The organism is Vibrio chagasii, assembly GCF_002954585.1.
GTDB classification, from domain to species: Bacteria; Pseudomonadota; Gammaproteobacteria; order Enterobacterales; family Vibrionaceae; genus Vibrio; species Vibrio chagasii_A.
In genome coordinates, this window is record NZ_MSCI01000001.1 from 633,540 (window position 1) to 748,882 (window position 115,343).

General features: G+C 43.7%; 98 protein-coding genes, 11 tRNA genes and 7 pseudogenes (2 of these 116 cut by a window edge). 48 read left to right on the forward strand and 68 right to left on the reverse strand.

Annotated elements, in window-relative coordinates:
* The 7 genes from nirD to BTO10_RS03115 form a co-directional block, all read right to left on the reverse strand.
* Nucleotides 1-97, reverse strand: partial view of a nitrite reductase small subunit NirD gene (gene nirD / locus BTO10_RS03085; protein ID WP_105023540.1) — the start only. It extends 227 nt beyond the left edge of the window; the window shows 97 of its 324 coding nt (coding positions 1-97); it begins with the start codon at nucleotides 95-97; its stop codon lies beyond the left edge, outside the window.
* A gap of 15 nt (nucleotides 98-112) precedes the next feature.
* Nucleotides 113-2,671 (reverse strand): nitrite reductase large subunit NirB, encoded by a 2,559-nt coding sequence (gene nirB, locus BTO10_RS03090; protein WP_105023541.1) that lies wholly within the window; start codon nucleotides 2,669-2,671, stop codon nucleotides 113-115.
* A gap of 671 nt (nucleotides 2,672-3,342) precedes the next feature.
* Nucleotides 3,343-3,416, reverse strand: a tRNA-Cys gene (locus BTO10_RS03095).
* Between the two features lie 64 nt (nucleotides 3,417-3,480).
* Nucleotides 3,481-3,567, reverse strand: a tRNA-Leu gene (locus BTO10_RS03100).
* 80 nt (nucleotides 3,568-3,647) lie between these two features.
* Nucleotides 3,648-3,723, reverse strand: a tRNA-Gly gene (locus BTO10_RS03105).
* A 36-nt stretch (nucleotides 3,724-3,759) separates the two neighbouring features.
* Nucleotides 3,760-3,833: transfer RNA gene (locus BTO10_RS03110), tRNA-Cys, on the reverse strand.
* 67 nt (nucleotides 3,834-3,900) lie between these two features.
* Nucleotides 3,901-3,987 (reverse strand) — tRNA-Leu (locus BTO10_RS03115).
* A gap of 347 nt (nucleotides 3,988-4,334) precedes the next feature.
* Here BTO10_RS03115 and BTO10_RS03120 point away from each other — a divergent pair.
* Nucleotides 4,335-5,123, forward strand: coding sequence for a lipase family protein (locus BTO10_RS03120; RefSeq protein ID WP_105023542.1), 789 nt, complete (start codon nucleotides 4,335-4,337; stop codon nucleotides 5,121-5,123).
* An 88-nt stretch (nucleotides 5,124-5,211) separates the two neighbouring features.
* On the opposite strand, the gene BTO10_RS03125 is transcribed toward BTO10_RS03120, so the two are convergent.
* The 7 genes from BTO10_RS03125 to BTO10_RS03155 all read right to left on the reverse strand — a co-directional run bounded on the left by BTO10_RS03125 (nucleotide 5,212) and on the right by BTO10_RS03155 (nucleotide 11,189).
* A complete protein-coding gene (locus BTO10_RS03125) occupies nucleotides 5,212-7,101 on the reverse strand; it encodes a methyl-accepting chemotaxis protein (protein WP_445656367.1) in 1,890 nt (629 codons plus the stop codon).
* Between the two features lie 286 nt (nucleotides 7,102-7,387).
* Nucleotides 7,388-7,461, reverse strand: a tRNA-Cys gene (locus BTO10_RS03130).
* 64 nt (nucleotides 7,462-7,525) lie between these two features.
* Nucleotides 7,526-7,612, reverse strand: a tRNA-Leu gene (locus tag BTO10_RS03135).
* 80 nt (nucleotides 7,613-7,692) lie between these two features.
* Nucleotides 7,693-7,768, reverse strand: a tRNA-Gly gene (locus tag BTO10_RS03140).
* A 37-nt stretch (nucleotides 7,769-7,805) separates the two neighbouring features.
* Nucleotides 7,806-7,879: transfer RNA gene (locus BTO10_RS03145), tRNA-Cys, on the reverse strand.
* A 197-nt stretch (nucleotides 7,880-8,076) separates the two neighbouring features.
* Nucleotides 8,077-9,522 carry an ATPase RavA stimulator ViaA gene (gene viaA, locus BTO10_RS03150; RefSeq protein ID WP_004740142.1) on the reverse strand — a complete coding sequence of 482 codons (1,446 nt, stop codon included), beginning with the start codon at nucleotides 9,520-9,522 and terminating at the stop codon, nucleotides 8,077-8,079.
* An 11-nt stretch (nucleotides 9,523-9,533) separates the two neighbouring features.
* A complete protein-coding gene (locus tag BTO10_RS03155; RefSeq protein ID WP_004740141.1) occupies nucleotides 9,534-11,189 on the reverse strand; it encodes an ATPase RavA domain-containing protein in 1,656 nt (551 codons plus the stop codon).
* A 287-nt stretch (nucleotides 11,190-11,476) separates the two neighbouring features.
* On the opposite strand from BTO10_RS03155, the gene BTO10_RS03160 reads away from it, so the two are divergent.
* On the forward strand, nucleotides 11,477-11,992 hold the full coding sequence (locus BTO10_RS03160) for an NUDIX hydrolase (RefSeq protein ID WP_105023544.1): 516 nt from the start codon (nucleotides 11,477-11,479) through the stop codon (nucleotides 11,990-11,992).
* A 39-nt stretch (nucleotides 11,993-12,031) separates the two neighbouring features.
* The gene (gene ltaE, locus BTO10_RS03165; protein ID WP_105023545.1) at nucleotides 12,032-13,042 is read left to right on the forward strand and encodes a low-specificity L-threonine aldolase; all 1,011 of its coding nucleotides are present in this window, start codon (nucleotides 12,032-12,034) and stop codon (nucleotides 13,040-13,042) included.
* A gap of 79 nt (nucleotides 13,043-13,121) precedes the next feature.
* Here the strand turns inward: ltaE and BTO10_RS03170 are convergent, their stop codons facing one another.
* Entirely contained in the window at nucleotides 13,122-15,116 is a 1,995-nt protein-coding gene (locus BTO10_RS03170; RefSeq protein ID WP_032554239.1) for a hypothetical protein, read from the reverse strand.
* 396 nt (nucleotides 15,117-15,512) lie between these two features.
* Between BTO10_RS03170 and ylqF the strand changes: the two genes are divergently transcribed.
* The gene (gene ylqF, locus BTO10_RS03175) at nucleotides 15,513-16,448 is read left to right on the forward strand and encodes a ribosome biogenesis GTPase YlqF (protein WP_004740137.1); all 936 of its coding nucleotides are present in this window, start codon (nucleotides 15,513-15,515) and stop codon (nucleotides 16,446-16,448) included.
* Between the two features lie 254 nt (nucleotides 16,449-16,702).
* Complete coding sequence (locus tag BTO10_RS03180) at nucleotides 16,703-17,728, forward strand: GGDEF domain-containing protein (protein ID WP_105024234.1); 1,026 nt, start codon at nucleotides 16,703-16,705, stop codon at nucleotides 17,726-17,728.
* A 127-nt stretch (nucleotides 17,729-17,855) separates the two neighbouring features.
* Here BTO10_RS03180 and BTO10_RS03185 read toward each other — a convergent pair whose 3' ends face one another.
* Nucleotides 17,856-18,401, reverse strand: coding sequence for a GNAT family N-acetyltransferase (locus BTO10_RS03185; protein ID WP_105023546.1), 546 nt, complete (start codon nucleotides 18,399-18,401; stop codon nucleotides 17,856-17,858).
* Between the two features lie 167 nt (nucleotides 18,402-18,568).
* Here BTO10_RS03185 and BTO10_RS03190 point away from each other — a divergent pair, with 167 nt between their 5' ends.
* The 5 genes and pseudogenes from BTO10_RS03190 (at nucleotide 18,569) to BTO10_RS03210 (ending at nucleotide 23,938) form a co-directional block, all read left to right on the forward strand.
* Complete coding sequence (locus tag BTO10_RS03190; protein WP_105023547.1) at nucleotides 18,569-19,711, forward strand: acyl-CoA desaturase; 1,143 nt, start codon at nucleotides 18,569-18,571, stop codon at nucleotides 19,709-19,711.
* 281 nt (nucleotides 19,712-19,992) lie between these two features.
* Nucleotides 19,993-21,363 carry an endonuclease/exonuclease/phosphatase family protein gene (locus BTO10_RS03195; protein ID WP_105023548.1) on the forward strand — a complete coding sequence of 457 codons (1,371 nt, stop codon included), beginning with the start codon at nucleotides 19,993-19,995 and terminating at the stop codon, nucleotides 21,361-21,363.
* A 190-nt stretch (nucleotides 21,364-21,553) separates the two neighbouring features.
* Nucleotides 21,554-21,844, forward strand: a complete 291-nt coding sequence (locus tag BTO10_RS03200; RefSeq protein WP_105023549.1) for a putative quinol monooxygenase — start codon at nucleotides 21,554-21,556, stop codon at nucleotides 21,842-21,844.
* Nucleotides 21,845-22,122: 278 nt separating this feature from the next.
* Nucleotides 22,123-23,020: pseudogene (locus BTO10_RS03205) on the forward strand (hypothetical protein).
* Nucleotides 23,021-23,107: 87 nt separating this feature from the next.
* Complete coding sequence (locus tag BTO10_RS03210) at nucleotides 23,108-23,938, forward strand: DUF481 domain-containing protein (RefSeq protein WP_258096979.1); 831 nt, start codon at nucleotides 23,108-23,110, stop codon at nucleotides 23,936-23,938.
* A gap of 110 nt (nucleotides 23,939-24,048) precedes the next feature.
* Here BTO10_RS03210 and BTO10_RS03215 read toward each other — a convergent pair whose 3' ends face one another.
* The 3 genes and pseudogenes from BTO10_RS03215 to BTO10_RS03225 all read right to left on the reverse strand — a co-directional run.
* Nucleotides 24,049-27,126, reverse strand: a complete 3,078-nt coding sequence (locus BTO10_RS03215) for an efflux RND transporter permease subunit (RefSeq protein ID WP_105023550.1) — start codon at nucleotides 27,124-27,126, stop codon at nucleotides 24,049-24,051.
* Nucleotides 27,113-28,384, reverse strand: a complete 1,272-nt coding sequence (locus BTO10_RS03220; protein ID WP_105023551.1) for an efflux RND transporter periplasmic adaptor subunit — start codon at nucleotides 28,382-28,384, stop codon at nucleotides 27,113-27,115. The genes BTO10_RS03215 and BTO10_RS03220 overlap by 14 nt, the downstream gene beginning before the upstream one ends.
* Nucleotides 28,385-28,576: 192 nt before the next feature.
* Nucleotides 28,577-28,908, reverse strand: a pseudogene (locus tag BTO10_RS03225) (outer membrane protein transport protein); the annotation flags it as partial.
* 134 nt (nucleotides 28,909-29,042) lie between these two features.
* Here BTO10_RS03225 and BTO10_RS23905 point away from each other — a divergent pair.
* Nucleotides 29,043-29,645 (forward strand): annotated as a pseudogene (locus tag BTO10_RS23905) (winged helix-turn-helix domain-containing protein); the annotation flags it as partial.
* 481 nt (nucleotides 29,646-30,126) lie between these two features.
* Nucleotides 30,127-31,494 carry an anaerobic C4-dicarboxylate transporter DcuC gene (dcuC, locus tag BTO10_RS03235; RefSeq protein ID WP_105023552.1) on the forward strand — a complete coding sequence of 456 codons (1,368 nt, stop codon included), beginning with the start codon at nucleotides 30,127-30,129 and terminating at the stop codon, nucleotides 31,492-31,494.
* Between the two features lie 158 nt (nucleotides 31,495-31,652).
* On the opposite strand, the gene BTO10_RS03240 is transcribed toward dcuC, so the two are convergent.
* Complete coding sequence (locus BTO10_RS03240; RefSeq protein ID WP_063525159.1) at nucleotides 31,653-32,285, reverse strand: response regulator; 633 nt, start codon at nucleotides 32,283-32,285, stop codon at nucleotides 31,653-31,655.
* Complete coding sequence (gene narQ / locus BTO10_RS03245) at nucleotides 32,272-33,996, reverse strand: nitrate/nitrite two-component system sensor histidine kinase NarQ (RefSeq protein WP_374955514.1); 1,725 nt, start codon at nucleotides 33,994-33,996, stop codon at nucleotides 32,272-32,274. The genes BTO10_RS03240 and narQ overlap by 14 nt, the downstream gene beginning before the upstream one ends.
* Before the next feature lie 255 nt (nucleotides 33,997-34,251).
* Here narQ and napF point away from each other — a divergent pair, with 255 nt between their 5' ends.
* The 6 genes from napF to BTO10_RS03275 all read left to right on the forward strand — a co-directional run bounded on the left by napF (nucleotide 34,252) and on the right by BTO10_RS03275 (nucleotide 38,866).
* Nucleotides 34,252-34,731: a ferredoxin-type protein NapF gene (gene napF, locus BTO10_RS03250; protein ID WP_105023553.1), complete on the forward strand. Its 480-nt coding sequence runs from the start codon at nucleotides 34,252-34,254 to the stop codon at nucleotides 34,729-34,731.
* 22 nt (nucleotides 34,732-34,753) lie between these two features.
* Nucleotides 34,754-35,059, forward strand: coding sequence for a chaperone NapD (locus BTO10_RS03255; protein WP_008219286.1), 306 nt, complete (start codon nucleotides 34,754-34,756; stop codon nucleotides 35,057-35,059).
* Complete coding sequence (gene napA / locus BTO10_RS03260) at nucleotides 35,056-37,545, forward strand: periplasmic nitrate reductase subunit alpha (protein ID WP_105023554.1); 2,490 nt, start codon at nucleotides 35,056-35,058, stop codon at nucleotides 37,543-37,545. Before BTO10_RS03255 ends, napA begins: the two co-directional genes overlap by 4 nt.
* A gap of 108 nt (nucleotides 37,546-37,653) precedes the next feature.
* Entirely contained in the window at nucleotides 37,654-38,109 is a 456-nt protein-coding gene (locus tag BTO10_RS03265; protein ID WP_105023555.1) for a nitrate reductase cytochrome c-type subunit, read from the forward strand.
* Nucleotides 38,110-38,138: 29 nt separating this feature from the next.
* Nucleotides 38,139-38,717, forward strand: coding sequence for a NapC/NirT family cytochrome c (locus tag BTO10_RS03270; RefSeq protein ID WP_004740118.1), 579 nt, complete (start codon nucleotides 38,139-38,141; stop codon nucleotides 38,715-38,717).
* An 11-nt stretch (nucleotides 38,718-38,728) separates the two neighbouring features.
* Entirely contained in the window at nucleotides 38,729-38,866 is a 138-nt protein-coding gene (locus BTO10_RS03275; RefSeq protein WP_105023556.1) for a TIGR02808 family protein, read from the forward strand.
* A gap of 128 nt (nucleotides 38,867-38,994) precedes the next feature.
* Here the strand turns inward: BTO10_RS03275 and phaC are convergent, their stop codons facing one another.
* The 5 genes from phaC to BTO10_RS03300 form a co-directional block, all read right to left on the reverse strand.
* A complete protein-coding gene (phaC, locus tag BTO10_RS03280) occupies nucleotides 38,995-40,821 on the reverse strand; it encodes a class I poly(R)-hydroxyalkanoic acid synthase (protein WP_105023557.1) in 1,827 nt (608 codons plus the stop codon).
* A 75-nt stretch (nucleotides 40,822-40,896) separates the two neighbouring features.
* On the reverse strand, nucleotides 40,897-41,244 hold the full coding sequence (locus BTO10_RS03285) for a phasin family protein (RefSeq protein WP_105023558.1): 348 nt from the start codon (nucleotides 41,242-41,244) through the stop codon (nucleotides 40,897-40,899).
* Between the two features lie 132 nt (nucleotides 41,245-41,376).
* Nucleotides 41,377-42,588 (reverse strand): acetyl-CoA C-acetyltransferase, encoded by a 1,212-nt coding sequence (locus BTO10_RS03290; RefSeq protein WP_105023559.1) that lies wholly within the window; start codon nucleotides 42,586-42,588, stop codon nucleotides 41,377-41,379.
* Between the two features lie 25 nt (nucleotides 42,589-42,613).
* Nucleotides 42,614-43,354 (reverse strand): SDR family oxidoreductase, encoded by a 741-nt coding sequence (locus tag BTO10_RS03295; protein ID WP_004740113.1) that lies wholly within the window; start codon nucleotides 43,352-43,354, stop codon nucleotides 42,614-42,616.
* A gap of 562 nt (nucleotides 43,355-43,916) precedes the next feature.
* On the reverse strand, nucleotides 43,917-44,588 hold the full coding sequence (locus tag BTO10_RS03300) for a hypothetical protein (RefSeq protein ID WP_105023560.1): 672 nt from the start codon (nucleotides 44,586-44,588) through the stop codon (nucleotides 43,917-43,919).
* 105 nt (nucleotides 44,589-44,693) lie between these two features.
* Here BTO10_RS03300 and BTO10_RS03305 point away from each other — a divergent pair, with 105 nt between their 5' ends.
* Together BTO10_RS03305 and BTO10_RS03310 are read left to right on the forward strand one after the other, a co-directional pair.
* Nucleotides 44,694-45,281 carry a hypothetical protein gene (locus BTO10_RS03305; RefSeq protein ID WP_105023561.1) on the forward strand — a complete coding sequence of 196 codons (588 nt, stop codon included), beginning with the start codon at nucleotides 44,694-44,696 and terminating at the stop codon, nucleotides 45,279-45,281.
* A 235-nt stretch (nucleotides 45,282-45,516) separates the two neighbouring features.
* Entirely contained in the window at nucleotides 45,517-45,759 is a 243-nt protein-coding gene (locus tag BTO10_RS03310) for a hypothetical protein (RefSeq protein ID WP_004740110.1), read from the forward strand.
* A gap of 170 nt (nucleotides 45,760-45,929) precedes the next feature.
* Here BTO10_RS03310 and BTO10_RS03315 read toward each other — a convergent pair whose 3' ends face one another.
* The gene (locus BTO10_RS03315) at nucleotides 45,930-46,388 is read right to left on the reverse strand and encodes an Lrp/AsnC family transcriptional regulator (protein WP_004740109.1); all 459 of its coding nucleotides are present in this window, start codon (nucleotides 46,386-46,388) and stop codon (nucleotides 45,930-45,932) included.
* 231 nt (nucleotides 46,389-46,619) lie between these two features.
* Between BTO10_RS03315 and BTO10_RS03320 the strand changes: the two genes are divergently transcribed.
* Together BTO10_RS03320 and BTO10_RS03325 are read left to right on the forward strand one after the other, a co-directional pair.
* Nucleotides 46,620-47,549: a DMT family transporter gene (locus BTO10_RS03320; protein WP_105023562.1), complete on the forward strand. Its 930-nt coding sequence runs from the start codon at nucleotides 46,620-46,622 to the stop codon at nucleotides 47,547-47,549.
* Between the two features lie 148 nt (nucleotides 47,550-47,697).
* Nucleotides 47,698-48,162, forward strand: coding sequence for a hypothetical protein (locus BTO10_RS03325; protein ID WP_008219313.1), 465 nt, complete (start codon nucleotides 47,698-47,700; stop codon nucleotides 48,160-48,162).
* A gap of 62 nt (nucleotides 48,163-48,224) precedes the next feature.
* Here the strand turns inward: BTO10_RS03325 and BTO10_RS03330 are convergent.
* Both BTO10_RS03330 and BTO10_RS03335 read right to left on the reverse strand, forming a co-directional pair.
* Nucleotides 48,225-48,410: pseudogene (locus tag BTO10_RS03330) on the reverse strand (sensor histidine kinase); the annotation flags it as partial.
* A 113-nt stretch (nucleotides 48,411-48,523) separates the two neighbouring features.
* On the reverse strand, nucleotides 48,524-48,865 hold the full coding sequence (locus tag BTO10_RS03335; protein WP_105023563.1) for a 50S ribosome-binding protein YggL: 342 nt from the start codon (nucleotides 48,863-48,865) through the stop codon (nucleotides 48,524-48,526).
* Nucleotides 48,866-49,119: 254 nt separating this feature from the next.
* Here BTO10_RS03335 and BTO10_RS03340 point away from each other — a divergent pair, with 254 nt between their 5' ends.
* Entirely contained in the window at nucleotides 49,120-51,147 is a 2,028-nt protein-coding gene (locus BTO10_RS03340; protein WP_105023564.1) for a PhoX family protein, read from the forward strand.
* A gap of 241 nt (nucleotides 51,148-51,388) precedes the next feature.
* Here the strand turns inward: BTO10_RS03340 and BTO10_RS03345 are convergent, their stop codons facing one another.
* The 3 genes from BTO10_RS03345 to BTO10_RS03355 all read right to left on the reverse strand — a co-directional run bounded on the left by BTO10_RS03345 (nucleotide 51,389) and on the right by BTO10_RS03355 (nucleotide 54,669).
* Complete coding sequence (locus BTO10_RS03345) at nucleotides 51,389-52,009, reverse strand: LysE family translocator (RefSeq protein ID WP_008219322.1); 621 nt, start codon at nucleotides 52,007-52,009, stop codon at nucleotides 51,389-51,391.
* 208 nt (nucleotides 52,010-52,217) lie between these two features.
* Nucleotides 52,218-53,504 carry a DEAD/DEAH box helicase gene (locus BTO10_RS03350; protein WP_004740103.1) on the reverse strand — a complete coding sequence of 429 codons (1,287 nt, stop codon included), beginning with the start codon at nucleotides 53,502-53,504 and terminating at the stop codon, nucleotides 52,218-52,220.
* 181 nt (nucleotides 53,505-53,685) lie between these two features.
* Nucleotides 53,686-54,669 carry a CobW family GTP-binding protein gene (locus BTO10_RS03355; protein WP_004740102.1) on the reverse strand — a complete coding sequence of 328 codons (984 nt, stop codon included), beginning with the start codon at nucleotides 54,667-54,669 and terminating at the stop codon, nucleotides 53,686-53,688.
* A 585-nt stretch (nucleotides 54,670-55,254) separates the two neighbouring features.
* Here BTO10_RS03355 and clcA point away from each other — a divergent pair.
* Both clcA and BTO10_RS03365 read left to right on the forward strand, forming a co-directional pair.
* Nucleotides 55,255-56,661 (forward strand): H(+)/Cl(-) exchange transporter ClcA, encoded by a 1,407-nt coding sequence (gene clcA, locus BTO10_RS03360; RefSeq protein ID WP_105023565.1) that lies wholly within the window; start codon nucleotides 55,255-55,257, stop codon nucleotides 56,659-56,661.
* Nucleotides 56,662-56,877: 216 nt separating this feature from the next.
* Nucleotides 56,878-57,858, forward strand: coding sequence for a TDT family transporter (locus tag BTO10_RS03365; protein WP_181143950.1), 981 nt, complete (start codon nucleotides 56,878-56,880; stop codon nucleotides 57,856-57,858).
* 138 nt (nucleotides 57,859-57,996) lie between these two features.
* Here BTO10_RS03365 and hmpA read toward each other — a convergent pair whose 3' ends face one another.
* Nucleotides 57,997-59,193, reverse strand: a complete 1,197-nt coding sequence (hmpA, locus tag BTO10_RS03370) for an NO-inducible flavohemoprotein (RefSeq protein WP_004740099.1) — start codon at nucleotides 59,191-59,193, stop codon at nucleotides 57,997-57,999.
* 370 nt (nucleotides 59,194-59,563) lie between these two features.
* Between hmpA and norR the strand changes: the two genes are divergently transcribed.
* Nucleotides 59,564-61,156 carry a nitric oxide reductase transcriptional regulator NorR gene (gene norR / locus BTO10_RS03375; protein WP_004740098.1) on the forward strand — a complete coding sequence of 531 codons (1,593 nt, stop codon included), beginning with the start codon at nucleotides 59,564-59,566 and terminating at the stop codon, nucleotides 61,154-61,156.
* Between the two features lie 89 nt (nucleotides 61,157-61,245).
* Nucleotides 61,246-61,605, forward strand: coding sequence for a glutaredoxin family protein (locus tag BTO10_RS03380; RefSeq protein ID WP_004740097.1), 360 nt, complete (start codon nucleotides 61,246-61,248; stop codon nucleotides 61,603-61,605).
* Nucleotides 61,606-61,702: 97 nt separating this feature from the next.
* Here BTO10_RS03380 and BTO10_RS03385 read toward each other — a convergent pair whose 3' ends face one another.
* The gene (locus BTO10_RS03385; protein WP_004740096.1) at nucleotides 61,703-62,338 is read right to left on the reverse strand and encodes an OmpA family protein; all 636 of its coding nucleotides are present in this window, start codon (nucleotides 62,336-62,338) and stop codon (nucleotides 61,703-61,705) included.
* A gap of 258 nt (nucleotides 62,339-62,596) precedes the next feature.
* Between BTO10_RS03385 and BTO10_RS03395 the strand changes: the two genes are divergently transcribed.
* From BTO10_RS03395 to BTO10_RS03420, 6 genes are all read left to right on the forward strand, one after another.
* Nucleotides 62,597-63,223 (forward strand): thiol:disulfide interchange protein DsbA/DsbL, encoded by a 627-nt coding sequence (locus tag BTO10_RS03395; RefSeq protein ID WP_105023566.1) that lies wholly within the window; start codon nucleotides 62,597-62,599, stop codon nucleotides 63,221-63,223.
* Between the two features lie 56 nt (nucleotides 63,224-63,279).
* Nucleotides 63,280-63,753, forward strand: a complete 474-nt coding sequence (locus BTO10_RS03400) for an FKBP-type peptidyl-prolyl cis-trans isomerase (RefSeq protein WP_004740094.1) — start codon at nucleotides 63,280-63,282, stop codon at nucleotides 63,751-63,753.
* A 181-nt stretch (nucleotides 63,754-63,934) separates the two neighbouring features.
* The gene (locus BTO10_RS03405; protein ID WP_004740093.1) at nucleotides 63,935-64,528 is read left to right on the forward strand and encodes a TetR/AcrR family transcriptional regulator; all 594 of its coding nucleotides are present in this window, start codon (nucleotides 63,935-63,937) and stop codon (nucleotides 64,526-64,528) included.
* Nucleotides 64,529-64,677: 149 nt separating this feature from the next.
* Nucleotides 64,678-65,709 (forward strand): NADP-dependent oxidoreductase, encoded by a 1,032-nt coding sequence (locus BTO10_RS03410; RefSeq protein WP_105023567.1) that lies wholly within the window; start codon nucleotides 64,678-64,680, stop codon nucleotides 65,707-65,709.
* 24 nt (nucleotides 65,710-65,733) lie between these two features.
* Nucleotides 65,734-66,354 carry a glutathione S-transferase family protein gene (locus BTO10_RS03415; protein ID WP_105023568.1) on the forward strand — a complete coding sequence of 207 codons (621 nt, stop codon included), beginning with the start codon at nucleotides 65,734-65,736 and terminating at the stop codon, nucleotides 66,352-66,354.
* Between the two features lie 152 nt (nucleotides 66,355-66,506).
* A complete protein-coding gene (locus BTO10_RS03420; protein ID WP_105023569.1) occupies nucleotides 66,507-68,189 on the forward strand; it encodes an RluA family pseudouridine synthase in 1,683 nt (560 codons plus the stop codon).
* 135 nt (nucleotides 68,190-68,324) lie between these two features.
* On the opposite strand, the gene BTO10_RS03425 is transcribed toward BTO10_RS03420, so the two are convergent.
* The 3 genes and pseudogenes from BTO10_RS03425 to BTO10_RS03435 all read right to left on the reverse strand — a co-directional run bounded on the left by BTO10_RS03425 (nucleotide 68,325) and on the right by BTO10_RS03435 (nucleotide 70,743).
* On the reverse strand, nucleotides 68,325-68,618 hold the full coding sequence (locus tag BTO10_RS03425) for a YkgJ family cysteine cluster protein (RefSeq protein WP_080566553.1): 294 nt from the start codon (nucleotides 68,616-68,618) through the stop codon (nucleotides 68,325-68,327).
* Between the two features lie 164 nt (nucleotides 68,619-68,782).
* A complete protein-coding gene (locus BTO10_RS03430; RefSeq protein ID WP_105023570.1) occupies nucleotides 68,783-69,967 on the reverse strand; it encodes a D-alanyl-D-alanine carboxypeptidase family protein in 1,185 nt (394 codons plus the stop codon).
* Between the two features lie 186 nt (nucleotides 69,968-70,153).
* Nucleotides 70,154-70,743 (reverse strand): annotated as a pseudogene (locus tag BTO10_RS03435) (DUF4136 domain-containing protein).
* 268 nt (nucleotides 70,744-71,011) lie between these two features.
* Between BTO10_RS03435 and BTO10_RS03440 the strand changes: the two are divergent.
* Entirely contained in the window at nucleotides 71,012-71,266 is a 255-nt protein-coding gene (locus BTO10_RS03440; RefSeq protein ID WP_008219360.1) for a YgjV family protein, read from the forward strand.
* Between the two features lie 262 nt (nucleotides 71,267-71,528).
* On the opposite strand, the gene BTO10_RS03445 is transcribed toward BTO10_RS03440, so the two are convergent.
* Entirely contained in the window at nucleotides 71,529-74,675 is a 3,147-nt protein-coding gene (locus BTO10_RS03445) for a chitinase C-terminal domain-containing protein (protein WP_105023571.1), read from the reverse strand.
* A 476-nt stretch (nucleotides 74,676-75,151) separates the two neighbouring features.
* On the opposite strand from BTO10_RS03445, the gene BTO10_RS03455 reads away from it, so the two are divergent.
* Complete coding sequence (locus tag BTO10_RS03455; RefSeq protein ID WP_105023572.1) at nucleotides 75,152-76,738, forward strand: BCCT family transporter; 1,587 nt, start codon at nucleotides 75,152-75,154, stop codon at nucleotides 76,736-76,738.
* A 96-nt stretch (nucleotides 76,739-76,834) separates the two neighbouring features.
* On the opposite strand, the gene BTO10_RS03460 is transcribed toward BTO10_RS03455, so the two are convergent.
* Both BTO10_RS03460 and BTO10_RS03465 read right to left on the reverse strand, forming a co-directional pair.
* Nucleotides 76,835-77,197 (reverse strand): RidA family protein, encoded by a 363-nt coding sequence (locus tag BTO10_RS03460; RefSeq protein ID WP_004737330.1) that lies wholly within the window; start codon nucleotides 77,195-77,197, stop codon nucleotides 76,835-76,837.
* Nucleotides 77,198-77,307: 110 nt separating this feature from the next.
* Nucleotides 77,308-78,072 (reverse strand): PhzF family phenazine biosynthesis protein, encoded by a 765-nt coding sequence (locus BTO10_RS03465; protein ID WP_181143963.1) that lies wholly within the window; start codon nucleotides 78,070-78,072, stop codon nucleotides 77,308-77,310.
* A gap of 192 nt (nucleotides 78,073-78,264) precedes the next feature.
* On the opposite strand from BTO10_RS03465, the gene BTO10_RS03470 reads away from it, so the two are divergent.
* Nucleotides 78,265-78,711, forward strand: a complete 447-nt coding sequence (locus tag BTO10_RS03470) for a DUF417 family protein (protein WP_105023574.1) — start codon at nucleotides 78,265-78,267, stop codon at nucleotides 78,709-78,711.
* Between the two features lie 107 nt (nucleotides 78,712-78,818).
* Here the strand turns inward: BTO10_RS03470 and BTO10_RS03475 are convergent, their stop codons facing one another.
* From BTO10_RS03475 to BTO10_RS03520, 11 genes and pseudogenes are all read right to left on the reverse strand, one after another.
* On the reverse strand, nucleotides 78,819-79,295 hold the full coding sequence (locus BTO10_RS03475) for a GNAT family N-acetyltransferase (RefSeq protein WP_004737327.1): 477 nt from the start codon (nucleotides 79,293-79,295) through the stop codon (nucleotides 78,819-78,821).
* Between the two features lie 103 nt (nucleotides 79,296-79,398).
* Complete coding sequence (locus BTO10_RS03480; protein ID WP_105023575.1) at nucleotides 79,399-79,917, reverse strand: GNAT family N-acetyltransferase; 519 nt, start codon at nucleotides 79,915-79,917, stop codon at nucleotides 79,399-79,401.
* A 90-nt stretch (nucleotides 79,918-80,007) separates the two neighbouring features.
* Nucleotides 80,008-80,175: a hypothetical protein gene (locus tag BTO10_RS23420; RefSeq protein ID WP_181143951.1), complete on the reverse strand. Its 168-nt coding sequence runs from the start codon at nucleotides 80,173-80,175 to the stop codon at nucleotides 80,008-80,010.
* A 143-nt stretch (nucleotides 80,176-80,318) separates the two neighbouring features.
* Nucleotides 80,319-80,834, reverse strand: a complete 516-nt coding sequence (locus tag BTO10_RS03485) for a GNAT family N-acetyltransferase (protein WP_105023576.1) — start codon at nucleotides 80,832-80,834, stop codon at nucleotides 80,319-80,321.
* Nucleotides 80,835-80,864: 30 nt separating this feature from the next.
* The gene (locus BTO10_RS03490; protein WP_105024238.1) at nucleotides 80,865-81,221 is read right to left on the reverse strand and encodes a hypothetical protein; all 357 of its coding nucleotides are present in this window, start codon (nucleotides 81,219-81,221) and stop codon (nucleotides 80,865-80,867) included.
* A 57-nt stretch (nucleotides 81,222-81,278) separates the two neighbouring features.
* Nucleotides 81,279-81,932, reverse strand: coding sequence for a DJ-1/PfpI family protein (locus tag BTO10_RS03495; protein ID WP_105023577.1), 654 nt, complete (start codon nucleotides 81,930-81,932; stop codon nucleotides 81,279-81,281).
* A gap of 124 nt (nucleotides 81,933-82,056) precedes the next feature.
* Entirely contained in the window at nucleotides 82,057-82,512 is a 456-nt protein-coding gene (locus BTO10_RS03500) for a GNAT family N-acetyltransferase (protein WP_004737321.1), read from the reverse strand.
* A gap of 19 nt (nucleotides 82,513-82,531) precedes the next feature.
* On the reverse strand, nucleotides 82,532-82,882 hold the full coding sequence (locus BTO10_RS03505) for a hypothetical protein (RefSeq protein WP_105023578.1): 351 nt from the start codon (nucleotides 82,880-82,882) through the stop codon (nucleotides 82,532-82,534).
* A 140-nt stretch (nucleotides 82,883-83,022) separates the two neighbouring features.
* A pseudogene (locus BTO10_RS03510) lies at nucleotides 83,023-83,157 on the reverse strand (AraC family transcriptional regulator); the annotation flags it as partial.
* A 50-nt stretch (nucleotides 83,158-83,207) separates the two neighbouring features.
* On the reverse strand, nucleotides 83,208-84,455 hold the full coding sequence (locus tag BTO10_RS03515; protein WP_105023579.1) for a RidA family protein: 1,248 nt from the start codon (nucleotides 84,453-84,455) through the stop codon (nucleotides 83,208-83,210).
* Between the two features lie 482 nt (nucleotides 84,456-84,937).
* The gene (locus BTO10_RS03520) at nucleotides 84,938-85,822 is read right to left on the reverse strand and encodes an AraC family transcriptional regulator (RefSeq protein ID WP_105023580.1); all 885 of its coding nucleotides are present in this window, start codon (nucleotides 85,820-85,822) and stop codon (nucleotides 84,938-84,940) included.
* A gap of 193 nt (nucleotides 85,823-86,015) precedes the next feature.
* Here BTO10_RS03520 and BTO10_RS03525 point away from each other — a divergent pair, with 193 nt between their 5' ends.
* The 6 genes from BTO10_RS03525 (at nucleotide 86,016) to BTO10_RS03550 (ending at nucleotide 91,987) form a co-directional block, all read left to right on the forward strand.
* Entirely contained in the window at nucleotides 86,016-87,164 is a 1,149-nt protein-coding gene (locus BTO10_RS03525) for an iron-containing alcohol dehydrogenase (protein ID WP_004737317.1), read from the forward strand.
* A gap of 234 nt (nucleotides 87,165-87,398) precedes the next feature.
* Nucleotides 87,399-88,145: an amino acid ABC transporter ATP-binding protein gene (locus BTO10_RS03530; RefSeq protein ID WP_032553986.1), complete on the forward strand. Its 747-nt coding sequence runs from the start codon at nucleotides 87,399-87,401 to the stop codon at nucleotides 88,143-88,145.
* On the forward strand, nucleotides 88,145-88,942 hold the full coding sequence (locus BTO10_RS03535; protein WP_032553985.1) for an amino acid ABC transporter permease: 798 nt from the start codon (nucleotides 88,145-88,147) through the stop codon (nucleotides 88,940-88,942). Before BTO10_RS03530 ends, BTO10_RS03535 begins: the two co-directional genes overlap by 1 nt.
* A gap of 12 nt (nucleotides 88,943-88,954) precedes the next feature.
* The gene (locus BTO10_RS03540; RefSeq protein ID WP_105023581.1) at nucleotides 88,955-89,764 is read left to right on the forward strand and encodes a transporter substrate-binding domain-containing protein; all 810 of its coding nucleotides are present in this window, start codon (nucleotides 88,955-88,957) and stop codon (nucleotides 89,762-89,764) included.
* 139 nt (nucleotides 89,765-89,903) lie between these two features.
* Nucleotides 89,904-90,827 (forward strand): amino acid ABC transporter permease, encoded by a 924-nt coding sequence (locus tag BTO10_RS03545; protein WP_105023582.1) that lies wholly within the window; start codon nucleotides 89,904-89,906, stop codon nucleotides 90,825-90,827.
* A 215-nt stretch (nucleotides 90,828-91,042) separates the two neighbouring features.
* Nucleotides 91,043-91,987 (forward strand): ADP-ribosylglycohydrolase family protein, encoded by a 945-nt coding sequence (locus BTO10_RS03550; protein WP_105023583.1) that lies wholly within the window; start codon nucleotides 91,043-91,045, stop codon nucleotides 91,985-91,987.
* A 199-nt stretch (nucleotides 91,988-92,186) separates the two neighbouring features.
* Here the strand turns inward: BTO10_RS03550 and BTO10_RS03555 are convergent, their stop codons facing one another.
* The gene (locus tag BTO10_RS03555; protein WP_105023584.1) at nucleotides 92,187-94,193 is read right to left on the reverse strand and encodes a TonB-dependent siderophore receptor; all 2,007 of its coding nucleotides are present in this window, start codon (nucleotides 94,191-94,193) and stop codon (nucleotides 92,187-92,189) included.
* A 20-nt stretch (nucleotides 94,194-94,213) separates the two neighbouring features.
* Here BTO10_RS03555 and BTO10_RS03560 point away from each other — a divergent pair, with 20 nt between their 5' ends.
* Complete coding sequence (locus tag BTO10_RS03560; protein ID WP_105023585.1) at nucleotides 94,214-95,422, forward strand: helix-turn-helix domain-containing protein; 1,209 nt, start codon at nucleotides 94,214-94,216, stop codon at nucleotides 95,420-95,422.
* Here BTO10_RS03560 and BTO10_RS03565 read toward each other — a convergent pair.
* Nucleotides 95,419-96,327, reverse strand: a complete 909-nt coding sequence (locus BTO10_RS03565) for a LysR family transcriptional regulator (protein WP_105023586.1) — start codon at nucleotides 96,325-96,327, stop codon at nucleotides 95,419-95,421. The two genes, BTO10_RS03560 and BTO10_RS03565, sit on opposite strands and share 4 nt — an antisense overlap.
* 101 nt (nucleotides 96,328-96,428) lie before the next feature.
* On the opposite strand from BTO10_RS03565, the gene BTO10_RS03570 reads away from it, so the two are divergent.
* Together BTO10_RS03570 and BTO10_RS03575 are read left to right on the forward strand one after the other, a co-directional pair.
* On the forward strand, nucleotides 96,429-97,040 hold the full coding sequence (locus BTO10_RS03570) for a LysE family translocator (RefSeq protein ID WP_105023587.1): 612 nt from the start codon (nucleotides 96,429-96,431) through the stop codon (nucleotides 97,038-97,040).
* 102 nt (nucleotides 97,041-97,142) lie between these two features.
* Complete coding sequence (locus tag BTO10_RS03575) at nucleotides 97,143-98,072, forward strand: VirK/YbjX family protein (RefSeq protein ID WP_105023588.1); 930 nt, start codon at nucleotides 97,143-97,145, stop codon at nucleotides 98,070-98,072.
* Between the two features lie 17 nt (nucleotides 98,073-98,089).
* On the opposite strand, the gene BTO10_RS03580 is transcribed toward BTO10_RS03575, so the two are convergent.
* From BTO10_RS03580 to BTO10_RS03610, 7 genes are all read right to left on the reverse strand, one after another.
* Nucleotides 98,090-99,286 (reverse strand): DUF1501 domain-containing protein, encoded by a 1,197-nt coding sequence (locus BTO10_RS03580; RefSeq protein ID WP_105023589.1) that lies wholly within the window; start codon nucleotides 99,284-99,286, stop codon nucleotides 98,090-98,092.
* Nucleotides 99,287-99,294: 8 nt separating this feature from the next.
* Entirely contained in the window at nucleotides 99,295-100,656 is a 1,362-nt protein-coding gene (locus BTO10_RS03585; protein WP_105023590.1) for a DUF1800 domain-containing protein, read from the reverse strand.
* A 140-nt stretch (nucleotides 100,657-100,796) separates the two neighbouring features.
* The gene (locus tag BTO10_RS03590) at nucleotides 100,797-101,228 is read right to left on the reverse strand and encodes a GNAT family N-acetyltransferase (RefSeq protein WP_032553983.1); all 432 of its coding nucleotides are present in this window, start codon (nucleotides 101,226-101,228) and stop codon (nucleotides 100,797-100,799) included.
* A gap of 42 nt (nucleotides 101,229-101,270) precedes the next feature.
* Complete coding sequence (locus tag BTO10_RS03595; protein WP_004737303.1) at nucleotides 101,271-101,765, reverse strand: GNAT family N-acetyltransferase; 495 nt, start codon at nucleotides 101,763-101,765, stop codon at nucleotides 101,271-101,273.
* Between the two features lie 45 nt (nucleotides 101,766-101,810).
* Nucleotides 101,811-102,233 carry an N-acetyltransferase gene (locus BTO10_RS03600; RefSeq protein ID WP_105023591.1) on the reverse strand — a complete coding sequence of 141 codons (423 nt, stop codon included), beginning with the start codon at nucleotides 102,231-102,233 and terminating at the stop codon, nucleotides 101,811-101,813.
* A gap of 95 nt (nucleotides 102,234-102,328) precedes the next feature.
* Nucleotides 102,329-102,667, reverse strand: a complete 339-nt coding sequence (locus tag BTO10_RS03605; protein ID WP_008216181.1) for a zinc ribbon domain-containing protein YjdM — start codon at nucleotides 102,665-102,667, stop codon at nucleotides 102,329-102,331.
* 180 nt (nucleotides 102,668-102,847) lie between these two features.
* A complete protein-coding gene (locus tag BTO10_RS03610) occupies nucleotides 102,848-104,011 on the reverse strand; it encodes a threonine/serine exporter family protein (protein ID WP_004737300.1) in 1,164 nt (387 codons plus the stop codon).
* Nucleotides 104,012-104,533: 522 nt separating this feature from the next.
* Here BTO10_RS03610 and BTO10_RS03615 point away from each other — a divergent pair.
* From BTO10_RS03615 to BTO10_RS03625, 3 genes are all read left to right on the forward strand, one after another.
* Nucleotides 104,534-104,608: transfer RNA gene (locus BTO10_RS03615), tRNA-Gly, on the forward strand.
* 39 nt (nucleotides 104,609-104,647) lie between these two features.
* Nucleotides 104,648-104,722 (forward strand) — tRNA-Gly (locus tag BTO10_RS03620).
* Nucleotides 104,723-104,940: 218 nt separating this feature from the next.
* Nucleotides 104,941-105,198, forward strand: a complete 258-nt coding sequence (locus tag BTO10_RS03625) for a hypothetical protein (protein ID WP_105023592.1) — start codon at nucleotides 104,941-104,943, stop codon at nucleotides 105,196-105,198.
* Nucleotides 105,199-105,307: 109 nt separating this feature from the next.
* Here the strand turns inward: BTO10_RS03625 and copI are convergent, their stop codons facing one another.
* The 8 genes and pseudogenes from copI to BTO10_RS03665 all read right to left on the reverse strand — a co-directional run.
* Nucleotides 105,308-105,880, reverse strand: a complete 573-nt coding sequence (copI, locus tag BTO10_RS03630) for a copper-resistant cuproprotein CopI (protein WP_105023593.1) — start codon at nucleotides 105,878-105,880, stop codon at nucleotides 105,308-105,310.
* 106 nt (nucleotides 105,881-105,986) lie between these two features.
* Complete coding sequence (locus BTO10_RS03635; protein WP_105023594.1) at nucleotides 105,987-109,130, reverse strand: efflux RND transporter permease subunit; 3,144 nt, start codon at nucleotides 109,128-109,130, stop codon at nucleotides 105,987-105,989.
* Nucleotides 109,127-110,854 (reverse strand): efflux RND transporter periplasmic adaptor subunit, encoded by a 1,728-nt coding sequence (locus BTO10_RS03640; RefSeq protein WP_105023595.1) that lies wholly within the window; start codon nucleotides 110,852-110,854, stop codon nucleotides 109,127-109,129. Before BTO10_RS03640 ends, BTO10_RS03635 begins: the two co-directional genes overlap by 4 nt.
* Before the next feature lie 10 nt (nucleotides 110,855-110,864).
* Nucleotides 110,865-112,214: a TolC family protein gene (locus BTO10_RS03645; RefSeq protein WP_374955521.1), complete on the reverse strand. Its 1,350-nt coding sequence runs from the start codon at nucleotides 112,212-112,214 to the stop codon at nucleotides 110,865-110,867.
* Nucleotides 112,215-112,391: 177 nt separating this feature from the next.
* Entirely contained in the window at nucleotides 112,392-112,856 is a 465-nt protein-coding gene (locus BTO10_RS03650; RefSeq protein ID WP_105023596.1) for a hypothetical protein, read from the reverse strand.
* A 173-nt stretch (nucleotides 112,857-113,029) separates the two neighbouring features.
* Nucleotides 113,030-113,630: pseudogene (locus BTO10_RS03655) on the reverse strand (CatB-related O-acetyltransferase); the annotation flags it as partial.
* A 187-nt stretch (nucleotides 113,631-113,817) separates the two neighbouring features.
* Nucleotides 113,818-114,930 carry an NADH:flavin oxidoreductase gene (locus BTO10_RS03660; protein ID WP_105023597.1) on the reverse strand — a complete coding sequence of 371 codons (1,113 nt, stop codon included), beginning with the start codon at nucleotides 114,928-114,930 and terminating at the stop codon, nucleotides 113,818-113,820.
* Between the two features lie 253 nt (nucleotides 114,931-115,183).
* Nucleotides 115,184-115,343: the end of an SDR family NAD(P)-dependent oxidoreductase gene (locus BTO10_RS03665; RefSeq protein ID WP_105023598.1), read on the reverse strand. Its footprint extends 476 nt past the window's final position; 160 of the gene's 636 nt are visible here — the last part of the coding sequence; its start codon lies beyond the right edge, outside the window; its stop codon occupies nucleotides 115,184-115,186.

The window sequence follows — 115,343 nt, forward strand, 5'->3', positions numbered from 1 at the left end:
TTGGGCGGAAGATAGCTACTTGCTCACCAGCCACCAACGCACAAACACCTGTACCTGGGATAATGTCTTCGATCTTACAAACTTTGGTAAATGCCATGATGCCGTCTCCCAATTAAACCAGTTCAACGTGAGGGATATCGCCCTTCGCTTCAGGGTGTTTCTCTGTGAATGTCGCTGGACGGTGTTGCTCACGGCCATCATCAACAAACACAACGTTATCATCACGGTCATCAGCGTTGATGAAGTGAGAGAAGCGCTTAAGTTGAGCTTCATCGTTGATAGTGTCTGTCCACTCACAAGCGAAGTTGTCTACAAGGCCAGCAATATCAGCTTCAAGTTGGTCGTTGATACCAAGCTTATTGTCGATGATAACTTCACGTAGGTAATCCACACCACCTTCTAGGTTATCCATCCATACCGAAGTACGTTGTAGCGGAGCAGCCGTACGAATGTAGAACATCATGAAACGGTCGATGTACTTGATTAGCGTTTCTTGGTCTAAGTCGCTTGCTAGTAGGTCTGCGTGGCGAGGCTTCATACCACCGTTACCACATACGTACATGTTCCAACCTGCATCCGTCGCGATAATACCTAAGTCTTTACCTTGAGCTTCAGCACACTCACGAGTACAGCCAGACACACCAAACTTCATCTTATGAGGAGTACGGATGCCTTTGTAACGGTTCTCGATCATCACGCCAAGACCAACTGAATCTTGGACGCCGTAACGACACCAAGTAGAACCAACACATGTCTTAGCCATACGAAGTGCTTTTGCGTAGGCTTGACCCGTTTCGTAGCCTGCTGCGATTAACTTCTTCCAAATTGCTGGTAAGTCATCTTTTTGAGCACCGAACAGACCGATACGTTGTGCACCAGTGATCTTAGTGTAAAGGTTGTATTCAGCCGCAACATCAGCCAGAACGCTTAGCGCTTGAGGCGTTACTTCACCACCCGCCATACGAGGGATAACAGAGTAAGTACCGTCTTTCTGCATGTTACCTAGGAAGTTATCGTTGGTATCGTGCAGTTTCACTAGCTCAGGCTTAAGAATGTGTTCACCCCAGCATGAAGCAAGGATAGAACCCGCTAGAGGTTTACATACTTCACAGCCGTAGCCTTTACCGTATTTCTCTAATAGCTCATCGAATGTTTTAATTTCTTCGATGCGGATTAGGTGGAAAAGCTCTTGGCGAGAGTAAGCAAAGTGCTCACACACATCGTTCTTCACTTCTACACCGGCTTTAGCAAGTTCAGCATTAAGTACTGAAGTTACAAGTGGAATACAACCACCACAGCCAGTACCCGCGCCCGTTACTGCTTTGATATCACCGATTGTGTGGTGACCTTCAGCAACCGCTTGAGCGATCTTGCCTTTCGTTACATCAAAACAAGAACAGATAACTGCAGATTCAGGAAGAGAGTCTGCGCCAAGTGTTGGCTTTTCAGCACCAGCGTGTGCAGGAAGGATCAACGCATCTGGATGTTCTGGAAGGTCGATTTCGTTCAGCATAAGCTGTAGAAGATCGCCGTAGTCAGACGTGTCACCAACCATTACTGCACCTAGCAGCTTCTTGTTGTCTTCAGAGACGATTAGACGCTTGTAAACTTCTTGCTCTTCGTTTTGGTAAACGTAGCTCTTACAACCAGGAGTACGACCGTTTGCATCACCGATAGAACCTACTTTCACACCTAGAAGCTTAAGCTTCGCAGACATGTCAGCACCTTCGAACGTGCTTTCGTTACCAACAATGTGGTCAACTGCAACTGTCGCCATCTTGTAACCAGGAGCAACTAGGCCGTAGAACGTTTGGTTCCATGACGCACACTCACCGATCGCGTAGATGTCTTTATCTGTTGTTTGACAGTGATCGTTAATCTCGATACCGCCACGAGGCGCGATACCCAGCCCCATTTGACGAGCAAGTTTGTCTTGAGGGCGGATACCTGCAGAGAATACGATGAAATCTGTTTCTAGTTCAGTACCGTCTGCAAAGCGCATCACGTTACGAGCTTCAGTGCCTTCAGGAGCAATCTCAAGCGTGTTCTTGCTTGTATGTACGTTTACGCCCATACGTCCTATTTTTTGACGAAGTTGGTTACCACCCGCTTGGTCAAGCTGCTCAGCCATTAGCTTTGGAGCAAACTCAACAACGTGCGTAGTTACGCCAAGAGCTTTTAGTGCGCCTGCCGCTTCAAGACCAAGCAAACCACCACCAACAACCACACCAGATTTAGAGTTCTTAGCAGTGGCTTCGATAGCTTTCAAATCTTCAATTGTGCGGTAAACGAAACAATCTTTACCTTCGTTACCTTTGATTGGCGGAACGAATGGGTATGAACCAGTAGCAAGGATTAGCTTGTCGTATTGAATTTCACGACCAGTGCTTGAGTAAACTGTTTTCTTTTCACGGTTAACGTTAATAGCACGCTCACCGACCAGTATGTTGATGCCGTGTTTCTCGTAGAAGCCTTCTTTAACTAAAGAAAGTTCGTCCGCAGTATGGTGTGAAAAATAAGAAGAAAGGTGTACACGATCATAGGCTACGCGAGGCTCTTCACAGAAGACTGTGATGTCCATGTTAGCAACGTCTGTCTTCTCGACTAAATCTTCGATATAGCGATGGCCTACCATCCCGTTACCGATTACGACTAGCTTCATCTTGCTCATAAGAATTCCTGAAGGTTATATATTTCTTAACTAAGCGAATAATGAATTATGAAAGAAAATTAAAATATGATGTAAATCAATTACGAAATCGAACTACCCAAAAGAGGTAGAACAAAAGAGGTAGAAGTGGCTAAATTTAAGCCATAGCAAACGAATAACCGTAGGTTAGATAAGGTTCAAAGCGATTTAATAAGCAATTAAACACATAATTAAGATTGTTGTAATATTTCACAACAGACTAGCAACAACGTAAGTAAATGACAATCATTTTCATTTGTAGTCATAATTACAATAATAAGCGACTAAAGCATGATGCGTTCATGAGCAAGTGTGTATAAATATGAAAACCTTAGTGATGAAATACTTCCCGTTCACTATTTAAATCCCCTATCAAAACTTACACACGTAACCATCGCTCAGAACCGTTTACTGGCTTAACCAATAAATAGTGTGCAGCAGCGTTTTCTTGTATACGACGATGTCGACAGCTCCCCCACGCCTGCACGTAGTGCAAAAACCGGTTATACGAGATACAAAGAGATGAACTATGAGCTTTGAGATTGAGGTGCCCAATTGATAAACAGAAGACAACGGAATTTAGAAAAGTCGATAGATAAGAATACCAGATAGCAAAAAGGCCAGCATTTCTGCTGGCCTTTCAACTTGAATGATGGAGGCGCCTCCCGGAGTCGAACCGAGGTCCACGGATTTGCAATCCGCTGCATAGCCACTCTGCCAAGGCGCCTTCAATAGTGTTTTAAGAGAACAACTCTTTTGATTCCTACCCCTAAAGATAACAACCAAATAGATGGTGCCCCGGGCCGGACTTGAACCGGCACAACGCGAACGTCGAGGGATTTTAAATCCCTTGTGTCTACCAATTCCACCACCAGGGCACGCAATTCTTTATTGCGATGCCGATTACTGAAAAGTAAAACACCATCTTAACGTCGAAATGAGTCAACATTACAAAATTTGGAGCGACACACGAGGTTCGAACTCGTGACCTCAACCTTGGCAAGGTTGCGCTCTACCAGCTGAGCTAGTGTCGCATTTTCATTATTCAACTCTAGATATTAGAGAGATAATGGAGGCGCCTCCCGGAGTCGAACCGAGGTCCACGGATTTGCAATCCGCTGCATAGCCACTCTGCCAAGGCGCCTTTAATAGTGATTTAAGAGAACAACTCTTTGTTCAGCACTCTACTTAAAAAGTAGAAACTATATAGATGGTGCCCCGGGCCGGACTTGAACCGGCACAGCGCGAACGCCGAGGGATTTTAAATCCCTTGTGTCTACCAATTCCACCACCAGGGCAACGCAGTAATGCATGCCTATTACTGAAATAGAACACCATCTCTCAGCGACCTAAGCCGCGAGAACGAGGTGTACTTTAACGGATGGAAAAATTTCGTCAACAATAAATTTTATCTTTTAATTCAAGTGATTAATTATCACACTTTAGAGAATAAATTTAGCCCACCTTGTATGGTTCTTATACTTGCCCTTCGTGTTTAATAGAGTGTTCGGCTCTGAGTTAACGGTTTGAAACACAGTTATCTATCTGCCCTTTTCGTAGTATCAAAGCATTCAATTCGTATTTTCATGTGTTTTTCATATTCAACGACTAGAGTTTTAAGTAACTCTTACTATAGTTTAAAGCTGTGAAATCACTAAAACGATACCAGTATGAGCGCTATGCCGTTCTTTGTAATCTCGCTTACTCTCGTGGGTTCAAACAAACTCGGTATGGGTTTGCTCCAAACGGTCAGAGAGTCATCAAGAATCAGTTTGGTAAAACCATGATCCGCGTGCTGTGGAGTAAAGACAAAGATGAGGTAGTGGTCGTCATAAAAGGGTCGCACAGTGTTTCAGACTGGCTGCTTAACTTTGCTCTATGGACAAGAAGCTGCAAAAGAATTGGACTTAACTATGGAGTTCATGCGGGATTTTATCATCTGATGTTTCAAGAGAGCCAGCCGAGTCGAAATGAAGATAAGTTAGGTTTGAACGTGATCGAGCGGTTGGAAACGATTCTCGCGCCCTTATTAGAACAAGGCAAAAGAGTCGCGATTACTGGGCACTCTTCTGGCGGTGCGATTGGTTGTGTCTTTGCGGATTATTTTGACAAGAAATACCCGGGTTGCATAAAACGTATCGTGACCTTTGGGCAACCTGCTATTGGTGATTGGAACTTCAAGAAAAATTATCGCTTGAGTAAAAAGACCTACCGCATATGTTGTGACATCGACATTGTAACCTTCATGCCGCCGGTACCTTTACTGTATTGGCACGTGGGAAAGATCCTTTGGCTTTATAACGGGCGTATCTATGAAAGTACACCGACTTTTATTCGCTTAGGGCGATCTCTCTTTAGTTGGTTGATTAGGCCTTTCTCTTATCACTTGATGAGTAAATACATACGTAATAAAGACTTCTTTGATCAGCACTGAGACTCGCTCACCACCATAAAGAAAGAGCACAAACTTATCACGGTCTGTGCTCTTACATTTTCTCGTCTATCCTATCGCGCTTTAGTTGTTAAAGCTTGAATCGAGATAACTCTTGCTTCAAATCATTCGCTAAATGGCTAAGCTGATCTGCCTGGGATACTGCATCCGTCGCATCAAGCGCCATAACGTCACTCACTTCACGAACAGATTCAGTATTCGCGTTAATTTCCGCTGTGACCAGTGACTGCTCTTCAGCAGCAGAAGCAATCTGAGTCGCCATATCACTGATAACTTGAATCGCTTCACGGATTTGAGCGAGGCTCTCTCCTGCCATATCAACATCATGCACGCTTGTCTCCGCCATATCGTGACTTTGCGTCATCACTTTAACCGCGCTATTCGTCGCCTGCTGCAAACGCTTGATCTTGTCTTCAATCTCTTCTGTTGATGCATGAGTACGCTGAGACAGTACTCGAACCTCATCCGCTACAACGGCGAAGCCACGACCTTGTTCACCAGCCCTCGCGGCTTCAATCGCAGCATTAAGTGCAAGTAGGTTAGTTTGTTCAGCTATCTCGCGTATCGTTGCTAAGATAGACGCAATTTGTTGTCCATGCTCTTCTAGCTCGCTAATAATAGATACAGCGCTCGTCAGTTCAGTAGCAAGCTCATTGATTGATGATTGGCTTTTTGCCATCTGTTGGAAGCCTTGCTCGCTTAATTCAACTGAATGACTCGCGCTTTTCGCTGTATTGTCCGCGTTAGAAGCGATCTCAGCCGTCGCTGTCGCCATTTCAGTTACCGCTGTTGCAACCATCGTAATTTCATCTTGCTGTCGACTTACGCTATCACTACGTTTTAGAGCACTCTCATTAGCATGCTCAGCACCATCATTCATTGCTGTAGAGACTTGGGTAACGTTAGCCATCATTCCATGCAGTCGATCGACAAACACATTAAATTTATCGGCCAATTGACCAACCTCGTCTTTACTGGAGACTTGAAGGCGTTGAGTTAAATCACCCTCACCCTCTGCGATATCAGCGAGTGCTTCGCTTACTCGTCCTAGCTCCACCAACTGGCGAGCAACAAACCAAGACGTTGCCGCAGCCATCACAATCAGAACAATCAAACCCGTGGTGATCTGACTGACCAGCATTTCAAACAGAGGTTGTTCCAAAACATCTTTATCCATCTCAATCACAAGCAACCAATCCGTACCACTAATTGGCTCCGCCATGATCACTCGTTCATGACCATCTACTTGGGTAAAGATCGTCGTTAGATTCTGGGCTGCACTGTTTAAACCAGCAACACTCAGCTCTGGAGCGATGTCATTCACCTGCTTAAGAATAAAGTCTTCGTTTTGGTGAGCGACAACCGTGCCTTGTTTGTCGATAAGGATCGCTCGACCATTTCCTGGAACCTGGATAGCTAATACGTCTTTAATCAGCTTGTCCAAGGCGAGGTTCGAAGCAACGACACCAATAATGGACCCGTTCTCGGTAACCGGATCGGTCAGTGTAACCACGAGCGCCTGCATCGTAACGCTTACATACGGCTTGGTTGTGACGGCTTTGTTTTGCGCTAACGTCTCTTTATACCAACCACGAACTCTTGGGTCGTACCCTGCTTTATTGAGAGAAGGATCATGACGGAACATCTCCCCGTCTTTATTGCCGTAATAACTCAATCCAAAGCCACCAGATACAAGGGTTTGACGTAAGTGCGGGACAATATCTAATGAAGGGTTAAGTTGAACTTGTTGTTGAAGACCATGTACGGCTTGTTTCTTATCGTAAAACCAATCACTGATCCCTTTTGCATGGGCGTTCAGCGTGTTACGACTTTCACTCTCTATAGCCTGCCAGCTGTTACTTTGAAACGTCTTATAACCCATAAAAAGAAGAATTGCGGATGTAAAAGCAATCGCCAAAACTACAGAGAAAACCATTTTCCTCTTTAGACTAAATTGCATATTAAGAACCTCTTATAGAACAATTAAAGAAATATAAAGAGAAATCCTATCACCCATACTCATGTTTTTATTAGGGTCATCCCAAAAAACAATGAAACAAATTGAGCATTATGTTTAATTGTGACTTTGATTTATTTACTGGTTTATCAACGATAAAGATTATTTAGCCACAAACAAAAGCGAGTTGTAGAAAACAAAGGAAAAGTAAAAGCAGAGTGCTCAAACAGAGCAGATAAGACGCCAGATACGAAAAAACCAGTCACTAGGACTGGTTTTTTATGAATGATGGAGGCGCCTCCCGGAGTCGAACCGAGGTCCACGGATTTGCAATCCGCTGCATAGCCACTCTGCCAAGGCGCCTTCTATAGTGTTTTAAGAGAACAACTCTTTTGATTCCTACCCCAAAAGGTAACAACCAAATAGATGGTGCCCCGGGCCGGACTTGAACCGGCACAACGCGAACGTCGAGGGATTTTAAATCCCTTGTGTCTACCAATTCCACCACCAGGGCACGCAATTCTTTATTGCGATGCCGATTACTGAAAAGTAAAACACCATCTTAATGTCGAAATGAATCAACATTACAAAATTTGGAGCGATACATCGGGTTCGAACCGATGACCTCAACCTTGGCAAGGTTGCGCTCTACCAACTGAGCTAGTATCGCATTTTCATCCGTCAGCTTTCTAAAGTGAAAGAGAGAATGGAGGCGCCTCCCGGAGTCGAACCGAGGTCCACGGATTTGCAATCCGCTGCATAGCCACTCTGCCAAGGCGCCTTTTTATTTCAACACGTTAGGGACCAAGTAAGCCACTCCGCTGTGTTCGAGTGCCTACTTTACGGATTAAGGAGAGATAGTCAAACAAAAAAGTGAATTTAAATTCTGTTTGCTGACATTTAAATCAAATTGCTGCTTGTTCGATCTTTTCAGCTAAAAAACACACAGCAAAATGGTTTAAATTAATGATTCGCGACCTACCACTTCTTCATGAAGCGACCAACCAAGCTCGGGTGATATGCCCAACAATGATCAAACATGCTCATCAATTGAGGGTTGCCGTACTTAGAAAGGCTCACTGCATGGAAACGGTTTTTATGTTCCTTCAGCTTTTCTACCTGAGCGATCATCTCGTCAGACTGCTTAGGAGCAATAAAGTCAGACAGCACGATTAAATCAGCATTCTTGTATTTGTCACCTGTCATTAAGTCGATCGATTTCATCAATACAGGTTCCAAATCTGTGCCTCCGTGGAATGAGTAACTCAAGAAGTCACTCGCTTCACGTAAGCCATCTTGCCTTGTTAGCTCGTAAGTAATCTGTTCTGAAGAGAAAAGGATCACGTAACAGTCCCTCTCTTCCGCCAAAGCGATTTGCATTAGCGCATAGGCCATTGCTTTAGCGGATTGCTCAGGAAAGCCGCTCATAGAGCCAGAGGCGTCGACACAAACAATAAACGGCCCCTTCTCGATATCAACGTGTTTACTATCTGGCTTTTGTGCCTTAACTTTACGCAACGTACGAGACTTACCTTTGGAGCGATAGCTCAGTAAGCGTTTATCCGCCAAGTGCTTGTAGAAGATAACTTCGAGCTCTGGGTACGCCAAGAACATAGTCTCGTTTGGCAGCATCTTGTTGAGATCATCGCTTTCATGAATCCCGACGATATCATCAACGGCTTCATCGCTTTTCTCTTCTACCATCTGCAGTTCTTCTACAGGAGCCTTATGTAACGAGGGATCGTCTTCCATGCCCGCCATACGGCCTAGCTTCTCTGCTATCTCTTGCAGACCTTTGTGTTTATTTAAAAACTCTGCGTGACGCTTCATTACAGTTAAATCTGTTTTACTTAACTTAGCAGAAGCCATATCCCACAAACGTCCTACGCTTCCCTCATCACCAGATTCCGTCACTTTATCCATGTTTTTCATGGTTTCCATGCGTTGGTAGAGATCCGCTAAAACTTTCTCTTTGCTGGTTTCCAACTCTGTTACTTGAGCTTGCTTGATGGCATCTGACAACGACTGATACCACTGATCACAGAAGTAGTGCGGGAACATCGCATTGTAAACACCCTTGTTGTTTTCCATCAGGCGTCTAGCTTGTAGGTAAAACGCTGAGTGCCACTCCAATTTTTTGATGACACTATCAATCTCATCAAAAAACTGGGGCTCATCCCAGTGAATTACTTCTTGGTAAAGTGCGATTTCTTCTTGGAATCGGTCGGTCTCACACACCTTAGTGACACGTTTTTTTACTTTGCCGCGCCATTTCACTAGGTGGTTTTTAACCGACGTTTTAACCCCTTTATTCTCGGCAGCCATCATCACTTGAGAACGGGCGATGAGATCATTCATCGCCGTATCAATGATGCCTGAGTCAGCAACCATTAAAGCAAGGTTTAAACCGTCTGCTCCTAACATACTTGTCCCCTCTACTCGAAGTACTGACTCATAAATTTAAGACGCTGAGCAATCTTGCTGCTCTTCACTTTCGCAGTCTCAAGTTCTTGTGTTACCGCTTGCAAACTTGACTCCATCGCTTTTGGTAGCTCTGGGTCAATATAGTTATGAGGAAGCGCATCGTGGAAATCGGTGCGCACACGTTTCAGCTTGAATTCAGCTTCGTTTAATTGCTCAAGTGCTCGTTCAGCACCACTCAACCATTTACTGTAAAGCTCTTGGTCCAAACCATCAGTTGTCACCACACTCACTAATACCGAGCGATTCGCGATGTCTTTAATCACTAGTTGGTTCGATGCATCAAGATCCAACTTCAAGCGACACAGATTCTTATTTTCGTTTACGTAACCGTAAATATCTCCGTGCCCTTCTTTAAGCACACGGTCGAAGTCATCTTTCGCTACGTAAACCCAGCGGCTATCACCTTTCTCTGATTCTGACACTGACATGTTGCTTTGCAGCAGAACTAACTTCACTAAGTTGTAAGCACTGCCGACGCTGTACGTCTTCGCATTTTTAATATCGTTGTGGTAAACGTCTTTACGTAGAAGGCCGCTGGTTGTTTCCATAGAGAGCGAAACAGAAAGTGTTGCTTCAACTTCGTCTTGGATATCTTCAAGCTCTTCACGTGACATTTCAATTTGAGCTTTAGACTCTTGTTGATCGAAAGCTCGATTCAACGCAAAGTCTTTAACTACACTACGAACCACATCTCGTGATTCAGGGCTGTGCCACAAGCAATCTTGCAGTAAAAGAATATCGAGCGGGTTGACGCTGTCACGACCACTGAAGAACGCACTCGCCTTCAGCAGTTTCACAGCTTTCTTCCAACGTCTATCTGAAACATACAAATCAGACTCAGAAGTTGAACCCTGCTGCTTAACCGTCTCTTCTAGCATGGTTTTCAACTCATACAGCTTGTTGAACGCGTTGTCCGTCAGTTCAAGCTTATCGAGTTCTTTTTGCCACTGGTGATATTCAATATCAGTAATCGCCAAACCCTTCGGGATCTCAGCTTCTTGAGAAGTACCCGCAGTGAGCATCGATTTGAAGTTTTGTTTGTTCTGGATTCGGTTTACAAACACGCGCACAAGCATGCGGTCATAAAGAGCTTCTAGGCCGCTGTCTTCATCTGGAAGTTCATTAGATGCTGACACCAATAAGCGCATTGGTACGCGTTCAATATCGCTACCATTCTTGAACGTTTTTTCGTTCACAACGGTAAGGAGTGTATTAAGGATCGCAGGGCCAGCTTTCCAGATTTCATCAAGGAAAACCACTTGAGCCGTTGGTAAATAACCTTCAGTCAGCCTTACGTAGCGACCATTGTCTTTTAATTCTTGGATACTTAAAGGACCAAACACCTCTTCAGGCGTAGAAAAGCGTGTCATCAAATATTCAAAATAACTGCTGTTATCGAAAGCTTGGATTAGCCGTTTAGCGATAAGACTTTTTGCAATGCCTGGAGGGCCCAGTAGGAAAACACTTTCACCAGCCAAAGCAGCCAGTAAACAGAGCTTAATGGTATCTTCTCTTTCATAGACACCATCAGACAGAGCATGCGCTAATTTGTTAATTCTTTCAGAGAGTAGCGCCTTGTCAGCATGTGAAGAAATAGAAGGGGTCATGCATTACTCCGAAAATCTTTGGACAATAAAGAGTGTAGATTTGTTTTTATACATTTGTTAGCACTTTGTTACAAGTGTATTTTATTATTGAGTTGCATTTATATCAGATGGTTACGTCAGTAATTTCGATGTAATCATAGATTGCAAATTTGAGAGTAGAGTCACGAATGGAGTGAAATTTAATTCAAAACTATGCCTAAATTTTCTTTTATTTTCGACACCATAGGCGTTATGGTGGAGCACGTCTTTCGAATACGAAAAATTGGCAAGGAATGTGGCCAGACTGCATGAATAAAGTTATCCATCAATGGAAAAGTATATCTCTCATAGAAGAGAACGTGACGCTCCCAACAAACGTCGTGGTAAAACATACAACAATTAACCACCCAGGTGCCGCCGTTATTCTTCCTATTACGTCTTCTGGAAAAGTCATTCTGATCAACCAGTTTCGCCCTTCACTCAAAAAGTGGCTTTTAGAACTGCCCGCAGGCACGATGGAAGTCAATGAAACACCACTTGAGTGTGCTCAGCGTGAACTAGAAGAAGAAACCGGTTATAGCGCAGAGTCATTCCAAAGTCTGGGGCAAGTTACCCCACTCGCTGGCTTCTGTGATGAGATTCAGCATTTGTTTGTGGCAAAACAGCTCAACCTCACGACCCGCTATGAATGTGATGAAGATGAAGTAATAGAAGTGATCGAACTTAGCTTAGAAGAACTACACGATAAAATAAGAAACGATCAAATCACCGACACCAAAACTATCGCTTGTTTAAGTAAAGCCCAACTATGTGGTCATCTATAGCTATTTATATGACTACCTAAAGTACTCTAGGAGAAAAACATGGACTTTCGTTCTGATACCGTAACCAAACCTTCACAAGCTATGCGCGAAGCAATGGCGAACGCAGCTGTAGGTGATGATGTATACGGTGACGACCCAACCGTAAATGAACTTGAGCAGTGGGCTGCCAACGAAACAGGTTTTGAAGCAGCAATGTTCACCTCATCAGGTACTCAAGCAAACCTGCTTGGCCTAATGGCACACTGTGAACGTGGTGACGAGTATCTTTGTGGCCAACAAGCACATAACTACAAATATGAAGCTGGGGGTGCGGCGGTACTTGGTTCCATTCAACCACAACCGATCGAAAACAATCCTGACGGCACACTAGACTTTAAAAAGCTGGCCGCTGCGATTAAACCCGATGACAGCCACTTCGCTCGTACTAAACTATTAAGTCTAGAGAACACCATTAATGGCAAAGTACTTCCGATGTCTTACTTAGCCGAAGCTCGCGAATTCGTAAACCAGCACAGCTTACAAATGCACCTAGACGGCGCGCGAGTATACAACGCAGCTGTTGCATTAGATGTCCACATCAAAGAGATCGCACAATACTTCGACTCAATGACTATCTGCTTGTCGAAAGGTTTAGGCGCTCCGATTGGTTCATTACTACTCGGTAGCAAAGAGTACATAGCGAAAGCACGCCGCCTACGTAAAATGGTCGGTGGTGGTATGCGCCAAGCGGGTATTCTTGCTGCAGCAGGAAAAATGGCGCTGACAGAAAACGTAGCTCAGCTCAAACTTGACCACGAGAACGCGAAAAACTTGGCTATTGGCTTGAGCAAGTTGGAAGGCTTCTCGGTTAACCCTGACTTTGTTCAAACGAACATCGTATTTGCGAAGTTAGACGAGTCGGTGGATATCAACCGTATCGCAGGTGAACTTAGCGAACAAGGTATTACAATGACACCTGGTAACCCTGTACGTTTTGTTACTCACCGCGACATTAGTGCGGAAGATATTTCTAGATTCTTAAATGAATTACAAAAAGCGCTGACAGTCTAATACCATAATCAACCCTTAACGAATCGTAAAATGCCACGCAATATCGTGTGGCATTTTTTTACCATCAGTCAGTTAATACTTATTCCGGTTTAGGTACTACACGCATGTTGTCCATATAGTAATCAGGAATAATACGAGGGTAAAATCTATCCTCTAAACACTCATAAAGGAACTCGTCATCATTTCTGTTTTGCGGCGGTAAACCACATACTTTAATTGCGCGACCATTATTGACATATTCTTGCTTTTGGTTATCAAAAATCTCTTCAACAAAATAGAATTTATTGCCTTTGACTACGCCACCATAACCGCGGTCAAACATACTTTGACTTAGAGCGAAGCTCGCGACTTCGTTGTTATTCAAGTTGCTATACACTTTCAACTGGTAATGGCTAACATCAGCATCAAATAATTGATCTTTTGAAAGGACTAATTCTTGTTTTGCAAACATAATATTTCGATACACGATAGCACCACTATCATGCACTAAAGTCACACGATAACCCATGATGTCCTGACCATATACCCTTAAGTCCACACCACTTATCGCTTGTAAGCCATTAAAAATCCACTCCCAAGGGTTGATTGCAGAGGGAAGAATTTGATAAAGCGTCGTCATCGCAGTATTCCCGCCGCTTAGATCTTCAACAATCGCAGAACCTTCACTTTGATCAAGTAACGAACCTACTGTAATAGGGAAGGATTGACTACGGAAATTAGGAACATACACACACAGCTCTTCAAGCGTAATGCCATTAGTAAAACCACTACCTTCAATCTCGTCACTATTACATAAATGACGCTCTGACTCCCCCTCGACCACTTTAGGTATGTGTTTTACAACCGCATTCACAGCACTCGCTAAATTGAATGTTTTCCCAATATTGGCCAGCTTAAAGTTCGTTGTAACAGCCTTATTCATTGCCTGAGAGGCAGAGTTTACAAAAGTCGCCCCTGTAGGCCCTGTAGTAATTTTGACTAATGAGTTAAACAAACGACGAATGTTAGGAACCATCGCCTTTTTCCAAATTTCAGAGTTCAAATTAACATCCGACACGCTCTTCTTCATCACTTCCCAAGAGATTGGATCGATACCCGCTGGTTTTAAATCATTATTTACTTGGTCTTTTGAAACAAACAAATTAGATTCATTCTGCATAATAAAAGAGCGGAGGTTGGAAAGAAATTCAATAACAGAAACACCCTGTTCACCCGGTGAAAAATACTCAGTTGGATATAGAACCTCTGAGTTACCCGTAGGAACCGTCTCAAGCCCAAACAACATCACCTCCGAAAGACTTACCTCTTTGTAGGCTACGTACGAGTTGTTCCAAGTTTTAACTATCGGGGTAGTGGTACACTCCGCACACCTAACTATGTCTCGAATTACATCCTTTAAAAGCTTGTCTAACTCCCTTTCAGCAGTAGTCATCGATAACTTTTCTGAAAGATATTTTTGTATAAACAGTAGCTCTTGATAATGGATTTTCTCTGCTTTTGTTGGCTTTGGTGACGAGAAATCTATTTGCTCAATTTCAGCATCATGAAAGCGCTTTGCTTCATTATCATACTGAACGAACAATTGTTGTTTTGCACCGACAAAATCTAGCCCTGTTTTACTGCTATTTTCATCCAGCTCTTGGCGAATGATTGTTTGTAGTTCAGGGTTAATACGAGCGTCCATAATGGACTGCGTGTCTGCGATAATAGGGCTAACATAACCCTGATCTCCATGATGAACATCGGCAAGAACGATATTAGTATTACTAATCATCTCGAGCTTGACATTAAGATATTGTTTCTTAATTGGTTCTTGCTCTTGATACCAATCCGAAGAAACCGAATCGTATTTTTCTTTCAGATAATCCTCACAAGGCTTCTCTTCCGAACGGTAAGTTAAGCAATTCTTCGAAAGAACCAACTGAAATAGGTATAGGGAGTCATGGTATTTAGGATCCACTTGGTCATAAAACACCGTTTGAACAACCGACGAGTGATTAACGTCTTGTGCAAAAGAGGTATTTGACAAAAGCGCGCTCATTAATACGAACGGCAAAGCCTTAGATATTTTCATGTATTTTTATTCTCGCTGAGATTTTGTGTTTCGCCGCTAATAATAAAAATGCCAATAAAAATATCATTCGAATTTAATGATAAAACAATCAAAAAACTATGAATAGAAGGCCATCTGCCATATTAATAGTAAAAATATATTTTTGTGTTCTTATGTTAAAATAAATGATTAAAAGTAAAATAACCCAAAAGCAAAAAAGCTATGGTCAACAAGCCATTGGTTAAAAAACTCTCAACTTCCCATCAAAGTTCTTCTCTATGCTCCCTAAACTTCAGCTAAAATCATGTTAGAGGACCATTAAAGACGGATCTTTATCGTCCCTTTATAGATATGGCTTTACACGCCCTATTGAACCCTTACAATGTGCAGCAACTATATTTATCAAGGTTTATCTCTATGTCTATTCAATGGTTTCCGGGTCACATGCATAAAGCCCGCAAAGAAATCGAAGAAGTTATCCCACAGGTTGATGTGATCATCGAAGTACTGGATGCGCGTATTCCGTTCAGTAGTGAAAACCCTATGATCTCCTCACTGCGCGGCGATAAGCCTTGTGTAAAAGTGCTGAACAAACGTGACCTTGCGGACCCAGAGTTAACTGAACGTTGGATCGAACATTTCGAGAAAGAGCAAGGTGTAAAAGCTATTGCAATTACCACCAGCGTTAAAGAAGAAGTAAATCACATCATGGAGCTGGTTCGTAAGCTCGCACCACACCGTGAAGAGATTGGTAAGAACATTCGTACTATGATCATGGGTATCCCTAATGTGGGTAAATCAACCATCATCAACTGCCTAGCAGGACGCACAATCGCGGTGACAGGTAACCAACCTGCGGTAACTCGTCGTCAACAGCGTATTAACCTACAAAATGGCGTGATCCTATCTGATACCCCAGGAATCCTTTGGCCTAAAGTAGAAAACCCGCACAGTGGTTTCCGCCTAGCGGCTACAGGCGCAGTAAAAGATACAGCGATGGAATACGATGAAGTAGCATTCTACACCGTTGAGTATCTTGCGAAGCAGTACCCTCACCTACTGCAAGAACGTTACCAAATTGAAGAGCTGCCAGAGTCTGATATCGAGTTGATGGAAGCCATTGGTCGTAAGCGCGGTGCACTTCGTGCTGGTGGTCATATTGACCTTCATAAGTGTTCTGAGATCTTACTGCATGAACTTCGTAACGGCACTTTGGGTAAAGTAACTCTAGAACTGCCAGAAATGATCACTAAAGAGTTGATCGAAGTTGAAGAAGCCGCTGCACTGAAAGCAGAGCAACAAGCTAAGAAAAAAGAAGAGCGTCGTAAACGTTACTTGAAGAACAAGCGTTAATAACGATTAATCACTCTCATATATCCCTCTAAACATGTTCACGTTCTATTCCATGTAGGACGTGAATATTGTGCACCTCCTTTGTTGATCTAGCTAACATACTGACAAATCAATAAAAATGCTCGTTTACAATCATCAAGACTGTGACATACTACGCAAATTATTGTGTATCAATTACGGCTAGCTTCTCAATGCGCTCTTATACCGGGTTCAAAAATCAGCGATTTAAAACCTATTTCGACAACGAAATTTATCTGCCGTACATAAATTTCATCTATATTCCGATCTCAATATTCTGCGCTTTTATTGTCACTGACTATATTCACTTCGGTACGGAATGCGTTACACCAATCATCTTGCGTATTCTCCTGTTCTTGATGATGATGGCCGTTGCTCGTTACTGCATCAAAAACAAGCCTAACGTTTTAGAGTTCGTAGAAAGTACCTTTCTTGTTATTAGTTCTCTGTTTTTGGTCTTTGTTGGCCGACTCGCTATTGATTTAGGGAACTTTGACTACCAAGGTGGCATCATTCTAGTGATGATCTACATAGGTACTTTTTCTCGATTGTCTGCCAAATACAGCATTACGACGCTTTCATTTATCTTTTCCGCATACCTGATCGGCCTATCTCCCCTACTATACGCAGCAGAACCTACTCACGAAATTGAGACCATTTCGGTTTACTTATCTGGCTATGTCTTAATTTCTGCAGCCTGTATAAGGCGTGATTTAGAAGTACATAAACGCTTCGCACAGTCTGAACAGCTTCGTAAACAAGCGATACAATTACGTAAACAATCGAATATGTTTGAAGCACTGTCTTATAAAGACGCGCTTACCGGTTGCTACAACCGACTCTACTTACATCAAGTTATTGAACCGAGCATTAACCGTAAACAGTCGATTACATCGATTATGATCGACATTGACCATTTCAAAGCGATCAACGATACCTACGGCCACCAAATGGGCGATCTAGTTATTAAAGAGTTGGCCATTGAGATTCAGAAAAGACTGCCACTTGGAAGTAACTGTTTTCGATATGGCGGTGAGGAGTTTCTGATACTGGTTCAAGGTGGAACTAAAGCTTCAATTCAGACGCTTGTAGACTCTCTACTGGAGTGCCCTTCTCGCCTTAGACTAGAAGTCACAATTTCAATTGGTGTCAAACACGCTTCTCAAGCTCTAGGTTCCGTAGAGCAACTCATTGATGACGCAGACCAAGCACTCTATATTTCAAAGAAAAATGGGCGGAATCAAATCTCTTGGTCTGATTAGTTAGAAGCTTAATGTCATCTGATTATAGGACGAACGAAAAAGCCCCAAGCGTCTATAATACTTGGGGCTTTATTTATATTCTCAATCGCATAATTAAGCCATGTCGAACAAAGCGTAATATCGAAAATCAAGAATAGACGATGCTTTTTGTTTTCTGCTCAAGGTCGACTAGAGAAGGCCAAGAGATCACTTTCTCATTCACTTTACTTCCGCACGGCGCATTCCACACCTGTTCCAGTTCTTGTTTTCCGCCAATAGCTTCATAAAACGCTATAGCTTGGTGGTTTTCCGACATCACCTCTAGGTAAAGCCCGGAATCAGAATAGTATTGTTTTAAGCGTTGAGACAATTCAGACAACAATCGTTTACCTAAACCACGGCCACGATAATTACTGTCTACGTGCAATGAATCAATGAACGTTCCCCGTTCAAAATTGTGATTGCCAAACGCACAGACAAAACCAACCAGTAAACCGCCTTCCTCGAGCAATAGAACATGTTGGTTAAAAGGTGGATTAATCAGACGAGTCTGCCAAATAACAGATCTGTCCTCCAAAACCTCATGTTCTAGGTAATCATCAGCAAGAATGCCACGGTAATAAAGCTTCCAGCTATCCGCATGTAATTGGGCAATCCGCTCATAATCTTTATATTCAGCTATTTTAATTTCCATTTATTAGCCCTTAGTACTTCCATTTATGACTTGCTACTACATTTCACACTACCTTTATACAATATTTAAGCAAAACATACTAATACACGTTTACACTTTCAATATTGACTTACACGTGTACGCTGATATTCTAGCGCACAGATGTAAGCTCAATGGGAAAATTGCTAATGACTAGTGCCGACAAACCATCAACAAAAAAGCCGCCGTTAATCTGGCTCAATATTTTTATATTCTCTTTTAGTATGCTGCTTGCTGTTGTTGCGGCTCCCGTTTATGGCTACTTTTTTGGCTATGGAATGGAACACTGGGTATGGCTAGCGATCTGTTTTAGCTTCTGTAACCTTTCTATCACGACTGGCTATCACCGCTTGTGGTCACACAAAGCATTTGAAGCACATTCGAGCCTAAGATTCCTATTTGCTTTAGGTGGCGCCTTTGCCCTACAAAACAGCGCTCTGCACTGGTCTTCAGACCACCGTGTTCACCACAAGCATGTCGATAACAACGACAAAGACCCATACTCTGCAAAACGTGGTTTTTGGTACTCACACATCGGCTGGATGATTCGCAACTACAACACGTCTATCTATAAAGATCACGAGAACTGTCGTGACTTGAAGAAAGACAAGATCGTAATGTGGCAGCACAAGCACTACATTCTCCTGGCGCTTATCATGAACTTTGGTGTGCCGATCGCACTAGGTCTGATCTATGGAGATGTGATTGGCATGCTGTTGATCGTAGGTGCGGTTCGTTTGGTACTTAACCACCACACAACATTCTTCATTAACTCTCTTGCGCACATCTGGGGTAGCCAACCGTTTACCGACAAGAACACAGCACGTGATAATGGTGTACTTGCTGTACTTACTTTTGGCGAAGGCTACCACAACTTCCACCATATCTTTGAGAATGACTACCGTAACGGCATTTACTGGTGGCAATATGATCCAACGAAATGGTTGATTAAGAGCGCTTCGTTAATGGGTCTTACAAGTAAGCTTAAGAAAACACCACAAGCACGTATTGAAAAGGCCGAAGCTGCAATGTTATTGAAGCGCACACAGCAGAAGATCATGCATCGTGCAGATAACATTCAGATTGCAGAAAAACTACAGGCAGAGTTTGATTCTCTCGTCTCCAATATGAACGATTACTACGCCGTTAAAAAGCAACTGTTAGAAAGCAAGCGTGACGATGTCGTTAAGAAGTACGAACACTCTTTACTTAAAGTCCGTTACCAGCAGATCAAGATGAACTTCGAACAGCAAAAGAAAAATTGGGCGATGACGGTTGAGCAGTACGCTTAAAGTAAAGGAGCGCGCTTAACACACCAGTAACAATACTGTTTGGTTCTTATTCGAAGGCCCTCATGCAAAGCATGAGGGCTTTATTAATCTACAGGTCTAATTAAATATCTGAATTTAGAGCTTTTCTTTAAATCATAAACACTGGTTCCAGTTGTCACATTTTTGATGCAATACCATGTATTATCGCAACGCTTCGCGTGATCATCGTCACTTACAACTTAACCCTCGTCTCATACCATGCGCGTCCAAAAATTCTTTCAAGCAACTAGCGGATCCATTTTATGAAATTGTTAAAAACATCTATCGCGTTTGCCATCTCTTCTGCGCTTTTGATTGGTTGCAGCAGCGATACCGATTACGTTCAACCTGAAGAAGTAAAGATCGCTACTTATAACCTGTCTTTTGATCGTGCCACCTTCCAAGATCTTGTAACGGAAATGCAGATTGAACCAAGCGCTCAAGCAGTACTTGTATCTGACTATCTCAACAACACAATTAGTGCGGCTGACAAAGAGACGGCGGCAAAAGTGATTCAAATCCGCAACGTAGCAGCCGTGATTCAAAAGAATCGACCTGATGTACTGATGATGGCCGAATTTAATAATGACGGTACTGGCACGAACAAGTCAGCACTAGAAGGCCTCCAGAAAAACTACCTTTCTGTTGCTCAAAGCCTTGACGGTGCGGGCGGTGAAGCGAACCTAGAGCCAATTTCATACCCTTACTTTGAAAGTTACGCTACCAACACGGGCTTATTGAATGAATTTGGCTTTGACCTAGACAACGACGGCAACCCGGGCACCTTACCTGGAGATGCGTGGGGCTTTGGCTTATATCATGGCCAATACGCTTTTGCTTTGATGTCTAAATATGAAATCGACACGGCAAACACTCGTACATTCCAAAAATTTAAATGGAAGGACCTAGAAGGATCAACGATCCCTACCATCACTGTATGTGATGACCCGAGTAAATTTCCAACAGGCATGACATGTGGTGATGAATGGTACACAGCACAAGAATGGTCAGAAGTTCGTTTGTCTTCAAAGAATCATGTCGATGCACCTATTCTAATTCCGACTAAAAATGGTACTGAAACCGTTCACTTACTGATGTCTCACCCTACTCCTCCTGCTTTTGATGTGGGTAAGAACATCGAGCAAAACGCAGCAGAAGTCGATTTCTGGTACCAATACATCCAAAACAAATCGTACATCTATGATGATTCTGGAAAAACTGGTGGATTAGAGCAAGGCAAACACTTTGTTATGATGGGCGACCAAAACCTAGATCCAGTAGATGGCGATGGCATAAGCTCTGTTATGCAAAGCTTGCACAACGACTCATTAGTTAATCAAAAAGTCACCAACGGCAGTCTATATCCTACTAGTTATGGTGCAGCTGAACACGCGGTCGATAATTCATTACCTCACCCACAGCCAAACCGTATCACTTCGACATTTGGTCTTGCGGTCGATTACGCACTGCCTTCAGCAACACTTAACATCGTTGACTCTGGTGTTTACTGGTCAGCTTCTTATGAAGAAGGGCGTAAGCTATTCAATGACTCACGAATTGGTGATTATGGTAACGGCAAGGACGTATCCTCTGATCACCGAATGATCTGGGTAAAGGCTGATTTCAGTAACTAGTTCTTTTACCTTTAAGATGCCCGACTTATTGTCGGGCATTTTTATGGGCGTAACTCACCAATAGTCTAGTCATCGCCAAAAGGATTATGGACACCAATAACCATAGTCATTGGATGCCTCGATTCTTTTTCTTTGATTCATAGATACTTATATTATCCGGACCAATAGATTAATTGCCCAGGAATTCACAATGACCACGCTAACTATTATTGCGACAATTGTCTGTAAAGAAGAGAACATTGAATTCGTAAAATCAGAGATGATCAAACTAATCGATAAAACCCGCGCTGAAAAAGGCTGTATCAACTACGACCTCCATCAAGACAACAGTAACCCGGCGCACTTTGTGTTTCATGAGAATTGGGAGTCAGAGGCTCTGCTTGAAAAGCATCTAGAAAGTCAGCATATCGCAGACTACGTTGCGGCGACTGAGGGATGTATCGAATCATTCGTTATTAATCGAATGACACACATCGCCTGATACGCGGTTTACTACTGATTCATCAACAAGCCCTGCTACTAAAGCAGGGCTTCGTTCTTTCTGGTGACTTTCACTTTTCCGAGTAGATTCAGCACCGTCCTCTCTGCACTGTCTTTCACCTGTCGCCTTCAAAAACGAACCTCACTACAAACAAATATTCCTAAACTGATATCAAGCAACCTCACGAAAGATCAATCACATTCATTTAAATACTGTTCGCGACCTTTGACCATAAAATGAGCGGCAAATGACAAAAATAACCGTCGACAGGAATGTAGATGAATACCAAACAACATGAGGACGCGGTCAGTGAAGTGGCCATGTTCAATCAACACCTTCACTTAATCCAATCTGTTCATACCATTCCGACGCCAAAAGTGAATTGGGAGTCGATGGCTATGGAGCCCGCACCTGCAATGCCAACTGTTCGCTTCGACCACAAAGTCAAAGCTATGGAAGCGCTCGATGATTACAAACCTAATTGGTTGGATATGTTATTGGGGAATAAATAAAAGCTGCATGCTCTTACTAAGAACGTTGAACGCGCTGCAGAACAAGATATTGAAGATTACAAAACTGAGTTTGTGCATTGGGTACAGAACTACAGTTACTGGGCCAAGAAGAACCAGCTTTCAAAGGGTGTTCTGAATAACGATAGCGAAGCCAAACTGACCGCTCTTTCAGAAGCACAACAGAATCCTATCAACGCCTCGGTAGTCGACACAAAACTGATCAACCATAACTTTAATACTTACAAAAATGGTCATCTGTTAGAAATCAATATTCAGGTGAATAAGGATAATGTCATCCCTAAAGAGAGAAAAGTGCTGTGCCAAGGTGAGGTAAAACTAGAAAGCCTATCCATACCTGAAAGCAATACCCTATATCGAGAATATGTATGTAGCTGTGTTCTTAAATGTGCTCAGGACTCTTTCAATGTATTGCCTGAATCAAGTGTCGTGATCAATGTTGAACAGGTTTCAGCGGGTCAATCCAATGAAACTATTCTATCGTGTCATATTGAAAAAGGGTTACTCGAGTTCTTATTAATTGAAGATGACAAGCCCTCAGAGATACTCGAATTCTTCGTACACCTAGAAGATTTTAATCCTCATCGAGGATGACGGTTTCTCAGCAATTCAAACCATCTTCTCTCCTTTACCTATCGCGTCGTAATTCGCTCGAATTTCCGATTTACTCTCTGACAACTCACATGGCTAACACGTTGTTAGCTGTGTGAGACCACGAATAAACTTACTAGCTATGTCGACTTACTCTATTTCAACAACAAATCACCCTTCAACTAATACAACTCTAGGCAGGCGTTGTTTCAACACCTTACCTTTGGTCGCTTTGGTTTTATCGACACAAGTATTCGCAGAAGAGACCGACCTTGTCGATGAGCCTTTACTCAATGAAGAACAAGAGGACGAATCCCCTTTCACGACGTTAACTAAATTGGGGTTTATATACTCTCAAAACACCAGTTCATCCTTGTCTATCAATTCCGGGATATCCGTAGGCTACAAAAAGGAAAATTGGGGACAACGCGTGCAGTTCGATACTTATTACACGGATGCTGAAAATGATGAAGATGGAACGAATCGCTATACCACTAACTATGGGGTTAGCTATGACTTGAATGACGTCACCTATTTAGTTGCAACAACACGTTTTGAACACGATCACTATGGCACCTATCGTAAGCAGTTCATTACCGCTACCGGGCTTGGTCGCCATTTCTACGAAACCGAGAGAATCAAGCTTCAGGCGTCTGCGGGTCCGGGTTATCGAATCAGTAAACGCCAATCTTCTGATGAAGAGTTTCCAAACAAAGAAAACTACGAACTTATTGCTAATACAAGTATCGATGGCTCCTTAACGCTCACTAAAACGTTCTCTATGGGTGCTACGGCTAACATGGCCTATGGTGAAGAAAACACGAACTACAACCTTAAAGGCTATCTAAAGAACATTCTGATGGGTAACTTAGCGCTCACCTTCGACACTGAATACATCTATAACACCACTGTTGCCTCAGACCAAAGCAATAGCGAGATCTATAGTTCAATGAATCTAAACTACGATTTCTAACCATACTGTTTGCTCTGCCCCCTAACCTCGCAACGCCGGATAACAAAAGGCCCTCACAGTGAGGGCCTTAAAGTATCTAAAAACGATTAACTTCTATCTCTGATATACCATTACGCTGTTTTTGACCTCAAGCGTGCTAGCACATCCATCTGCTTTAAGTTTGCCATCCCAACATACGCGACAGGTACCAAAAACAGTGAGAAGAAAGTTCCGACCGTTAAGCCGCCCACCAATACCAAACCGATGTTGATACGTCCCAGAGAACCAGGCCCATCGGCCAAGGCTAGCGGAAATGAACCAAGGATCATCGTCAGCGACGTCATTAAGATAGGTCGTAACCTTGAACGTGCACTGCTGATCGCGGCTTCTTTTGCACTTGCGCCTGATTTACGTTTCTCATTGGCGAATTCCACCAATAGGATACCGTGTTTCGTCACAAGGCCCACCAGCGTCAGTAAGCCGATCTTCGAGTAGGTGTTGAGGCTTTGACCAAACACCGATAACGTCAAAATCGCACCAACAATACACAGAGGAACGGTCAGCAAGATGATCAACGGGTCGACAAAACTTTCAAACTGCGCAGCCAAGATCAAGAAGATGAAAACCAACGCCAGTACGAATAGCACCTGCGCACCTGCCGTAGAATCCACAAGGTCTTTGACAATACCGTTGAACTCGTAACTCTGTGCTGGTTTTAATAGACTTGGCACCGTGTCATCGATATATGCTTTTACATCACTTGCGGTATATCCCGGCATAAGATCAGCGGTAATTTCAGCGCTGTCTTGTCCCATGAAAGTCTTAAAGTTCGATTCCGATGTTACTTGCTTGATGGAAACAAACTGAGATAGAGGAAGCCTTTGTCCCGATTGTGAATCCACATACAATTTATCCAAAACTTTGAAGTCACCAAGATCCTTCAGGTTCACTTGCACTTGGATTGGGTATGTATAGCCATCATCCGCTTGTAAATCGGCAGCTTTCACTGAGCCCAAGAAAGTCGACAGCGCGTTGGTAACATTGCCGTAATCCACCCCAGATAACACAATTGCATTGCGGTCAATCGATAAGTCATAGCGCAGCTGGTCGCGTAGCATTGAGTTTTTAACATTAGTGACACCCTCATAATCCTCAAGAGCCTCTACCACATTGCTCGCTGTGTCAGACAAAGCGCCGGTATCACGATTCACAGTTGTAAGCTCAAGAATCATGTTGGTCGCAATATTCAAGTTATCCGCTGAGCGAACCTTGAAAGACATACCATAAGCAGAGACTGAACTTTGCGCTTTAGCAATAAACTCATTCACTAATTCATCTGCAGACTGTTCACGTTCTCCCCATGGTTTTAGTAGAACGTGATTGGTCGGCGTACCTTCAATGTAAGACAGGTTCGCTTCAACTGAATCATCGCCTTTAAATACGCTGTTTAACTGTTCATTGTTATCAAGGTGATATTGACGACCAACACCCGTTGGTGGTGTTGAGGTAACCTCTACAAAACCGGTATCTTCTGTTGGCAACAGTACTTGAGGCATCTTCCAAACGGCCAAAGCAGACAACGCAATAAGCATTAAAGCGATACCGCTCATTAGTGCTTTACGATCAAACCACTTACCGAGCTCTTTAGTGTATCGGTCAGACAACACATTGAGCTTAGCATCAACTTTTTGATACCACTTTGCAGGCGTCGAGACAGGCTTAATCAAGTAAGCACTCATCATCGGTGATAGCGTTAACGCGACAAACCCTGAAATGATCACAGCAGCTGCAAGTGTGAAAGCAAATTGCCTGAACAGATCGGCGGTCAGGCCAGCCATCAAGCCGATTGGCAAATAAACAACGGCCAAAGTCAATGTCATGGCAATTACTGGGAAGACGATCTCTCGACACCCTTTAATCGCAGCGTTGAACGGGGTCTCACCCTCTTCGATATGACGATAACAGTTTTCCGCGACAACAATCGCATCATCAACCACTAGGCCTATCGCCAGAATGATCGCCAAGATAGTCAGGACATTGATACTAAACCCAAGTAAATGCATCACCGCAAATACACCAATCACACACACAGGAATGGTAATGATCGGAATAGAAGCAACGCGAACAGAGCCAAGGAAAAGAACAACAACGGCGGAAACAAGAACAATTGCCTCAACTAAAGTCATAAAGCCTTCGTCAATAGCCGCTTTGATAAAGTCAGCTTGGTTATAAACCATTTTCATCTCGATGCCTTCAGGCAGTTGAGGCTGAATTAGGTCGATTTGCTTTTTAACTTTATTAGCAACCGTTACTGGGTTTTCGCTTTTAAGAGGCAAGACCTGAATCGACATTGCTAAGTTGTCGTCAACACGAAGAATACTTGGCGTGAGGCTTTCTTCTCCCATTTTGACTTCAGCGATATCGCCAATACGAATGATCTTTCCATTATCGACACGTACCACTAAGTCTCGGACATCATCAACGCTGGTCACTTGATTAACCGGGTTAATAGAGAAATCTCGAACCTGACCTTTAATAGTACCCGCGGTAAATGTCGCATTGTAAGAACTCAGCGTACCTACCACATCAGAAGCACTCATGTTGAGCGCCATCATGCGATCAGGTTGAAGCCATACCCTCACCGCTTTTTGGCTACCACCGTATGGTCCCCAAATACCACCGACACCTTGAATATGTTTAAACTGAGGTACAACTTGTTGGCTAATGTAGTCGTACATATCTTGTTTAGACATTTTGCCAGTGTTCACAAACGTGATGATATTACTTGGCATACTGGTGTCTGATGAGTCGTCAGTGACCGTTGGTTTATCGGTCATGCTAGGCGGGAAATCGCTAATGGCTTCAACACTACTGCGAAGATTGTTCATCAGGCTTGTGTATTCAACGTCATCAACATCATCTTCGAAGATGATTTTTAAATTACAGGTGCCTTCCTGACAATCCGTAGTCATAGTCTTTACACTATCAAGACCTGTAGCAGCAGTAATTAACTTGTCCGCAACATTGCGCGACATAAATTCTGCACTTGCACCATTAATCGCAGCCGTTACTGTTGCTGAAGGTGTTTTGTGTTCAGGGAAATACTGAATCGATAGCTTCTGAAATGACAACATGCCAAGTAGTACGATGGCGATGCTCAACACTGAAGCAAAAACAGGATGCTTAATACAAATCTCAGGAAGCTTCATTCGTGCTCTCCTTCGTTATCGCTTCCTTGCTGTTTGATGGACCGTTTTGCTCAGCAGTCACCTTAGTTTTGTTGGCTGCATTTGGCTCTTCTTCTGAATCTTTTGACCCGTCAGTCCAATCAACCGTCGGCTCCACTGGATATTGTTCATCAAGTAGTGTCTCAGTGGTTTGTTCAATAGGTTCAGTTACCTTTTGAGGCATCAACTCTACTGTTTTTTGCTCGACATTCGGGTTCATAACCTTAACCAAAGAAGCTTTCTTTAGGTTTTGCTGGCCCGTAACTACTACGTTATCACCCAGCTGTAACCCTTTTTCGACAACGACATATCCATCATTAGTATTTACACCGAGCTCAACGATTCGTTGTTCAATGTTGTTTCCATTGACTACCCAAACGAAACGCTCTGCATCTTTAGCTTGGACCGCATTTTGAGAAACAACCATTTTCGTTGAATCTTCACTGGTCATTTGGCTCACCTTGGCAAACATGCCCGGAACCAAGCGATGCTCTGGATTGGTTACGTGCGCGTGAACCTCTACTCGACCTGAGCTTTCGTCAACAGCCGGAGCAATGTAGTCTACGACGCCAGAGAAAGCCTCATCAGTAAATGCATCAACTTGGATCGATACATTCTGTCCCAGCTTTGCATTACCAAGATCCGATTGCCCAATTGAATACTGGACTTCAACTGGATCAAGCTTGATCAAACTAACCAAGGCCGTTGAACTATCAATTTTGCTACCCACAGAGTGGTTGAAGTTCGTTAGCTGCCCATCAAAAGGCGCTACCAATAGATAGTCATTCATTAGTGCTTCTTTCTGACGGAAGTCAGCGGCCGCGAGATTCGCTTGTTCTTTTAGCTCTTCAACGTCTTGCTGAGACATTGAATCCGGTTGCTTTTTCAGTAGCTCTTGTACTCGCTTTAATTTTGACTTTGCAAGCGCCAACGAGCTTCTAGCTTTATCTAAATCGGCTTTCGCTTTGGTGTTATCTAGTTGAGCAATCAGCTCACCTTTCTTAACCGAGTCTCCATCTTTGAAATGGATTTCGAGAATTTTATCGGAAGCGCTAAAGGTCAATGCAGCAGAATCTGTTGCTCTAATTTTGCCAACTTCGTTGATTGAAGAAGTGAATGCTTGTTTGTGAGCCTTTTCAATGGTCACTGGAATCAGGGGCGAGTCTTCGGCAAATGTGGGAGTGATATGTAAGGCAAACAGAGCCAAAAAGATTGTTTTACTAAGCTTTGTAAATTTCATTTTTAATAACCATAACCGTCAAATTCATCTGAATTAAACGTTTTTCTAAGCAGCTATTTTTTACTTAATGAGCTTCCAGCTATTTAAATAATACTAAAACAGCTAATAATGAGAATTGGGCTCAACTCACTGTCGAGCCCAGCAATGTTTATATGATTCCTAAAGTTTTCGTTCTAAACTCCAAAGTAAAAGTTAAAAACGATGTTGATATTGAACACCAAGTAAAACAGCGTCAGCGCTCGCAACTGCCGTTATATTGGAACTTGTTCCTAGAACCTTCGTCAGGCTTTCGTCAATATTTTGTGATTCTCCAATTATAAAACCAGTACCTACATCAATAGATGTTGACATCCGTGAAGTGGTAAGTTCCGCCAACAGTCATCCTGTAACGAGTGGAGATTTACATCTGGTATCGATAAATAGGTTAACTTGTCGGTTGGAGAGATGTCATACAAGTAACCCGCTCATAAAACGATATCTTTCGACATTGTGTAAGTACCACCCACCGAGACGTGCCCCGCATCGAGAGATTGATCAGCGAGTGTTTCTGTATTTCCTATCATCAGCGTGTAGCTCACATTAGAAATATCGATACCACTATCCATAAAAACTGCACCAACAGATAACACTGGTTGTTCGATGTACGCTATGGCTGCACTATCCGATTGGTTCTCATGAATCAGAGCTCCTTAAATTTTTATCTCAAAACCTAACGAGGTGAACACGCTACAAGCCCTGATTGAATAAGTTTGGGTATCTAAAGGTACTTGCTTTGAAGATAGAAGCCTAATGCAAGCCATCCCAGTCTGAAAGAAAGTACTAGAAGATAAGAGTGGAATGATCATGCCACTCAGCGTGGCAAAGGATTTAGATTTGCAGGTCAAGAAACCTAAGATAAAGAAGGTGGACTTCGTAAGATTCAAGCGCAAGTAAAGCAAGATTCACAACAAACACTAAAAGCGGTTCCGATAGAAGAAGCAACACGAGAAACCACAACTCCTACGAAAAAGAACAGTAACATGCTGACGTTGGTTGGGGTATTTATTGTTGTAGCCTTGTTATCCCAGTATCTATTTTCTTACTTAGATCGAAATATCTTAGCTGAAAGACTAACAGGGAAGCACTTTACCTCTTGTAAAAAAGAAACCGACGAGTTCACATTTAAAAACTTTATAACGTAACGCATTACGAATATAAGGGACGCAAGTTCATCATCGATAATTCAGGAAAACCTTTGAGCCTCCATAGCGAATTTAAGTAACTCAGCGTGGCATGATACATTTCTGCAAGAAAGTAATGTGTGCTGATCTGCCAGCCTATTCTAATTAGGAACCAGAGTTGAACATCATTAGATATCATCACTCTCTAACTAAACAATCCTTGTAGCCTCATTTCTGACGTCGAGCTTTCTTCAATCTACTCAATGTCAAAAATACACCTTTCTCATTAATTACCCAGCACAACTTGTGAATCCAAATTATTTATAAATGGAAGTCACCATATGCAGCAAAACTACACAAAGGTGATCCAAGTAATATTTTAGCGATCGATAATATTTGTTTATTAACATCTAAACAACAGCAGTTATTCATGATTTATAACCAGAATTAACATCGAAAAAAATGTTTGTCTTAGATCATATCAACATCAACTATGCCTCGTGCCATAGTACAGTTTTCGGTACATTCATTGTCATATTCTGAAACAGTTTCTTGTATTTTTTAAACTTTGCGGAGATTTCGATGTTAGAACTCTTGATCGGACTAGTGGTTACCATCGCTGTAGGTTACTTTATTGTAAAAGGCTATAAAGCAGCCGGGGTTTTGTTAACTGCCGGCCTTGCTCTTCTTCTTATTACCGGCCTTATTGGTCACACAGTCTTACCAGCTAAGATAGCTTCAACAGGTAACATGGTTACCGATTCATTAGAATTCGTTAAGTACATGCTTCAATACCGTGGTGGCGGTCTAGGTATGCAGATCATGCTTCTATGTGGTTTCGCTTCTTACATGACTCACATAGGCGCAAACAATGTTGTTGTGAAACAGTTTTCCAAACCCCTATCTGTTATCAAATCTCCATACGCGCTTCTTGTTGCTGCTTACATCGTGGCGTGTCTGATGTCTCTGGCGGTGAGCTCTGCTACTGGCCTTGGCGTGTTGTTGATGGCTACCCTATTCCCAATGATGACAGCGATGGGTATTTCTCGTCCTGCAGCGGTTTCAGTATGTGCATCTCCAGCAGCAATCATTCTTTCTCCAACATCTGGTGACGTGGTTATCGCTGCAGAAAAATCAGGGCTAGACTTAGATGTGTTTGCGGTTCAAACGGTGCTACCGGTGTCAATCTGCGCCATTATCGTAATGGCAGCTGCAGCTTTTTTCTGGAACAAGTACCTAGATAAGAAAGAAAACACGCCAATGGAAAAAGTTGATGTTTCTGATATTGAAACAACAGCGCCTGCTTTCTATGCGGCGCTTCCGTTCCTACCTATTATCGGTGTTTTCCTATTCAATGGCCGTACTATTCCAGGTCTTAAGTTAGACATATACACTATCGTAGTTGGCTCAATTTTCGTTGGTGCCCTTGTTGATTATATTGTAAAGAAATTCGATGGCGAAAAGACGCTAGAAGACCTAGATTCTTGTTACCAAGGAATGGCGGATGCATTTAAAGGCGTTGTAATGCTGTTAGTTGCGGCTGGCGTATTTGCTCAAGGTCTAATGTCTATCGGTGCAATTGATAACCTAATCGGTCTTGCTGAATCAGCGGGTGCTGGCGGCATCGCACTTATGCTTATCCTCACAGGCCTAACGGTTGCTGCGGCAATTGCGACTGGCTCTGGTAACGCACCTTTCTATGCTTTCGTTGAGCTTGCGCCTTCACTCGCTGCAAAGATGGGCCTAAACCCTGCATTCCTAATTATCCCAATGCTTCAAGCATCAAACCTAGGTCGTACTATCTCTCCAGTATCTGGCGTAGTGGTAGCAACTTCAGGCATGGGTAAAATCAGCCCATTTGAAGTGGTGAAACGTACATCTGTACCAGTCATCTGCGGCCTTATTACTGTTATATTCGGTACACTTGTTCTAGTACCAATGGCTGTTTAAGTCTTTAATAGTTATATAGATATGTAATGCCCAAATAAAAGGCGCTGAACTTAATAAGTTCAGCGCCTTTTTTTATATCACTCTGAAACCTTTTACAGTTATCGAGAGTCGGATTGAATAGTACGGCTTGAAATAGTGTTATTTCAAAAGAACAAGCCCTACTTAATTTCACCATAGCGTTCTAAGTAAAGAACGGTTGCAGCTGTACGAGAAGGTACTTGCAGCTTTTTCAACAAGCTCTTCATATGTACCTTAACTGTCGATTCAGAAATGAACAAATGATCGGCGATCTGCTTATTACGGTAACCTTTCGCAACTTCTTGCAGGGTCTGCATTTCACGCTCAGTTAACTGGTCAAAGATATCATTGCGACTCGCGGCATCATTTAAATAACGAGCAACTACGCTGCTATATGCATTGTCACCACCGTATGCTTGTTTGAGCAACTCAATAAGCTCATCAGGCTCAGTGTCTTTCAATAAGTAGCCATCAGCCCCCGCTTTTACGAGCGCTTCAATATCTGCTGGGCTATCAGATACCGTAAGAATAACGATGTTAGCACTAGAACCATCAGTACGAAGGGCTTTCAATGTATCTAGACCAGACATGCCCTTCATGTTCAGATCAAGCAAGATCAAATCAGGTTCTTCTTCATGAGCAAGAGCAACCGCTTCAGTGCCGTTACTTGCTTCTGCGATCACTTCGAATTCGTCTTCAAAGCTCAGTAATTGGCTTATACCTCTTCGCATCAATGGATGATCATCAACCAGCATTACTTTACAAATCGTCAACTTTAACTTCCTTCAAACTTTTATATTTCAATATGACTGTACAGCCTTTACCTTGTGCCGCTTCAATCGTTAAGTCGCCATTCAGTCTTGCCGCACGCTCCTGCATAATGCTCATCCCATAGTGGTTCACCTTGGAACCACTTGAGTCAAAGCCATCGCCATTATCTTTTATCACGACTAATACTTCACCGTCCTCATCAATACAGCATACATCTATCAAGTCAGCATTGGCGTGTTTTATTGCGTTTATTGTTGCTTCACGAATCAATTGAAGCAAGTGAACCTGACTGTGCGCATCAAGTTCGATAGATGAAAGATTGTTAGTGAGGTTAATCTTCGCATCTGTTCTTTCGCTGAGCTCTTCAAGCATGCTGCTTAAAGCATCTCCGAAATTACCCTCTTTTATCGTCAACCTAAAGGTTGTGAGCAACTCTCTTAATTGAGTATAGGCATCTACTATACCGTTGCCGATTTCCGACGCTATTTGTTCAGATTGCTCTCGATGCTGCTGTTCTGGCAATTTGCCAATCACGCGCTTCAACAAAGTCACTTGGATTTTCAAATACGACAGTGACTGAGCTAGCGAATCATGAAGCTCGCGGGCAATGGTTGCACGCTCTTCCATAATAATAAGCTGCTCAGCCTTCTTTTGAGCACGATTGTAGTAGATCGCTCTCGATAGTAGTTGAATGAAGCTTTCGATCAGAGCTTTAGTTGAGTGCCCGTGGTGGTAAGAACAATACAAATAGCCGAGAATGAGCTCGTTATCGCCCAACTTCATTTCAAATTTTTCGTAATCTTGGCTTGGATCGTAACCTTCATCCAGAATCAACGGTCGACCCGAGTTGTCTACGATCTCTAATCGCAAAGATTCGATACCCTCTAAACTCACAAGGTTCTGCAATATCGCCCTAAAGTTTTCAGGTGTAATACGCGCAACCGTAAGCTCTTGTGATGAATTATAAAGTGCCTGCAGCGACTGGTTAGCGTTTAGCAGCTCAATCGTCTTCGCATCCACCACATCTTCAAGGTTTCGATAAAGCACACCTAAATCTTTGGCCATCGAGTTGAAGGTTTTGGTCAAAATGCCCATTTCGTTGTTACTGGTCACCTTGAGCTCTACCTCGAAGTCGCTGTTTTTGATTCTTTGGCTCGCACCGACAAGAGCATGTAGCGGTTTAACAACCTGTTTACGTACAAAATGAACAACAAAAAGAGATATGACGAGAATTCCGCCTAAACCGATACCACCAGCCCATGCCAGTTTTATCAACTTATCTTCTGAGAACTCTTGCAGTTTAAAAACGAAGCCATCTATTTCAACCACGAAATTCTCAACCAGTACGAGATAGTGTTTTCTGTCCGCACTATTCAGTACGCGTTTCAACTCATGCCAACGGCCAATAATTAGGTAGTAGTCTTCTGTGATATCCGTCGGTACATCCCAACTCACCAACCTAGTCATCGATGGCGAATAAAGTGAACGTTCAAACTCGCGGATGTGGGAGCCGAAATCAGCAGATTCTATTTGAATATCATGAGCTAACCGATAGCTTTGCATACGCATTGAGCCGGCCACGTTGACGGCTTCCGCATCGTTCAGGCTTGAAGCTAAAGTAAAGATAGCAAAACCTGTAGTAGCAACGGACAACAGCAATATCCAGAGTAAAGATTTTGCTATTGTACTCGTCACTGATGAGGTTGGTCTCATGCGCAAAAGCTCCTTCCTAATGAAAATGCCCATATACACCTCTATATTGTCACATATCAAAAACTATAGCTCTATTCAGCATTGGCTCAATTGCCACTCAATTTCTTGATCTAAAACAATACATCCCCCTAATTAACCCTTAGGTGGTATTTATACAATCATTTCTAAAACTACACTAATTGTAAGGGCTAATGAATAAATGTTAATGGATGCTAGGCGTGCATTCATATTATTAGAAATATTTGTGGGTATTGAGTGATAGATCTATCGAAACGTCGTCTATTTTTTCGACAAAAAGTTGACTCAAATCGTGTTCGTCTACCTTGGATTAAAAACCCAGAAAACTTTGAAACTGACTGTATTCGCTGCGGAAAATGCATCGAGAGTTGTGAGACTAAAATCATTACTATCGGTGATGGCGGGTTCCCCACTGTCGATTTCTCAATTGATGAATGTACGTTCTGCTATCAATGTGCAGATGTTTGTCCCGAATCCATTTTTAAGCCAAAGCAAGGAGAGCCTTGGCAAGCCAAAGCACATATCTCTGATAAGTGTTTAGCACAGCAAAATGTTGAATGCCGAAGCTGTGGAGACATGTGTGAACCTATGGCCATTCAGTTTCAACTTAGAGCAGGCAGCGTTGCTCTACCGAAAATCGAGTTAGATGAATGTAGCGGTTGTGGAGCATGCGTAGCAGTTTGCCCTACTTCAGCCGTTCTTGTGAGTAATGAATAAATAGATATAACGAGAGCAATTTATGGCACTAAATGAAGTGCATATATCAAGTCTAGTCGTGCATGTGAGCCCAGAGCATCTCAATGAGATCAAAGCAGAGATCGAGCAATTCGATAACGCTGAAATCTACGGAGATAGCCCTGAAGGCAAAATCATCGTGGTCCTAGAAACCGAAAACCAAGGTTTTGTAACGGACACCATCGAAGCAATAAACAACATTAAGAACGTTTTAGGGACAGCTTTGGTTTATCACCAAATCGAGACTGGACTAGACGAAACGGATTTAGAAACTGGAAGCAACAATTCTCAACTCGAGGGTGAAGTATGAAAATGACAAGACGTGCGTTTGTGAAAGCAAACGCAGCTGCATCAGCGGCAGCCGTTGCAGGTGTAACACTACCAGCAGCAGCAACCAACCTGATTGCTAGCTCAGATCAAACAAAAATCACGTGGGATAAAGCGCCTTGTCGTTTTTGTGGTACGGGCTGTTCGGTACTAGTAGGTACTCAAAACGGCAAAGTGGTTGCGACTCAAGGCGACCCAGAAGCACCTGTAAACAAAGGCCTTAATTGTATCAAAGGCTACTTCCTTTCGAAAATTATGTACGGTAAAGACCGTCTTGAGCAACCTCTTCTTCGTATGAAAGATGGTGAGTTCCATAAAGATGGTGATTTCGCGCCAGTATCTTGGGACAAAGCGTTCGACGTGATGGCTGAGAAATGGAAAGCATCTCTTAAGAAGAACGGCCCAACAGGTGTTGGTATGTTCGGCTCTGGTCAGTGGACAGTTATGGAAGGCTACGCAGCCGTTAAGATGATGAAAGCGGGTTTCCGTTCAAACAACATCGATCCAAACGCTCGTCACTGTATGGCTTCTGCGGTGGGTGCATTTATGCGTACCTTTGGTATCGATGAACCAATGGGTTGTTACGATGACTTTGAACACGCGGACGCATTTGTACTGTGGGGTTCAAACATGGCAGAAATGCACCCAGTACTATGGACTCGTATTACAGACCGTCGTCTAAGCCACCCACACGTTCAAGTAAACGTACTGTCTACTTACTATCACCGCTCTTTTGAGCTTGCTGACACTGGTTACATCTTCAACCCTCAGTCTGACCTTGCGATCGCTAACTTCATCGCAAACTACATCATTCAAAACGATGCGGTTAACTGGGACTTCGTAAACAAGCATACGCACTTCAAACAGGCAACAACTGACATCGGTTACGGCCTTCGTGATGACGATCCAATACAGAAAGCAGCAGCAAACCCTAACTCAGGTGCAATGACTGCAATCACTTTCGAGGAGTACAAAGCAGCGGTTGCAGAGTACACGGTAGAGAAAGCATCTGAAATGTCAGGCGTATCTGAAGAGAACCTGGTCAAGCTTGCTAAGCAATATGCGGATCCAAACATCAAAGTGATGTCTCTATGGACAATGGGGATGAACCAACATACTCGTGGTGTATGGATGAACAGCCTTGTGTACAACATCCACCTTCTAACAGGTAAGATTTCTACTCCAGGTAACAGCCCATTCTCACTAACTGGCCAACCATCTGCTTGTGGTACAGCTCGTGAAGTAGGTACGTTCTCTCACCGTCTACCAGCAGATATGGTAGTTGCGAATCCTAAACACCGTAAGATTGCAGAGGAAATCTGGAAACTTCCGGAAGGTACTATCCCACCTAAGCCAGGCAAACACGCTGTTGCTCAAGACCGCGCACTGAAAGACGGTACTATCAACGCTTACTGGGTAATGTGTAACAACAACATGCAAGCAGGTCCAAACATCAACACTGAACGTCTACCTGGTTACCGTCACCCAGACAACTTCATCGTATGTTCTGACCCGTACCCAACAGCAACAGCGCAAGCCGCTGACCTTATCCTTCCAACAGCAATGTGGATCGAGAAAGAAGGAGCTTACGGTAACGCAGAACGTCGAACACAAGCTTGGTACCAACAAGTGAAAACTGTAGGTGAAGCTAAGTCTGACCTGTGGCAAATCATGGAGTTCTCTAAGCGCTTCACTATCGAAGAGGTTTGGGGCGAAGAGCTTCTAGCTAAAGCACCTGAACTACGTGGCAAAACCATGTACGACGTGCTTTACAAAAACGGCAATGTTGATGCTTTCCCTCTCTCTGAAGCTCAAGAGCTCAACGACGACGCACAAGCACAAGGTTTCTACGTACAGAAAGGTCTATTCGAAGAATACGCAGCCTTCGGTCGCGGCCACGGTCACGATTTAGCACCATACGATCGCTACCACCAAGTTCGTGGTCTACGCTGGCCAGTTGTTGATGGTAAAGAAACTCAATGGCGCTTTAAAGAAGGTTCAGATCCATATGCGAAAGCAGGCTCTGGTTGGGATTTCTATGGTAAGCCAGACGGTAAAGCACTGATTATCAATGCTCCGTACGAAGCGCCACCAGAAGTGCCAAGCGAAGAGTACGATATGTGGCTATGTACAGGCCGTGTTCTTGAGCACTGGCACACCGGTACTATGACTCGTCGTGTGCCAGAACTTTACAAAGCTGTGCCAGATGCACTGTGTTACATGCACCCTGCTGATGCTAAAGCTCGTGGCCTACGCCGTGGTGATGAAGTTCTTATCGAAAACAAACGTGGTGAAGTTCGTGTACGTGTTGAAACTCGCGGCCGTAACCGTCCACCACAAGGCTTGGTATTCGTACCGTTCTTTGATGCAAGAATTCTGATCAACAAGTTGATCTTGGATGCAACGGATCCTCTGTCTAAACAGACGGACTACAAGAAGTGTCCAGTTAAGATCACTAAAGTTGCTTAAGCCCTAGGCTTAGAGAAACGATCTTAAGCATTAATATTGCGGCTACTTTTTCACCATTTAGAGAAAGTAGTCCTCTCAAAGAATTAGCCTTTAGGCGGAGAAATTAACATGAAAAAACTGATTACTGCCCTACTATCAGCCGGTCTTTTGTTAGCTGGCGTGGCTCAAGCTGAGCTGGATAACCCTGGCGGCATTGGTGGCGTAGAGTCTTTACGTGGTGCAAGTGAGCTTGAAGCAACGCGTGCAGCAGACGACTTCAAAAAGTACCCTCGCGACCAAGTACTTGAAAGCGATTACGTATACCAACCACCATTGATACCACACAATATCCGTAACTACGAAGTGTCTCTAAACGCGAACAAATGTCTGTCTTGCCATAGCTGGAAAAATGCGAAAGAGATGGGTGCAACAAAAATTAGTGTTACCCACTACATGAACCGTGAAGATGCAGTACTTGCTGACGTTTCACCTCGTCGTTACTTCTGTCTGCAGTGTCACGTTCCACAAGCTAGTGCGAAACCATTAGTAGAGAACGAATTCAAACCTGTTGACTCACTACGCTAATCTTAGCCGTATTGTAGAGAGGCGATTATATGAAATTACTAAAAGCGTTTTGGAAAAGACTGACAACTCCTAGTAAAGCAGCCGTTGGCCTTGTACTTTTCTTGGGGTTCTCTGGCGGTCTTTTGTTCTGGGGTGCATTTAACACAGGTATGGAAGCAACCAACACAGAAGAATTCTGTTCTGGCTGTCACGCACCTATCGTTGAAGAGATCCAAGAGACAATTCACTACTCAAACCGTTCTGGTGTTCGTGCAATCTGTTCAGACTGTCACGTACCACATGAATGGACTGATAAAATTGTTCGTAAGGTTCAAGCATCAAAAGAGCTGTACGCTCACTTTATTGCTAAGACGATTGACACGCCTGAGAAATTCAAAGAGCGCCGTCATCACTTAGCGGAACGAGAATGGGCTCGATTGAAGAAGAACGATTCGCTTGAGTGCCGTAACTGTCACCAGTTCGATTACATGGATTTCTCTGAACAGAGCCCTCGTAGTGCGAAACAACACTCAACAGCGCTGGCTTCTGGTGAGAAGACATGTGTAGACTGCCACAAAGGTATCGCACATAAACTACCAGACATGCACGGTGTTGAAGGCTGGCAATAAGGAGCAATTGAATGAGTACTTTAGAAAGCGTGATTTGGCATATCCTAGGTTACAGTGCTATGCCATTTATCATTCTTACCGGCTTCGTAGGTGTTGCAGCCGTATCTCTTTGGATTTTATCTATGGGTAAAGACAAAGAAATCGATTAAGAATCGAATCATCTTTTCTCCTACTTTTGATACCTTAGAGAAGAGTTAAAGTTAAAAAGCCACTGAATTCAGTGGCTTTTTTATTACCTGCGGTTCTGTTTTATTGTTGTAAAGTATCCATACGAACACTAAGCGTCGCGTGGTTGGGCGCCTTTCTCTGTAACTTCTGTATCGCTCTTAGCTTTATCAACAATTGGAAGCACCTGTTTTACGTAATTACCTGGCGCTTGACCAATCACAGGATACAGCTCAGAACCTTGATTGAACGGTTCAACCCTTTCACCCGCTTCAAAGCCCTGTAGCCATTGATTCCAGTGTGTCCACCAAGAACCTTCATTGTGAGTTGCATTTGATAGCCACTCGTCAGCAGAATCATCTAAATTGTCGTTAAGCCAAAATCCATACTTTTTTTTGTCTGGATGGTTAACAATACCTGCGATATGTCCAGACTCGCCCAACACAAACGTCTTGTTACCACCCGTGTTCAGTGCACCGCGGTAAGTCCCCTGCCAAAGTGCAATGTGGTCGTCCTTAGTAGAGATGAAGTAACTAGGTATTTTGATCTTATTCAGGTCAATCCAGACACCGCCCACTTTCACGCCCTTATCTTGCACCAGTTTGTTTTCAAGGTACAACTCTCGTAGCAGGAAGTTATGACACTTAGCAGCTACATTGGTGCTATCACTGTTCCAATAGAGCAGGTCGAACTCCATTGGACTGCTGCCTTTTAGGTAATTGTCAATGTAGTAGTTCCAGTACAAGCTGTTTTCACGCAGCAGACTGAACGTCACACTCAACGATCTACCATCCATAAAGCCTTTAGCATCGTTCTGTTTTTCTATGGCGTTAATGATCGTTTCATTGATATAGGCGCCCACCTCCCCCGGCTGAGAGAAATCTAATAAAGTCGTAAAGAAGGTAGCGGTTTTAATGCGTTTCTTCATACGCTTAGCGGCATAGTAAGCGACTGTTGAAGCCAATACCGTGCCGCCAATACAGTAACCCGCAGCGTTGATCTGCTCTTTGCCTGTAATGTCTTCAATTGCGGTCACAGCTTTCGCGACACCTTCAGTCACATAGTCACCAAACTCTAACTCTTTCTGTGCTTCACCAGGATTGCGCCAAGACATCATGAACACACTGTGCCCTTGTTCAAGCAACCAGCGCACCATCGAGTTCTTCTCACGAAGATCGAGAATGTAATACTTATTGATAAACGGCGGTACGATCAGCAATGGCGTAGCATTAACCTGAGGCGTTTTCGGGTAGTATTGAATCAGTTCAAACAATTCATTTTGGAAAACCACATCACCTTCCGTATTAGCAACATCGACTCCCAACCGGAAAGCATTATTGTTAGTCATGCGAATTTTCAGGATATCAGCGCTTGCTTCAACATCTGCTTGCAGTTGCTCAAGCCCATCGATCAGGTTTTCACCATTTCGCTCAAGCGTCAGTTTCATCAGCTCTGGGTTTGTCGCAATAAAGTTGCTTGGAGAAAGTGCGTTGATCGCTTGACGTGAAAAGAACGCAACACGCTCTTTGGTTTTCTCATCAATGCCGTCAATTGAGTTTATGGTGTCGATATAGCTTTTGCTAAACAACAGATATGATTGCTTGATAAAACTATAAAACGGGTCGTTTTTCCACGCTTCATCAATAAAGCGTTTATCACTGCGATCTTCAGTAATGACACTTTCTGTGTTACCCATCAATGCAGCGTTTTGCCAGATCTTGAGTTGTTGCTCCCACCATTGGGATTGTAACTGAAGTAATACAGCGGGTTGGTTAGCAGCTTGCTCGAAGATTTTCGATGCATCATCAAAATTCAATTCTTGCATCGCTTGGTTTAAGGGAGATTGCGCGGCTTCCTTGTTTTGTTCAAAGTTGTCCCACCATTGCTGGTTTGTTTGTTGAAGTTTAACAAGGTAGTCCGAAAAGAAGTGTTGAAACATAACATGACTCCAATAATCGGAAAATCGCCACCGAGCCTCACAGTAAACACTGTACTAACTCGATGGCGATTGAATTTATGCAGGTGTAACTGTTTTCAAGTTTTCAGTTGTTAGTGTTTCAACGTCTTCTTTGAACTCTTTCGCTACCGCTTGCAGCTTTGCGCTGTCGCTCATCATCTGTTGAGACAGTTGAGTTAACGCTGCTAGCTGCTGGCTGTTGAATGCAGTAAGGCTGTTCACATCTTTAATTTCACTTACCGCTTTCATTTGAGCAAGACCCATATCCGTATAAGTCTTCATCGCATTCACTTGCAATTCCGTCATGGTTTGAACGTTCTTTGCAACTAACTTGTTGAACTTAAAGTACGGTTCAAATTGCTTTTCAGTTTGGTCAGTAATTGTTTTGAAAATATCCGTGTACATAAGTAACTCCTGATGAATACATAGTGTAGTAAATTAGTATTTGTATCGTTTCAGCTAAGGTGTGATGGTTTGTTAGCGCACCTCGTAGACTGCAGCGATAAATTGTTTAGCTTGCCAACGCTACATCCGGCGTTAACCTTCAATACCCTTAAGCAGAACAGCGGTTCCCATTCCCCCACCGACGCAAAGTGAAGCAACGCCATAACTGGTCTTTTGCTCAAGCATTTCGTGGATGAGTGAGACAATGATTCGATTGCCCGACGCACCTAGAGGATGCCCTAGCGCAATCGCGCCACCATTGACATTCACTTTTGGTTTAAAGGCTTCGAGAGGTAGATCGTGTTGCTCTGATAGCTGATACATCACACCTAACGCTTGAGCCGCAAACGCTTCGTTTAATTCAAACAGATCAACTTGTTCGAGTGTTAAGCCAGCCTTATCCAGCGCTTTAGATACAGCCTCTACTGGGCCCAATCCCATGATCTTTGGGTCTAATCCTGACTGTGCGTAGCTTGTTAGCTCTACCAGCGGTGTTAGGCCGTATTTTGTTACAGCACTCTCTGATGCCAATATGATTGCACTCGCACCGTCATTAATACCTGAAGCGTTGCCCGCCGTTACAGTACCTTCACGGTCGAAGGCTGGGCGAAGCTTTTGCAAACCTTCGAATGTTGCATCCGCTTTCGGGTATTCATCGGTATCAAAGGTGACGGTCTGTCTGCGCTGTTTCACTTCAACAGGCACAATTTGCTCAGCAAACTTACCCGCTTCGATCGCAGCTACCGCTTTTTGTTGGCTTTCTAGCGCGTAGTTATCTTGAGCAAGACGCGAGATATTCAATGCATTCGCAATGTTCTCTGCTGTCATACCCATGTGGTAATGATTGAACGCATCCGTCAGGCCATCGCCAACAAGCAGATCTTTCATCGAAATGTCACCCATCTTGTGACCGTTACGAATACTTGGCGGAACCACGAAAGGGATTTGAGACATTACCTCCACGCCTGCAGCAACCACGATTTCTGCATCTTGGGCTTTAATATGAGCTGCAGCGTCCATGACTGATTTCATACCACTACCGCAGATCATGTTAACGCCGTAAGCTGGAGTCTCTTCAGGTAGCCCAGCGTAGATAGAAGCCTGACGTGCAACCCCCATACCTTGCCCTGCTGAGATCACGTTACCTACGATCACTTCATCAATCACATCTAGGGGAAGATCTACTGAATCAAGAGCACCTTTAATTGCTACTCCAGCCAGCTCACCCGCACTAACGTTTTTTAATGAACCCGTGAATGAACCAATTGGTGTGCGTTTCGCTGCAACAATAAATACTTTTTCCATCATTCAATTCCTGTAAGTTTCGCCATTAGTGCATGTACAAACCGCCATTTACAGACAAAGTCTCGCCCGTAATATACGCACCAGATTCACTTGCTAGGAAACCCACCGCTTCGGCAATTTCCACAGGCGTTGCTAAACGTTTCATTGGGATTTGATTCTTGATTGAATCCAACACTTCAGGCTTCATTTGCTCAACCATTGGCGTTGCAGTGTAGCCAGGGGCAATCACGTTCACTGTTACGCCACTGCGAGCGCCTTCTGCAGCCAAGGCTTTCGAGAAACCAATCATTCCCGCTTTAGCTGCCGAGTAGTTAGTTTGTCCAAATTGCCCTTTAAGGCCATTCACTGACGAGATATTGATAACGCGGCAGTTTCCTTTCTCACACATAGGTGCGAACAGCGGTTGAGTCACGTTGAACAGGCTGTTTAAGTTCGTTTCGATAACCTCTTTCCACGCTTCGGCGTTCATCTTTTTAAATACGCTATCACGGGTGATGCCAGCGTTATTAACGAGAACATCAACGGTTCCCTCTTCCTCTAACAACTTGCTCAAGCTCAATGCGCACTCTTCTGTGTTGGTGACATCCAATTCAAACAATCTCACTTGATCTTCAGTAAACTGTTTCTCGTTGAACCACTCCAGTGCACACTGATAATTTCCAGTAAAATAAGTCGCAATCACACGATATCCGTCAGCGACCAACTTAGATGATATAGCCGATCCGATACCGCCCTTTGACCCTGTAATTAAAGCAAGTTTTTTCATTAATGGTTCCATCCCTTATAAGCAATTAAATAACAATGATGTTAATAAAATAATGTATTATTCGATAATTAAACTTTCGCGTTGCTTTAATTAAACACTACATATCAAAATCAAAAATTATTATTACAAACAGAAAATAATTCCTACTGATGTCTAAAAATCTGACTAGCTTCACAAAAACCGTGAAATGTTAAATACATGTAAAACCCGCGCAAGCATATGATTTTAAATAATATTTTTAATTTTACTTATATCAGTAAAAATGATAAATCACTGTAAATAAAAGAGAAAACCCTATTCCGAATCTTGTTTCAATAAGAATGCAATATTAAAAACATAATCTATTGAAGACCCAAATATTAGTAAAAGTATTATTTGTTATTAATAAATCTATCTTATTTATTCTATAAAGCGAGCAATATGATTTTAAGGGTAAAATGATTGAATCTTCATTTCATAAATAAGAAAAAGCCCACTCCATTACAGATTGGGCTTTAATAATTAATTGATAACTTATAGTCTAGCGACGGTTACATTCTCAATAGTAATACTTGATTTTCTCTTAATCTGTAAATATTTCATTGGTATTTACATCAAGATAAATTTTGTTTTCAAGAGACAAGCCACCGCAGTAGATAAAGTAAACATCGCGATCGCTATACCGAACCGATTTTACCCAACCGCCTAACTCTTCAAAGTCACTGGGTTCGCACTCACCTTCAGACATCAACTTAGCAACTGAGTTGCGAAATTTCTCTTGGTACAGCTTAAGATCGTCGGACTTAACTAAGTAAGAGTCTAATATCTCTTTGCTTTCCTTATCAGACATGACCACTTCATCATTCGATAAGCCAGACATGGAAACCCACTCTGCTGTTTGCGGGCCACCTTCTTTCAGAACAATGTAATCGGAAATACGTGCCCAATCGCCCAGTTTCTCAAGTACTTCTACCTTTTCCCCTTTGTAGAGGTAGTCCGTTATCAAGCCATCAATCTCAGGCTGTTCTACCACTTCGAGCTTTCTATCTAACACATAAAACTCTGTCTGCTCTGGCTCAGGTTGTAGTTCCATAACAGGCTTTAATTCAGATATAGGTTGCTCAATAGTTTCAGCAACGGGCTCTTCAACTTTTTCTGGTGGCGTAGGATCTTTCTTCATAATGAAGAAGTAGTACGCAGCGCCTCCTCCACCCAAGATTAACAATACAAATAAAGCGATCAGCGCTTTTTTCATTCAATCCACCAACTTATCCGTTAGAAGTGAATTTCCAGTGTACATCAACTCACGCATCAGCTCATCTATACTCTATATTGAAAACATCGTAAGTAGAGGAAGGTCATGAGTTTTTGGGTTAAGGTTCTGATCATAAACGTCTCTTTGAGTGCTAGTGTGGTAATAGCCAGTGAATGTAACAGTGAGAGTTGGCAAACGCTGCTAGCTCGTCAGCTCGCCTTTGAAACTCGCTATAATCAATACACAAAAGAGTTCAACCAAGTTCTCTCAACCTATGAGTCAAAGGCCCTACTATCTAAACATTTCACCGGAGAGCAAGTCGTTGAACTTTGGGCAAAGTATGAACAAAGATTTAATACACAGCTCAACAGCCACATGAATACCGCTTACGATATTTCCGAAGTTCTGCTTAAACAGTCATATGTAGTATCTACCGAACTAGAAGGCGCTCGTTCTCTTGCTCAACTATGGGAAGTAATGGCTAAACAATGCGATAAAGCAAAACTAGCTCGCCAATCAGTAAGCGCACTGTCACATGTGAAGAGCTCTCAATCTCTCTCGCAAGACCTTAATGTGCTGAGTGAAAAGTTCAGGCTACTATCATTTAGGTATCGTCAGGAAGCCACAATGATCGATGCTGCGCGCCAATCAAATGAACGGGAAAGCGTTCAATCAAACGAACCGCTTCGCTAGATTTATCTGCAAAATCAGCCACGCCTGATGAAAATGTATTCAACCCTGCCTTAATCAAAGCTTTATCAATAACTTGTAAAACTAATGTGTTATCTATCAACAACAAAGTTCAATTTCCAACCAATGCAAGTAATTATGTGAGAGATTCATCACAAAATAGATTTACAAACGCCAAAAAATTGTTATCATGAATCTTCATATAACTTAATAACAAGAAACATTTTGGCTAGGTAATATGCAAAAAACTATGGCTTTCAACTGCTTGAGTAACACGGAATGGACTGCAGAGATAAGAGCTAAGCTTTTATCTGTAGCTAAACACATGGAAGAGTTCGGTTCAGTAAGTGAATTAGAGCTATGTAAGATATTTGGAGAAACAATCTGGAATGACGGTGTGGATTATCATTCACATGCTTTTTCATTCAGAATTAATGCACAAACTGGAGATTGTTCAATCTCTAACTTTAAGTATCACTAAGTTTTGCACCTATCATATACGGAGTACCTTTCACGAGGTGCTCCGTTTTTTATTGCCTTGAGTTTGGCATCTTGTAAAAGATCTTGGGGCACCTTCGCATTGTTACCCAAAGATCAAATCATTTCGTTTTCAGCTCACTCTCCACCAATAACAACCAAGCTTCCACAGGGTTAGTCGGTATACACCGGAAGCGGCGCATTACCTTTAACTTGCCTTATCGCTAGGTGTGTATGGATATCTTTGACGTTAGATAACCGTTGGAGTTTTCTAGTAAATGCTTCATAGGCCATTAGGTTTGGACTAACCACCTCTAAAAGATAATCATAAGCGCCAGAGACAACATGGCAGCTGATCACCTCCTCCATCTCGACAACCGCTCCTTCGAACTTATCGATCGACACTTCTTGGTGATTGTTTAGGCTCACTTCAACAAACACACTCATCGCCACACCGACTTTTTCTCGAGACAAGCTCACGCGATAGCCATCGATTATCCCTTTTTCTTCAAGCCTTTTGATACGCCTTGCACATGGAGACGCAGATAATCCCACCACCTCAGCGAGTTCAGCCGTTGTCAATCGACCATCTTTTTGTAGTAGTTCAAGAAGATGTCTATCTATTCTATCCATAACGCGACTTATCCTTTGGTATTAAAAAGAGCAATGAGAGCAGCCCCCATTTAGATCTATCACCAATCAACGTGGTAAACATAAAAGACCACAACAAGGGTTTTAAGCACTAATAATTTTTATAATGTTAGCAAAAATCACCAATAGTAAGTAAAAACTCATTCAATTTTGCCAACCTAAGGCACACGAATCCCATCATAATTAATCATCACTCACTTGTTTGTTTATATTATGAAGCTTGGCTACCTTTCCATTACTGTCACTTTACTGATCTGGGCGAGTTTTTTTCTCTCACTAAAAGGTGGCGCCAATTCAAATTTAACGCCCGCAGACATCGCTCTCACTCGCTTCTTTATACCCACCCTCCTGCTACTGCCACTGGTATGGAAAGCCCGTAACATCGTCACTGCGGTGCCTGCGCGATACTTACTCGGTATGTTCATTGGTAGTGGGCTGCCTTACCTCCTTGTCGCTGGTACAGCAATGCAGTTTGTTCCGGTTTCTCACGGTAGTGCTTTAGTTCCTGGGACACTACCTCTATTTGTTACAGGCATTGCGGTCCTCTTTTTTAAACAACCATTGAGCAGGCATCGAGTCGCCGGGTTGGCGATGGTGTTGTTTGGAATCGTGCTGTTTTTAGGCGCGAGCTTAAGCAGTTTGAACTTTGAATACACCAAGGGACACTTGCTATTCTTATGCGGAAGCTTGATGTGGGCGATATTTACGATTTCTGCTCGTGTAGCCAACCTTGACGCATTAGTTAGTGCTGGCTTCATCTCTCTCTGCTCGACGTTACTATTGTTACTTCTCATCGTTACCGGGACGCTCCCTAGTCATCTTGCAGACACACCCATCGCTCAATGGCCATTTACCGAGCTTGCTGTGCATTCTGCAGTACAAGGTGTTGGCGCAGGTTTAATAGCGGCGTTCACATACCTATATGCTGTAAAGACCTTAGGGGCGGAACGATCCGCCGCATTTGGCAGCGCAACACCCGCAATTGCGACTCTTCTGGCTATTCCATTATTTGGCGAGATCCCTGACACGCTAACCTGGCTAGCTCTTGGTTCTATTTGTATTGGCAGCTTGGTAGCGAGCAATATCTTTATGAGAAATGATCAAGCAATGCAGTATCAACCTCCCACTCACAGCAAGGCTTAATTGCGGTTGCTCAGGTATTCCTACTCCTCACTTTCACAATAACGATGTCTAGATAAGCCTACCTTTGCAGGCTTATCTAAAATCTTCTTTTTCTCAACACGCTTCTCCATTAAACTGTCCGACCTTTTTGCCGATTCAAGAGAACACCATGCAACGCGACTACACCTTAAATTGTTTAATCACCATGCCTCGCCATGAACTAGAAGAATTTAGTTTAAGAATGATCCATCGCCTTGTTCCTGAAGACGCAATGACAGAATTGTTCACGTTCGAACAAGAAGAAGTAACCAGCGAAGAACGCATGCAATCAGCGAAGTTCGATGCAATGCTACGAATGACAGCAATTGCACTTGGTGAAGTAAACTTAGCGTTTTCTGAATCGGACAACTCACAGCAAAACATCGAGCGCATGACTCGCCTGCTGTTATGGCACTTCTACTCGATCTCTTTCAACCTTGAAGAAGCGATCGCAATTGAAGTGCACTGTGAGAAAGTTGAGAAGATCTTAAAGAACGCACCAAAAGATGCGTTTGGTTGGGTTAAAGAACTGACAGAGCTGCTTCACTTCTATGCAAAAGTGAATGAAGGCAACGAAGAGAAAAAAGACGCGTAGCGTCCCTTAATCTTCAACAGGGTTCAGTAAAACAGCCCAGCTCATTACAAAGGCAGAATGAACTACACAGAAGGCAAGTAAAAGCTTTGCTGAAACGAGTTCTCTGCCTTTGTTGTTTCTAGTACGCTGTGATGCAGCATCAATATCGACTGAGCGATTTTAGTTCCTATCCCCAATGAACCATTCGGCGCTTCCCGCTCCACCTCATTGTGAATAACCACCCTAACCCGCTTCGAATCCGGCTCTAAGTCAAAACGCAAAAAGGCCGAATCGATTTACCGATTCGGCCTCTGTTTTGTGTATCGTTACTCGTCCTAAAAGTCGTATTACTCTTTAAGCAGAGCTACACGATAGGATCAATTTAGAACGCGTAGTTTGCGTCAATCAACTCGCTGACTTCAACTTTCGTTACTTCAGCACGCGCCTCAAGCCATTGGGCAACTTGAAGTTGTTCTGCTTCAGTTACTGAACGGTAGCGCTCAACAGAACATAAGAAACCTTCAAACAGCTCAAGGCCGCCACCGCCAAAGCACAAACCAATGCTATCGATGAAGTCGATGAAGTCATCAATGAACACATCGTATTGGTCAAAATCAGTAATCGATGTTTTGCAGCTTACTTCAAAGCCCAGAATCGCGAATTCACCTAGGTATAGCTTTTTACGTAGACGACGATTTTTGTTTTCGATTTTATCTAATTTCATAACTGTCTCTCTTTTCGTTTGATTAAGCATTTATACACAGTTCTAACGCAATGCCCAAGAGTTTTATCTTGCATAAAAAGCCTTGAGAAAAAAATCGTGCTACAGAAACAAAAGCTTAATAAAAACGATAAAAATCTGTCACTTAACTACTTCACGATTGGTCACACATTTACCCAGACTATTAACTTATTCATTAATAGATGTGTGAATGACAAACAACAAATAATAAAGTCAGCCAATAGGAAGCAGTTGCGATGAGCAAGGAAACATTTGATAGCACTCGTTTTAACAAGAGTAACAACAAACCCTTCGAAGAGGTTCTAGAAGCAAACCTTTCAAGAAGAAACGTATTGAAAGGCGGCTTAGGCATTAGTGCAATGACCGCCTTTGGTGCATTCGGTTTAGGTGGGCACAGCACAGCTAACGCGGCAACAATGCAAGCTACGGGCGCACAAAAAAGTACTGCGACGCTAGCATTTGAATCCGTTAAAGGCTCATTAACAGACAGCGTGGTTGTGCCTAAAGGATACACAGCACAAGTATTAGTTCCTTGGGGTACTCCACTCAATAAGAAAGGCAATGCTTGGCTAAAAGACGGCACCAACAATGCACAAGACCAAGCTAATGCTCTAGGTATGCACCACGATGGCATGCACTTCTTCTCGTTGGATGGCAACAGCAATGATGGTTTGTTGGTGATCAACCACGAATACATTGACCAAAAAGCACTTCACGCTAATGGCCCTACATACAATGAAGGCACTCGCCCTAACATTGATGAAGTACGTAAAGAGATCAACGCGCACGGCGTGAGTGTGGTTCGCGTTAAACTTGAAGGCAACCAGTGGGTAATGGTCGATAATGACCCACTTAACCGCCGCTACACTGGCGCCACTGTAATGGACCTATCTGGCCCTGTCGCTCACAGTGAGTTTACCAAAACGAAATTCTCACAAGACGGTAGCCAAGCTCGTGGCACATTGAACAACTGTGGTAACGGCTACACACCTTGGGGCACTTACCTCACTTGTGAAGAAAACTGGCCGGGTTACTTTGTCAATAAAGGTACAACGACACCTGCTCAAGAGCGTATCGGTATCGCGACAGACAAAACACGTTACGGTTGGGACACCCTTTCTGGTGACAAACAAGAGCGTTTAGATGAGTTTACACGCTTTGATGTCACACCAACAGCTGATTCTCCAATGGACGATTACCGTAACGAAGCACACGGTCACGGCTACATTGTTGAGATCGACCCATACACAGCAAACTCACGAGCGAAGAAGCGTACCGCTCTAGGTTGCTTCCGTCATGAAGGTTGTACGTTTGGTAAGTTAACCGAAGGCGAACCAATCGTATTCTACTCTGGTCACGACTCTCGTTTCGAATACCTGTACAAATTTGTTTCTGAAGCGAAATGGGACCCACGTGACGCTGAGCCGAGCAACCGCCTAAGCACGGGCGACAAGTACATGGACAAAGGCACGCTATATGTGGCGAAGTTCAACGACGATGGTTCAGGTACATGGTTGCCATTAACACTAAGCAGCAAAACCACAAACGGTGGCAAGCTAAGTGATACGTTTGATTCACAAGCAGCACTTATCGTCAATACAGCAGGCGCTGCCGACCTTGTAGGTGCAACACCAATGGATCGCCCTGAATGGTGCTCTGTTGACCCAATGACAGGTACCGCTTACCTAACGCTAACAAACAACAACAAGCGTAAAGAAGCGAACTCAGCGAACCCTCGTGTAAACAACAAGTTTGGTCATGTTATCCGCTGGGATGAAGGTAAAACGGCGGGCGAATTCGATTGGGATATCTTTGTATTCGGCTCTCCTGCTGTGGAAGATAAGTCTATCAACCGCTCAGGTCTAACAGACATGAACCAATTCGCGAGCCCTGATGGCTTAGCGTTTGATGCGCGTGGCATCCTATGGATTCAAACGGATAACGGTGCAGACGAAGTAACAGGCTATACCAATGACCAAATGCTGGCAGTAGTTCCATCTCAATTAACGGATGACCAAGGCAACAGCGCGGTAATTGATGCAAACAATCAAGCACAGCTAAAGCGTTTCTTCGTGGGTCCAAACGGTTGTGAAGTGACTGGCTTTACAATCAGCCCAGACTTCAAATCATTGTTTGTGAACATTCAACACCCTGCGAACTGGCCATCATCAGACGATGCAACAGTTCAGACTCAAGGTAACGTACGTCCACGAGCATCTACCGTTGTGATACGCCGTGAAGACGGTGGTGAAATCGCGGTTTAATAAGCAAATCTAGCTAAGGTCAGCAATCTTACTGTTATCTAGTTTCTGTTCGCAAGCTAAGTAAAATCAAAAAGAGCGATAAGGCTAATTGCCCTATCGCTCTTTTTGTATTCTATTCAATCTAAGGTTTAAGTAAGAATCAGAGCCCTCAAAACTCATCATCACACCAAGCTCTCTTCATCCTCGAGAAGCAAGAACGATTGAGTTGGGGATATCAATGCTCGTTGTCGTTAAAGCAGAATTAACTCACGAACAACCACACACCAACACCCATCATTAGCGTGCCCGCAATGCGGTTCATCAATTTCACATTGTCTGCCTTACCGAGCATATGTTTAAGGCTCTTACCGCCTGTCGCATACAGAGTCATACAAACAAATTCAGAAGCCAAGATAATAGACACCAGAATCATCAACTGAGGCGCTAAATCTTTACTGCTGTTGATAAAAGGAGGAAGCAGTGAAATCATAAATGCCCAGCCTTTCGGATTCGCAATCGCAGTCACAAAGCCTTGAACCACGAGATCCCAGTCATTATTTACTTTGGTATTTTGAGTGTCGGTACTGATGGCCAGCTTGCCTCTCGAGCGCCACATCTGAACACCCAAGTAGAATAAGTAAGCCGCGCCAACAAACTTAAACCCAGTAAATAGCCATGGGTAATTCAGCATAATAGAGGCAATGCCTAGCACTGCAGCAACCGAAACCACCGCGACGCCAGCTAGCTCACCAATCATCATCCACAATGTACGCTTATAGCCAATGCTCATACCCAGTGTTAAGGCCAAAGTCATGCACATACCTGGGGTGATTGAAACAAAGAAAAACGTGGGGATGAAAGCCAAAAGTAGCGCGCTATCCATATTATTACCTTACTGCCTTGTTACTGCTTGAAACTCACTGTTTCCCGATTGAGAAACAGTTCACTGAAAATTGGGAGATTGAAAAATCGATGATCACTAACGCCAGAATAAGCATTTATGTAGAACAACCGTGTTTATAAATAACACCGCGCCCAAAAACGCAAAAGAGCCACAATACAGTGGCTCTTTTCCATAACCAACCGTAATTTTACTTACGACGGTTTTTAATTCGCTTCATCATCGCTAGACGACGTTCTGCGCTTGCTTGGTCTTGTGGTGCATCGTTCGCGTTATTCTTACGACCTTGGCGGTTTTTGTATGCCGCTTTCGTGTTTAGCTTCTCGATATAAGCATCACGCTTCTTAGGCTCGTAACCAGGTTGCTCAACACGACGAATACGTTGTTGAATCAGTTTCTCAACCTGCACCACGGTCAACTCTTCTTCGCGGTTAACGAAAGAAACAGCATGGCCTTGCTTACCTGCACGACCAGTACGGCCGATACGGTGAACATAATCTTCTGCTAAGAAAGGCATGTCGTAATTAATCACGTGTGGTAAGTCTTCAATATCAAGACCACGAGCCGCAACATCGGTTGCTACCATTACACGTGCTTTACCTTCTTTAAAATCATCTAGAGCACGACGACGAGCACTTTGCGCTTTATCACCGTGACACAATACTGCTTTAATGCCGTCTAGTTTAAGCTCTTTTACCACTTCGTTTGCGGTTTCTTTGTAGTTCACAAATACTAGCACTTGGCGCCAGTTTTTACGGCCAATAAGCTCAGACAGTAGCTCTGTTTTACGCTCTTGATCCACAGGGTAAACTACGTGACCTACCGTTGCAGCCGTTGAGTTTTCACGCTCAACACTGATACGTTTTGGCTTACGTAAGATATCAACCGACAGTTGGTTTAACTGCGTTGATGTGGTCGCAGAGAACATCATGATTTGTGGAGAAGTTTCTACATCCAACATGATCTTGCGAACCGCATTGATAAAGCCCATATCTAAGATACGGTCAGCTTCATCAAATACTAGGAATTCTAGGTTAGCAATAGACACGTTACCCGCTTCTAAGTGCTCTTCTAAACGGCCTGGCGTCGCAACCAGAATATCAACACCCAGTTCTAATTGACGAACCTGAGAAGACATCTTGTTACCACCGTAAACCGCAGAAACGCTTAGTTCTGTGTATTTAACGTAGTCTTTAATGTTTTGAGCAATCTGCGCTGCTAGCTCACGAGTTGGAGCTAAGATAAGGCCGCGAGCCGTTCCTCGAGATGCTTTTTTACCGCTGTTCAGTAGATGCTGGATAACAGGCAATGAGAATGCCGCTGTTTTACCTGTACCGGTTTGAGCAGTAGCAAAAATATCATGGCCTTTACGAGCCATTGGAATTGCTTTTTGTTGAATTGGTGTGAGTTTTTCATAACCGCACTCAGTCAGCGCTTTGACTAATTCAGGAGCAAAACCTTGAGAGGAAAATGACATTGTTACGAGTTCCTTAAGCAGACAGCCTACATTCTTATTTCAGCCGAGCACTATAAAGTAATTAGAGTGATTTATCTCACATTTATCGTGATATAACGCAAATTTTCTCACTTAATCTGGTGTTTACCACGCGAACCGCGAAGCAAACACCCAATTATTAGGCTCAAACAGAGCATAAACCCTATTTGATGCCACACAGCTTGAGCAATATCTGCTCTAGGTCGCTCCAAGGCATAAGCTGTGAGTCGATGACTTCTAATCGTGATTCAAAGCCATCGAGTGTGATTTCATTGACTGACACAACTTGATTCGCGACGTTGAAAGCAAAGCAACCTTGGTCGGTGTTAACCACCGCTTTAACGCGCTCTGCCGTTAAATCAGACAGCATTGAGAATAGCGCATCGAAATCGAATTTATACTCTGCGCCAAACAACCAGCCACAGCTAAAGTAACCCTGCCCTTTGTTTTCCTTGCGGATGAACGCTTCGCCCGGAGGAAGTTCGAATTGAGGTTCTTGTTCAGCGTGATCATGATGGTGTGATTCAAGATGAGTTGAAGCACTGCCGTACACACGCTCAATGTCCAACACTTCTAGAGGCACTTCACCATCATGAATCAACTTATGGAACACTTTCGCTGGCGTTTGATCCGTTACCCAATCGTTAAAGACATCGATATCTTCAGAATGAACAAGGTCAACTTTAGTACCAAGAATCACATCAGCACTGTCTAGCTGATCATTAAAGTTCTGGTTAGATGTGTATTTTTCATTGGAAAGGTTACGTGGGTCTACCAAACCTAACGTCGCTTTTAAGTCGACATAAGGTGCGTATTGTTCCGAAGTCAGTGTCGCAATAACCTGCTTTGGATGTCCTAGGCCTGTTGGCTCAATCAGTAAACGGTCTGGCTTTTGACGAAGCAACGCATTAATGCCCACCGACATCGGTACGCCAGCAGTACAACACATGCAGCCACCCGGCACTTCTTTAATCAATGCGCCTTGATCTGTCATCAATGCACCATCAATACCAATCTCACCGAACTCATTAACCAGAACAGCCCAGTTTTCATTCTCAGGTTTATTTTTCAAAAGGTTCAAGATAGCAGTCGTCTTACCAACCCCTAAGAAACCCGTAATTATGTTCGTAGGAACTTTTTTGGTCATATCAATTCTCCTTTTTAAGGGAGTATATACTCAATCACTAAAAAGTTGACCCCAATCGCTTGTTTATACTTAGATTGATAAATTGAAAACAAGCCCTTGGCCAAGGAAGAGTGAGACGAGAAATTGGTGCAGGCATTCAAAGGTTTGGCGCTAGACAAAGAGAAGTGATTTGGGATGCTCCAAACAAACTAAAGGCGTACTTCAAGAGTACGCCTCACCCTCGTTACTCAATCGTGAGTTCGCGAATCAGGAAGTCTTTAATATCGACCTGAACATTTAACGAGGAACTAAAACTTTGTATTTTTGAATCCATCCAAATTGTGTGTAAAACCTCATGTCTCCTTGCGGCTCGTTATGTTGCTTTACGATTTAACTATGGTTCATTTTGGTAGTAATTCAAGTTAGCGCTGTAGATTCGATCAAAATTGTGACGGTGATTCCACTACATTCTTTATACAATATATTTATGTAATACACTCCTTTCATAAATGAAATTCAACTTTGCATCTTTGTTGCTATAGGATAAGCAGAGTAGGCGTATAATTTACTTAAGCCCCGCCGCATCAACTCAGGAACCAAACTTCAATGACCAATAGAGAGAAATTTAAGCAGTCCCTTTTAGCAAAAATGCCAAGGGGTGCTATTAACCAATTTCTTTCTAGAGACAAAGCTTCCGTTTCAGTTCTCATCCTTTCTTGCCTTGTTGGTATCCTTGCAGGTGTTGTTGGTACCTACTTCGAAGTTGCAGTGCATTTCATAACAGAAACACGTACCGACTGGCTGAAAGATGAGCTAGGCAATCACCTACCACTTTGGTTATCAGCGTTTCTTATCAGTGCAGCCTTTGCTTTCATCGGCTATTTTCTCGTGCACCGCTTTGCCCCGGAAGCCGCAGGATCAGGTATCCCTGAGATTGAAGGCGCGATGGACGGGATGCGTCCAGTTCGTTGGTGGCGAGTTCTACCTGTGAAGTTCTTTGGCGGTATGGGTGCCTTAGGTTCAGGTATGGTGTTAGGTCGTGAAGGACCAACCGTGCAAATGGGTGGCAGCATTGGTCGTATGGTCACAGATATCTTCCGTGTAAAAGACGATGACAGTCGACACTCACTGCTTGCCTCTGGCGCAGCTGGTGGTTTAGCTGCTGCATTCAATGCTCCGTTGGCTGGGATCATGTTCGTTGTTGAAGAGATGCGACCACAGTTCCGCTACTCTCTCATTTCTATCAAAGCCGTTATCATTTCAGCCGTTTCAGCCAACATTGTATTTCGCTCTATCAATGGGCAGTCGGCTGTCATCACTATGCCTCAATATCAACAGCCTGAACTGAGCGCACTTTGGTTATTCTTGTTGTTAGGCGTACTGTTCGGAATGTTTGGTGTAATTTTCAATAAACTGATCACCCTTTCACAAGACATGTTTGTCGCAATACACAAAAACGACCGCAAACGTTACTTGATGACAGGTACATTACTCGGTGGTTGCTTTGGTTTATTGCTTCTCTACATCCCAGAATTGACTGGCGGCGGTATCGGCATTATCCCAAATGTCACCAACGGTAATTACAGCACCAACATATTGCTGCTTATTTTCCTAGGACGTGTGCTTACCACACTACTCTGTTTCGGCTCTGGTGCACCGGGTGGTATTTTCGCTCCTATGCTAGCACTAGGTACACTCTTCGGTTATGCCTTTGGGCTTATCGCGGCGGCACTCTTCCCTGAGTTAAATATAGAACCAGGTATGTTTGCGATTGCAGGTATGGGCGCACTGTTCGCTGCGACTGTACGCGCGCCGATTACAGGTATATTGCTGGTTATCGAAATGACCAATAACTATTACCTGATCTTACCTTTGATCATTACCTGCCTTGGTGCCGTTATCTTTGCGCAAATGCTAGGTGGCCAACCAATCTACAGCCAACTACTGAACCGCACCCTTAAAAATGAGAAGTTGAGACAACAAGACCTCCCTCAACAAGAGGAATTTCGTTAAGAACAAATGACTCATAGAACAAAAGCACACATTCAACGTGCTTAATGTCCCGATTCCGCATCAAAGTCAAAAAAGCAAACGTTAAAGTTGCTATCATCCACTCAAAATTAGTTGAGCGCCCTCAACAGCTATTGATGGCACAACTGCACGCATCAAATAGAGCAAAAATTCTATTGTTAGCCATTGTTTTATAAGTAACTAAGTTGGAGCAAGTCGTTGAACTGGAGAAGGTTGACCCAAGTAAAAAACGTGCCGCCATCTCAGGCATCTTTAGCACTTGGTGTTATAGGTCTAGGACAAGCTTGGGCTTTATATATCCCAAGCATAGGTGAAGTTATTCGCCCCTACCTCGCTTCATTTGGTGCGCTACTTCTATTACCTGTTTTACTTCGTTACCTCACAAGTTTTAATACCTTCATCAATGATATTCGTCACCCGCTTAGTGGAAGCTTAATGGCGCCAATGAGCATGGCACTATTGATCCTGTGTGACTATTTAGCCGAAATATCACCGATAATCGCCTACCCGATCTGGTTCTGTGCGCTATTACTTCATTTTTCGATGATGGTATTGTTCTTCGGTTTTCAGATCATCAATTTCAAGATGTCTAATATCGTTCCAAGCTGGTTCCTATATCCTGTGGGGTTGATAAGTAGTTCTCTGGCGGGTACCCAATTTGGACACACAGTGTTTTCAGAAACGCTTGCAGCCACTTGTATCGGTATCTACTTCTTCTTACTACCTGTAGTGCTTTACCGTTTGGTATTTGAAGGAAACCTCCCTCGTAGAGCAAGACCGACACTAGCAATCATGGCGGCTCCGGTGAATTTGTCGCTTGCCGCTTACTTGGTTAATTTCGACCACCCCGACCCAATCCTGACAGGCGCTTTAGCGGGTATTGCGATTACCATGACGTTGCTGATCTACTTATGCTATGTAAGGCTCATGCGACTGAAGTTCCAACCTTCCATTGCAGCGGTGACCTTTCCATCAGTAATCAGTGCTATCGCTATGCATCGTTTAACCACCTTTTTCAGTGCCGAGTATCCACAATGGTACTGGCTACATAAATTTGGTTTCTTCGAATTGACCATCGCAACCATCCTAGTCATTTGGGTTGCTGGCGGTTACGTGAAGATGTATTGGCCGGAGCTTTTTGATCCTGATTACATGTCTAAGAAAGTCAAACGTTCTTAACCAATTCAAATAACACTTTCTAGCTCTCTGAATCCGTAGCTTCGCACAAAACGAAAAAAGGCCTCACACTGTGAGGCCTTTTGATTGGGCAAGGTTTTTAATAGCTCAGGCGAGTGTTAACACAACTACCTTGAGAGCTTAGAAGTTAGCGTGAGGGCCAAATACTTCGTAGTGAACACGAGAGCGGTCAACTTTCAGTGCGTCTAGCTGCTCAACAATGTTCTTCATGAAGCCTACAGGGCCACAGATGTAGAAATCGCTGTCTTTGAATCCTTCAGTATCAGAGATCGAAGCAAGATCCATTTGACCTTCGTGTGTGTTTTCACACGCAGATGCTTCTTTGTTCATGTACCATGTCTTCGCAGACCAGCCTTTATCAGCAACGATGTCTTTCACACGTTTAGTGAATGAGTGTTGACCTTCATTTTCACAAGCATGTAGGTAAAGCACTGGCTCGTTTTTCTCTTCAGTATTCAGGAACTCAAGCATTGACTGCATTGGCGTTACACCAACACCTGCAGAGATAAGCGTTACTGGCTTTCTGCGCTCTTGATACATGAAGTCGCCCGCCGGAGCGTAAAGGTTTACTTCATCACCGATAGCAACCGTGTCGTGTAGGTGATTAGAAACCACGCCCTGTGTTTCTTGGCCATGGCCTTCACGCTTCACAGAGATGCGGTATTGCTTACCGTTCGGCTTATCTGATAGTGAGTATTGACGAATTTCGCTATATTGCGCGCCTTCTGGCTTAACTTCGATACCGATGTATTGACCAGGCGTGTAATCTAGAACGTCACCGCCATCTTTTGGTTGTAGAATAAAGCTTGTTACTAGTGCTGATTCTTCAATCTTGTCTGCAATCACGAACGTACGTGCTGCTTCCCAACCGCCAACAGCTTGTTTGCGTTGTAGGTAAAGCTCAGCTTCACGATCGATGAATACTTGAGCCAAGAAAAGGTAAGCCGCTGTCCACGCCTCTTCTACTTCAGGTGTAAATGCGTCTGTTGCCAATTCACGTAGTGTTTCAATCAGGTGTAAACCAACGATTTGGTAGTGTTCTGGTTGAATGTTAAAACTTGTGTGTTTGTGAGCAATGCGTTCAACCGCTGTTGTTAACGCTGCTAGGTTTTCAATGTTCTTTGCATATGCCGCGATAGCTTCAAACAGTGCTACGCCTTGGCGACCTGTTCTTTGGTGAGTCATATTGAAGATATCTTTTAACTCAGGGTTATGCGTAAACATACGTTGATAAAAGTGCTGAGTTAAAGCTGGGCCTGCGCTCTCAAGTAGAGGAATAGTAGATTTGATGATTTCGATATGTGCATTGTTAAGCATGAATTTACTCCGAACACTGAGCCTTATGACCTATTATGTCATTTTGACTACTTAAAAATTAAGAATGACTTATCGATTTTCTGAAAGCTTAGTTATTCTTAGAAACTGAGTTATTTTGACTCGTTTTCATTTCAAAAAATCGCGAAACCTGATTAATGCCACCTGATTGATTGAGATCAAGAATAGTCTATTTAATCAGCGCTATAATTGGGCTTCACTGTCTCTTTTGCACAATCAGTGCCAACTTTTTCAAGCCCCGCCAGCACTGGCTTTATTCTCAAAAATCGCTTTATAAAAATGTCAAAAAGACCTTTTTTTTAAGTCAATAAGACTCTATGATGTATATAAACACACACAGTTAGAGTTTTTTATGCAAGATATCTCCGCATCTACCCTCATGGAAATGACCATTGGCCTCGCAAGTGGTGTGAACGATCAAGATCGTTTTAATCGCCTAATCGATGCCATTCGTAAAACCATTACGTGTGATTGTGTCGCGCTCTTAAGCCTTCAAGGTGACACACTAGTCCCTATCGCAATGCAAGGGCTCAGCCGCGACACGTTCGGTCGTCGCTTTATCATTTCAGAGCATCCACGTTTTGCGGAGATATGTGCATCTCGCTCTCCTGTTCGTTTCGATTCTGATAGTTCTCTCCCAGATCCTTTTGATGGCCTACTAATCGACCATGATGGCGACCTGCCAATGCATGCCTGTATGGGACTGCCTTTGCTATTTGGCGATAAGCTATTAGGAGTTCTAACGCTAGACAGCCTTAAGCCAGACGTCTTCGCTAATATTCCAGCACGAAACCTTGAAGTATTAGCAGCCATTGCGGCGTCAAGCATGCAGATGGCATTAACTTTCTCTCAGCTTGAGCATCAAGCAAAACAGTCCAAACAGCTGTTAGAAGAGTTGAACGTTGAAGCGTGGGAACGCGACGGCGGTGAATTAATTGGTAACAGTGACACCATGGTTGCGCTTAAGAACGACATCGCTGTAGTAGCGCCTTCAGAATTCAACATTCTGATTCACGGTGATACGGGTGTAGGTAAAGAACTGGTTGCTCGCACTCTGCACCATCAATCGCAGCGTAAGCGTAATCCACTGGTTTACGTAAACTGTGCGGCTATTCCTGAGAACCTCGTTGAGAGTGAACTGTTTGGTCACGTACGTGGTGCATTTACGGGCGCAGACAAAAACCGCTTAGGTAAGTTCGCACTCGCCGATGGCGGTACCCTCTTCCTCGATGAGATTGGTGAACTGCCGTTAGCCGCGCAAAGTAAGTTACTGCGTGCGCTGCAAAACAACGAAATTCAACCTGTAGGTCAAGACAACATTCAAACCATTGATGTACGAGTGTTGGCAGCCACTAACCGAGACTTAAAGCAAGAAGTGGAAGACGGTCGATTCAGAGCCGATTTATATCACCGATTAAGTGTGTACCCTATCGCGGTCCCTGCTTTGAAAGATCGTGGAGACGACATCAGCTTGCTAGCCGGTTTCTTCCTAGAACAGGCTCGTCGTAAACTCGGCATCAACCAAGTGAAATTCCGCTCTGATGTTCTTGTATTCCTGAACCGCTATGGCTGGCCAGGTAACGTCCGTGAACTTGAACACGTAATCAGTCGTTCAGCATTAAAAGCACTTGCTCGCAGCACCAACAAGAACCTAGTGACAATCACCAAAGAAGATTGTGGGCCGTTGGATCAAGATCAGCCAGTCGCAACAACTCAAGCGAAAACAACTCCGCTATCCACGCCAACGGTTGATCTATCGGCAGGCTTACGCGGTGCAACCGACGATTTTCAACGCAGCATCATCACAGAGGTGTTGGAAGAAGCTAACTTTAACTGGGCGCAGGCCGGACGAGTTCTAAAGACGGACCGAGCAAACCTAACCCGACTATCGAAGCGTTTAGGGTTAAATGTGGCTAAGTCTCACACGATTGAACGGACAAAATAGATATTAGCGGTTTGTTGCGAGCATCTGGCAAAACTTGTGTATATAATGCTGCAAATTGTAACGCTAATTTTAAATATGTAGAGAGAGTTATGAAGTTTATCCGTTGGTTCTTAGGTCGTGTCATTTTACTACTAAATTTTGTTTTTACTCCTCGTGGCGTGAAACGTTCACAAGAAGAACAAAACAAAGTCAATGAGCAAGCTAAATCACACACGTTATACCAATTCGAAGCGTGCCCATTTTGTGTAAAAGTGCGCCGCGCGATGAAACGTCAATCGGTTCAGTTTGAACTTCGTGATGCTAAAAACAATGAACAGCACCGTGCAGAGCTTGAAGCAGGCGGCGGTCGTGTAAAAGTGCCTTGTCTACGTATTGAGAAAGACGGCAAAACTGAGTGGATGTACGAGTCTTCAGACATCGTTGCTTACTTAGAAAAGCAGTTCGCATAAGCTAAGCGAAAGTTAGATACAAAAAATCCCTCGAACGTGAGGGATTTTTTATGTCTGCTATTTGTGCGCTCTTCTCTTGAGAGCAAAACGCTAAAACCTATTTCGCGACAATCAGCATCAGCTCTACACGGCGGTTACACGCTTTACCTTGCGGTGAAGCGTTGGTACACGCTGGAACATACTCACCAAAGCCGCGAGTATAGATAGAACGACTCGATACATAATTGCTCTCTAGGCGAGCTTTCACTTCTTTTGCACGCTGCTCTGATAAAGGGTCATTGATACGATCTGTACCTGTATTATCAGTATGACCTTCAATCACGATATCGATGTCTTGGCGCTGAGAAAGGTAACTACCAAGTGTGTCTAACCATTGGTTGTAAGCGGGTTCAGGGAACGCTGAACCTGTTTTGAAATTCACATGTTGCTCAAGCTTTACCATCACATGGTTACCTGGCAACACTTCAAAATCGATGCGGTTTTGTCTTAGAAAGACTTCTAGCGGGTCGTTCGTTGACACACCACGACCGTAGTTAGTGGTTATGGTTCTTTGGTGTTGAGAGCTACTTTGCATTGAGTAGCCGCGGCGGTTTGTAGTTGTTGTCGTTTGAACAACGCCCCACTCCGGATGCATCAAATCGTAATCTGTTTGCGGCGCTGTCTCTAGCAGATTGTCGCCTAACATACCGGTTGGTAACGTCGTTTCACACCCAGCCAAAGCTATGCTTAACATTATCGCTAAATATCTCATTACTTCACCAACCACTCATGCAGATAAACCATTTACTAATGTCTATATCGGCACCCAGAAAAAAACTTTAGACAAAAAGCACGCACTTCTAAAAAAAGTGCTTTTGATCACAGTTAACCGTCAACTAGCCTGTCTTGGCTCGCTAGTTCGAACTGTTTGCATTTATTTACCTTATAATTGTTTTCCAATTCGTACTAAATAGTTAGAATCTCACGACTTCTCAACGCTAGAGTAAACATCATGTTTAAACCATTTACTAAATTCTTCACTGCGCTTGTTGCTGTACTTGTTATTGCTGGTTGTAGCGAAACAGACGAGCCACAAAAAGGCGTTCAATACGAGGCGCTTCCGACCGCTCTAACAGAATTTAACCTGTCACCGATCACTGAAATCTTCTCTCTAAATTGTGGTCACTGTCGCCAAATGGAAAGTGCAATTCCAGAGATTGAATCTCTAACAGACCAGAAAATTGGCAAGATGCACGTAACATTCAATGAAAGTGCTCAAATCAGCGCAATGATCTACTACACAGCAGTAATGCAGCTAGACGCAACGCCAGACCACGCTTTCATGGAAGACCTGTTCGCTGCGGTTCAAATGGGTGCAGACGCGACACCAGAGCAGCGCCAGCAAGCTCTAGAAAAAGCTTTCACTTCTCGCGGTTTGGTTAGCCCATACCAGTTGAACAAAGAACAGCAAGTAACGCTTTTTGATTATGTTAAGAAAGCAGAAGAAGTTTCAGTAAAAGGTCAGATCAACTCAGTACCAACGTTTATCGTTAACGGCAAATACCAAGTGCTGACAGCTGGTCACCAAGACGTTGCTGGCATCACAAAAACCATCAACTACCTTTTGACTCAACCATAAGGGCGGCTTTAGTCAGCTCATTAATAAACTAAGCAATAAATATAATAGGTTTTACTATGTCTAAATTTGTCATCCCGGTCATCGTCTTTCTTTTGGCGGGTTTCATGATTTACCGTACTTGGACAAATCATAAGTCTGGTGCAGAAAACTTCGAACAAGGTCAACAGTTCCTACTAGAGAACGGAAAGAAAGAAGGTGTGATCACGACTGAGAGCGGTCTTCAGTACCTAGTTCTTGAAGAAGGTACTGGCACTGTTCACCCTACTAAAGACAGCAAAGTAACGGTTCACTATCACGGTACTCTGATCGATGGCACAGTTTTCGATAGCTCTGTAGAACGTGGTGAGCCAATCTCATTCGCTCTTAAGCAAGTAATCAAAGGCTGGCAAGAAGGTTTAACTTACATGGTAGAAGGCCAAAAAGTCCGCCTATTCATTCCGAGCACACTAGGTTACGGCAAAGGTGGTACGGGCCCAATCCCACCATCAGCAACACTGATTTTTGATGTTGAGCTAATCTCTATCCAGTAATCCGCTCAATTGAAAGTAACTATTACGTTAAGCCCCGACATGCAAAACATGTTGGGGCTTTTTATTAGTAAGCCATTGTTTTAAATGCACGTTAGCACTGACCATCATCCGGTTAACACGAATAATCAAGTAATAACACAGCCACTAGACGACTGGTCTAATTTAAATTATAGTATCGACCATGAACGAGAAAACGAATGACACACGCCTGCATATTTTGAATGTTGGCTATCAATTAATAGTGAACAACGGCTTCAATGGCGTTGGCTTATCACAATTGCTTAAAGAAGCGGAAGTACCGAAAGGGTCGTTTTACCACTACTTTAAATCAAAAGAGCAATTTGGTGAGGCGCTAATCCAACACTATTTTGAAAACTACATCACTAAGATTGAATCCATTTTAGTGCACGGTGAAGGCAGCCATTATCAACGAATCTTGAGTTACTTTTCGCTGTGGTCAAAGATTGAGAACGGTACATGTAATGCGCACAAGTGTTTAGTTGTTAAGCTCAGTGCTGAAGTATCAGACCTTTCTGATCCTATGCGCCAAGCTCTGCTAAAAGGTGCTGAGAAAGTCACAACAACCATCCAGCAATGTATTGTTGGCGGTATTGAAGATGGCTCTATCTCGGTAGAAAACAGCCAAGAAGCAGCCCAGAACCTATACTCAATGTGGCTAGGCGCTAGTTTATTAAGCAAGTTAAGCCAAAGTTCACAGAGCTTAGAATCGGCATTACGCCTTACCCAACAAATTTTGAAAGGTGAAAGCCATTAACGCGCACTGCGTTTTATTGGCATTTACTGTTTTAGCTTAAAAGAAATCACCCGCCCTCTTATCAACTTGATGACGGCGGGATTTTTAGGAAACAAGACTAGACGACTGGTCTAATTCTAAATAAACATAATATAAATTAAGGACATCCAATGACTCAACAAGACAATCGTCGCATCGTATTAGCTTCTCGCCCTATCGGCGCACCAACTCAAGATAACTTCCGCTTAGAAACCGTTGCTGCTCCAACAATCAACGATGGTGAAATGTTACTTCGCTCGGTTTACCTATCTCTCGACCCTTACATGCGTGGCCGTATGAATGATGCAAAATCTTATGCCGATCCAGTCGCTATTGATGAGGTGATGGTTGGTGCAACTGTGTGTCAGGTTGAAGCATCAAACAACAGCGATTATGAAGTTGGCGAATGGGTCTTGGCTTACACAGGCTGGCAGGATTATGGCGTATCGAACGGTGAAGGTCTTATCAAGCTAGGAAAAGAGCCGACTCACCCTTCTTACGCACTGGGCATCATGGGTATGCCAGGCTTTACCGCTTACATGGGGTTACTAGATATCGGCCAACCGAAAGAAGGCGACACATTAGTGGTAGCGGCTGCAACTGGCCCAGTAGGCGCTACTGTTGGACAAATTGGTAAGCTAAAAGGTTGTCGTGTCATTGGTGTGGCTGGCGGTCAAGAAAAGTGTCTGTACGCGAAAGAGGTTCTTGGTTTTGATGAATGTATCGACCACAAGGCAGATGACTTCGCAGAACAATTGGCGAAAGCGTGTGATAAAGGCATCGACGTTTACTTTGAAAACGTTGGCGGCAAAGTATTCGATGCAGTAATGCCTCTGCTTAATACAGGCGCTCGAATTCCTGTTTGTGGGCTTATCTCACAATACAATGCTACATCGCTCCCTGAAGGTCCAGACCGTATGTCTAGCCTTATGGGTACACTGCTAGTTAAGCGCATTAAGATGCAAGGCTTCATTATCTTCGACGACTACGCACATCGTTACAATGAGTTCGCAAATCAAATGACCGAATGGCTTTCTCAAGGAAAAATGCACTACCGCGAACACCTAATTGAAGGTCTAGACGAAGCGCCACAAGCTTTCATGGGTCTGTTAGAAGGCCAGAACTTCGGCAAGCTTGTTATCAAAACTAACGAACCACAATAGCTCAAGGATAGAATAGGCAGAATTATGATTACTTTACATCACCTGAATAAATCGCGTTCAAAGCGCATCATCTGGCTACTCGAAGAGCTTGGTGTCGACTATCAAATCAAACCTTACCAACGAGACAGTGTCACGTTTTTAGCACCACCTGAACTGAAGTCCGTTCACCCTCTTGGCAAATCTCCAATCATTGAAGATGATGGCATGGTGATCAGCGAATCTGGCGCGATTACTGAGTACCTCATCGACAAATTTGGCCAAGGTAAATTTGCACCAGCACGCGGTACAGCTGAATACGTTGAGTATTCTCAGTGGCTACACTTTGCTGAAAGTTCGGGCATTTTACCAATGCTGCTGAAGATCTTCGTGATGAAAGACGGCGCCGAAACAAACTTCCTTGGTGGTTATGCTGATGACGAAAATCAAAAGATCCTAACCTTCGTAAACCAATCTCTTGAAGGCAAAACCTACCTTGTAGGGGAAACACTCACTGGCGCTGATTTTATGATGTCGTTCATCGTTGAAATCGTCGATAACTTTGGTGCTACTGCGCTCTACCCTAACATTGCTAAATATGGTGAGCTTTTGGCGAGCCACCCTGCTTACCAAAAGGCGGAGCAACTCGAGTTAGAACACTCCAATTAATCGAGGTTCAGTCTATTCAATGCGTCCATAGCGTGAAAATGACTGTCTAAATGAAGCCAAAGCCGATTTATCTTTCGCTTTGGCTTCTCATTTATCTTCATTTCGACAACAATATCGAGCTCTAAACTGAATACCCATAGAGTTTGATCTTCATGTCAGCAAACCTTGCTCAATACACACCACTGCGCACGTTAAACCAAACGGCGAATCAAGACTTATCGCTACCAGAGCGTTTTACATTCCCGTATTACTATACTCCGCACCCATTGTGTGAAATAGCGATGCAGCAGCTTCAACAGTCACTGCTTGACTGTGGTGCGGATGAAACGTCACAAGGTAATCTCTATGCCGTTCTTCTGGTTCAACATCCTCGAACTCAAGAATTGGGCTACCTTTCTGCATTTTCAGGTTTACAACTCGATTCGTCGTTAGAGTCTCAACTATCGAGCTTGAGCTTTGTTCCATCTGCATTTAATAAACAGCAGTTTGAAAACCAAAACACAGACCGTTTAACTCAACAAGCGACTCTAGCTGACGACATTGCTAACCTAGAGCACACTCATAACTTAGATGAACTGACATCAACGCTGAGCGAACTTAAAAACGACGCGACCAAAGCAATAGAAGCCTTTCAGCTCACCATGGCTGCCAACAAAGCACAGCGCAATGAACTGAGAGAGCAAGCTAACCAAGAGAAAGCACTCGGCAATCTAGAGTCTGCGGCCAACCTACTTAAGCAGTTAGGTAATCAAAGCAGCCAAGAGAAGCGAGACCTCAAAGCACTTCGTATCGAGTGGAAACAGAAGATCGCTGAAAAGCAATCACAAGTAGACGCTATCGAAAGCGAGCTTAAAAGCCGTAAGAACGACTACAAGGCAATTTCTGCAGAATTAGAAACACAGCGCTTGTCTCACTATCGTTTTCTCAACCGAGCCGCAGAGTCAAAGAGCTTGCTTGAATTGTTGGATGGTAAAGACGCGCTTGAAGGCTCTGGTGACTGCTGCCTACCTAAATTGCTTAACTTTGCCTTTGAACACGGCTTTACACCGTTAGCTTTAGCCGAGTTTTGGTGGGGACTACTACCAATAGATATTATTCGACAACACGGAAACCTCTACCCGGTTTGCCAAAGTAAGAGCTTTGAGATCCTTGAGCATCAACTCAGTGGCATTGAGCTAGAAGATAATCCGCTTATCGTAAATCCTGCGGTCGGCAAGTCGTTTGATATTGTTTATGAAGACCAAGAGATCGTGGTCGTAAACAAGCCCGAAGAGTTCTTGTCGGTTCCGGGCAAGTTCATCGAAGACTCAGTATATACGCGTATCAAAGCACGCTATCCAGATGCAACAGGCCCTTTGATTATCCATAGGTTGGATATGTCGACGTCTGGCTTGTTGATCTTGGCGCTCACAGCCGAGTCCAACAAGCACATCCAAAAGCAATTCATTGATAGAACGGTCGAAAAGCGTTACACAGCTCTGCTTGATGGTGAAATCCACGGTGATTCTGGCGATATTAGTTTGCCGTTACGCGGCGACATCACCGACAGACCAAGACAGCTCGTTTGTCATGAACATGGGCGCAACGCAGAAACGCACTGGCAAGCGGTCAGCACTAATAATGGCAAAACCAAGGTGCACTTGTATCCTAAAACAGGCCGTACCCACCAGCTCCGCGTACACTGCGCTCATCCACAAGGACTTGGCGTACCGATTCGTGGTGATGACCTATATGGCTATAAGCGCGAACGACTGCACCTTCATGCGGGCTACCTCAAACTGATTCACCCAACAACCGGTGAATGGATGGAGTTTGAAGTGCCTTCTAAGTTCTAAATCGACTCGTTCTCACACAAAACTAAATCAGTAAAACGAATCAGGGCTCTATATCAAATCGAGATATAAAGCCCTGACTTACAAAAAATCGTGTATTGGTATTAATAATATGGATCAACCGGTTGCTAACACAAGCTAACCCATCACCTCTTTACGCTGATCGACACACTCAAAAGAGCCCATTTCGAACTCACGGCAGATCCATGGTCGGTTTTCATAGATAGTGCACATCAGTGTTTCCCTATCTACCGCTGAACACCAACCATCATCTAAACGTTTCATGGTTTCACCGCCCCACTCATCGTAAGCAATATGCTCTTCTGGGACACCGGTATCTGTGATGATCATAACCTCTAAACGACAACAGCATGCCTGGCAATTGGCGCAAGTTACTTCAGGTTCGGTGATGTTCTTTATCTCTATGGTCATAAGTAACTACACTGCTAAATTTTGCGTATAGTAATCGAAACCATCAGCGACTGCTAATAAAGAACGTTATTCACCTCGCTTTGTCCAGTTCTAAAACAACAAAAGGCGCTGTGATCAAATCACAGCGCCCTTTCATTTTACTTTTCGTTCTGGTGTCAGTTCACTTAGAACAGACTTGAGAAGAACAATTTAATGTAGTCCATCAAACGTTTGAACAAGCCACCCTGCTCAACCGATTCAAGTGCGATCAAAGGCTGAGTTTGAACATCTTCACCATCAACCGTGTAATGAACGACACCTAAAGTTTGACCTTCTGTAATCGGCGCTTTGAGTTCCGAGTTTAATTCGATAGATGCGGTTAGCTTTTTGCTGTCTGACTTAGGTAGCGTGATAAACGTGTCTTCTGCAACTCCAAGCTTCAAAGTGTCTTGGTCGCCAAACCACACTTTCTCTTCAACCACTTGGTCGCCGCCTTGGTGGACATTAAGCGTATCGAAGAATCGGAAGCCGTAACTTAAAAGCTGCTTACTGTCTGACTCACGACTTTTAACACTTGATGCGCCCATCACCACTGCAATAAGTCTCATTTCACCTTGTGTTGCCGAGCTCGCTAAGCTGTAGCCCGCACCCGAGGTGTAACCCGTCTTCATGCCATCAACGGTTAAGCTTCTGTCACGGAGCAAGCCATTGCGGTTGTGTTGCGTGATGCCGTTGTAACTGAAAGAACGCTCACTGTATAAGCCATATACATCTGGAAGATCTTTAATGATCGCTCGGCCAAGCATTGCGATATCGTAAGGCGTTGAATATAAGTCGTCTGCGTCTAAACCATGCGCATTAGCAAAGTGAGTGTTTTCCAATTTAAGCGAAGCAGCCCAAGAGTTCATCAAATCAACAAAGGCATCTTGAGAACCAGCTACATGCTCTGCGATCGCAACACTGGCATCGTTACCCGATTGAATAATCAAACCTCGGTATAGATCCATCATCGCGACGTCGGTATTTACTTCAATGAACATTTTTGAAGAGTCAGGAAAATTCTTTGCCCAAGCGTTTTCACTAATTCTGACTTTATCATCTGCAGAGATGTTGCCTCGTTTCATCTCCTGACCTGCCACGTAGCTGGTCATCAGTTTGGTCAAGCTTGCTGGGTTCAACTTGGTATGCGCATTTTTTTCTACGAGCACATCACCAGAATTAAAGTCGATTAACACATACCCTTTCGCGCCCAAACTTGGCGGAGCCGGTACTATAGAAGGTGCTGCGATAGCTGCCGTGCTAACCATCGCTGCGTTACTTACAATGAATATACTTAATAAAGGGAGAGAGTATTTGGAGAACAGTTTCATTGAATTAAACCTAAGTTAACGTTTTGACCAGTATAGACAAATGCTAGCAAAAGAAGCGCGAACTTTACGTTGCTTTACGCAAATGTACCTTTAGTTACAAATAAAAAAGTATATTCTGCGATCTGTTCATTTTTCCGACCGTTAATATTGACCAAACAAATACTCTCCCCACTTAGTATTTGCTACTTATCTCTCTGGCATTTGTCTAAATAGCATCTCCACAAAACCAGAAATTCGCTCTTTGCTCTCACTTGCTTCAAGGTCAGCCTGAATACCCGTTTGTGCTAGCGCTCGCCACTGGATCACCTGAGAATTTTCGCACTGAAAACACGATGTACAGAGAACCTTTTTCGGCGAGTTTGCCCTTTCCATCATAGAATGGAACACCTGTAGAGAGCTGAACCGCATCGAAAATGGAGTTGTCATTAAGCTCTGACTCTTCGGCTAGGCCAAAGCCAACCACCACGTCACCAACATCCCCACCTTGCTCTAAGCGGTACCCCTTTTCAGTTAACTGCTCTTCAATTGCATCACGTACCATGTCAGTCACGACGGTTTCATTGTATTTCTTAGAGAGGTATACCTGTTCTGATTGCGGGTGCCACGAATAAGTCGTGACGCCATTTTTCATAAACTCGAAGTCACCGCTAGTAACGACACCATAATCATGCACAGGCAGTTGCTCTTGGGTCGTACATGCCGTCAGCCCAATGCTTATCAAGGTCACAAGCACAGCAGTCTTTATTTTTTTTTGCACAAATGGATCGTTTTATCATGGTTAGAGCCTTTACCTATATATCAATAACTATCAATTGAACCACCAACATAAACGGTAATTATGTTAGGCAAAAATGCATTAAACGTTTGCGTAATCGCTAACCTTCACTTCTACCTATTTTGGGGGTTTAATCACAAAAACGGAGTTGGTATAGTCTACCCCGTTAAACATAACCAGACCATTCGAGGCACGGAGCTTCCTCAATCATCTCATGAAGAGAAGAATTGGTACCGACAAAGTATCGGCAAATTTAAGAGGGTCAAACAATGGAATTCAATATGGTTGAGATTTTAGGTTACGCTGCGTCTATTATGGTCGCAATTTCATTAACAATGAAAGATATCGTTCGCCTGCGTGTCCTTAACTTTATTGGCTGTGCACTCTTCACAGCATACGGCGTTATGATTGACGCTTGGCCAGTGGTAGCAACCAACGGCTTCATCGCATGTGTAAACATCTACTTCCTTGCAAAAATGCAAAAGGAAAAAAAAGCGGAAGCGATGAAAGAAGCAAAAGCTTAATTTAGCGACTAGCGATTTCAAACTATTCTGAAAAAGCCCGAATAGAGCGATCTATTTGGGCTTTTTTATATCTGTTATTCCTCTACACGCTCACTACCTTCTACTTTCTCAACGTTCGGACATAGCAGGCGTAAAACATAGCAAGACCATGAATAAATAAACAAACGCCGAACAGGATTGAGTTCGGCGTTTGACTCTACGTTAAGTGGTTTGTTTAAAGAGGCTGAGCTAGAAAGCTCTCACCTCTATCAACCAATCAATACTATGAACACACTTTGGTCCAGCTACCGTCACTGCTCGGCTCAGAACTTGTCCACCAGTTAGCTTGGTAAATGCTGCCATTGTGAACCACTTGGTCACCCGTATTAGCATGGCTTGGATTACCGGCCCAGTCTTTCTGAGGCAGATCTGGGTACACTGTTAGGCCTGCGGTATCACAAGTGCCAGGGTTACCGCCACCGGAACTGATATCACCTAAAGGTAAATCAGGTTGCTCAAAGCTAAACGCATAATCAACACCACCTACGTTAACGGCATAGTTGGCAGGGCCTGAAATTGGTAAGTAATACACCATGTCCAGCTCATACACGCCACCAGCAGGCAGTTCTTTCCATGCAGGTAATGTGAAGGCTACGCGGTGCATAGTTCCGTCTAATCCACCGATGTTATCCGCACGAGTATGACCCGAAGCAATCACAGTCAAACCACCACCAGATTGATCTTTCGCATTATCTGGCGCTGATACTGGAATGTCGAACTGGAACTCTGTACCACCAGGCAGTGCTTGACCCGTATTGTTGGTAAACGTGATCTTAGGGTTAATTGGGTAGTTTTGGTCACCGACTTTGAAACCACCAACCGATACTGCGATGTCTAATGCTTCGGTAGGAATTGCACCAGTCGCGACTTTGTTGCCATATGGCGTTGCCGACTTAAACTTATCGTAGATCGCTTTAGTCATTGTGTTACCCATGTGGAACTCACCGTTACCGCTGTTACACGCTTGCTCTGTGGTATCAACCGTTGTGCGGTTGCCACTTGCATCAAGTACATAACAGTTATAGTCGCCAGCCAGTTCCCAGAACATGATGCCGCCGATTTCTTTGTCGATAACGTAGTCCGCTTTCACGTTGATAGACTCTTTATCTTCCGTAGAAAGGAACACGCCTTTTTCAGCATTCCATAGCCAAGGTGCAACTGCCACGCTGTCGTAGTTACGCGTGTAAGTGCCTCTTAGAACATCTGTTGGATCGTTTACAGGATCAAGCTTGTAAGCATCCGCATAAGAACCCCAAATGCCTTTCTCTAGGTTCTTCGCATGCCACATTGGGTTCGAACCTGCGCCCATTTCTTTTCCTTTAGGGTCGGTATCGTGCCACATGTTATCGATACCAATCGCGCCGTGACCACAGTTGTTCTTCTCGCCTTCACCTGTACCAGCGGCACATTCAGATTGATTAGGCAGTGCAGCTCGGCCCCAAAGACCATTTTCACCACCTGTTACACCCTGCCAACCACGCGTGTAGTAAGGCACACCGATGTTAATGCGACCAGCTGGCATTGAACCGCGGAAGTAATGGTAGGCCCAATCCGTGTTCAGGTAGCCAATACCACCATAAGCCGCCGTGTTGTATACGTTCCACTGTGCTAGCTCTGAATCTTTACCTGTATCGAACAAGGCAGCGTTATGGCCAACGTGATCGTTCCAAGCACCGTGAAGGTCGTAAGACATGATGTTCACGTAATCAAGATATTGAGTGACATCGAATGTTTCCATACCGCGCAACAGGTAGCCAGAAGAAGGTGCCGCGATAGTTAACATGTAGTGATTGCCATCTTCAGCAGACGCCACATCAAGCTTCTCACGCAATACTTTCATCAGTACTTGGTATGAAGCCCATAGGTACTGTCGACGTGGTTCCATGAAGTCTTTGTCGTATGGGTTACCCGCACCAGCCATTGAAGTTGGATACTCGTAATCAATATCTAGACCATCGAATTGATACTTACGCAGCATTTCAACCGCTGACGTCGCGAACGTTTCGATGCCTTGATGGTTGATTGAGCCATCAGCATTGGTCGTCATAGTGTAGAAACCACCATCAGCGACACGGCTGCCGTCTGTGGCAAAGTGACCACCAGTCTCAGCCCAACCACCAATCGAGATTAATGTTTTAACACCGTGTTTTTTCTTGGCAGTTGCGAGCGCACCAAAGTGACCTTTAAAGCCTAATGCAGGGTCAACCTCTACTCCCGGCCACTCTTTACCGACAGCAGCATTATTTGGATCGTTTACGTCACCAACGTTTACTTTGCCATCTGAACCGATGCTCACGAATGCGTAGTTAATGTGTGTAAGCTGTTCCCAAGGAATATCATTCACTAAGTAAGCCGCTTGTGGGTCGTCCCCTGCACGCCAGCTCGTGAAATAACCAATCACACGACGAGGGTGATCCGCGCCCATTTTCTCACGGCCTTCATCATCGTAAATGGTACAGTAAGGAACATCGACACCTTGAGTTTGATACAAGCCATCAGGACGACATGTACTCACCGTTGGAACACCATTTACCTTTAAAGAAGCCAAGGCTGAATCCGTTGTCGCACCTTGATCGTCGGTTGCTTTAGCGTAAACAGCTAGAGTACCTGCTTGAGTGGTTGTGTAGTCAAGCGTATACGGGCTTGTCGCAGCCGTACCAACTAAAGAACCTGCCACATAAAAATCTACTTTATCAACCGTACCATCACTGTCTGCAGCCGTTGCCGTGAGTGTTACCACGCCACCTACATCTACAGAAGCCGCTGAAAGTCCAACTGATACCGTTGGCGCTTCATTGCCAGGTTGCAGTGAATCAACAGAAACAGATACCGCACTTGCGACACTAGCTGCACCTTCATTGTCTGTTGCTACAACAGAAACCTGATGGTTGCCAGACGTTGCAGCCCAAGTCGCTTCAAATGGTGCTGCTGTTACTACTGCGATGGAAGTACCATCGACAAAAAACTCTACTGAAGCAACGCTACCATCAGCATCAAGTGCCGTAGCACTTAAGACGACATTATCGCCCTCAACGATCACATCTGACGCGGTAGGTGCTGTTAACGAAGCGGTTGGCGCTTCATTTGGCGTGCCACCATCTCCGCCGCCGCTACACACATCAATCTTTTTCCATTGTGCATAGTCACCTTCAAATTGGCTCGGGTTGTTGTTTTGATTCCAGTAATTCGCTGAGTATGCGCTGCCGTCATGTGAAACCTGATCACCACCGGTGTATACCGTGGCAGAATCCCACGCTTCTAACGTTGAACAATCAACAGCCGCGTAGCTATTGAACGCCATTAAGCATGACGCGGTGAGAGTACTGAGTGTAAAAACCTTCTTGGCCACTCTTCCTTGGTTTAGGTGCATGTTAGCTGTCCCTTAAGTTATTGTTTCAAGATGCTTAATTTAAGTGTCATATTTCTCACCACTTAAATCTCTTCGCAAAACAACTGTAGGTAACAGTGCCAATTTAACACCTAAAATATTCGGTATTTATAAAATGACTCGCATTAATTTGTTTATATCATGCAATGAGTCGACACTTATTTTGCACGAACAACTAATATTAAATTTATTTCGGTACGCTAAAAAATATCGCCTAATTCACCTCATTAATTACAAAACTCTATTCATATCGACTTTATTCATTCGTTCTGAAATTTCGTCTTAAAACTAACCAAAAGGGAGTGATTTAGCCATAGAACCGATTTCTTTTCTAAATTCGCCCACTTTTTCTTAACAACTGTGATAGTATCGCGGCTTTTTTTGACGAACCTCACATTTCCAATGCAAGTGTGGGAGAAATACATAGGCTTGAAAGAGCCAAATATAGCGAAGAAATAATGTCCAACTTGACGCAAGTCGCCAACGAAAACATCAACGCAGAATCTACTTCTATTAACTTCACTAAAGCCCAATCTTTGGGTGAAAAACTGGAGCTTGGAAATCCAGTATTTTGGCTAAGTGGGAGCTTTTTAACCCTCTTTGTCATTCTTGCCTTCACCAACACCTCGGTGTTGTCAGAACTTGTAAACATCGGTTTTAGTTACTCAACTAAATGGTTCGGTGCTTTTTGGCAGGTTCTCTTACTACTCAACTTCATTATCGGCTTAGTACTTGCACTAGGACGCACTGGTCACGTTCGTTTGGGTAAACTTGCCCTTCCTGAAATGACCACCTTCAAATGGATGTCGATTGTCCTATGTACGCTGCTCGCAGGCGGTGGTGTATTTTGGGCAGCAGCAGAGCCTATTGCTCACTTCGTTTCTGCTCCGCCTCTATACGGCAACGCTGATCCTCAAGAAATGGCGTTCAACGCCCTATCTCAGTCTTTCATGCACTGGGGCTTTCTGGCTTGGGCAATCTTAGGGGGCTTATCCTCTATCGTGCTGATGCACCTACACTACGATAAAGGCCTTCCTCTTAAACCTCGTACTCTGCTTTACCCATTACTGGGCGACAAAGCGATTCATAGCTGGATCGGTAACGTAGTCGACGCGTGTAGCATTGTTGCTGTGGCGGCAGGTACTATCGGTCCAATTGGTTTCTTAGGTCTTCAAATCAGTTATGCGTTGAGTGAACTGTTTGGCATCTCAGACAGCTTTGCAACTCAGAGCATCGTTATTCTATTCGCCATCGCCATGTACACCCTATCTGCATTGAGCGGCGTGAACAAAGGCATCCAACTGGTTAGCCGTTACAACATCATCTTGTCTGTATGCCTTATCGGCTACATCCTTCTTGTAGGTCCAACAAGCTTCATCGTTGATGGCTACTTGCAAGGCATGGGTGAAATGATCGATAACTTCATCCCTATGGCGCTTTATCGCCAAGATACAGCGTGGCTTGGTGGCTGGACGGTATTCTTCTGGGGTTGGTTCTTAGGTTATGGCCCAATGATGGCAATCTTTATTGCTCGTATTTCACGCGGCAGAACGATTCGCCAAATGATCGTGTCTATTAGCATCGTTGCTCCACTGGTAACCTGCTTCTGGTTCAGCATCGTTGGTGGTAGCGGTTTAGCGTTTGAGTTAGAAAACCCTGGTGTGATTTCCAGTGCGTTTGAAGGCTTCAACCTTCCTGCAGTGTTACTGGCTATCACTGCGCAGCTGCCGTTTCCGACTCTGATTGCAATTCTGTTCCTTATCCTGACCACCACGTTCATCGTAACAACGGGCGACTCAATGACCTACACCATCAGTGTAGTTATGACAGGTACCACAGAGCCAAACGCAGCGGTGCGTACCTTTTGGGGTATCATCATGGGTGCTGTAGCCATTGCCCTTATTTCAATGGGCTCTGGCGGTATTTCTGCTCTGCAGTCATTCATTGTGATTACCGCCGTTCCTGTGTCATTCATCTTACTGCCATGTCTATGGCATGCTCCTAAGATCGCGACACAGATGGCAAAAGAGCAAGGCATCGCTTAATCACAAAGCCGACTAACCTCGGTTTCGTGTTTCGAACAAAAAAGCCACTCAAGTGAATCACCTGAGTGGCTTTGTTTTATCTATCTGTATGTCGGTTTATTGAAACTTTTCCCCAGCAGCAACCATGAATGACATTTCAACCAACAGTTCAGGGTTTGCCAGTTCAGCTTTCACACATGCACGACTCGGTGCACAGCCTTCAGGGAACCATGCTTCCCACACTTCATTGAGTGCATCAAAGTTAGCAAAATCCGTTAGGTAAATAGTGACCGACAACACGCGAGATTTATCGCTGTCTACTAGGCTCATCATCTCTTCAGCTTGCTCAAAGATTTGTTGAACCTGACTCTTAATGCCCGCAGATGTGTCTGACTCAGCAACCTCAACAAAGCTTGCAATACCATTAAAAACAGTTACATCAGACCAACGTTTGGTCGGGTTAATTCTATGAATCTTCACTCGCTATTCTCTTTTTATTGTTGGAATCTACATCAGAGTAATCTAATCCAAATCCTTAATATTGAAAACAAAAATTAGTTTGCGGTATTGGTCATAGGCTCAACACACTTTCACTGACGGCATTCAACTCTAGCAGAGACGACAATCGAAGAGTTGGCTCCCTTCTCGACTTCAAAATAACCACCAGCACTAGAAAGCTGACGAACTGAGAGTTTGTCTTTTCCTAACTTATCGAACCAATATGGAGCCAATGAACATTGCGCAGATCCGGTTGCTAAATCCTCTGAAATGCCGATCTTCGGTGCAAAATAACGAAGTACATAACCGTCATCCGAGCTTTTGGCCGTCACCATAACAGCATGCAGATCATTGATTTTTTTATACTGTTCAAAATCAGGAGTAAAGTTCCTGACTGCTTCCTCAGAATCCAACACCAACACTAAATCTCTTGTAGAGAATGCATCGACAACGGGCTGATTCAAAGCTGACAGATCAATTGGAGCGTCGCTCCACTCAACATAAGATTTACCATTCCAGCTTGGCAGTTCCAATCGAGATAGGCCGTCTTTTCTAGAAATCACGACCTGTCCATAATCACTGTTTAAAGTAACCTCTTCAAACTTATACCGCTCGATCAAATCAGTACCAGCACCCAAACTACCATGACCACACAGGTTTATCTCACCATCTAATCCAAACCAACGGATGTCGAACTGACTTCCCGATTTCTTCACAAAAGCAGTAATAGGCTGTGCTAGTTGATGTGTTATTTCTAGTAGCTCTGAATCTGCTAACCATTGCTCTAATTCAACAACCCCACAAGGGTTCCCTTTCGCCGACTCTCCACTAAATACATCATATATAAGTGCTTTGATAAATTATCTCCTTGTACCGTCGTATTAAGCTCTTAATAAAAACTATCATTTCATTTTCTTCAAATAAACCATTGATACATATAACATTAAAATGCCATGCGTAATGATTCATAAATAGGAGTAACACTCTCACAGTGAAATTAATTTTGCACTAGTGCGGTCATGTGTAGAACTTATTAATGGAGTACTTTTATGCATGTTCAAACCTATGATTTAAAACAAAGCAACTTCGGATACAACCTTGGCGTGATAGGTGTCGCGTTGGTGTTAGCTTGGATTGGAATTTACAAGTTTACGCCTACTGAGGCGATGTTGATTGAGCCTTTAATTACCAACCACCCAGCAATGAGTTGGCTCTACAATTTGTTCTCAGTACAAGCCGTGTCTAATATGGTTGGTGGTGCTGAAATCATTGTCGCGATTGGGCTGATGATTGGATTTAAAAAGCCGCGAGTCGCGTTTTATTCTGGCATTGCTGCGGCGGCTATCTTTGTTGTGACACTGAGCTTTCTAATTACCACGCCAAACGCTTGGAAAGTATCGGATGGTATTTTGGTCACTAACTTCTTCTTAGTGAAAGATATTCTATTTTTAGCAATCGCGATCAGTGTAATCGAACGCAATAAACCTCAAAAGTAACGATAAAGCAATAAGGTTACCCTAAATCTAGAGGACACCTTAAACCTTAAAATAGATAGGCCCGAAGCTGGCTAGAAGGACCCCGCCAGCTTCTGATATATAAGGTTTTACTTGGCAATACCATCATGATTGAAGCATTGTCTTGTTACCAAGCCCCACTTTTCGTCTTGGTACTGATCTTCCACATAATTACCTGAGGTGTAGTCATTGACGACTTCTCTCCAGAACTTAACAGCATGATCTGCGCCCAGTACTTGTTTAATCTCCCAACTACCTTTTAGGTGTTCAAATAGTTCAGAGATAAACTGTTTCCCTACTTTGTTCTTACGGAAATAAGGCACCACATAGAAATCACAAATCTCAAACTCGTTTGGCGCTTTGGTTTCAATGGCGGTTAATGCAGCAGGAACGCCATCAATGTAGAGTAAATAACCCGTTACGGCATCACCAAGCGTCGGGTAAATCTCAAACAAGCCATACTCGTCTGGTTTGTCTCCGATAATCTTTGAAAACTCAGCCGCATAGCCCTGATATAAATTCGCGTATACCTGCTGATTACCACTATAGACTGTCACAATGTTCATAAACTGATCTCTGTATTGTTTCGCACCACAATGGTGTGAGCTCATCTTTCCGAGCCTATTATCTCATTGATTATAGGAAAAATAGTAGATATCAAATACCCACTTACACGGATATTGCCTTGCGGTAATAGTTGGCATTCTGTTGTTGTCCTTTGAATTCTGCGTAATTTTGGACACACTCAACGAGGTCGAAGCCCGTATTTGTTAGTACTTTATTTGAACCGACATTACCTACTAATGCATAAGCATCAATATATTTTAGGGATGAGTGCTTAGACAAGTAGGTTAGCAGCTTTCTGACCGCATTAGAGGCGACACCTTTAGAACCAAAAGCTCGACCAACCCGATAGCCGAGCTCCCCGCTTTCACCATTTTTACTGATATCGCGAACGTTGATTCTTCCACAAATAACGCCGTTAGCGTCCTTAATTAGCATTGGGATCAACTCACCATTTTGGTATTCCTTAAGGAAGAGCGTAACTTGGTCAGCAACCCCTGAATCAGAATAGAAGCTGTCATCCCTAGCAGGAACAAATTGATTAAACCACTCTCTATTTTCGACTTCAAATTCGAAAAGAGGACCAACATCACTTGGTTGAAGTAGGTGTATAGATATCTCCATAAGTAACTCTAAAAGCTCCCTTTAAGTACTGTATTTTAAGATTTCGAACTCTCTGTGTTTCTATCTAGGATGATTGGAGTTAACTATCGCTCAAAGTATTGGCGTGACCAAAAGCAATCCCATTATCGTCATAGAAAACAAGGCACCACTGAAAAAACTCAGTGCATGAAATGGGCGAACTTTTGATTTAACAGCCTCCCTTTCAATCGCTTCTTGGTAAGTTTTAACAGAGAGTTCCCTAACATAATCATTTTGCATAATAAGCTCCTTCGAACAACTAAGAGAAGCTTAAGACTTGAAGTTAGGTTGAGGTAAAGCGAAATTTTAGATAATTGAACTATTTATTTCGCCGGACCATTTGATTTTTGTAAATGGAGGAATGAATACGATATCTAAGAAAACTAAAGTAAAGAGTGATACAGGTATAGTTCACGATCTCTACCATGAACTTTACGAATTTGCTTCTCAACAAACTTTACACCGAGCTTTCGTATAACTGACTCTGAGCGTTTGTTTTCAGACAAGTGCATCACTTTCAACTCTGTGAGCCCAAAATGAGCTTTGCTGTATTCCACTAACGCCAGTGAGGCTTCATAGGCGATACCCTGCCCCCAAAACGGAACGCCAAGCCAATAACCAAGAATACCAACACCATCTTGCAAACTAGGAAAGCTAACTGCACCGATAATCTCGTCGTTAGCTTTAAGAGTTATCGCGTACACCACACCTTTCCCTTCATTAAAGAAAGACTCGTGCGTGTTAATCCAATCCGCCGCCATGTTTACTTCATATGGATGAGGAATATTAGCCGTCATATCAGCTATCACTTTCTCACCCGCAAGTTCAGCAACGCGCTCGCTATCACTCAATCGAAATGGTCTTAAGATTAATCGTTCCGTGGTAATGTTCTGCTGCATAACCTCTCCCTTAACTAAAGGCTGATAACACTATTCCAAAATCACCCTAAAAATGTCGTTGTTCACGCCACCCACATCCACTAACTCTCCAGTTTTCATATGAATTGACGTGTTTAATTGTCGAGTCGAGCGTGGCTCTCTCGTTTCTCGAATCACAAGCATATCAACCAAGTAACCAGAGTCTTGCTTTCGTACTAAGCCCGAAAAAGTGACACTTTCAGCCCTATCGGCGAGTACTGAATTAAATGTCTTGTCTTCTAATACGCCTGCGGAGATCGATGTATCACCATAAAATAGCGTGATGGTTGTTGGGTCCGGTTGCAAAGCTTCATTGGATGCGCAGCCCGTCAGAGCTAGGCATAGCATTAAAATAATTCTAAATGGCATAAACTTGTTTTTCGTTCTCTCGTTAAACGCTTTTTGTAGAAATAGCATCGCAACTATTCAAACCACTGCGTCTGTAAGCTCAGCTTTTAGTGATTTATTGTGTAAGTTGCCAGCCTCTGCAGACTGGATGGTTACCGAGATAAGATCTTCGAAGAGATCTAACTGCCCTGCGGGGATGAGCTGATTTTGAATCGCTCTACGTTTGTTAGAATCAAATAATCGTTCAGCCACCCAGCCGATTAGGTAAACCAGAGAAAGACATCCACCAGCCGTAGCAATATTGCCTTCGATAACCAAAGGCAGATCTTGGACGTCTCCCCCCATCGCTTCTAATGTTGGTTTGGCATGAGGGTTTGTTGTTAACCTCTTACCTTTAAGTAAACCGAGTTCGTGTAACACAAAAGATCCCGCGCAAATCGACCCGATTAGCTGTTCACTCGGATCAAGCTGTAATGAGTTCATGAACTCCGTCTCTTTCAATGCAGCGGGAATACCGCGATAACCACTTGTTATCAGCACTACATCTTGCTGCGCAACCTCACTCAAATGGCCATCGGTTTTCACCGTCATACCCAAATGTGAACGATGCTCAGGCTTAGTTCCAAGAACCTTAACCTCCCAAGAGTCCGTCGTTCTTCCTAATAAGTCATACATCAAGAAGAAGTCTACATCTGTGAAGTCATCAAATAATACGATTCCGACTTTGTACATAATACATGCCCTTGTTGATTACTCTCGAAAGATGAGAAGCGTTAATAGTGAGGCGATTCATAGAAAGGTGATATTAACCACCACATACTTGAGGTCAAACTCGAACCACAATTATTTATGGCCCCTAGGTAACAGCGACGAAATTAGACCATTTTCTTTTTACTTCAGGAGTCAACGCTAGAGTAAACTCATAACCTAAGTGATTCTCACGTGTTATTTCAAACCCTAATCGCTTATGAAACTGCACCGACAGTTCATTTAAGCGTAAAACATTGCTTATTAATACCCTTGAATCACGATCTTTCAGTATGTTTACAATGCCACGAAATAGAGCAAGAAAAGCGGCTTTACTTCTATAGTCTGGGTGTACCACAAACATAGGGACAAACCAGCTGCCATCGCCTAAATCACTTAACGTCGTGTAGCCAATTAGCTTATTATGTCGCCGATATTCGACAAGCAGTCCTTGTTCCATCGATTGGGCATGAGATGCTAAATACACATCTCTATCTATTGGGAAGCCCGCTTCTTTTGAAATAGACTCCAATGTCATCACGTCCAGTTCTAAATATTCTTCCATTACTACCTCCTATCCGTACTCAAAAGAATTGCAGAACAAAGCACGCAATAAACGCCGGTAAGCCAGCAATGAATAGCACTAAGCCCGTTTGATAATTCATTCGATAGTGTTCTTGTTGGTCTTTAGCAAAATCGTGCCCGTCGACCATTTTGTAGACTTTGTCTGTAATAGGATCATCTAAGCGCGTTGTTTTGCTATGAACGCCTCCCTCCCACAGAAGTTTTGCCAAAACCCAAATGACGATAACGACATAAAATAAGAAGTCGACGAGTTGAGTAGAAGCAAAGAAAGTAAAAAACTGCGACAGCACAAAAACGACTATTGCAGCCATCAAATTGATAAGCACCACTTTCTTTAACAAATCGAGCAAATGAACCTCCGACAGAATATTAGTACTTTAATAACGGATATTTATAAAATTTAGATTTCTCGGTCAATCAAAAAATATGTGCAAGATTGCACTATATGAAGTGCCGCATGTTTAACAACCTTCATTGCTGATAGGAAGCATTACACCGCTCGTGGTGATGTATTGAAGTGGCGCTTACATTCGCGCCTAAATTGAGATGAAATGGAGTCATTGATTCGGCATGCAACATCACTTATTCGCAGACCTTCAAACTGAATCAGCTCTAATTCCAAGTTAGAAACTAGAGCTAAAATATCAACGTTGTTAGCGATGTGTTTAACTATATTTAAGCAACAACATCTTGTGGGGGTGTGCCTTCGCAGTTAGAAACGACTGCATCCATTTGAATTAACGCATTCATAGGAATCTTCAAAACCCCAACCACCGTTCTTGCCGGTAAGTCAGCATTAAAGAATGTAGTGTAGACCTCGTTCACCGCATCAAGATCTGAAATATCTTTAAGTTGAATATTAACTTTCACCGTATCGTCCATGCTGTGGTCAATATTTTCAATGATCGCCTTAATATTTTGTAGGCACTGCTCAGCTTGCTCTTTAATACCACCAGCAACCACTTCATTGGTTTTCGGATCTACAGGAAGTTGACCTGAAATATGATTGTAGTGAGAGAAAGCAACGGTGTGCGAATAAGGCATGAATGGTGCTTTAGCTGTGTTATTTGCTTCAACAACCAGTAAGCAAGTATCTTCTGGCAGTTGTGGCGGTGTGCCATCACCATGTGAAACTGAAGTATCGATCTGAACTAAAGCGCCCATTGGTAATTCAGATGCCTGCACAATCGTTCTCGCCGGAGCATAACTTGGGAAGAACTTAGCACATGCTTGGTTTACCTTTTCTGAATCTTCGATATCTTTTAGGTAAATCGTGGTTTTCACCACATCATTCATAACATGGCCAATGCTTTCTAGAATCGTTTTAATGTTTGCTAAACATTGAGTTGTTTGCTCTGTGATACCACCTGAAACCAACTCACCAGTATTCACATCAATCGGTAATTGAGCCGAAAGATTATTGTAGTGAGAAAAAGCCGCAGTCTGAGTAAACAAAGCACTCTGAGGGGCTTTATCCGTGTTTCTTGATACCTTAACTAACGCACATGGTGCCTGTGGTGTTGTACCTTCACCATTTGAGATAAGCGCGTCCATTTGAACTAGCGCATCGCTCATTGGCAGAGCTGCAACACCAACCACTGTACGTGTCGGAAGGCTATTACTAAAGAAGCCCTTATAAACTTCATCGATAGCTTCCATATCGGAAATGTTCTTAACGAAGATATTAATTTTCACCACGTCATCCATCACATGGTCGATACTTTCAACAATCGCTTTAATATTATTCAAACATTGCGTTGCTTGATCTTTAATATCACCGATGACTATTTGACCTATTTTAGGGTCAATAGGTAATTGAGCAGAGAAATTATTGTAATGAGAAAAAGCAACTGTTTGTGTAGATACATTATTTAATGGCGCATTTTCAGTATTTCTTGAAATTTTAATGATATCGCTACTCATCGGTATGATCCTTTTAATAAAATAAGAATACGTATTTACATTGAACAATCGTATTGGAATGAATAATTAAAGTAGCGCCATGTTAGGTGAATAAATTTAGGTTGAACGTGATACCCATCAGACTATCACTCGACTAATATTCAGTGACTTATGGGATAATTAGTCATCAAAAGACTAATTATCCACGTAACTTAGTTTTGAGGACTACTCACCTCTAACTGTTTTCAAGTATATCCAATTATATTGAATACTTTCCCACGTAATATAATGGGTAAGTTTTTAAATTTAGCTCGTGTTTGTTAGCTTGTTCACACTAAATGACCTTTAACCAATGTTTTTTAGAAATTACCGCCTTAATTCCATGCATAAATTTTTAGGCTATCTAACTAATTATTTTTAAATGGCTTGTTTTATATAGTTACGTTAATAATATGTTTAATAAAAACCACCTGTTTCAGAATATAGATTACGAGGAAGGAAAACTAAACAGCTCGTGGCGTGGTATTGAAATGACGCTTAAATTCTCGGCTGAATTGAGATGGACTAGAATAGCCAACTCGGCGTGCGGCATCACTGATACGTAGGCCTTCTAACTGGATTAGCTCCTTGGCTTTGTTAAGCCGAACCTTCTTCAAGTATTGGAGCGGTGATTCGAAAGTGACGTTGCGGAAAGCATTATGAAAAGCAGACACACTCATGTTCGCTTCGTCAGCTAGCGACTGAACAGTAATGGTTTGATCATACTCTTCATGCACTTTAGACAATGCTTTGGCGACGCGTGCGTAATGGCCATCATGATGGGCTAAATCAAACAGTACGCGGCCCTCAGAGCCTGTCAAAGCGCGATAAACAATCTCCGTCACCATTGCGTCACCCAAGATGTTGGCTTCGATATCGCAATGCAGTGTCTTCGCCAACCGAGTGAAACTCTCTAGCATCGCCGTTTCCATTCGAGTGGACTCTAAGCCACTCGAATTCTGTTTGTGCTTGTTACAATAACTCTCCAGAAAACCTTGCTCTTCGAGCTTTTTCACTAAGCTGTGCAAACGCTGAGAATCAATGTTGATCGACAAACCCAGTAACGGCTCACCATCAACTGGTAAAGCTTCACACTCCAATGGCATTGGCACCCCCACCACAAGGTAATCACCTGCCGCGTAAGTTACTGGCCTGTCGCCTATGTAGATATTCTTTTTACCCTGTCCAAGCATGATGATACCTGACTGGTAAGTGAATGGTTGGCGCTGATTCCCACCACTACTGCGATACAACCATACGCCCTCTATCTCTGTTTCTCTGATCCCTTCAAGATCATCCCAACCTTTGAGTTCAACGTAAGATTGCAGTAACTGAGCGAGTGTATTCATAACAGGTGATGTTCCATTCAAAGGTTGATGTTAGTTTGCACAAAAGCCCAAAGAGAATATCAATTATGTAGAAATAGGCAATTAGTTTGGAGAAATTGACCTTCACCACCCTAATTCCGTGTACTAATATGCAAATATAGAAATTAAGCACTACAACAAAATAAAAATTTTAGCTTTACACAAGGAACTGACGATGCAATTTACCTATGTTAACCCTACTGTTATCCACTTCGGCCAAGGCCAAATCAACGCTATCAGCCAAGCCGTTGATACTTCAAAGAAAGTACTTGTCATCTACGGTGGCGGTTCAATCAAAAGCAACGGTGTTTACGACCAAGTAGTCGCATCTCTTAAAGATCACGCTTGGATTGAGTTTTCTGGTGTTGAAGCAAACCCAACTAAAGAAACATTAGACAAAGCAGTCGCTATCGTTAAAGAAGAAAACGTAGAATTCATTATCGCTGTTGGCGGTGGTTCGGTAATCGATGGTTCGAAATATGTTGCAGCAGCAGCGAAATACGACGGTGACGGTTGGGACATCCTAACAGGTAAGCACCAAGTAACCGAAGCGACGCCAATCGGTGCGGTACTGACGCTTCCTGCTACAGGCTCTGAATCAAACATGGGCGCAGTAATCACTCGTAAAGCAACTCAAGAGAAGCTGGCTTTCCTAAACCCTGCGGTACAGCCTAAGTTTGCAGTTATGGACCCAGATGTAATGAAGTCTCTACCAGAGCGCCAATTGGTGAATGGTCTGGTTGATGCTTGGGTTCACGTCTGTGAGCAATACATCACTATGCCTGCTAACGCGATGGTTCAAGACGGCTACGCAGAAACATTGCTGAAAAACCTTCTTGTACTGGGTAAACAATACGACGAGCGTGACAACGACGCATGGCGTGCAAACCTAATGTGGACAGCTAACCAAGCGCTAAACGGCCTTATTGGTACTGGTGTTCCTCAAGATTGGGCAACGCACATGATTGGTCATGAATTCACTGCATTATGGCATGTCGACCACGCACGTTCTCTAGCTATCGTTCAACCTTCACTACTTCGTAACCAGATTGAAGCGAAGCGCAATAAGCTAGAACAGATGGGTCGTAACGTATTTGGCCTAGAAACTGGCGCAGATTTAGCTGAGCGCACTATCGATGCTATCGAAGCCTTCTACCACAGCCTAGATGTAGCGACTATGTTTGATGGCTACGAGGCGGATAAAGCAACAGCTATCGACAACGTGGTTGCACAACTAGAATCACATGGCTATTTACAACTTGGCGAGAACCAAGCGATTACACTAGAGAAAACTCGCGAGATTCTAGAGTCTGCGATCCATTAACGGTTAAAATTAAAGCAAAGAAATCAGGTTTCTAAATAAAATCGCGATAATTTAAAAATTTATGCAGCGAAACTGAACCAAATTCTTTGACCTTGCGTATACCCACAAGCAGCGTCCTCATCCGGCGCTGCTTTTTATTTGCCCTACAAGATGCTATTAAATTCTCATAAGTTCCTAATTTTATGTGCAATCATATTTCTATATTGTTAAGGTAAACCTGTCTCTTTACTAGGTATGAACAACGATTTGAACAATCTTAAGGAAATGGTTAAGTTTAAGTCACTTAACAAGTGGTATGGTGATTTTCATGCCCTAAAAGATATCGATCTAAATATTGAACAGGGAGAGATTGTGGTGATTTGCGGACCATCTGGTTCTGGTAAATCCACTCTTATCCGCTGTATCAATCAGCTAGAACCGTTCGAAAGTGGCGAACTTTCCGTGTTAGAACAGTCGCTTCCCTGCAAGTTCAACACACCAGGCCAAGTTGGAATGGTGTTTCAGCACTTCCATTTATTCCCCCATCTTACTGTGCTCGAAAACTTGACTCTGTCTCCTATTCGTACGCTCAAAAAAAGCAAAGAAGAAGCAGAGAAAACCGCCATGCATTATCTCGAGTGTGTACACATCGCAGAGCAAGCGAATAAGTACCCGGCTCAACTTTCAGGCGGCCAACAACAACGTGTGGCAATTGCGCGCTCTCTTTGCATGAAGCCCGAACTACTGCTATTCGATGAACCGACATCAGCACTTGATCCGGAAATGATCAATGAAGTGCTTGATGTAATGGTCGAACTGGCAAGTGAAGGCATTACCATGGTGTGCGTGACACACGAAATGGGCTTTGCAAAACGCGTTGCCGACCGAGTCATCTTTATGGACGAAGGACAGATCGTGGAATCTAATACACCACAGAGCCTGTTCGAAAATCCTCAACACGAACGTACTCAAGCGTTCCTAAATCAGATTCTGACTTACTGATGCTGCTCAAAATAGTGAAACCCGCCCTCTCCGCCTTGGTACAAATTGTGGTACTTGCGGCAGCCGTTGTTTGGATCCTCGATTCTGGCGCTCAGGCGATGGGATACAGCTGGCAATGGGATCGAGTGCCTGACTACATCGCTTTCTATGAAGATGGTGAATGGTGGCCGGCAGAATTGATGGAAGGATTACTCGTTACCATCAATATCTCTCTGATTTCTTTAGTTGCAACACTGGTGATTGGCTTAACCACAGCCCTGTTACGTAACTCCAATTCAGTTGTCGGTCGCACCCTCGCCACCAGCTATGTGGAATTGATTCGTAATACACCACTATTGGTACAAATTTACCTGCTCTATTTTGTATTCGGCCCTGTAATCGGGCTAGATCGCTTTAGCACGGCTGTTTTAGCTTTGGCACTTTTCCAAGGGGCGTACACCGCTGAGATATTTCGTGCCGGGTTAAATAGCATTTCTAAGGGACAGTTTGAAGCCGCTCAATCTTTGGGATTATCAAAGACCTATACTTACTGGGATGTGATTCTTCCTCAAGTGGTACAACGCACATTGCCACCTCTGACTAACGAAGTGATCTCCCTTATCAAAAACTCTTCGATTGTGAGTGTCATGGCTATTTTCGACCTGACAACCGAGGCCAGAAACATTGTTTCTGAAACCGCGATGCCATTTGAGATTTGGTTCTCTGTGGCAATCATTTATCTTGCACTTACACTTTCACTTTCTGCCGTTGCAGCTTGGCTTGAGCATAAGCTCGGAGCTAACTGGCGAACACAATAAGGATTTATCAGCATGAAGCTATTTAAAACCGCTATCACTGCTTTACTTGCGCTTGCCGTAAGTTTGCCTGCACTTGCGTCTAAAACGCCTAACCTAGACAAAATCAACGAACGTGGCTCTCTACGTGTTGGTATGTCGACTTTTGTTCCTTGGGCAATGCGTAACAAACAAGGCGATCTTGTCGGCTTTGAAATCGATGTGGCCAAACGTCTTGCTGAGGATTCAGGCTGGAGAGTTGAATTTGTACCGACGGCATGGGATGGCATTATCCCTTCACTGCTATCGAACAAGTTTGACGTAATCATTGGCGGTATGTCGATTACTGAAGCGCGCGCTAAGAGTGTCCTTTTTACTGAACCATATTCTCACTCTGGTGTTCAACTGGCGGCTAACAAAGAGCTAGCAGAAGGCTTCAGCAAGATTTCTGATTTCGACTCTCGCCGAGTAAAAATTGCAGCTCGTCGTGGCGCCTTCACAGTTCAAGTTGCTCGTGAAACCTTCCCCAAAGCGAAAGTACTTCAGTTCGATGACGACGCTCAAGCGTTCCAAGAAGTACTAAACGGCAATGCACACGCGGTTATCGCTTCTAGCCCTAAGCCAGAACACGAAGCAATCAAGAACGCTGACACGCTATTCATTCCATTTGATGAACGTCTATCAAAAGGTAACGAAGCATTTGCTGTTCGCCTTGGTGAGACCGACAAAGCTGAGTTCTTTAACGAGTGGATTAAAGCACGTACTGAAGATGGCTGGTTAAAAGAGCGTTACGAGTACTGGTTCTCTACTCTAGATTGGCAAGATCAGATTGCTCAAGGTCAGTAATCGACGGCTAATTAGACGTTAAATAACCAATCAAGGCAGTACCTTGCTGGTACTGCCTTTTAAGAAACACCCGAGATAGCTATAAATTCATAGCCCAGTCTCACAACACATTAATAATCATTGTTTAAACAGGAATGACGTGAGTAGTACTAGCGCATTATCAACGCCCAAGCCCAACCTTCACATGAAGCCTTGGTATCAACGCCTCAATCTCTTGGATGGTGTGTTATTTGCCATCATTTGTACGTTTGCAGGTTGGCTTTATTATCGCTCTGCTGTCGGCATTAACTATCAGTGGCGATGGGAAGACGCGTTCAGGCTGATCTTCATTCCACCTTCTCAAGGTAGCATCCCTTACTTCTTCCAAGGCCTAGTCGCAACACTACGTTTAAGTTTGTGGAGTATGGTGTTGGCCTTATCTTTCGGTACCCTGCTTGGGGTCGCAAGACACTCTAAGATCGCTCTATTTAAAACACCAGCTCTGCTTTTCATCCAATTGGTTCGAAATATTCCACCACTGGTTTTTGTGTTTATCTTTTACTTTTTTGTCTCTAACCAGCTGATTCCTTTGCTTGGTTTAGAAACCCTTCTACGTGAACACAATGGCGATATTAACCAGCTGCAAGCCTTTCTATTTGGCCCAGCCAACCTTTGGGAAAACTTAGCTTCTGGGGTTATCTGTATTGGTCTACTCTCTTCGGCGTATATCGCTGAAGTGATTCGCGCTGGCTTGGAAAGCATTCCTAAAGGCCAATGGGAAGCGGCGGACTCACTTGGTTTATCCGTCTTCTCAAAATATCGATATGTGATAGGCCCACAGGTATTAACCGCGATTACACCACCTTTGGCTGGCCAAGCAATTTCGTTGGTAAAAGACACCTCGATTGTGTCTCTGATTTCGATTCAAGAAATGACCTTCGTTGGCACCGAGATGGCCAACTCATCCGGTTTGATCTTTGAAATCTGGCTGATTGTTGGCGCGGTTTACTTCGCATTATGTTTTACTCTCTCGCGTATTTTCAGAAAAATAGAGCAACGCTCAAGTGCTTATCTCAACCGCTAATTTGCACCTAGTCACCCTATTGTTTCTGCAGCATTTCAGTGACCTTTTCTTACCCTAGCCTGTAATTTTCATCAGCTTATCCTGATTGGTTTAACTCATTGACCAATCAGGATTAATCGTTTCAAAACTCTCGCCTAAAACACAGCAAACCCTTTATTTAAACACTATACTTTGAATACCAAACCCCATCGGATTCTCTCAAAGGTCAAACCAACATGGATAATCATAAAGAAAGAGCGTTTTATGCCGTTGTAGGCGCATTAGTGGGGGACGCTGCCTCTATGGGGCTGCATTGGTTATATGATCAAGAGAGGATCATACAGGTAGCGGGGTTTGAGCCTGAGTTTCGCTCACCAAACGAGTCCGATTATCAAGATAAAGGCTATTTTGCTCACCAAGGAAAATCCGCAGGCGACCAATCACAATACGGCGCTCAACTATTAGCGATGGTCGATAGCCTAGTCGACAATCAACACTACGATGAAGCAAGTTACATCAAGCATTTCCGCTTCTGGTTTGATTTCGGCGGCAGTTGGCAAGGTTACATAGATAAAGCAACGCGCATGAGCTTGCTGAACATACACCAACTGGAACTGGCCAATGCCCCCATCACAGCCTGTGGCGCTGATGACACGCAATTACCTGCTATTTCAAAAATCGTCCCATTAGTGGCTTGTACTTATACTTCTCACACCTTACCAGCGATGGTCGAAAGCGCGGTTCGAGTGACTAATAACAACGACAAAGCCGTGGAGTGGGCGCAGGCTATTACCCTGCTGATTCAAGCCTCGATACAAGGTAATTCGCCATCACAATCGGTAGAGATGGTAAGACAGACCTGCAGCAAGTTTATACACGATCAAATCGATGAAGCATTGGCAGAGCCTGAACTTTCAATCACTGAGGCTGCAAAGAAATTTGGATTGCATTGTGAATTAGGCGCCGCGTTCCCACTGCTGATTCGCATCATTGCAGGCGCTCAAAGCTTTAAACAAGGTGTTCGAGATAACATTTTATGTGGCGGTGATAGTTGTGGGCGTGCGATTGTGATTGGCGCGGTATTAGCAGCTTGTTTCTACGAAGAAGACGGATCGATTCCAAAAGAGTGGCTGAAACAAGTCGAGCTCAATGGTGGTGTATTGTCTCTGCCCATTGAGTAATTTGTATTAAGCCCATGTAACCTTTCTAGTAATAAAAACTAAAGTGCCTGTCGATTCCTTGCTCGACAGGCGCTTTTCTTTCCACTATTCACTTCAACGAGTGGCTTAAACGGATAGCTTCAGTTTCGGGCAATAAACTTCGCGGATTCCTACGACCGCTAGTTTATCACTCTAACTGAACCTATTTCGTTCCTCGTGCCTAGAACTGATACGCGGCAGAAAGCTTGTAGTTACGGCCAGGTTCATAGTCATCTAGCGTAAAACCTCTCGCCGTACCTGAACGAGATGCGTGCGAGGTGTATTGCTCGTCAAACACGTTGTCGATACCAAAAGTAACAGACAGGCCATCGACCGTTGATGGCACCCATTGCGCATAAAGGTTATGAACATCGTACCCTTCTTTAATTGGCTGACCATCAAATACGTTATCTTCGTCTTTAACAAACATCGAGTTCCACCCAAAGATCGTTTCAAGCGCTTCAGACTGATAATCCAGAGTCAACGTGATGCTATCGCCCATATCAATACTGCGACCATTTCCACCCGCGACAGCGCCGCCTGTGTCTTTGTTTTTAGTATCTGAACGTGCATAAGAAAGTTTACTGTTAAACATCTCGTAGCCGTAAGACAAGCTTGCTTCAAAGCCTTTGATCTCCACGTCGCCTAAGTTGTAGATCAAGTAACTTTGGCTCGCACGCTGGTACTCTTCTGCAATGTAATCATCAATATTGGTTTGGAATACAGTTAGGTTCGCACCAACAAAGTGATCATCAATACGCTTGTCGAAACGCACGCCACCTTGTGTGTTCTGCCCTGTTTCAGCTTTGATATCATCCGCTAAGTATGCGGCATCTTGATACGCAATAAAGGTCTCCATCAACTCAGGGCCTTTAAATAACGAACGTGTGCTCGCAAACAACGTCCAATCTTGTGTCATATCCCATTGCGTCGCTAGAGACCAAGTTACATCATCGAAATCGTCATTTCCTGTCTCTGCTTTACGCTGATAATCATCAAAGCGAATACCCGCTGTGATCGAAAAGGCTTGAGTAAAGTAGAACTGGTCTTCAACAAAAAGCGCGGTAGAAATGGCCGACTCATCCATAAACTTACTGCTGCCGTAATAACTGCTTGATGACTTGTCCATGTAATCAAAACCGTAAGTCGCAACATTATCAAACGACATCAAACGATAGTCCGATTGGAACTTAGCATTCACGCCAAAGTTCTGATTCTTTGCCGTGTTTTTAGACAAACGGTTCGATGGCCAGCGTGGTGCCATAACAGTTTCATCACGCTTAATTTCAGTTTGAGTGTTGTAAAGCGTCACGTCACCTTGATGAATATCGCCACGTAGCTCATAGCTTGCAGTGACGGTGTCACGATCGTAATCGGTCGGGATTAGAATATCGTTAGAAAGACCTTCATTCGCGCCACCCGACATATCCGGGCGTGGACTATAATCACCGCTATCGCGGTAGAGATCATAAGCGAGTTCAAATCGGTGCAAGTCGCTCGGTTCAAAGCCAATTTTACCTAGAATGTTATATACATCCCCTTCTGAACCAAAGGTCTCATTGCCGTCACCATCTTCAAAGTTATCACGGCTCATGTAGTGGCTATAGAGCATGGCATCAACGTTATCCGATAATAAGCCATACACAGTTAAAGAGCCTTGCTGACTTGCGTTAGTGGCATAACCGCCATAGACACGAGCTCCGAATCTTTCGTCGTAACGAAGCAGGTCTTTTGCATCTTTAGTTTCAAACAACACAGAGCCACCGAGTCCATTTTGCGTGACTGAGTTGTTACCTACTTGGATATCGGCCGATTTCAAAATGTCTGGGTTAAGCGTGAGGTTGCCAATATGGTGGAACATGTTGGCGTGCTGAGATGCGCCATCAAGTCGAATATCGAGGTCCGTTTCGCTCAAGCCACGAATCGTAATCCTTTGGTTCACCGAGTGCGTGCCGCCAACATCAACACCCGGAATCTCACGTAGTAGATCAGACATATGGTCAGCTTGCTTAAGTGACATATCGTCGGCAATGATCGATTCGGTGTTACTAGATACCTTCGTTCCCCACACCACCACTTCGTCAAAGTGCGATGTGTTCTCTTCTGCTATCACAGGGCTGCTAACCGCACTGGCTATGGCAATACAGAGGGCTGAAAGCTTGATTGTTGAGCTGACTGGGCTTTCCATAAATTCAATCCTAGATGTAAATGATAATAATTCGCAAATATGATAGGGTTGTAATTTATAAATGCACAGATGATTTGCTTATGCGAAAACGCATAGCTGTTATGAGGAAAGGTCAAATGGGTGAAGTAACGTCAGAGCAAACTAAACTTGCCGAAACGGCTGTGGCGAAAGCGAATGTGATAGCCAAAAAGTCTACATTTACCAAGAAGGTTGCTCTCACCAAAAAGCTAGAACAGACTGAAAAACAGATCATCGTGACACAAGGTCAAACTAAGCAGACTTCACTCGCTGAGGGGAAGTTTCTTTCTTACCAATACAACGACCAAATTTTTGTCCATGGTGGTCGCTGTATCGAACTGGTCGACAGTAATATCGTATCTACGGCCCACTCCGCTATTTTGATTACTATCCTTCTAGAAGGAAAACTCACCTTTGGCTACGACGATTTGGAGTTCGACCTCGATGCCAGCAATGGACCACAAGGCGTGGTAGTGAACTTAGCCAAACCAGCCAACTTTAGACGTTCTTTAATTCAAGATAATAAAATGAATAAGATCAATATCTTGGTTAAACCACAATGGATTAAAACACGTTTGAGTGATCACTGTTCAAGTAAGTCATTCTTAGATTCACACAAGGCTTGTTACGATATTCAGATCAACACTGACATCATTCAACTCGCTAGCAAACTTACAAGCCAAGCAACACCAACCAACTTTCAGGACAAGCTTGTGGTCGAGACACTGACTCAACAGCTACTTGCGCAAACCTTGTCTCAAATGCCGCTCCAATGTTGCCAAGAGTGCTCCACTGAAAATATAAACGTTAGCCAAAATAGCACGAATAAAAACAGTGGTTTTGCTGAAAACAATAGCCAAGTTAAGGCCGAAAAAGGGTTCGATAATAAGATAGAAGACATCATCAGCTACATTGAAATCAACCTGGATCAGCCGCTCAGCCTTGAAAGTATCGCGCGTCGGTTCTCAATGAGTGTCTCCAATTTACAACGCCGCTTTAAGCAGTCTTACAACCTAACCATCAACGGCTATATTCGCCACCGACGCCTAGATATCGCACGTTTGCATTTAGAGCGTGGCTTAGTTTCAATCACCGAAGCGGCCTATGAAGCGGGCTATCAACATCCTTCAAACTTCACCAATGCGTTTAAGAAAGCGTTCGGTGTGCCACCCCATGTGCTTGCTAAACAGTCGGCATCAAGAGTCAATTAGCTTTTGCCTTTAGGAGGCGTTGGTTCAATAGCTGGAACACACTGCGACAGCTCACTCTTCAGCCAAGTTACGAACAAGTGGCCTGAATCATCTTGATCGCTGTCTTGTGTGAGCAATATGTACTGATGACCAGAAGGTACAAAGCCAAACGGCGCGATCAAGCTGCCTCTTTCAATATCATCGGCGACAAGTGGATAAGACCCAAGTGCAATCCCCAACCCATCAACAGCCGCCTGAAAGCAAAAGTAGAAGTGTGCGAATGTTTGGTTTATTGCTACTTGCGATAAGACCTCGCTGTCTATTGTGTCTTTTGTAATAGACATCCAATGCTCCCACGCATCCAGTCGAGTGCTGCTGTGCAATAACTTCATATCACCCAAGTTCTCCTTTATCTTTTGCCAGTATTCGGGAGAACAAACGGGCCCAACCCACTCTTCAACTAATGGTGTCTGTTCATAGCTCTCGGTTAGCTCAAAATCATCACGTCGAATTGCCATATCGAGCCCAGTCACATCCAGATTCACAGCCCCACCAGCGGTTGACAAACGAACATCAATACCCGACTCAGCGTAAAAATCGCCTAAACGAGGCATCAACCAGCGCATGGTTAATGTTGGCTCACACGACACCTCGAGTGCGTGGTTGTTGAGTCGGTTGAGCTTTTGGATACCTGTGTCCAACGCCTGAAACGCTTGCTCTGTGTAGCCTTTAAGCAACTCACCCTCTTTGGTCAAACACACATTGCGACCCTGCTTATAAAACAAAGTTTGTGACAAGTGGCTTTCTAACACCTTGATCTGTTTGCTCACCGCACCATGGGTAATGTTCAACTTTTCTGCCGCTTCGCTATAACTCATCGAATGCGCGGCGACATGAAAAACATGAAATGCTTTAAGATGCCTCATATATGATTTTTTCTCACAGTTTAGTGGATTTCATTTCGATTATAGGTAGCAAATAAAAACCATACAATGACGGCTCATCAAATAAGAGAGTTGGAGTATTTATGGAGTGGTTAAGCCTAGCGGTGTTGGGACTATTGATTGTAATAAGCCCGGGCGCTGATTTCGTTTTAGTCCTGAAGAATAGTGTTAATCAAGGTAGGCAAGCCGGTATTTGGACAGCGCTAGGGGTAAGCCTAGCGATTTGTGTTCATATTAGCTATTCAATGCTAGGTATTAGTTACCTAATCTCACAGAATGAGCAACTTTTCGACATCATTCGTTACGCAGGTGCCGCTTACCTTGTTTACTTAGGAATAAAAGGAATTATAAACGCAGACAGCAAGCTTGCCCCTATGGAAGGAGCTTCGAAGAACATCAGTACTTGGCGCTATTTGGCACAAGGCTTTTTGTGCAACGTGCTTAACCCTAAAACCATGCTGTTCTTCTTAAGCATTTTTAGCCAAGTCATTTCACCTGACGCTGAAAACCAACATGTTGCACTCGGTTATGGGCTTTATATGGTTATTCTTCACGGCTTGTGGTTTGGAATTGTCGCAATGTTATTTACTTCGAAGACTTTGCAAAAACACTTGTTGAAAGCCAAGAAAAGACTCAACCAAGCGTGTGGATTTGGCCTTTTAACATTCGGAGCATTATTAGCAATAAAATCATAAGCTCTAGTTTCACGATTTTTTCACTAACCCCTACTTATCATTTTATGGAGCATCGTTTTTTATTTTCAACGATGCTTTTTTGTTTTCTAAGTTGAGGTAAACGTGCAAAATTTTCGTCAAATCGTTGAGCTTTCCAATGCTGTACACCCACATACTAAAGGTTTAAACCGAATTAAGAAGAATCTGCGCTTTACACTATGGGGCGTTATGAACCCTAAGATCATTCGCAAAGTGCATCAGCTTAAAGAGAAAAATAATCTCTCAAACCTTCTTGAACAAAATCCTAAAATCTTTGAAAAGCCACTCAAACCATTCATCTGTATTGGTATCAAGCCTAAAACACGTGCTTCGTTACTGTATTCTCACTTCGAACTTTTAGAACGAACATTTGGTCCAAACACAGTGCATCTGCACCTTTCTAACTTTGAGCTTCTGACCTTTGCAGATCGAAATGGAGATGAGTTTAGGATTGAGACTTTCTCGGGGGAGTCTCGTGAAGGCTCCTTGGGGATCAGACTCGTCGAAGCCAATACTGGGCTGACTATTTACTCGGTCACCTTCAATATCTCTGATAACAATAGGCAGCGCACCATGCACATCGGCTGTCTACAAGGCACAAACAAGCGCATCACCAGTAGCCAGGATAAGATCAAAGAACTAACGCGTTCCTTACACGGGTTAAGGCCAAAGTCACTGATGGTTGAGCTCGCAATTATGTTTGCGAATTACATGAAAGTTGATGAGATTCTAGCAGTTTCGAATAAAGGTCATATCTACCAAGCGATGCGCTATATCGGATCAAAACGAGGGGCAATCTCGTTTGATTACAACACACTATGGACTGAAAATGGCGCCTCTTTGGTCGATAAACACTGGTTTTCTTTGCCCACTAAGCCTCTTCGTAAAGACACTGACACATTGAAAAAGACCAAACGCCGCTTGTACACAAAACGCTATGATTGGCTAAAGGAAACTGAAGAGCAGATCATTTCACGGTTAAACGAAATTAAGTCTGCTCCCACCTTACATTAATTATTAATCGAAGCGCCCTACTCGATGATACCCAGCGGCTTGACCATTTCACTATCAGGGAAGATGGTGTTTAGCTGCTCCGTGTTTATAGATAGGTGCTCGCCAAGCACGCCTTTTATCACGCCTCGCATGTCAGTGGTTGGTTTGAGGTCTCTCCCTTGATACAAATCCTTTGTGCTTAATCCCGGCCAGCTTGCGATAACCATCCCTCCAAAAGCATCTGAACTGGATACTCCTGAAGCCTTGTTAGCCATCGCACCACCAGCAACCAACATGACATTACCAGTGCCGTGGTCGGTGCCTTTTGTGCCATTTTCCTTCGCTGTTCGACCAAATTCACTCGCAGCCATGATCACCGTATTGTTCCAACGTAAGCCTAATGACTCCTTAAGCGCTGCTAGGCCTGCATCCAGAGTTTTAAGTTGATTGCTTAACCTACCATTTACGCTACCCTGATTAGCGTGGGTATCCCAACCGCCAAGCTCTAAAGCGGCAATGTTTGGTCCGTTATCGGCAGATAAGATATCTCCTGTTTTACTCATCAATGACTTAAATTGTTTGCCAACGCCTTGGTCACCGACCAACTCATCTATCTTCATGACGCTTTCAAAGTTGGCAGACAGCATTTGATCACTCTGGAAAAGCTCTTCAAGCAGCTCGGTTTGTTTATCGCGGGTTTTTAGTCGGTTTGGATACCAGCTTGCCACGGTAGATTCACCCTGCATGATAAGCGGCAAGCCAGAATCAATCGCAATACCATCGTATTTTTCTGAGCTAAGACTTAGCAAGCGGTTAAGCCAGCCCTCCTTGTTGTAAGGATCAGAGGTACCATTCTCTAGTATCTTCTGACCATCAAAATGCGAGCGCTCACGATAAGCTGTTGAGCACGCATGTACAAAACTAAGCTCTTTGTTTTCATACCATTGATGACAGTTTTTAAGCGAAGGGTGTAACCCAAAAAAGCTGTCTAGTCTTAGTAGCTGGCTCTGCTTCAATCCAATACTTGGCCTTAAACTCAAATAATCTGAATCAGCGTATGGAACCACAACGTTTAGCCCATCCATAGCGCCACGCAATGAGACCCAGATAAAAATATTCTCTGAGCGTGTTTTGGCAAAACTTGGAAATGGCAACATCGCACTCATACCAACTGCAGCAGCCATTCCCATAAACTGGCGACGATTGATATTTTGCAAACCGTTTGTCTTTTTCATACCCACTCCTAGCGATATTGAAACTGTGGGCTTAACCACAACAGAGAAAGTTGCATGGCTGCACTGTCAGCTTTGCTTAATACAATTTCGGTGTGTTCATCAATCGCATCGCCGTATAAAGTCGCAATCACTTTATCCACCACGACCTTAGGTTTTTCACCTGAAGTTCTCGCTGACTTAATAACAGCCGAAGCAAGTCGATTAGCCACTTGCATACGTTGTGTTAACGCCGACGGGCTGTTGTAATCTCTGTCTTGATCTGACCACCCTGCAGGTGAACCCGGTTTAAAAGGTGGTTGGCCTAGAGTGTTAAGAGTATTCAGTACTTGTTTTTCGTTAAGTGAAATGTCAGCGCTACGAAGCACGGCAAACAACCACTCTTTAGGTGGTCTAAACCGATTAGGCTTAGGCGTACCCGCCTCCTTACTGTTCAGCAACAAACGGTAAATAGGTAACAAATCACCATCGCTTTTTAGATACTCTGCAACCATCTGTTCCGAAAGTTCTTTAGGCGTATCACCAATAAAATGCTGACAAAGCTTATCAACCAAATGTTCCGCTGTATCTTTATGGGTAGCTAGCATTTGCAAACACGATTCGCCCTGCAAGACTCCTGACTCGGAATAGGCTTTTCCAAGTAAAGTTATCGCACCCGGTTCGTGTAAATCCGAAGCAAAGCGAAAACCAGCGTTGGGTGATTTGAACTTTATCCCCCAACCTGAGATCGCCTTGGCCAAAGCAATCACATCCTGTTGGTTATAGGAGCTATCAACGCCAAGGGTATGGAGCTCTAAAATTTCACGAGCGAGATTTTCATTCAGCCCCTTATCACGACGCTTACCAATTTTTGAGTTTGGTCCAACAGAGAGTTGATTATCCAGATAAAGAAGCATGGCCGGATGCTTGGAAGAAGCCATCAGCATATCGCCAAAATTTCCATTCCAATGCTGGCGAATCACGTCGTTTTCAATGCTTGCGGCTAAGGGCATCAATTTTCGATTATCGACCGAAATGGCAAAGTGATTGCTCCAAAACTGAATAATTCGTTCTTGGAAACCATAGGGTGTTTCAACGCTTTGCAGGTGGCGAGCTTGAGATTGTTGTCGATAATGAGTTCGAAGAAACGACTGTGCCTCTTTCTTCATTGCTTGCATCTTTTGCTCATCACCCTTGGCTTGCTTTCGCTGTTCACGATTTTCACCGATAGTTATGAGAATAGATTCGGTTGTAGGTAAAGCTTGAATGGACTGATGAACAAATGGCTTTTTATCCAACTGCTCTAAAGGGGAATAATAGGTTTCCTGTCCCAATCTAGGCCCAAAACCAAACCTCTGTTCACCCAAGATTTCTGAAGTTGGGTAATAATTCATTGCACACTCCCTCACGCTCAATCTGTTCTAAGTGTAATCGCTTAGTCATCAAGCATAGGGAGCTTTACAAGATTTTACGTTAGATGGGTGTCAGGTGCCTATCAAGTTACAGACACGCTGTGTTCATTTTGAATGGGTGTCTATTTACGCCACATATACACAAACTGATCGTTTTGCGAGGTAATTTCAAAACCAAATCGGAGATACAACTCCCCAACGCGGTTACCTTGCAGATAACACAACTCTACTGGCTTATTAAGCTTTGAAGCGTGGGCTAAACAATCCGTCAAAACTTGGCTTCCAATCCCCTTGCCATGATATTCAGGCAGCAAGAAAAATCGACAAAAGTAGAAGTGGTCACCTTTGTCTTGCAGCAACACACTTCCAATGGCTTTGCCTTGAAATTCAATAATCTCAGGTCTTTCTTCTTCCCACTCTTCGGCGTGTATATCTCGCTGGACTTGTTCATCCCAACCAAATACGGCTTTGATCGGTTCGAACTCGGCGGCCTTTTTAAGCTCGAACAGAAATTCATAATCTGATGATTGAGCGGGCCTTGTTGAATACTTCAAAATATCTCCAAAAGTCACTAGGGCGTCTTGCTTAAATAAGGTTTATTTAGGGTCTAGTTGATAACGCAATACTTCGTGTCTATCTTGCTCTGAATAAAATGTACTCAAGAACCTACCACCGCACTTCTCAATCACTTTCTTCGAAGCGATATTGCCACTTTCACAAGTAATGATAGCGCTTTCTGTTAGCGCATGATGTTGTATCCAAGACAACATATAGCTAGCAACACCTCGCCCTCTCGCTTGGGGCAAAGTTTCATAGCCTATGTGTCCGATCACGTCATGGATGTAATCAGTCGTTCCATGACGAACTCGAATTACACCAAGGATCTCGCCACAATCGATACAAAAGTAGGTAGAGGCTGGAGTCCAACCTTCTGGCAAGCCTTCACCTTTAGAATAATCAATACGTCTTTTTAAATAGGCATCACTGCTATCAGAAATACCAGTGTAGATATCAAGCCCATCTTCAACGCAAGCATTCACATAATGATGAAAGGCCGTTGAATGCGATAAATCGGCTTTGACTATATCCATGTCGTCTTCACTCCTACTTAACGCTTGTCTGACTGTACGCTGAGGCTAAGCTAAACGCATGAAGTATTCTTGATGTCCTGTATGTTCATCAGTTCGTTCGCGAACAATTTCAAAGCCTTGGGAAAGGTAAAATCCAATACTTGCTTGATTCTCTTTGTACACACTCAAAGACAAATTCGGGCGCTGCAGCTTGGCATGGGTCATGAGTTGTTTTCCGATACCATACCCCTGCTCTGTTGGGTTCACAAAGATCGCAGCTAATACCCCCTCATGGAGCGAATAAAAACCACGAACTTGGCCACCGTTCAGATAAACATAGGTTTGTGATGCGGGAAGGTAGATATTACGCATATTGCACACTTGTGACTTCCAAAACTCAGGCGCTATAAAATCATGCGCCTTTATGGAAGCCTCAAGCCAAATATCTAAAACGGCATCAATGTCGGCTGCTCTGTATTCTCTAATCATTAACTTTTTTACCTAGTGTCATTAATCTTCTAGAGAGTATGCCGAGAAAGCTAAGTGAAGCATTGAACATTTACGACAATCGCACAAAACATAGATTACTGTTTTTTCACGTACTTCGCGGTCACTAACATTTCACCGCCACCATCCAGTTTGCAATCTAACTGATGGTCTTTACCTTCGTTGATGCGGCGAATCACAGCTTTGGTACCAATTTTTAGCACGCTAGAACTGCCTTTGACTTTTAAATCTTTGATGAAGGTGACTTTGTCGCCAGTCTCTAACACAACGCCATTGACATCTTTCACTCGCGCAGCTTCTCTTTCCAAGCGTTCTTCTTCTGGATTCCACTCATAAGCACACTCAGGGCAGATTAAGTTGTTTTGGTCTGGATAAACATATTCAGACTGACATTGCGGGCAAGGAGGTAAAGACATACGTTACTACTTCATTTAAATGGAATTTATGTTCAATCTTAATGGCTCTTTCCAAGGTTGGCGAGCATAAATCGAATCAATTGCATCAAGATGAGTTGGTGGTAAGAAAGAGCGGCTCCAAAACGAACAAACACAGCAGTGAGCTGTGTTTGTTTAGAGGGTTCCGATAAGTAAAGCGTCTTAACGTTCGACTTTTGGGGAGTAAATGGAATACGCCGTGATTTGCCCAGCTACGATCGCCGAGAACATAAATAGCGCCGATAAGCCGATGCTCGGAATCGGCAAAATAGACTGCTCAAATACTGATTGACTGGCACTCACTAGAACACGGCTACCCGGAACTAAGATAATGATTCCTTGCACAATATAGATAGCGCCAGTTAAATCCATTTTCTTCGCAATCCAAGTACCGTATAAAGTGATCAATACCGTAGTTACCCAGGTACCAACAACCCAACCACTATCAAAACCTAGATAGAATGGTCCCCACATCCCCAATACTGCAACTGGCAACCCTAACAAAATATCCATAGGTCTTGCATTGAACATTACACCCAATGATGCAGAGATGAGCACTAATCCAGAAATATGCATCCAAGTCGGCACAGCATTGGTGTAATCAATGGATACCGCTTGCCCCCACACAGCCTCACCAATATTGAGCCCCATGATGATGCCGACAAACAATTTTATCAGTGTTAAGGCACTCTGACCTAGTAAACTGGTACCAGAGACTAAATCGTTAAAAGCCAAACACTCTAATGCATTAGCTATAGATAACCCGGGGACAAACAAAACGATCGAGGCAATACACAACGCCCATACCGGAATTGGTAGCCCTGTGCTTGCCAAGAATGCCACAGCAATACCGGTTAACAGTGCAGAGATGAATTCAACCGCAATCGCGCGGCGTGAATGAAGAATTTGCTGACATACCCAAACCATCAAGCCAAGTAGCGCAGAAAAGCCTACAGCTTCCAAAGTACTGCCGACCAGCATTAGATACGCTGGTGGAATCCCCATATTAGCCAGTGCAATAACCCATTTAGAGTAACCCACTGGCTCTGGGACTGGTTCACTGCTTGGTTGATTAATACGAATGATGGTATTTGCCAACAAACTCAGGTTGATTGAAGCTGGCTTTAGACGTTTGAGAATAACGGCATTGTTATCGTCTGGAAATTGATAATTAATCGCGGTCGGTGTTGCTTGAATCATTACATCTACACCATGCTTTTTAGCATAATACTGTGTATATTTTTCAAGCTTATAAGGGGCACAGCCACTGCGGTGAAGTGTATCGCCAATTTCAACTATTTTGTTAATTCGGTACTGAGAAGGCATGGGTATTTTAGGGGAAACAAAATGTGCGGCAAATGTACCAGACGATAGACGTAATGACGAGGTTTTTGCGTAATTTATCAACTGGGTTGGTCGCTTTTTCTCCAAACACTGAAAAGTACGAATGAATCTACTTATTTAGAATTAAGCCTATGAATAATAAGAATTGTTCACAAGTTAAATCTATGCATCCATATTGTTACAAACAGACCGTTAAGTCTGCTCAAAAACCCCGCGTGTGTTAACGAGGTTACTCATAAAATTCAGGTTAAATACTGAACAAAGAGCAAACGACGCGGCGGTTTATAAACCAAGATTAAAATTCATCCAAAACTAGCGTTAGTCATGACATTTAAGAACAGAGCGCTTAATGAGAGCTTAGTCACACTTTATGCAACCACGAAACACCAAACGTGATTGAAAAACTAGCGGAGTGGTGGTTATGCGAGCACTTGGAATAAAAATGGAAGAAAAAGGTTTCGTTTTCAGTTAGATGTGGCATTATCAAACTCGTTAAGACGATGTGCGTGCATCGTATAATGGCTATTACCTCAGCCTTCCAAGCTGATGATGCGGGTTCGATTCCCGCTGCACGCTCCAAGTCTTCTTTATGCCTCAGTCTTACCCTTAAGACAGTGTGCGTGCATCGTATAATGGCTATTACCTCAGCCTTCCAAGCTGATGATGCGGGTTCGATTCCCGCTGCACGCTCCAACTCAAGTTTATCGTTTACTCCCTCAGATCAAACTCAATCTTCAAAGATAATTGTAATACTTTGACTTAACCCTCTAACTGCTTAAATCACCTTTAGTTTCCCTTTTACGACTCTTATTGTTTCTCGGAATTGTTCTAGTTTTATAATCTCGGTCAATGTTAAAATCCTTCATTATGTTAATGTGCGCTCAACTAGAAACAACCATAAAATAATAAAAATGTTCAAAAGCAATGAGTTAACTATCAATATTGAGACAATCAATATCGCCCTGTCCAAAGTCGAAAACGCGAACAAGATTCAACTTAATACGTTGAAGGGTTATGTGATCAGTGAGCCTGAGCAAGCTATTCTAGCGTTTCGTTCTTTGAGTGAAGTGGAGTCTATCGACGACAAACTTAAAAGAATCATGTCAGATCTCCCTCATCTAAGTGGCGAAGCGCAGCACCTATTGGAAACATCGATTCTTTTACAGTAATGAGAAAGGAAGATAAGTCTCAACTAACGCACAGGTATGAGTTAAGACTTATCTTTAATTTCCTAGCCCGATTGAATTTTTAATCCAACCAAGAACTAATAATTAGCATTTAAAGCGTTACACTTTTCACCATACCTGCTTCTGCGTGCCCTGGAATATTACAGGCAAATTCTACGTGATTGTCTCCATGGAAATGCCAAAGCATCTGCTTCGCTTTACCCGGTTTTACTGTCACTGTGCTTCCAGAGTCATGAGTATGATAACCCATATTTTTCATCATTTCACGATGCTCTAGCTGCTCTGCGGCAGAACCAATCGAGAATTCGTGATCGATCTTGCCTGTGTTCATCACAACGAACTGCACCACATCGTTCGGCTCAATTTCGATCTTGTTCTTAAAGGTGATTTTCATGTCATCACTCAGTAAAACATGAACCACTTTATCCGGTTTTGCACCCGTCGCAGGCATGCCTACTTCAGACATACCGTCCATGTTCATCATCATTGAATGATCCATCTTTCCACCTTTCATCATGCTGTGATTCATCTTTGAATGCTCCATTTCTCCGCTCTTCATCATCGAGTGATCCATACCTGAGTGGTCCATCTTCGAATGATCCATTGCAGCAAATGCTGTTGAAGCGGTGATTGTTAGGGCGATAGTAATTAGCGTCTTTTTCATGGTCTTTCCTTAAATTGATTCTGTTTATTTTGCTGGTTTCACATGTTCATCTGGTGTGCCCTTACCTACTCCTATCTCGCAAATAAGGGCTTTTATAATCAGTACGTTACTTACTTCTCTCGCTTTGGCTCTGAGTGACCTCGCGCTGCTTCCATAGCTTAAAGATCGCAGGAAGCACCAATAGAGTGAGCAGTAGCGCAGACGCCATTCCTCCAATCATTGGCGCGGCGATTCGCTGCATTACTTCTGAGCCTGTACCTTCTCCGTACATGATTGGGATTAATCCAATGATTACGGTAAGCACTGTCATCATGACTGGACGCACACGAAGCCCTGCCCCTTCACGAATGGCATCAGTGAGATCAGTTTGTTGGAGGGTTTTCTGGTTCTGTTCAGCATCGAGCTTTTTGAAATGCCACGCTTGGTTGAGGTACACCAACATGATTACCCCAATCTCTACCGCAACGCCCGCTAGCGCGATGAAGCCAACACCAACCGCAATGGAGAAGTTGTAATTTAGGTAATGCATCAACCACAAACCACCAACCATGGCTAACGGCAATGTCAGCATGATCACCATCACTTCACCGACACGGCGGAAGCTCAAGTACAGCAACAACATAATGATGGCGATGGTAATAGGCATTACCACACTTAGGCGAACTTTGGCACGTTCCATGTATTCGTATTGACCTGACCATGCGAGTGAGTAACCCGTAGGCAATACAATTTGCTCGGCAACCACTTGCTGCGCTTCTGCCACGTAAGAACCAAGGTCACGACCGTCAATATCCACGAATACCCAACCATTAGGGCGTGCATTCTCGGTTTTGATCATTGGTGGGCCATCTTCATAGCGGATATCCGCGACATCAGAAAGCGCAATACGGGCACCGTTAGGCGTAGCGAGTGGCAAGTTCTGCAGCTTAACGACAGAATCACGGTAATCTTGCGGGTAGCGGACGTTGATAGGGTAACGTTCAAGCCCTTCAACGGTTTCACCGACATTCATTCCGCCCACGGCCGTGGAGATCACCTGCTGCACTTCTTTAATACTTAATCCGTAACGAGCGGCAGAGCGGCGCTTGATGTCTATCGTGACGTAACGACCACCAGCCACACGTTCGGCATACACAGAAGCGGTACCACTCACACCATTTAAGATAGGTTCCAGTTGAGATCCAATATCCTCAATAACGCTCAAGTCAGGTCCTGCTATCTTGATTCCGATTGGCGTTTTAATACCGGTCGCTAACATGTCGATACGTGTCTTGATTGGCATTACCCACGCGTTGGTTAAACCCGGGAACTGAATCAGATTATCGAACTCTTTACGCAGTGACTCTGTAGTGACACCGTCACGCCATTCGTCGAGGGGTTTCAGCTGAATAACCGTTTCAATCATGGTCAGTGGCGCGGGATCGGTTGCTGTCTCAGCTCTACCGATTTTGCCCCATGTAGTTTCAACTTCTGGGATGGTTTTGATTAACTTGTTGGTTTGCTGAAGCAGTTCACGCGCCTTACCTATCGAAATGCCCGGATAAGTCGTCGGCATGTACATCAAGTCACCTTCATCCAAGGGAGGGATGAACTCACTGCCAAGTTTGCTGGTTGGGTAATACGCTGAAGCCATCAAACCCAGTGCAATCACAATCATCACTTTTGGATACTTGAGGCTTAAGTTGAGCAATGGTTTATACATTGCAACTAAGCTGCGGTTCACCGGGTTCTTGTGTTCAGGTAACACCTTTCCACGAATGAAGTAACCCATTAGCACTGGCACAAGCGTGATAGCCAGACCGGCGGCAGCCGCCATTGCATAGGTTTTAGTGAACGCAAGTGGCGAGAACATCTTGCCTTCTTGGCCCTCTAGCGCGAACACTGGAACAAAGCTCAAAGTAATAATGATCAGTGAGAAGAACAGTGGCGCACCCACCTCTTCTGCCGATTTACCAATGACTTGCCAACGGTTTTTATCGGTCAGAGGCGTTCGCTCGATGTGCTTGTGGACATTCTCTATCATTACGATCGCACCATCGACCATCGCACCTATCGCAATAGCGATACCGCCAAGGGACATGATGTTGGCGTTAATACCCTGCCAATGCATAACAATGAACGCACCTAAGATACCGACAGGCAAGCTAAGCGCGATCACCAATGATGAGCGGATGTGGAACAAGAACAGCGCACATACAATCGCGACTACTATGAACTCTTCTGCCAGCTTCTTCCATAAGTTCTCAACCGCAGAATCGATCAAGGTTGAACGGTCATAGGTCGCTACAATTTCGATCCCATCAGGTAAACCAGCTTGTAGCTCTGCAAGTTTACTCTTAACAGAATCAATCACTTCACTGGCATTTTCACCAAAGCGCATCACGATAACGCCACCAACCGCTTCACCTTCACCATTCAGCTCTGATATACCACGACGCATCTGTGGTCCAAGGTTGATGTCAGCAATATCACCCAATAACAGTGGTGTGCCTTTGTCGGTTACTTTTAATGGCAGTGATTGAATATCCTCAATGCTCGTCAGGTAACCTGTTGTGCGAACCATGTGCTCCGCTTCAGCAATCTCAACCACTGAGGCACCTGTTTCTTGGTTACCATCTTGGATTGCCTTGTTCACTTGCTGAAGCGTCAGGTCATAAGCACGTAATTTGGCAGGATCAATCTGTACTTGATACTGCTTCACCATACCACCTACCGTCGCGACTTCAGACACACCTTCAACGGTTTGCAGTTCATACTTCAAAAACCAGTCTTGCAGGCTACGAAGTTCGGCTAAGTCGTGCTTACCGGTTTTGTCTTGTAGAACATAGCTATAAACCCAGCCCACACCGGTTGCATCCGGCCCGAGCGTTGGCTTCGCACTTGGTGGTAAATTAGGTGCAACTTGGCTCAAGTACTCCAACACACGAGACCGCGCCCAATACATATCGGTATCGTCATTGAAGATGATATAGACGTAGGAATCACCAAAGAACGAGTAACCACGAACCGTTTCGGCTCCAGGCACAGCCAACATTGCGGTAGTGAATGGATACGTTACTTGGTCCTCAACGACCTGTGGCGCTTGACCCGGATAACTGGTTTTAATGATCACCTGAACATCAGAGAGATCGGGAATAGCATCAACAGGCGTGTTTTTAACGCTGTATAACCCACCGAAAACGATGGCAACAGTGGCGACCAAAACCAAGAATCGGTTACTGATGGACCAACGAATGATTGCATTGATCATAGTTTGCCCTCACCCGCTTCTAAAGATTTGAGCACATACTCTGAACCTTCCTTTGCCACTAGAAACCGAATGGTTTGACCCTCAGCAAACTCAGATAAATCAATGTCTTCACTGGCTTGGAAGTTCATTTCACCCGCTTTCCAATCCCACTCAGGTACAGGCTTATGATTCACTGTGATCATTCCGAAATCAGGCATTAGCATGGTGATGTTGCCCTTCAACCATACTTCACCTGGCATTTGATGTTCATTAACCTTGTAATCAACCACTTCGTATTGGCCTGACTCCGTTTTCATCATCTCAAAATCAACTACTTGTCCGCGTTTGAGTTGGCTAATGTCCAAGCCTTCTGCGAAGGTAAAGTTCATGACCATGCCCGGCCAATCCCACTCAGGAACAGGTTGGTGATTGATGGTTGCCATGCGACTACCTTGCATGACATCTGCAATTTCACCTGTTGCCCAGGCTGTGTCTTCTTGTTCTTCTACGCCATTGATTCGCGACAAATCCGCTGACTGGCTAGATTCAGAATCCAGCATGAAGTGCGCTGAAGTGACAATCCATTCGTCTTGCGTGAGCCCTTGCAACACCTCGATCTTGCCACCCGCTTCACGCCCTACTTCAATGCGTGCCGAACGGTATTTACCTTCGCCTTCAGACAACACAACACGAGTCATGCCACCAGAATGGATAACCGAAGATCTTGGGATGGTAAGAACTTGGTCGTCACTGATGGGTTTCAGTGCAATATTGGCGAACATGTTAGGTTTGAGCTCGTCATTTGGGTTCGAGAACTTTAAACGGACACGCAAGGTTCGTGTTTTAGGGTCAAGGATCGGGTACACATAGTCGACAGTTCCCTGCCATTCTTTACCGGGAATCGCATCGAGTGTCATCTCGGCATTACTGCCTGTCGATATCCAATGCGCTTGACGTTCAAACACTTCGGCATCGACCCACACTTCGCCTAGTGGCCCCGCACTGATTACCGCTTGTGCAGGAGAAAGATAACCACCTTCACGAATGTTGAGACTAGCAATAACACCATCAGCAGGCGCTTTGATTTCAATGGTTTGTGAAGCCTTGCCTTGGCGAGTGATAGATCGAATCTGGGCTTTATCAACGCCTAAGGTAATCAAGCGTTCAGTCGATCCTTTAATCAGTCCTTTGCGACCGGTTTTGTAGGCACTCAGCAACTCTTCTTGCGCCTTAACAAGTTCAGGGGAATAAAGCGTGAACAGTACATCGCCTTTGTTGACCTTCTCACCAACCGCATTGATATACAGCTTTTCAACCCAACCTGCAGCGCGAACGTTGGTTTGCCATAATGCACTCTCGTCGAATGCCACATAACCTACGGTTTCAATGCGTGGCGACAAAGCTTCCAACTCAACCTTTGCTGTTTTTACGCCGAGGTTGTTCTCTACTGACGGGTCAATAAATACAGTGCCAGCTTTGTCTGAACCACCACTTAAGTCATCGGCGTATACAGGAATCAAATCCATGCCCATCGGAGATTTACCTGGCTTGTCACGCTGATAATTTGGATCCATCGGTGCAACCCAATACAAGGGGTCATCGCTCGCCTGTGAGGACGAATTTCCCTCAATCGCCCCCGCTATTGCTGACATATCGTGTGTCTGGTTAATTAGAAAATGATTCACACCAAAGCCTAATGCGCCACCGACCAACAATGCGATTGTTGCTACTTTTACTGATTTCATTATTCGTTCCTTATTGATGGTTTGTCGCAGTTAGTTGCGGTTGCTCAACCTGATAATCAAAGCCACTCAAGAGTGACGCGAGCTTGCTATTCACGATATTGAGATCAGTAATCAAACGCTGTTGCTCTAGCTTCAAAGCAAGCTCATCTGCTGTTGCTGAAATCACATCATTAAACTGTGCCGTGTTGTTTTGATAACCTCTTTCAACCGCACGGATTCGCGCCGATGCCTGAGGTAATAAGGAACTTTGGTAACGCTCTAAGCGCTGGGTGAGATTCGCCTTATCTACCAATAATGCATTCACTTGAGCATTCATTTGAGCAAGTAAGGTGTCTTTTTGAGATTTAGCAGCGCCAACTTGGTGTTGAGCCGCAGACAAGGTTTTGTCTTGTCGATTACCTGTAAATAAAGGGATGTCGACCGTTAGATAAGCACTGACAAGATCAGAAGCAGGTTCACCTGCCATGTTGTTCGCTTGTCGGTGGGCATACATGACTTCTACACCAAACTGAGGTGTGTACGCTTGTTCTGCCAATTCAACTTGTGTCTGATTAGACGAGATAGTCGCGTCCGTGATTTTAACGAGCGGATGCTCCATCAACAGTTGATAGTGTTTAGTTGAATCGAGGTTGGTTGCTAGTTTATTTTCCAACACCGACCGATCAATTTGGTTCGTTGCTTTGAGTGTGCCCTGAGAATCAAGAGTCTGAGAGCTAATCGCTTGAGTCCCTAGCCAATCGGAACCCAACCATTCAGAAAGCTGAGAGATTAAACGACGCTGAACTTGCTGGTTTGCCTGCAGTTTCTCATCAAGTTTGCTGACTTGAAGCTGAGCATTAAGCAGATCTTGCGCTTCGCTTTTGCCAATCGAGTAATTGGTTTGCACGTAGTTCTCTAGTTCAACCAAAAGACGTCGGTTTTCACGCATCACACCTTCTGCGACTTGCTGGTAACCCAACTCAAGCCATAGCTGCGTCATGCTGTTAGCAACAGTCAATTCACGAGCCTCAACTTGAAGAGCGAGGCCATCAGCTTGCTGACTTGCCTTTTTCTGCTGAAGATCAAGCGTATTGCCACGCTCGAATTGCTGCATCAGACCGACCGAAATATTGGTCATCGGGTCTTCGTCGAATTGAAAACTATCGACTGGCAAGCCACCGAATCCGACTTTAAGCTTCGGGTCCATCAGGGTTGCACTCGCCACACCGGTGTCCCTCATCGCTTGCGACTGAGCAAAGTACTGTTTGCGATTGCTGTCTTGGCTCAATGCTATTTCAATCAATGTATTGAGTTGCTGAGACGAGCTTTCTTTATCAACTTGTGTAGAAACAGGAGCCGCAGCCAAAGCACTGCCTGAAATAAAAGCAGAGCTTGAAATAAAAGCAGCAGCAACCACGACACTCGCGTTTATTTCAAACACGGAGTTTGTTGGTTTTATATTCACAATGAATGTCCATATCTAGCGTTAAATAACGCATATAAAAGATTGGCGTATCAGGTTTCTGAGTCTGATATCGCTATGTTTTTAGATATAGATTTATGCGGTGGGTGGGCGTAACAGAGATTGAGCACGTACGACTTTCTGCCCGATAATGACAGATTGAAAACGAGCTAGTGAAGAGACAAATGGATTCGCGGCTTGAACAGCCTGAATTGGATAAGAAGTTACAGAACACACTGAGGCGCAGCAGTCGGCACTCGAACAATGGTTACCCATCATCTGACTGCCGTCTTGGCTCATTGAAGACATATCGCATTGAGCCATCAAATCATGGGCACTCATATTGGAGTGTTCGGCGTGTACTTCTTCACTCATCACATGGCATCCCGCCATTGCGTCGTTAGTCGACGCATCGTTGTGGTAACAAGCCGATTTACCCGAGATCATTTCCATCATCATGATGTCGGTCATCATGGCTGATGAGCTTGAGGCATGGCTAAACATCAACATCGCAATGATGCTAAAAACAGTAATCCAAGTTGTTCGGAATGTGTTTGTCATAGCTAACCTTTAAATTTACAAGAAGACTATAAAGGTTACCCTTAGGGTAAGGTCAACAATAAAAACAAATATTTGATGAATTTGGCAGTGACTACTGAAAACACAAACAAAAAGGGTACTCTATAAGTAATAGGGCGCCCCTTTTTTTGGTAGGGTAAAGTGTTTAACGACTTATGAGTATCATACTCAACCATCGCATTCTTAATTGCCGTTAAGTCATAATCACACAAATACTTGTGTCAATGATTCAAATATCTCTGGTAGTCAGTCGTATATCTTCATTGAGATTAGCTCTTCGATAACAGACTTATCAAAGCGATGTTTAACTAACTTCGCGGGAGAACCACCAACAATACTGTACGGTTCCCCATCTTTGGTTATTACGCTGTTCGCAGCGACAACCGCCCCTTCTCCAATCATCGCGCCCGGCATGATCATGGCACACATCCCTAGCCAAACTCCGTCTTTGATATGAGTATCGCCCTTGCCGATGTAGGCTTCGTCGATTACATCCATAAATGGATACAAAGAGAACCAATCAATTCGGTGAGTGTGATTACCGCCCATAAGGCTCACAACCTCGGCTCCTATGCAGACATAATCCCCGATGTAGAGCTCATCGATTTCCCAACGCGGCTCCCACTGGCGGCTAACCTCATCACCGTGCAGATAACGGACGACTGAACTCTCAAAACCGTTATCCCAACAGTCACTGTAATAGCTGTGTTGACCCTTGATGTGAATATTAGGATTGGTGACGACCTCATGCAGCAGTTCGAATTTAGACCAATGCTTATTTTACATTTCTACCTCTGATTAACTTATTAGTTTTATTCGTTTAAATATCAAAAGATTCGACGTTGAAGATCTAAACATGCACAAACAAGTGCCCCATAGGCAAAAGAAAAACATGAGCCAACACTATAGCACCAGCTCATGTTTAAACTCATGTCTTCAGTAACTACATACGAGCCAACTGTACTTTTCTATCTTTATTTACCACACAGAAGTTTCCACGCTTAGTACGACACTTAGAACATCTCTCACACTCAACTGGCCTTCGGTCGCCCTCTTTCCAGCGTTTGATTAGATGAGGTTCAGATAATAGAGGTCGAGAAAGCGCGAAGTACTCAATACCCGTATTATTGGCGATTTCTTCAATGGCATCAAAATCCGTTAAGCCGCCCACCGTGATAACAGGAATGTCGACGTCTTGGCTGATTGCGTGGCCATATTCATGGAAGTAACCCTCAGCTTGGATAGTAAATCCGTCGTGTGACTCGCCAACCATGGTGTCAGCTTTTCCATGAATGTTGCCAGAAACAACAATGCCATCAAAGCCTACTTCTTCAAGCTTTTTACACACCATACGCGTTTCATCGAAGGTCACACCGCCCTCAAAAAACTCAGAAGCCGTCAGCTTCACCAAGATAGGGAAATCATCACCAACCAACTTACGTGTTGCAGTGTAGATCTCAAGCAAGAATCGCATACGATTTTCTAAGCTACCGCCGTATTCATCTTCACGCTGGTTGTAATAAGGACTCAAGAACTGGTTGATCAGGTACGTGTGAGCAGCATGAATTTCTACACCATCAAAGCCCGACTGTTTCGCTCTTAATGACGCTTTTGCAAACGCATCAACGATGTAGTCAATTTCCTCTTTGGTCATTGCTTTACCCAGTGTTTGAGTCCCTTTTTCAGGAACCTCACTCGGTGCGAAGATCACTCGCTCTCCAAGGTCATACGTGGTTTTCGTACCGCCATAAGCCAATTGCATTACGATTTTAGAGTCGTTGTCATGAACCAGTTGAGTTAGCTTTTTGTATTCATCGATAAACGAGTCGTTATACATACCCATCATGCCAGCATTCGGTTTTTCTTCTTCAACAATGTTCGCGTAACCCGTCACGATCAAGCCAACCTCACCTTGAGCTAGCTCTTCATAGATAGCGTAAAGTTTATCTGTCATATGACCATCTTCAGTCGCCATATTTTCCCACGTTGCACTTCTCATAAAACGGTTCTTCAGTGTCATGGTGCCAATGCGGGTTTCTGCAAACAAAGTACTCAAATCTAATCCTCATTCAATTGTATTACGCCATTGCCCCATCTAGTGCGAGGCTGATTGCGCGGATACTACAGAGAATAAGACAGACAAAACTTAATCTAGATTAAGAGAGCGGCACTCTCATATAAGAAACAGGCAACATTTGCTTTAAATGGAAGTCGTTGAGGACAAAAACAAGAAAAGCCGCTCAGTGAGACTAAACGGCCTTAAAACTTTTCACTAGATGGGAATGCCTTCAGAAAACAATATCAGGCTTTTATCCATACTTAACTGTAGGATCAATACATTGATAGACTTGCCCGATACTCGCGTCATTTGCCAATAGGGTTTCGATAAGGCGAGCCACTTCTTGTCGGTAAATCACGCCATGCACTTCCACGTCTTGAGAAAGCTCACCGTTACCCGTCACTTCACCA

Bases quoted from the DNA above. Each gene is read 5' to 3' on its own strand.
- BTO10_RS03625 (WP_105023592.1), top strand. From the start codon at position 104,941: ATGTTCAAAAGCAATGAGTTAACTATCAATATTGAGACAATCAATATC.
- BTO10_RS03595 (WP_004737303.1), bottom strand. From the start codon at position 101,765: ATGGATATAGTCAAAGCCGATTTATCGCATTCAACGGCCTTTCATCAT.
- BTO10_RS03415 (WP_105023568.1), top strand. From the start codon at position 65,734: ATGATTACTTTACATCACCTGAATAAATCGCGTTCAAAGCGCATCATC.
- BTO10_RS03395 (WP_105023566.1), top strand. From the start codon at position 62,597: ATGTTTAAACCATTTACTAAATTCTTCACTGCGCTTGTTGCTGTACTT.
- BTO10_RS03560 (WP_105023585.1), top strand. From the start codon at position 94,214: ATGATAATAATTCGCAAATATGATAGGGTTGTAATTTATAAATGCACA.
- BTO10_RS03525 (WP_004737317.1), top strand. From the start codon at position 86,016: ATGCAATTTACCTATGTTAACCCTACTGTTATCCACTTCGGCCAAGGC.
- BTO10_RS03475 (WP_004737327.1), bottom strand. From the start codon at position 79,295: ATGAACATTGTGACAGTCTATAGTGGTAATCAGCAGGTATACGCGAAT.
- BTO10_RS03410 (WP_105023567.1), top strand. From the start codon at position 64,678: ATGACTCAACAAGACAATCGTCGCATCGTATTAGCTTCTCGCCCTATC.
- BTO10_RS03490 (WP_105024238.1), bottom strand. From the start codon at position 81,221: ATGCCATTTAGAATTATTTTAATGCTATGCCTAGCTCTGACGGGCTGC.
- BTO10_RS03345 (WP_008219322.1), bottom strand. From the start codon at position 52,009: ATGGATAGCGCGCTACTTTTGGCTTTCATCCCCACGTTTTTCTTTGTT.
- BTO10_RS03305 (WP_105023561.1), top strand. From the start codon at position 44,694: ATGAGTTTTTGGGTTAAGGTTCTGATCATAAACGTCTCTTTGAGTGCT.
- BTO10_RS03270 (WP_004740118.1), top strand. From the start codon at position 38,139: ATGAAATTACTAAAAGCGTTTTGGAAAAGACTGACAACTCCTAGTAAA.
- BTO10_RS03315 (WP_004740109.1), bottom strand. From the start codon at position 46,388: ATGGATAGAATAGATAGACATCTTCTTGAACTACTACAAAAAGATGGT.
- BTO10_RS03600 (WP_105023591.1), bottom strand. From the start codon at position 102,233: ATGATTAGAGAATACAGAGCAGCCGACATTGATGCCGTTTTAGATATT.
- BTO10_RS03275 (WP_105023556.1), top strand. From the start codon at position 38,729: ATGAGTACTTTAGAAAGCGTGATTTGGCATATCCTAGGTTACAGTGCT.
- BTO10_RS03405 (WP_004740093.1), top strand. From the start codon at position 63,935: ATGAACGAGAAAACGAATGACACACGCCTGCATATTTTGAATGTTGGC.
- BTO10_RS03520 (WP_105023580.1), bottom strand. From the start codon at position 85,822: ATGAATACACTCGCTCAGTTACTGCAATCTTACGTTGAACTCAAAGGT.
- BTO10_RS23420 (WP_181143951.1), bottom strand. From the start codon at position 80,175: ATGCAAAATGATTATGTTAGGGAACTCTCTGTTAAAACTTACCAAGAA.
- BTO10_RS03170 (WP_032554239.1), bottom strand. From the start codon at position 15,116: ATGAAAATATCTAAGGCTTTGCCGTTCGTATTAATGAGCGCGCTTTTG.
- norR (WP_004740098.1), top strand. From the start codon at position 59,564: ATGCAAGATATCTCCGCATCTACCCTCATGGAAATGACCATTGGCCTC.
- BTO10_RS03640 (WP_105023595.1), bottom strand. From the start codon at position 110,854: ATGAAATCAGTAAAAGTAGCAACAATCGCATTGTTGGTCGGTGGCGCA.
- viaA (WP_004740142.1), bottom strand. From the start codon at position 9,522: ATGTTAGGAGCAGACGGTTTAAACCTTGCTTTAATGGTTGCTGACTCA.
- BTO10_RS03300 (WP_105023560.1), bottom strand. From the start codon at position 44,588: ATGAAAAAAGCGCTGATCGCTTTATTTGTATTGTTAATCTTGGGTGGA.
- BTO10_RS03430 (WP_105023570.1), bottom strand. From the start codon at position 69,967: ATGAAACTGTTCTCCAAATACTCTCTCCCTTTATTAAGTATATTCATT.
- BTO10_RS03215 (WP_105023550.1), bottom strand. From the start codon at position 27,126: ATGAAGCTTCCTGAGATTTGTATTAAGCATCCTGTTTTTGCTTCAGTG.
- ylqF (WP_004740137.1), top strand. From the start codon at position 15,513: ATGTCTATTCAATGGTTTCCGGGTCACATGCATAAAGCCCGCAAAGAA.
- BTO10_RS03605 (WP_008216181.1), bottom strand. From the start codon at position 102,667: ATGTCTTTACCTCCTTGCCCGCAATGTCAGTCTGAATATGTTTATCCA.
- BTO10_RS03530 (WP_032553986.1), top strand. From the start codon at position 87,399: ATGAACAACGATTTGAACAATCTTAAGGAAATGGTTAAGTTTAAGTCA.
- BTO10_RS03160 (WP_105023544.1), top strand. From the start codon at position 11,477: ATGAATAAAGTTATCCATCAATGGAAAAGTATATCTCTCATAGAAGAG.
- dcuC (WP_105023552.1), top strand. From the start codon at position 30,127: ATGTTAGAACTCTTGATCGGACTAGTGGTTACCATCGCTGTAGGTTAC.
- BTO10_RS03580 (WP_105023589.1), bottom strand. From the start codon at position 99,286: ATGAAAAAGACAAACGGTTTGCAAAATATCAATCGTCGCCAGTTTATG.
- BTO10_RS03420 (WP_105023569.1), top strand. From the start codon at position 66,507: ATGTCAGCAAACCTTGCTCAATACACACCACTGCGCACGTTAAACCAA.
- BTO10_RS03470 (WP_105023574.1), top strand. From the start codon at position 78,265: ATGCATGTTCAAACCTATGATTTAAAACAAAGCAACTTCGGATACAAC.
- BTO10_RS03585 (WP_105023590.1), bottom strand. From the start codon at position 100,656: ATGAATTATTACCCAACTTCAGAAATCTTGGGTGAACAGAGGTTTGGT.
- BTO10_RS03190 (WP_105023547.1), top strand. From the start codon at position 18,569: ATGACTAGTGCCGACAAACCATCAACAAAAAAGCCGCCGTTAATCTGG.
- BTO10_RS03425 (WP_080566553.1), bottom strand. From the start codon at position 68,618: ATGACCATAGAGATAAAGAACATCACCGAACCTGAAGTAACTTGCGCC.
- BTO10_RS03480 (WP_105023575.1), bottom strand. From the start codon at position 79,917: ATGGAGATATCTATACACCTACTTCAACCAAGTGATGTTGGTCCTCTT.
- nirB (WP_105023541.1), bottom strand. From the start codon at position 2,671: ATGAGCAAGATGAAGCTAGTCGTAATCGGTAACGGGATGGTAGGCCAT.
- BTO10_RS03485 (WP_105023576.1), bottom strand. From the start codon at position 80,834: ATGCAGCAGAACATTACCACGGAACGATTAATCTTAAGACCATTTCGA.
- narQ (WP_374955514.1), bottom strand. From the start codon at position 33,996: ATGAGACCAACCTCATCAGTGACGAGTACAATAGCAAAATCTTTACTC.
- BTO10_RS03515 (WP_105023579.1), bottom strand. From the start codon at position 84,455: ATGAGTAGCGATATCATTAAAATTTCAAGAAATACTGAAAATGCGCCA.
- BTO10_RS03440 (WP_008219360.1), top strand. From the start codon at position 71,012: ATGGAATTCAATATGGTTGAGATTTTAGGTTACGCTGCGTCTATTATG.
- ltaE (WP_105023545.1), top strand. From the start codon at position 12,032: ATGGACTTTCGTTCTGATACCGTAACCAAACCTTCACAAGCTATGCGC.
- BTO10_RS03265 (WP_105023555.1), top strand. From the start codon at position 37,654: ATGAAAAAACTGATTACTGCCCTACTATCAGCCGGTCTTTTGTTAGCT.
- BTO10_RS03455 (WP_105023572.1), top strand. From the start codon at position 75,152: ATGTCCAACTTGACGCAAGTCGCCAACGAAAACATCAACGCAGAATCT.
- BTO10_RS03540 (WP_105023581.1), top strand. From the start codon at position 88,955: ATGAAGCTATTTAAAACCGCTATCACTGCTTTACTTGCGCTTGCCGTA.
- BTO10_RS03340 (WP_105023564.1), top strand. From the start codon at position 49,120: ATGAGCAAGGAAACATTTGATAGCACTCGTTTTAACAAGAGTAACAAC.
- BTO10_RS03380 (WP_004740097.1), top strand. From the start codon at position 61,246: ATGAAGTTTATCCGTTGGTTCTTAGGTCGTGTCATTTTACTACTAAAT.
- BTO10_RS03400 (WP_004740094.1), top strand. From the start codon at position 63,280: ATGTCTAAATTTGTCATCCCGGTCATCGTCTTTCTTTTGGCGGGTTTC.
- BTO10_RS03445 (WP_105023571.1), bottom strand. From the start codon at position 74,675: ATGCACCTAAACCAAGGAAGAGTGGCCAAGAAGGTTTTTACACTCAGT.
- napA (WP_105023554.1), top strand. From the start codon at position 35,056: ATGAAAATGACAAGACGTGCGTTTGTGAAAGCAAACGCAGCTGCATCA.
- BTO10_RS03320 (WP_105023562.1), top strand. From the start codon at position 46,620: ATGAAGCTTGGCTACCTTTCCATTACTGTCACTTTACTGATCTGGGCG.
- BTO10_RS03325 (WP_008219313.1), top strand. From the start codon at position 47,698: ATGCAACGCGACTACACCTTAAATTGTTTAATCACCATGCCTCGCCAT.
- hmpA (WP_004740099.1), bottom strand. From the start codon at position 59,193: ATGCTTAACAATGCACATATCGAAATCATCAAATCTACTATTCCTCTA.
- BTO10_RS03155 (WP_004740141.1), bottom strand. From the start codon at position 11,189: ATGACCCCTTCTATTTCTTCACATGCTGACAAGGCGCTACTCTCTGAA.
- copI (WP_105023593.1), bottom strand. From the start codon at position 105,880: ATGAAAAAGACGCTAATTACTATCGCCCTAACAATCACCGCTTCAACA.
- BTO10_RS03220 (WP_105023551.1), bottom strand. From the start codon at position 28,384: ATGAAATTTACAAAGCTTAGTAAAACAATCTTTTTGGCTCTGTTTGCC.
- BTO10_RS03610 (WP_004737300.1), bottom strand. From the start codon at position 104,011: ATGCCTTCTCAGTACCGAATTAACAAAATAGTTGAAATTGGCGATACA.
- clcA (WP_105023565.1), top strand. From the start codon at position 55,255: ATGACCAATAGAGAGAAATTTAAGCAGTCCCTTTTAGCAAAAATGCCA.
- BTO10_RS03500 (WP_004737321.1), bottom strand. From the start codon at position 82,512: ATGGAAGAATATTTAGAACTGGACGTGATGACATTGGAGTCTATTTCA.
- BTO10_RS03565 (WP_105023586.1), bottom strand. From the start codon at position 96,327: ATGAGGCATCTTAAAGCATTTCATGTTTTTCATGTCGCCGCGCATTCG.
- BTO10_RS03335 (WP_105023563.1), bottom strand. From the start codon at position 48,865: ATGAAATTAGATAAAATCGAAAACAAAAATCGTCGTCTACGTAAAAAG.
- BTO10_RS03125 (WP_445656367.1), bottom strand. From the start codon at position 7,101: ATGCAATTTAGTCTAAAGAGGAAAATGGTTTTCTCTGTAGTTTTGGCG.
- BTO10_RS03290 (WP_105023559.1), bottom strand. From the start codon at position 42,588: ATGGAAAAAGTATTTATTGTTGCAGCGAAACGCACACCAATTGGTTCA.
- BTO10_RS03555 (WP_105023584.1), bottom strand. From the start codon at position 94,193: ATGGAAAGCCCAGTCAGCTCAACAATCAAGCTTTCAGCCCTCTGTATT.
- BTO10_RS03570 (WP_105023587.1), top strand. From the start codon at position 96,429: ATGGAGTGGTTAAGCCTAGCGGTGTTGGGACTATTGATTGTAATAAGC.
- BTO10_RS03185 (WP_105023546.1), bottom strand. From the start codon at position 18,401: ATGGAAATTAAAATAGCTGAATATAAAGATTATGAGCGGATTGCCCAA.
- BTO10_RS03350 (WP_004740103.1), bottom strand. From the start codon at position 53,504: ATGTCATTTTCCTCTCAAGGTTTTGCTCCTGAATTAGTCAAAGCGCTG.
- BTO10_RS03385 (WP_004740096.1), bottom strand. From the start codon at position 62,338: ATGTTAAGCATAGCTTTGGCTGGGTGTGAAACGACGTTACCAACCGGT.
- BTO10_RS03210 (WP_258096979.1), top strand. From the start codon at position 23,108: ATGTCGACTTACTCTATTTCAACAACAAATCACCCTTCAACTAATACA.
- BTO10_RS03535 (WP_032553985.1), top strand. From the start codon at position 88,145: ATGCTGCTCAAAATAGTGAAACCCGCCCTCTCCGCCTTGGTACAAATT.
- BTO10_RS03550 (WP_105023583.1), top strand. From the start codon at position 91,043: ATGGATAATCATAAAGAAAGAGCGTTTTATGCCGTTGTAGGCGCATTA.
- phaC (WP_105023557.1), bottom strand. From the start codon at position 40,821: ATGTTTCAACACTTCTTTTCGGACTACCTTGTTAAACTTCAACAAACA.
- BTO10_RS03495 (WP_105023577.1), bottom strand. From the start codon at position 81,932: ATGTACAAAGTCGGAATCGTATTATTTGATGACTTCACAGATGTAGAC.
- BTO10_RS03295 (WP_004740113.1), bottom strand. From the start codon at position 43,354: ATGAAAAAACTTGCTTTAATTACAGGGTCAAAGGGCGGTATCGGATCG.
- BTO10_RS03310 (WP_004740110.1), top strand. From the start codon at position 45,517: ATGCAAAAAACTATGGCTTTCAACTGCTTGAGTAACACGGAATGGACT.
- BTO10_RS03195 (WP_105023548.1), top strand. From the start codon at position 19,993: ATGAAATTGTTAAAAACATCTATCGCGTTTGCCATCTCTTCTGCGCTT.
- BTO10_RS03255 (WP_008219286.1), top strand. From the start codon at position 34,754: ATGGCACTAAATGAAGTGCATATATCAAGTCTAGTCGTGCATGTGAGC.
- BTO10_RS03635 (WP_105023594.1), bottom strand. From the start codon at position 109,130: ATGATCAATGCAATCATTCGTTGGTCCATCAGTAACCGATTCTTGGTT.
- BTO10_RS03200 (WP_105023549.1), top strand. From the start codon at position 21,554: ATGACCACGCTAACTATTATTGCGACAATTGTCTGTAAAGAAGAGAAC.
- BTO10_RS03650 (WP_105023596.1), bottom strand. From the start codon at position 112,856: ATGACAAACACATTCCGAACAACTTGGATTACTGTTTTTAGCATCATT.
- BTO10_RS03355 (WP_004740102.1), bottom strand. From the start codon at position 54,669: ATGACCAAAAAAGTTCCTACGAACATAATTACGGGTTTCTTAGGGGTT.
- BTO10_RS03285 (WP_105023558.1), bottom strand. From the start codon at position 41,244: ATGTACACGGATATTTTCAAAACAATTACTGACCAAACTGAAAAGCAA.